This window comes from Pseudomonas sp. FG35 (assembly GCF_057809295.1).
This window is the reverse complement of sequence record NZ_JBMDJR010000009.1, coordinates 110,826-226,168: the sequence shown is the minus strand read 5'-3', so window position 1 is coordinate 226,168 and position 115,343 is coordinate 110,826. Positions and strand designations below refer to the sequence as shown.

Here is a 115,343-nt window from a genome sequence, read left to right as displayed (position 1 = left end):
TGCGCTGGCGCACCGACCGCGACGATCACGCGTCGAAGACTTTTGCCTGGGATCTGTTCGTGGTCGCCGGCAACCCGAGCGTCCACGCCGGTACGCCGAAAGGCGGTTCGTCGAATATCACGCCGCAGAACATGTTCAACAGCCCCGACGGTCTCGGCTTCGACAAGGCCGGGCGGTTGTGGATCCTCACCGACGGAGATTCGAGCAACGCCGGTGATTTTGCCGGGATGGGCAACAACCAGATGCTCTGCGCCGATCCTGCGACCGGGGAAATTCGCCGGTTCATGGTCGGGCCGATCGGGTGTGAAGTCACCGGGATCAGCTTCTCGCCGGATCAGAAAACCCTGTTCGTCGGGATTCAGCACCCGGGCGAGAACGGCGGTTCGACCTTCCCCGAGCACCTGCCGAACGGCAAGCCACGCTCATCGGTGATGGCGATTACCCGTGAAGATGGCGGGATCGTCGGCGCCTGATCGGGCGACGCTCTGATCGTTCCCGTGCGCTGCGCGGGAACGATCCCACTCAAGACCGCCCGTCTGCGCTACCATGCTGAGCCGGACGCGGCAGCCTGCTGCGCGCAGGAGTCAGCATGGCCCACCCGTTTGAAACCCTCACCCCAGACCTCGTGCTCGATGCCGTCGAAAGCATCGGTTTCCTGAGCGACGCGCGCATTCTGGCGCTCAACAGTTACGAAAACCGCGTCTATCAGGTCGGCATCGAAGACTCGGAACCGCTGATCGCCAAGTTCTATCGCCCGCAGCGCTGGACCAACGAAGCCATTCTCGAAGAACACCAGTTCACCTTCGAACTGGCCGACGTCGAGATCCCGGTGGTGGCGCCACTTATCCACAACAGCAAAACCCTGCACGAACACGCCGGATTTCGTTTCACCCTGTTTCCCCGTCGCGGTGGCCGGGCGCCGGAACCGGGCAATCTCGACCAGTTGTATCGCCTCGGCCAGTTGCTCGGGCGCATGCACGCGGTCGGCGGGACCAAACCGTTCGAGCACCGCGAAGCGCTGGCGGTGAAGAACTTCGGCCATGACTCGCTGACCACTTTGCTGGAAGGCAACTTCATACCGAAAAGCCTGCTGCCGGCCTACGAGTCCGTCGCCCGCGACCTGCTCAAACGTGTGGAAGACGTCTACGCCAATACGCCGCACCAGAACATCCGCATGCACGGCGACTGCCACCCCGGCAACATGATGTGCCGCGACGAGATGTTCCACATCGTCGACCTCGACGACTGCCGCATGGGCCCGGCGGTGCAGGACATCTGGATGATGCTCGCCGGCGACCGTCAGGATTGCCTGGGACAACTGTCGGAGTTGATGGACGGCTACAACGAATTCCATGACTTCGACCCGCGCGAACTGGCGCTGATCGAACCGCTGCGCGCCCTGCGCCTGATGCATTACAGCGCCTGGCTGGCACGACGCTGGGACGATCCGGCGTTCCCCCGCAGCTTTCCGTGGTTCGGCAGCGAGCGGTATTGGGGCGATCAGGTGCTGGCGTTGCGTGAGCAGCTGGCGGCGCTGAACGAAGAGCCGTTGAAGCTTTTCTGACACGACACGTCTATACAACTGCCCGTACAACCGCTGCTTTGTTAGCTGCCTAAGCAAGGATTCTGCATGCAAGCCGCCAACCCGCGTCGCGGGTACATTCTGGGCCTCAGCGCCTACATCATCTGGGGACTGTTCCCGCTCTACTTCAAAGCCATCGCCGAAGTGCCGGCGGTGGAAATCATCATTCATCGAGTGCTGTGGTCGGCGCTGTTCGGCGCGCTGCTGTTGATGGTGTGGAAGCATCCCGGCTGGTGGCAGGAACTGCGCGACAACCCGAAACGCCTGGCGATTCTTGCGCTCAGCGGCACCTTGATCGCGGCCAACTGGCTGACCTACGTCTGGTCGGTGAACAACGGCCGGATGCTGGAAGCGAGCCTCGGTTACTACATCAACCCGCTGGTGAACGTGCTGCTGGGCATGCTGATCCTCGGCGAACGCCTGCGGCGCATGCAGTGGCTGGCGGTCGGTCTGGCGGCTATCGGTGTGGCGCAGCAGGTGTGGCAGGTCGGCAGCCTGCCGTGGGTATCGCTAGTGCTGGCGCTGACCTTCGGTTTCTACGGGCTGATCCGCAAGCAGGCACCGGTCAAGGCGTTGCCGGGGCTGGTGGTGGAAACCTGGATGCTGGTGCCGATCGCCCTCGCGTGGCTGCTGTTCAATCCGACCGCCACCAGCGCTCAGGCCGAGTTCTGGACCACCTCCGAAGCCTGGTGGCTGGTGGCGGCCGGCCCGGTGACGCTGGTGCCGCTGGTGTGCTTCAACGCGGCCGCGCGGCATCTGCCCTACACCACCCTCGGTTTCCTGCAATACCTGGCGCCGACGTTGGTACTGCTGCAAGCCGTGCTGCTGTTCGGCGAGCACTTGTCGTCCAGCACGCTGATCGCCTTCATGTTTATCTGGGCCGGTCTGGCGGTGTACAGCGTCGATGCTTGGATGAGTCTGCGTCGGCGCAGCTGATCAAAAAACGCACAAACCTTCACAGGCCACGGTTCTCGTGGCCTGTATCGTTCCTTCCCAAGGTTATCCACAGCGTGATCCCCGCCGTTTGTGCGCAAGTCACTGAATGCTGGCGGTTTTTTGATCAATCTTCGGCAAGCCACGGCGGACGTGGCCTGGCGCTCAGTCTCTACAGGTTATCCACAGGCAGGTGCACGTTTAAACTGGATAACCCGATCCGTCTTCACAGGTCGGTGCGCAGCACCAGTTCCACCATCAAGTCATCGGCCAGGGTTTCCAGGCGCGATTGCAGCACGTCCAGCGACAAAGTCAGCGGCACCGCGAGAATCGCTTCGGCATGGAACAGCGGTTCACTGCTCATCGGTGCCGGACGTACTTCGGTCACCAGCCGTTCGAGATTCACGCCCTGCTCGCTCAGCAGCCGGGTGATGTCACGCACGATCCCCGGACGATCATTGCCCACCAGTTCCATGGCGATCGGTTTCCAGGTGCAGGCCTGTTCGATACCGCTTTCGGCCACCAGCACGCGAATCCCCTGTGCCGACAGTGCTTGTAAGGCATCGACTAATTCGTCGTAAGCCTCCGCCGGCACGCCGACCCGCAGGATCCCGGCGAACTGTCCGGCCATGCGTGACATGCGGCTTTCCAGCCAGTTGCCGCCGTGTTCGGCGATGCATTGGGCGATGCGCTCGACCTGCCCGGGCTTGTCCGGTGCGAAGACGGTGAGTACGAGGTGATCCATGGCGCAGCCCTCTTGTCATGACTTTTGTTATAGAAGAGCAAGTATAGGCAAGCGTTCGACAGACGCCTCAGACGCTCGAAATCACAAATCGTGTACAACTTTTTATATTTAGCTGGAACAATCCATTGGTTTTTTGAGAACATCCCGTTCCGCGCCGTGACCGCAATGCGTCATGGGGTCGCAGAACGACGTAATTAGTCCGATTTTCACAACCGCAACTCATCATGTAGTATGCCGCAGCGCGCACTACATAACGCTGGATCGATGTCTGCCCAAGGCACGTTCGCAACCCTGAAAGCCCCGTCAGCAAGGCCCCCAAGCCGTTGATTGGTCCCAGCCCAGCCGCCAGCGATGGCATGTACTGGTCGAGGGGTTTGTGGTTTAAATGGCCAGAGGCTTCATTGTTAAATTGAAGAGCTGAAAAGCGAAATAGCTGAGCAGAGTGAGGCAAGCAATGACTGAACACGTTCAAGTCGGTGGCCTGCAGGTCGCCAAAGTCCTGTTCGACTTCGTGAACAACGAAGCCATTCCCGGTACCGGCCTCACCGCCGACAAATTCTGGGAAGGTGCCGACAAGGTCATTCACGACCTGGCGCCGAAGAACAAAGCCCTACTCGCCAAACGCGATGACTTCCAGGCTCGTATCGATGGCTGGCACCAAAGCCGTGCCGGTCAGCCGCACGACGCCGTGGCCTATAAAGCCTTCCTGCAAGAGATCGGTTATCTGCTGCCAGAAGCGGCTGATTTCCAGGCAACGACGCAAAACGTCGATGACGAAATCGCCCGTACCGCCGGCCCGCAACTCGTGGTCCCGGTGATGAACGCCCGCTTCGCCCTCAACGCCTCGAACGCCCGCTGGGGTTCGCTGTACGACGCCCTGTATGGCACCGACGCCATCAGCGAAGCCGGCGGCGCGGAAAAAGGCAAAGGCTACAACAAGGTGCGTGGCGACAAAGTCATCGCCTTCGCCCGTGCGTTCCTCGACGAAGCCGCGCCATTGGCGACCGGCTCCCACGTCGATTCCACCGGCTACAAGATCGCTGACGGCAAACTGGTCGTCACCCTCAAGGGCGGCAGCACCAGCGGCCTGCGCAACGACGCACAGCTGATCGGCTTCCAGGGCGATGCCAATGCGCCGATTGCGATCCTGCTGAAGAACAACGGCCTGCATTTCGAAATCCAGATCGACGCCAGCACCCCGGTCGGCCAGACCGATGCCGCCGGCGTCAAAGACATCCTGATGGAAGCAGCGCTGACCACCATCATGGACTGCGAAGACTCCGTGGCGGCCGTCGATGCCGACGACAAGGTGGTGATCTACCGCAACTGGCTCGGCCTGATGAAGGGCGACCTGGCGGAATCCGTGTCCAAGGGCGGCCAGACCTTCACCCGTACCATGAACCCGGATCGCACCTACACCAAGGTCGACGGCAGCGAACTGACCCTGCACGGCCGCTCGCTGTTGTTCGTGCGTAACGTCGGTCACCTGATGACCATCGACGCGATCCTCGACAAGCACGGCAACGAAGTGCCGGAAGGCATCCTCGACGGTCTGGTGACTTGTCTCGCGGCGATGCACAACCTGAGCGGCAACACTTCGCGCAAGAACACCCGCACCGGTTCCGTGTATATCGTTAAACCGAAGATGCACGGCCCGGAAGAAGCGGCGTTCACCAACGAGCTGTTCGGTCGCATCGAAGACGTGCTGGGCCTCAAGCGCAACACCCTGAAAGTCGGGATCATGGACGAGGAACGCCGTACCACGGTCAACCTCAAGGCCTGCATCAAGGCAGCGAGCGAGCGCGTGGTGTTCATCAACACCGGCTTCCTCGACCGCACCGGCGACGAAATTCACACTTCCATGGAAGCCGGCCCGATGGTGCGCAAGGCTGACATGAAGGCCGAGAAATGGATCGGCGCCTACGAGAACTGGAACGTCGATATCGGTCTGAGCACCGGCCTGCAAGGTCGTGCGCAAATCGGTAAAGGCATGTGGGCAATGCCCGACCTGATGGCGGCGATGCTCGAACAGAAAATCGCTCACCCGCTGGCCGGCGCCAACACTGCCTGGGTTCCGTCGCCGACCGCCGCTGCGCTGCACGCGCTGCACTATCACAAGGTCGACGTGTTTGCCCGTCAGGCCGAGCTGGCCAAACGTGCCCGCGCGTCGGTCGATGACATCCTGACCATTCCGCTGGCGGTCAACCCGAACTGGACGCCGGAACAGATCAAGAACGAACTGGACAACAACGCCCAGGGCATTCTCGGTTACGTGGTGCGCTGGATCGACCAGGGCGTGGGTTGCTCGAAAGTGCCGGACATCAACGACGTCGGCCTGATGGAAGACCGTGCAACGTTGCGTATCTCCAGCCAGCACATCGCCAACTGGCTGCGTCACGGTGTCGTGACCGAAGCGCAAGTGATGGAAAGCCTCAAGCGCATGGCGCCGGTGGTAGACCGTCAGAACGCCAACGACCCGCTGTACCGTCCGCTGGCCCCGAACTTCGACAGCAACATCGCCTTCCAGGCGGCAGTCGAACTGGTGATCGAGGGCACCAAACAGCCGAACGGCTACACCGAGCCGGTCCTGCACCGTCGTCGTCGCGAGTTCAAGGCTGCCAACGGCCTTTAACCTGCGCGGATGCCGGACACGAAAAAGCCCTGATCTTTCGATCAGGGCTTTTTTTGTTTGCGCCGGATTGGCTAGGGCTCGATCCCCAACTCATGTCTGACCAGTCCAAGCAATTTGGCGGTATCGATAGGTTTGAGCAGGAAATCCACCACGCTCAAATGCATCGCCGCAATCGCATCCTTCACGTCGGCATCGCCCGAAACGATGATGATCGGCATGGCCGCCCGCACTGACTCGCGCACCTGGCGGATCAGCTCCAGGCCATCGACGTTGCCCATGCGCAGGTCGGTGATCACCAACCCGATCGAAGGTTTTTCCGCGAGCATTTTCAGCGCGGTTTCGCCGCTGGCCGCGGTCATGCAACGAATGCCATCCAGCCCGAGAATCTCCGACAACAGCTCCCGCGCATCCTTGTCGTCATCGACGATCAATACACGCTGCGGTGGCAGATCGGGTTCGAGCATTACAGCGCTGAGCGCTTCCCGCTCGGCGTCGCTCAAAATATCGTGGTCGGACATGGCGTTCTCTACGTTTTCAATTCGATCCCCTGGCACAGTGGTCAGACATCGCTGGGCAGAGCTTCAATGTGCACTTCGTCGGATTTTTTTCCAAGGGGCGAACCGAAGAATTTCCGACTGATTTTGTAGGGCATATCAGAAAACTCCCCAACGGCATGCCCAACCTAGACTTACGTCCAATGGGCACCCCGCGCGATGGGGTCGACCATGGCTGCAACGATCCGACAACAACAATTCGAAAAAGACTGCGGTAATGGTTATGAGTAAAGCGGACGCCTTCACCCAGGCAGGGAAAACCGCGGTGTTGCAGAACATTCAGGGCACTTTGCAATTCCTCCAGCGCTTCCCCCCTTTCAATCAAATGGAACACGCTCACCTGGCCTATCTGGTGGAGCAATGCCAGCTGCGCTTCTACGGTCAGGGCGAGAGCATCATCAAACCCGCTGACGGGCCGGTCGAACACTTCTACATCGTCAAGCAGGGCCGGGTGGTGGGCGAGCGTCCGCACACGGCCAAGGGCGGCACCGAAACCACCTTTGAAATCACCACCGGCGAGTGTTTTCCCCTTGCCGCGCTGCTCGGCGAACGGGCGACCCGCACCGAGCATCTGGCCGGTGAAGACACCTTCTGTCTGCAACTGAACAAACTGGCGTTCATCAAGCTGTTTGCTCTCTCCAGCACCTTCCGCGATTTCGCCTTGCGCGGGGTCAGCAGCCTGCTCGATCAGGTCAACCAGCAAGTCCAGCAAAAAGCCGTGGAAACCCTCGGCACCCAGTATTCGCTGAACACCCGTCTCGGCGAATTGGCCATGCGCCATCCGGTGACGTGCAGCCCGACCACACCGTTGCGCGAAGCGGTGAAGCTGATGCACGAACAACAAGTCGGCAGCATCGTCGCGGTGGATGAGCACAAGGCGCCACTGGGGATTTTCACTCTGCGCGACTTGCGGCATGTGGTGGCTGAAGGTGTTGACGATTTCAGCGAACCGATCGAACGTCACATGACGCCCTCGCCGTTCTATCTTTCGCCGGATCACAGCGCCTTCGACGCGGCGATAGCGATGACCGAGCGGCACATTGCCCACGTCTGTCTGGTCAAGGATCAGCGCCTGTGCGGCGTGGTCTCCGAGCGTGATCTGTTCTCGCTGCAACGGGTCGATCTGGTGCACCTGGCACGGACCATCCGCAGCGCCCAGCGGGTTGAACAACTGGTGACCCTGCGTGGCGAGATCGGCCAACTGGTCGAGCGCATGCTGGCTCACGGTGCGTCTTCGACCCAGATCACCCACATCATCACCCTGCTCAACGATCACACCGTGTGCCGGGTGATCGAGCTGACGCTCGCGGAGAAAGGCGACCCCGGTGTGCCGTTCAGTTGGCTGTGCTTCGGCAGCGAAGGCCGGCGCGAACAGACCCTGCACACCGATCAGGACAACGGCATTCTGTTCGATGCGCGGGATGCGGCCCATGCGGCGGAGATTCGCGGCAAGCTGCTGCCCATCGCCCAGCAGATCAATAACAGCCTGGCGCAATGCGGCTTCACCCTGTGCAAGGGCAACGTCATGGCCGGCAATCCGCAGCTGTGCCTGTCCCGTGCAGAATGGGCCCGGCGCTTTGCCGCGTTCATCCGCGAGGCAACGCCGGAGAACCTGCTGGGCTCAAGCATTTATTTCGACCTGCGGGTGGTCTGGGGCGATGAACAGGGTTGCGAGCAACTGCGCCGGGGGATTCTCGATCAGGTCGGCGACAATCGTTTGTTCCAGCGGATGATGGCCGAGAACGCCTTGCGCAACCGCCCGCCGGTGGGGCGTTTTCGTGAGTTCGTGCTGACCCGCAAGAACGGCGAGAAAGCCACGCTGGACCTGAAGATCCAGGGCCTGACGCCGTTTGTCGACGGTGCACGTTTGCTGGCACTGGCCAATGGCATCGACGCCAACAACACCCTCGAACGCTTCCGCCAACTGGTGGATAAAGAAGTCATCGACCGACTGGATGGCGCCGCGTACGAAGAGGCGTACCACTTCATTCAGCAGACGCGCATGCAGCAGCATCAATTGCAGACCCGGGAAAACCTGCCGTATTCGAACCGGGTCGATCCCGACAGCCTCAATCATCTGGACCGGCGCATCCTGCGTGAATCCCTGCGCCAGGCCCAGCGCCTGCAAAGCAGCCTGACCCTGCGGTATCAGCTATGAGCCTGTTCTCGTGGCTGCGTCCGGCCAGCCCCGTTGTGCCGGACGACCTGCAACAGCGCCTGACGAAACTGCCGGCCATCGGCGAACTGCGCGAGTGCAGCCTGCGCGAGCAGCGCTGGGTAGTGCTGGATCTGGAAACCACCGGGCTGAACCTGAGCAAGGATCGGGTGCTGTCGATCGGCGCGGTAGTGATCGAGGACGGTGCGATCGACTTCAGTCAGCAGTTCGAACGCACCCTGCAGTGTCACGAGTTGAAACTCGGCCCGAGCGTGTTGATTCACGGCTTGGCCCCGAGCGCGATTGCCGCCGGCAGCGAGCCCACCGAAGCTTTGGTCGAGCTGCTGGAGTTCATCGGCGACAGCCCGGTGCTGGCGTTTCACGCTTCGTTCGACCAGCACATGCTCGGCCGCGCACTGAAGGAACATCTCGGGCACAAGTTGCAGACGGTGTTTCTCGATGTGGCGCAGATCGCCCCGCTGGTTTGCCCGCAGGCACATATTCGCGAGGCGGGGCTGGACGAGTGGATCGACTGGTTCAAGCTCGAAGTGTTCGAGCGCCACCATGCGAGTGCCGATGCCCTGGCCACCGCGGAACTGGCGCTGATCCTGTTCAGTCGGGCGCGCCAGCAGCAGATCCACAGTCCGCTGAATCTGCAGCAACGCCTGAGTCAGTGGAAGCGCCGCCAGCAGACGCATTCGTTCTGAATCCGGGTTGTCGCCCGACAACCCGACCGGTGGCCAATTGCTAACCATTCCCACCTCTGCCACAATCGCGAACAATTCTCGTTAGTTAACACTTCCCAATCGGTGTCGTCGTGTCTTCAGCCCAAAGCCCTCACAGCGAGCTCGTCGGTGCGTTGTATCGCGACCACCGTGGCTGGCTGCTGGCCTGGCTGCGCCGTAACGTGGCTTGCCCGCAACGGGCCGAAGACCTGAGCCAGGACACTTTCGTCCGCCTGCTTGGCCGCGACGAACTGCTGACACCGCGCGAACCCCGGGCATTTCTGGTGGCGATCGCCAAAGGGTTGTTGTTCGACTACTTCCGCCGGGCGGCGCTGGAACAGGCGTATCTGACCGAACTGATGCTGATCCCCGAGGGCGAACAGCCCTCGGTCGAAGAACAGCAACTGATCCTCGAAGACCTCAAGGCCATCGACCGCATGCTCGGCAAGCTGTCGACCAAGGCTCGCGCCGCTTTCCTCTATAACCGCCTCGACGGCCTGACCCACGCCGAGATCGCCGACAAACTCGGCGTGTCTGTCCCCCGCGTGCGTCAGTACCTGGCCCAGGGTATTCGACAGTGCTACATCGCGCTGTACGGTGAGCCAACATGAGCCCGGCCAGTTCTAGACCGGTCCCGGCCCATGTGCTGGACGCGGCGATTGCCTGGCAATTGACCCTCGATTCCAGCACGCCGCTGGAACGCGAAGAATTCGCCAAGTGGCACGCGGCCAACGAAGAACACGCTCGCGCCTGGCGCCAGCTGGGCATGCTCGACCAGCGTTTCAGCGTGGCCAACGGCCCGGCACGCAACGCGTTGCTGCAATCGCGCGAAGGCATCCGCCGCCGGGTGCGCAAGCTGGGCAGCGGGCTGGCCAGTGTCGTGGCGGTGGTCGGGCTGGCGTTGTTTGCCAGCGAACGTTATCTGCCGCTGGATTACTGGCTCGCCGATCAACGCACCGCCACCGGCGAACAGCGCACCGTGCGCCTGGCCGACGGCACCGTACTCAACCTCAACACCCACAGCGCCGTGGATGTCCGCTTCGATGAAAAACAACGCCTGATCGTGTTGCAGGAAGGCGAAATCCTTGTCGAAACCGGTCACGGCGATGCGCGGCCGTTCATCGTCGAAACCGCCGAGGGCAGCATGCGCGCCCTCGGCACGCGGTTCCTGGTCAAACGCGAAGACGCCGGCACGCGCCTGAGCGTGTTGCAGTCGGCGGTGGCGGCGCATCCGCAATCCGATCCGCAGGAACAGATCCTGCGCGAAGGCCAGCAAGTACTGATTCGCCAAAACGGTCTGGATTCGGTGGTGGCGCTCAACCCCGGCGCCGATGCCTGGACCCGCGGCATGCTGGTAGTGGACAACGCGCGCCTGGAAGACCTGGTGCATGAACTCGGGCGCTATCGTCGCGGCCATCTGGGCATTGCGCCGGAAGTCGCCGATCTGCGCATCACCGGCAGCTTCCCGCTGCACGACACCGACAAGGCGCTGAACGCCCTGCTGCCGACCCTGCCGGTGCAGATCGAACAGCACACGCCATGGTGGGTGACCGTGGCCAAGGCGGATCCGAAGCCCTGACATTCAGCGCTGCCTGAGTCATAGCGATCGCGAGCAGGCCGCGACAGAAACACCCATCACATCCCATGAAAACGGACTTTCTGCTGACTTGCGCAGCGATGTCGTTCGTTAATCGAAATTATTTTCATCCAGCCCTATCACTTTTCGAATCTCGTCCGGCACACAGGCAATTGAGAAATATTTCCATTCAGGAGCCGCCGTATGTCCCGTTCGCTAGACACCTTGTTGCGCCCCAGTTTGCTGGCGGTCGCCATTGCCCTCTGCACCCCGCTGGCCAGCAGCCAACTGATCGCCGCTGAACAGGCGTCGAGCGTACGCGCCTACAACCTGCCGGCGGCTCCGTTGTCGACCACCCTGAACCAGATCGCCAGCCAGGGCGGCCTCACGCTGTCGCTGAACCCGTCGCTGGCGGCGGGCAAGACCTCGGCGCCGGTCAACGGCCAATATGACGCGGCCGGCGCCCTGCGCGCGGCACTGCGCGGCACCGGTCTGCAACTGGAACAGAGCGGCGCCGGCACCTACACCCTGGTCGCCGTGCCGGAAGGCGTGATGGCCCTGCCGGAAACCTCGGTGATCGGCGTGGAAAACTACGAAAGCGCCTGGGGCCCGGTCGAAGGCTACACCGCCACCCGCACCGCCGCCGGCACCAAGACCGACACTGCACTGGTCGAAGCACCGCGTTCGATTTCGGTCGCCACTCGCCAGCAAATGGAAGACCGTGGCGTGCACAGCCTCGATGACGCCGTGCGCTACATGCCGGGCATCACCGCCAGCAGCTACGGCAGCGACACTCGCGCCGACTGGCTGCGCGTGCGCGGCTTCGAACCGACCCAGTTCCTCGACGGCCTGCCCCTGCCAAAAGGCGTGTACGCCAACCCGAAACAGGAAACCTGGAACCTCGACCGCCTCGCCCTGCTGCGCGGCCCGGCCTCGTCGGTATACGGCCAGACCCCACCGGGCGGTTTGCTGGACATGGTCAGCCGTCGCCCGAGCGATGTGCAGAGCAACGAAATCCAGCTGCAATACGGCAGCGACAACCACCGCCAGATCAACTTCGCCAGCACCGGCAAGATCGATGACGCTGGCCAGTTTCTCTACGGCCTCAGCGGTGTGGTACGTGACAGCGGCACGCAGATCGACCACGTCGACAACAAGCGCTACAACATCGCGCCGAGCCTGACCTGGAACATCGACGACGACACCAGATTCACCCTGCTGACCCAGTTCACCCGCGACGATACCGGCATCACCAGCCAGTTCCTGCCGGTGCAGGGCACCAAGATCGACATGCCGTTCGGCAAGGTTTCCCATCACAAGAACCTCGGCGATCCGGACTGGGAATACTACGACCGCACCTACTACGCGTTGGGCTATGCCTTCGAACATCGCCTGAACGATGTGTGGCAGTTCAAGCAGAACCTGCGCTACACCAAGTCGGATCTGTCGTTCCAGGGCATCACCGTCGGCTCCTACCCGTTCACTCAAGTGGACAATGACGGCAACGTCGGCCGCACGACCACCATCGTCGACGAAGACATCAGCCAGTTCGCCGTGGACAACAACTTCCAGGCCGACTTCGCCACCGGCGACATCCGCCACACCCTGCTGCTGGGTCTGGATCACCAGCGCAGCAACACCAACTACACCTCGATCTTCGGCAGCGCGCCGGAGATCAACGTGAACAATCCGATCCATGGTCAGCCGATCGTGCGTCCGGCGCGCTCCACCGCGTTCTATGACTACAACCAGAAGACCTACCAGACCGGCCTCTACGTTCAGGACCAGATGGCCCTGGACCAATGGCGCCTGACCCTGGGCGGTCGTGAAGACTGGGTGCATACCAGCACGCAATTCATCAACAAGGGTGACGCCACCAACACCCAGCGTGACAAGGCGTTCAGCGGTAACGCGGCGATCAGCTATGTCTTCGACTCCGGTTTCGTGCCGTACCTGTCCTACGCCGAATCGTTCCAGCCGACCACCGGCGCCGACGCCTCGTCGACCGAATCGCTCAAACCGACCGAAGGCAAGCAGTGGGAACTGGGCATCAAGTACCAGCCACCGGGCAGCAAGACCCTGCTGACGGCGGCCGTGTATGACCTGACCCAGAAAAACGTTTCGGTCAGCTCGTTCGTCAACGGCGTATCGATCACCAGCCAGACCGGCGAAGTGAAGGTCAAAGGCCTGGAGCTGGAAGCCGTCTCCGACGTCACCGACAACCTGAAGGTCATCGCCGCGTACACCCTGGCCAAATCCGAAGTGCAGAACGGCGCCGACAAGGGCAACCGCCTGCAACTGATGCCGAACCAGCAAGCCTCGCTGTGGGCCGATTACACCTGGCACAGCGGTGTGCTCGACGGCTTCGGCATCGGCGCCGGCGCGCGCTACACCGGCAACACCTACGGCGACAAAGCCAATACCTGGCTGGGCAAGGCGGACGCGTACACCGTGTTCGACGCCGCCGTGCATTACGACCTCGGCCGTCTGGACAACAGCCTCAAAGGCGCGTCGCTGGCACTCAACGCCACCAATTTGCTGGACAAGGACTACATCTCCACTTGCGACAGCTTCTACTGCTACTACGGCGACCAGCGCAGTGTCGTCGCCAGCGCCACTTACAAGTGGTAAGCGCCTGAGCTGAACAGGCCCTGCAACCAGGCCGTCCCTCGTGGACGGCTTGGGTGTTTTTGAAGGTCATGAAATGAAAAGTAAAACAATTCGCCGCTGGTCCTTGGTCCACACCTGGACCAGCCTGATCTGCACCGTGTTTTTGCTGCTGCTGGCCCTGACCGGCCTGCCGCTGATTTTCCATCACGAGATCGACCACCTGCTGGGCGATGCGCCCGAGTTGCGGGTGATGCCGGCGGACACGCCGCATCTGAACCTGGCGCAACTGGTCGAAGCGGCGGAAAAGCATCGGCCCGGCGAGGTCGTGCAGTATTTCGGCTTCGAAGACGACGAGCCGAATGCCGTGCTGACGATCATGGCCAGGACCGCCGGCACCGAGCCCAATTCCTCGCACACCTTCATGCTCGACGCGCGTACCGGCGAAGCCCTGGAAATGCCGTCGGCCAACGGTGGGCTGATGCTGTTCATCCTGCGCCTGCACGTCGACATGTTCGCCGGGCTGCCGGGCAAGCTGCTGCTGGCTTTCATGGGTTTGCTGTTCGTGGTCGCGATCGTGTCCGGCACGGTGTTGTACCTGCCGTTCATGCGCCGCTTGAAGTTCGGCACCGTGCGCCAGGACAAGTCCACCCGCCTGCGCTGGCTCGACCTGCATAACCTGATCGGCGTGGTCACCTTGACCTGGGCGCTGGTGGTCGGCGTGACCGGGGTGATCAGCGCCTGCGCCGATCTGATCATCGCTGCATGGCGCAACGATTCGCTCAACGCCATGATCGCGCCCTACCGCGATGTCCCGCCGCTGATCCACCTCGCCCCGGCCACGCGACTGCTGGATATCGCCAACGAAGTCGCACCGGGCATGAAACCGGACTTCATCGCCTTCCCCGGCACCCGTTTCTCCAGCGAGCACCATTACTCGGTGTTCATGAAGGGCGGCACCCACCTGACCTCGCACCTGCTGACCCCGGTGCTGATCGACGCCAGCACCCTGCAAGTGACAGCGGTGGCAGAGCGACCGTGGTACATGGACGCCATGGGCATGTCGCAGCCGCTGCACTTCGGTGACTACGGCGGCATGCCGATGAAAATCCTCTGGGCCACGCTGGACGTGCTGACCATCATCGTCCTCGCCAGTGGCGTGTACCTGTGGGTGGTGCGGCGCAAGGCCGCGAAACCGGTGTTGGAAACGGCAGAGGCCGCTGCATGAAACCGCGTCAGTCGAATTTCTGGAAAGTCTTCAGCACGCCGCTGGTGATCGCGCTGCTGAGTGCGGCGGGCCTGTTCGCGGCGCTGCTGGGCGACGGGATCTGGGATGGCTTGAGCTGGATTGGTCTGGGCGTTCCGGCCGCCATTGCCCTGCGTGGATTGCTGCAACGCCGCTGAACGGCTTGAGCCTGACGGGCAACGCGCTATGCTGCCCGTCTTGCCCTTGACCGAGACCCTGCCAATGTCCGCTCCCAGCATGACCCTGTTCCACAACACCCTGTCCCCGTTCGTGCGCAAAGTCATGGTGCTGTTGCACGAGACCGGCCAGCAGGATCGCGTCGCGCTGCAGGACTGCGTGCTCAGCCCTGTCAGCCCGGACGCCGCGCTCAACGAAGACAACCCGCTGGGCAAGATCCCGGCCCTGCGCCTGGCCGACGGCAATGTCATCCATGACAGCCGGGTGATCCTTGATTATCTCGACCACCAGCACGTCGGCAACCCGCTGATCCCCCGCGACGGCTCGGCCCGCTGGCGGCGCCTGACCCTGGCCTCGATGGCCGACGGGATCATGGACGCCTCGGTCATGGTGCGTTACGAGCAAGTGCTGCGCGCCCCGGAAAAACACTGGGACGAATGGCTCGAAGCCCAGCGCGAGAAGATCCGCCGCGCCCTCGCCTTGCTGGAGCGCGACGCGATTGCCGAACTGACCTGCCACTTCGATGTCGCCGCGATCAGCGTGGCCTGTGCACTGGGTTATCTCGACCTGCGCTTCCCGGATCTGGGCTGGCGTGACGCCAATCCGCAACTGGCCAACTGGTTCTTTGAAGTGAGCCAGCGGCCGTCGATGATTGCGACCATGCCGAAGGCTTGACGCACCGGGCGGGAGGCAACGAGGCAAAGATCAGCGTCATCAACACCTCGGCCTCCCGCTGCTCCTCACGCAATCCCACAAACCGGCTCATTGCACCGCTCCGATATCGAATTCCAGCGGTTTGGCCGGTTTCTGCCCGATCCCGTACCAGTCCAGATTGCGGGTCAGCACCATGAACACACCGAGCAGACCGAACAGCAGCAGCGAACCCATCAGCAGCGCGTAATCCTCGGCGCTCAGCAGGCCGTAGAGCAAGCCATACAACGCCGCCAGCCCCGCCGAAAAACTCAAGCCATGCCGCACGCTGCGCAGCACGTGGCAGACGTAGAACCCGATCAACACCACACAACCGCTGGCCGACAACAGATACGCCAGGGCAAACCCGATGTGCTCCGACAACGACAGCAGCAACAGATAGAAGAACGCCAGCGCCACACCCACCAGCGCGTATTGCACCGGGTGCACCGCCAGGCTTTTCAGCACTTCGAACAGGAAGAAACCGGCGAACGTCAGGACGATGAACAGCAGCGCATATTTGATCGCCCGGTCACTCTTCAGGTACTGATCCACCGGATCGATGAAGCTCACGCCGAAACTGCGCCCGTTGAACGCCTCGCAATCATTGCCCGACACACAACGGCTCATCGCTTCTTGCAAATTGGTGGAGAAAAACGAGGTCTGCCAGTCAGCGGTAAAACCCTGATCGTTGATCTCGCGCCTGGCCGGCAGGAAGTTACCGATGAAGCTTGGGTGCGGCCAGTTGGCGGCGAGGTTCACGCGACTGGTCTTGCCCACCGGCAGCACCTGCAACGAGCCGGTGCCTTGCAGACGCAGGTCGAAGCCGAAGGCCAGTTCCGTGGTCTTGCTGGTGTCCAGCGCCGGCAGCGTCACTCGCACACCCTCGCCCAGCCAACCGACTTGAGTACCGGGCACGAAGTCCAGGCGTTGCGCGCCCAGCTCCAGCTTCAGGGCATTTTCGATCCCGCGAATGTCGCTGATGCCGACCGCCAGGAACGGCGCATCGAAGGTGTAATCGGCAAAATCTTCCTTGATCCCCAACTGCGCCGGCAGCGAGAAATGGCCACTGATACGGTTATCGGCATGGAACAGCCGCGCCTCGTAAATGCCCCGGGCGCGCAGTTCGGTCTGTACCTGGCCATCGAGTTCAAAACGCTCCGGCAGGAAATACAGGCGTCCGCGCTCTTCTCCGATTTCCTGATAGCGCTCGTCGCTCTTCTCTTTGGTCTTCCAGGTGCGCACCACTTTGCGATACGGCACAACCATCACCGGCCCGCTGAGTTGCTGGCTGTAGCTTGAGCTTCTGGCGATGTCTTCGAGCACACCGTCACGCAGTTGCTGGCGATCGTCGATGATGCCGTCGATCATCAACAGCGGCACCAGCAATACCAGAATCAACAGGGCAATGGCCCCGAGTTTGAATGTCAGATTTCGGTTCATCGGAACGCTCCCTTGTTGGAATGGAGCGAGTCTGCAAACGCTGTATGGATTTGTTATGGAGGTTGTGTGGGCTTTACGTGGAAATACCTGTAAAACGCTTTTCCACAAAAGCTACCACCCGCCCTTCCGGGCACCGACGGACAAGACTGGAATAAAGGACTATCGGATTGCGCAACAACTCATTTGATCTGATCAGGCACGTTGCCGCGATATTGGTACTGGTCAGCCATCACTTTGCCCTGAGCGGATTGCAGGAACCGGGCATCACTGGCTACAACTCGCTGGGTGGCATTGCGGTCATTGCCTTCTTTTCGATTTCCGGCCTGCTGATCACCCACAGCTTCCTCAACGCCAAGGGCATCACTGACTATCTGAGCAAACGTATCGCGCGGATCTTTCCGGCGCTGATCGTTTGCGCCTTCCTCATGACATTTGTGGCCGGTGCGGTGTTTGCCGACGGCTATGTGACGAGCCCCGCCGCCCTGATCGATTTCCTGCGCATCTCGCTGTTCGGCCGCGCGAACATCGAGCCCGTCACTGACGGGTTTATCTTCAGCGAGTCGTTCAACGGCAGCCTCTGGACGCTGAAAATCGAATTCGCTTTCTATCTGCTGGTGGCGGTGGTGCTGAGTCTGCACCGACGGGCGACGGCAGCGGCTGCTTTGCTTGTGTTGTTCTGTGTGGCGACCTTTGTACTGGGCAACGGCCCGGCTACCGCACTGACTCAGAAACTGGCGGTGTATGGATGTGCCGGCATCGCGTTTTTTGCCGGATCGCTGCTGGCCTTCTACAAGCCATTGCTGGGCTACAAACGCCGATTGGCAATCATGCTGGTGGTCTGTATCGGGATTGCTTCACTGGCGATCGGGACACCGATGGCCGGGGTGATCGTCACTCTGTGCGTCTGCCTGGCCACCCTGGGTGTCGGCCTGCTCTACGTCGATCGCACCATCCGCGGTCGATTCGACCTGTCCTACGGCATCTACCTGTATGCGTTTCCCGTCCAGCAGTTGGTGATCAACAAGACATCGCTGACGTTCGTACCGTCCATGATGCTGTCGGCGCTGATCGTGATCGTGCTGGCCATCGCCTCCTGGCACTGGGTCGAGCGACCGGCGCTGCAATGGGCGCATCGCCGAAACAAGGCTCGACTCAACGAGGCCGCAACGCCGTCCTGAGCGGGCGACGGTTTGCCGGGCGGGTCACGGCAGTTGCACCTGCACCTGCACGCCGCCTGCGAGGTTCTCGATGCGCAGAGAACCACCGTGCAACTTGACCACTTCCTCAACGAAATTCAGCCCAAGCCCTGTGCTTTTGCGCCCGCTGTCAGGACGCGGCAATGAGTAAAAGCGCTCGGTCAGACGCGTCAGCGCGTAATCGGGAATGGCCGCGGCCTCGTTGAACAGGCGAAACACAATCTCCTCGCCAACCCGCTCGGCATCGAATCGCAACAAGCCCTTGGGCGGCGTGAAGTCCAGCGCGTTTTCCAGCAGATTGCCCAAGGCCTGGCGCAGCAGAAACGGCTCGCCGAGCAACGCCAGATCGGCGGGGATGGCCCGTTCGATTCTCAATTGCCGCCCTGCAATCCGTGCGGTCTGTGCCTGCAAGACTTCATCGACCAGCGCCACGAGCGGCACGGCGACGCGCTCTTCAAGACCCTGACGCTGCTCCACCTGAGCCAGATCGAGCAGGCGCTCGATCAACTGCTGCATCCGAGCACTTTCACTGTCGATGTTGCCGACAAAGCGCAATCGCTGATCCGCCGACATCTCGTCCTGCAGCAACTCGGCGGCACCGCGAATGGCGGCCAGCGGGCTCTTCAATTCGTGAGTCAACGTGTGCACATAGCGCTCGACGTAGGCCTTGCCTTCGAGCTGGGTGCGCATCTGCTCGACGGCGGTCGCCAACTGCTCCAGCTCGCCGCCGCGATAGTGCGGCACCGCCACCCGACGACCCTCGCTCACGGCCTGGGCGTACACGGTCAAGCGGTGCAGCGCGCGGCTCAGCCACCACGACAGCACGGCGCCGAGCAGCAGGCCGAGGACGATCAATCCGGCGCCGTAACCGAGCAAGCGGCGCTCGGTGCGATCGACATAGGGTTGCAGTGAACTGTTGGGTTTGGCGACCGTGACCACGCCGATGATCGCGCCGTTGTCGCGGATCGGCGCGCCGACGTGCATCACTGAAGAATTCGGATCATTCGGGTCACTGCGGCTGGAGCGTGCGCCGTATTCACCGCGCAGGGTCAGGTAGACGTCGTTCCAGCGCGAGTAGTCCTGACCGACCGAAACACCGCTGGAGTCCAGCACTACGATGCCCTTGGCGTCGGTAACGTAGATCCGGTGGTTGACCTGGTTTTTTGCCAGGCCCCAGATCGTCGCCTTCGGCTGGCGTTCGCCATAGGCGCGAAGCAGCTGCGGCCAGCGATTCTGGTTGAGGGTGCCGGCCTTGAAATCGTCCCGCAAGATTTCTGCCATCAGGTTGGCGGTGTCGACCAGGGTTTCTTCGGTGGACTGGCGCACGCCCGGGCGGATTTCTTCCATCACCGTGTTGAGCACGAAATACCCGGTCAGGCCGATGAACAGCACGTACACCAGGAAAATTCGCAGCCCCAGCGTCATCAGCTATTCCCCGGACTGTAGCTGTAGCCGAGGCCGCGATGGGTCTGGATCGGCTCGGCCTCGGCGCGTACGAGACGCAATTTGGCGCGCACGCTTTTGATATGGCTGTCGATGCTGCGCTCGTATCCGGCATCCGCCGCCACGCCCAACGCATCGAGCAATTGCTCGCGGCTGAATACCCGCTCGGGTTGCTCGAGCAGGCATTGCAACAATCGGAATTCATGGCGGGTCAGGCTCAGGGGCTGGCCGCGATAGCTGATCTGCACGCGTTCGGGATCGATGCGAAACAGCGCCGAGGATGCTTCGATGACCGGGCGTGGCGCCATGCGCTTGAGAATCGCCCGGACCCGGGCCGCCACCTCTCGCGGTGAAAACGGTTTGACGACGTAATCGTCGGCTCCGATTTCCAGGCCCACCACCCGGTCGATTTCGGCATTGCGCGCGCTGAGGAACAGCACCGGTACTTCACTGAAGCGACGAAGCTGTTTACAGGTCTCGAAGCCGCTGATGTCCGGCAGGCCGATGTCGAGGATGATCAGATCGGCCGGAGTCTGACGCTGATGCTCCAGCGCCGCCGCGCCCAGGCTCAGCCAGGTCGTGGTGAAGCCCTCGCCCTGCAAGGCAAAAATCAGCGTGTCGGCAATCGCCGCTTCGTCTTCGACAATCAGGATATGAGGCATGGCGTCCGAGCCTGTGGGTTAAGTGCGCGAACGGTGCCCCAAGCCCGGCGTTACGTCAATGAGACCACTTGGTTTAGCAGTCCGGCTTGTCCGCCGTGAAGCGCCGCGCCGGGTTCACCGCCGCGCCGAACTCGCGCAGGGCCTTGGCACCGATCAGCAACGGGTAGTTGAAGTTGCTGCGGTCGGTCAGGTTGACCTCCACGGTACGCTTGACGTCGCCCAGGCACAGCTCCAGATCGACTACCGGGCGCTTGGCCACTTCGGTGCTTTCGCCCTCGTCTTCTTCATCCGAGCGACTCTTGATCTTGCTGATCCGCGCAATCTTGTGCTCGTACACCTTGTTGCTGGCGTCCTTGGTGGCCAGACGGAAACGCACCCAGTCTTCGCCGTCGCGTTTGAACGTCTCGATGTCCTTGGCCGACAGCGAGGCGGTCAGCGCACCAGTGTCCATCTTGGCCTTGAGCACTTCGCCGCCGATTTCCGGCAGTGCGATGTATTCATAGCGTCCGTAAAGGGTCGGCTCGGCTGCCAGGACCGGCAGGGCGACGAGGGAAAGCAGTGCAAGGAGGGATTTCACGTAAGGGGCTTCCTTGGGAAATGGGGGCGTCAGACGCGAGATTTTAGACCGTTGTTCGCATGAACGTTCCCGGCAGGTTATCGCGCCACAGGTGAAACATTCGTCACCGGCGGATTTGGCCTGTCGGCCGAAGCCACTTATCATGGCGCGCCCATCCGTTTTCCAAGAGTTGCTTATGCGCCGCCTGCTCACCGGCTGTTTCGTCACCCTGCTGCTGTTGTCCAACACCCTCGTGCTGTTCGGCCCGCTGATGGTGTTCGCCCTGCTCAAGCTGATCCTGCCGGGGCGCTTTCGCGACTACGCCTCGTGGGCGGTGATGTGGATCGCCGAAACCTGGGCGGAAATCGACAAGCTGATCTTCCGCCTGTGCATCCCCACGCAATGGGACATTCGCGGCGGCGAAAACCTGCGCAGCGACACTTCCTACCTGGTGATCAGCAATCATCAGTCCTGGGTCGATATCCCGGCGCTGATCCAGACCCTCAACCGGCGCACGCCGTTCTTCAAGTTCTTCCTCAAGAAAGAGCTGATCTGGGTGCCGTTCCTGGGCCTGGCCTGGTGGGCGCTGGATTACCCGTTCATGAAGCGCTACACCAAGGCGTTCCTGGCGAAGAACCCCGAGCTGGCCGGCAAGGATCTGGAAATTACCAAAGCCGCCTGCGAGCTGTTCAAGCGCCAGCCGGTGACGGTGGTGAATTATCTGGAAGGCACCCGTTACACCGCCGCCAAAAGCACTCAGCAGCAGTCTCCGTTCAGTCACCTGCTCAAGCCCAAGGCGGGCGGCGTGGCGTTCGTGCTGGCGGCGATGGGCGAACAGCTGGACGCGATTCTCGATGTGACCGTGGTTTATCCACAGCAGAAGATTCCGGGGTTCTGGGACCTGATCAGCGGCAACGTGCCGCGCGTGATCATCGACATCCAGACCCGCGAGCTGGATCCGGCCCTGTGGCAGGGTGATTACGAAAACGATCCGGTGTTTCGCGAAAAGGTCCAGAACTGGGTCAACCAGCTCTGGACCCTCAAGGATCAGCGCATCGCCGAACTCAAGGGCGAGCGCCGCTGAGTCAACCGTTGGTGCCGGTGCCCCAGATGCTGCCCAGGCTTTGCAGCAACGAACCGCCGACACCCTGCTGACCGAGGTATTGCAGGAGGATCGGGGCAAACTGGCCGACCATCCCGCTGTCCATGCCCAGCGCACCGAAGGCGTTGTTCAGGTCATTGGTGTCCTTGACGTTGCCCAGCGCATTTTCCAGCCCGGCAGACTTGCCCGACGAGCCGAGCAAACCGCTCAGCGCCGCCAGATTGCCAGCGCCGCCCGAGAGCTTGTCGATGCCCGGCACTTCCTTGGCCAGCTCGGAATAGTCCGTGTTGCTCAGCTGGTTCTTCGCCAGTCCCAACATCGCACTGGTGCCGCCGACCGCTTGCTGCGGCGTGACGTTCAGCGCGCTCAAGGCACTCAACAGACCGGCGGTTTCCGACGTCGGCGCCGCGGCGGCGGCCTTGTCCCCGCCCTGCATGCCCGATACCGCACCGGCCACGTCATTCAAACTGAAACCGGCAAACACCGGCCCTGCCGCCAGGGTCAGGAGCGATGCCAGGGCAAAACCGCGTGAAATCTTCATTCAGACATCCTCTTGTGGCGTAAAGACCGCCCGGATACAGGCGATCAAACTGCCGGTTTGACCGGGTAGGCGGCAGCATGTTCCCCCAGACAGAAGCTGTGTTTTCTTGCATCAACCACAGGAAAACATTTCGTCCTGAGTCCACTTACTTCTAAGTTCTGCAGCAACCATTACAAATAGAACTAAAAACCTGTCATTTATGACAGTTGGAAATTTGGAAGGGGAAATGGAATATATGAACTCCAATTACGTAACGGAGTACGAACAATGAAACTGAAAGTTCTCGCAGGTGCACTTGCTTGCCTGGCAATGCTGAGCACTGCTCATGCACTGGAATGCCCAAAGGTCTCGGTGACCGATTCCGGTGGCGCGGAAGATCCGGTATTTACAGCTGCACGCATTAAAAACGGAAACAAGTTCATTTGCCAAAATGATGGTAAAGGCAGTCTGGGCGTCACGACTGTTTTAGAGTCAAGCACTCCAATTACGCCTACTGGATCGGGTTGGGATAAAAACTTAGAGTGTGCAGTCACCGATGGTGATGCCAGCAAATGCTCGGTGAAATTGTAAGTTAGATGTTTAAAAAAAGAGCAACCTACGCGGTTGCTCTTTTTTATGGCTGAAACTTACGCCGCGCTGAACAACTTATGCGGATCAATCACAAACTTCTTCGGCACGCCGGCATCGAACTCGCCGTAACCTTCCGGCGCCTGATCGAGGCTGATGACTTGCACGCCCACCACTTCGGCAATGTTGATGCGGTCCCACATGATCGCCTGCATCAGCTGACGGTTGTACTTCATCACCGGAGTCTGGCCGGTGTGGAAGCTGTGGGATTTGGCCCAGCCCAGGCCGAAGCGAATGCTCAGGCTGCCCATTTTCGCGGCGGCATCGACAGCACCCGGATCTTCGGTCACGTACAGGCCCGGAATACCGATCTTGCCGGCTACGCGCACCACGCCCATCAGCGAGTTGAGCACGGTGGCCGGGGCTTCGGATTTGACGCCGTCGTGACCATGACCACGGGCTTCGAAGCCCACGCAGTCCACCGCGCAATCCACTTCAGGCTCGCCCAGCAGCGCGGCGATCTGTTCGTGCAGCGGGGTGTCTTTCGACAGGTCGACGATTTCGAAACCCTGAGCCTTGGCGTGGGCCAGGCGGATGGTGTTGACGTCGCCGACGATCACCACCGCGGCGCCGAGCAAACGGGCGGAGGCGGCAGCGGCCAGACCGACCGGGCCAGCGCCGGCAATGTAAACGGTGCTGCCCGGACCAACGCCAGCGGTAACGGCGCCGTGGTAACCGGTCGGCAGAATGTCGGAGAGGCAGGTCAGGTCACGGATTTTCTCCATGGCCTTGTCGCGGTCCGGCAGTTTCAGCAGGTTGAAGTCGGCGTACGGCACCAGCACGTATTCGGCCTGGCCGCCGGTCCAGTCGCCCATGTCGACGTAACCGTAGGCACCACCGGCACGGGCCGGGTTGACGGTCAGGCAGACGCCGGTGTGTTGCTCCTTGCAGGAACGGCAGCGCCCGCAAGCCACGTTGAACGGAACGGAGACCAGGTCGCCGATTTTCAGGCTTTCGACGTCGCTGCCCTTCTCGATCACTTCACCGGTGATCTCGTGTCCCAGCACCAGACCGACCTGAGCGGTGGTGCGGCCGCGCACCATGTGCTGGTCGGAGCCGCAAATGTTGGTTGAAACCACACGCAGGATGACACCGTGCTCGATCTTCCTGCCGCGCGGATCCTGCATTTTCGGATAGTCGATTTTCTGTACTTCGACCTTGCCAGCGCCGAGATACACCACACCACGATTGCCAGACATGCTTTCACCTCGCTGTTGTTTTTATGGAACCGCGCCGCCCAGGCAGGTAGCGCGTTAAGTGCTCGGGTTATTGCTTGTTGGTTTTGCGTTGCTTGTGACTCAAAGAACGACGGTGCGATTGGCGTTCAAAAACACCCTCCGCTCAATGTGATACCCCACGGCCCGGGCCAGGGTCAGACCTTCGATGTCGCGGCCCTTGGCAATCAGGTCTTCGGGGTAATGACTGTGATCCACCGCCTCGACGCCCTGGGCGATGATCGGCCCCTCGTCCAGGTCGTTGTTGATGTAGTGCGCGGTGGCGCCGACCAGTTTCACGCCCTTGTTGTAGGCCTGGTGATACGGCTTTGCGCCCTTGAAGCCCGGCAGCAGCGAGTGGTGAATGTTGATCGCCTTGCCATCGAGCTTGCGGCACAGCTCCGGCGACAGCACCTGCATGTAGCGGGCGAGGATCACCAGTTCAGCGCCGGCCTCTTCGATCACCTGCCACACCTGCCGCTCCTGGGCCGGTTTGTCGTTGGGGTCGAGGGGGAAATGGTAGTAGGGAATCTGGTGCCAGTCGGCCAGCGGCTTGAGGTTCGGATGGTTGGACACCACCGCCGCCACGTCCATCGACAACTGGCCGATGCGCTGGCGATAGAGCAAGTCGTTGAGGCAGTGATCGGCCTTGGACACCATGATCACCACTTTTGGCCGGTAGTTCGGCGCAGTCAGCTCGAAGATCATGCCGAACGCCTGACCGCGTTCGGCGAGGCCGGCGCGGAAGGATTGCTCGTCAAAACCGTCGGGCTGACGGAACTCCACCCGAATGAAGAACCGGCCCGAGAGCCGGTCATCGAACGAGTGATGCTCGGTCACGTAGCAACCTTGCTCGAACAGAAAACGCGTCACCGCGTCCACGGTGCCGAGAACGCTGGGGCAGTCGGCGGTCAGAATCCATGTATCCGGGGCGCGGCTCATCGTTTTCTCCTGATCAGGCCTGAACGCTAAGGCCGTATTCGGCGGACGCATCCTGCAACCACAACCACCAGTAATCCGAGAAGCTGCGGCGAATCAGCAGCTCCCAGGTGTCTTCGGCGGTGTGGCGGATCATCAACTGCGACTTGGCGAACACCGTGCCGACCGCCTTGCCGACCGGGAAGTTGTTCGGGTGCACGTCGTAGCTGGTGGATTTCATCAGCACCTGACGCACGTTCGGGCCGCTCAGTTCGAGCAACTGCTGGCCGCCGCTGACGTTGACGATTGCGATGTGCAGATCGCCCAGCGCTTCGCGCAGTTTCTGCTCGGCAGCGAACTCTTCACCGCTCGGCACGATCAGCAGCCACTCGTCCGGGCCCATCCATTGCAGGCTGGTTTCACCTTTGACGATCACGCTCAGGGCACCCGGCAATTCAATGCCCAGCGCCTTGTGCACACCGGCAGCGAACGCGGCATCGTGGCCATCACCACGGATGGTCAGATGACCGAGGAGTTTCTTCTCGCGCACGGTCACGCCGGCGTTCTTGCGGCCCTTGCCGACCAGGCTGGCGAGGTCGGCATGATGCAGCGACGACTCGGCCTTGGCCCCGGTGGTCGGGCGTTGTTGGTAAACGTTGGCTGCGGTCATAAAGCACCCTTCCTGAATTCGGTGTCGCTCCCGCGCCAGGCGCGGGAGCGATCAATTAGATGTTCTGGCGATCGCCTTTCGGATCGAAGAACACCGAAGAAACGATTTCCGCCTCGATCACGCTGCCATCCGCCAGCGGTGCGAACACCCGCTCGCCCATGCGCTTGAGACCGCCCTTCACCACGCCCATGGCAAACGAATAGCCGAGGGAGTTGTGCGCATAGCTGGAGGTCACGTGGCCGACCATGGTCATCGGGATCGACTGCTTGGTGTTGAACACCAGCTGTGCACCTTCCGGCAGCCAGACGTTCGGATCGATCGGTTTCAGGCCGACAAGCTGTTTACGCTGGTCACGCACGCAGTCTTCACGGTTCATGCCGCGCTGGCCGATCCACGAGAACGGTTTGGTGCGGCCAACGCACCAGCCCATGTTCAGGTCGTCCGGGGTCATCGAGCCGTCGGTGTCCTGGCCGACGATGATGAAGCCCTTCTCGGCCCGCAGAACGTGCATGGTTTCGGTGCCGTAAGGCGTCAGGTTGTACTGCTTGCCCGCCTCGACAATCTTCTCCAAAACACCCATCGCGTAATCGGCCTGGACGTTGACTTCGTACGACAGCTCACCGGTGAACGAGATACGGAACACCCGCGCCGGCACACCGCCGACCAAACCTTCTTTCCAGGTCATGAACGGAAACGCTTCATTGGCCAGGTCGATGTCGGTCACGGCGCTGAGCAGCTTGCGGCTGTTCGGGCCGGACAGGGTCATGGTCGCCCAGTGGTCGGTGACAGAGGTGAAGTACACCTTCAGGTCCGGCCATTCGGTCTGGTGGTACAGCTCCAGCCACTGCAGTACGCGAGCCGCACCGCCGGTGGTGGTGGTCATGACGAAATGGTTGTCGGCCAGACACGCCGTCACACCGTCGTCGAAGACCATGCCGTCTTCCTTGCACATCAGGCCGTAACGGGCCTTGCCCACGTCGAGCTTGGTCCAGGCGTTGGTGTACACGCGGTTGAGGAACTCGCGGGCGTCCGGGCCCTGGATGTCGATCTTGCCCAGGGTCGAAGCGTCCAGCAGACCGACGCTGTCGCGCACGGCCTTGCATTCGCGTTTGACGGCGGCATGCATGTCTTCGCCGTTTTTCGGGAAGTACCACGGACGCTTCCACTGACCGACGTCTTCGAACTCGGCGCCGTTTTTCAGGTGCCATTGATGCAGTGCGGTGTAACGCACCGGTTCGAAGATGTGCCCGCAGTGACGGCCGGCTACCGCGCCAAACGTCACCGGCGTGTAGTTCGGACGGAACATCGTGGTGCCCATCTGCGGGATGGTCACGTTCAGCGAACGGGCGGCAATCGCCAGACCGTTGACGTTGCCGAGCTTGCCCTGATCGGTGCCGAAGCCCAGCGCGGTGTAGCGTTTGACGTGCTCGACCGACTCGAAACCTTCGCGGGTCGCCAGTTCGATGGCGGCGGCGGTCACGTCGTTCTGCAGGTCGACGAATTGCTTCGGCGCCCGCGAAGTGCCCTTCTCGTGCGGAACCTGGAACAGCGCCAACGTCGGCTCTTCCAGACGGCTCAGGGCTTTCGGCAACACGGCTTCAACGGTCTGGAAACCGGCTTCGGACGCAGCGCGCACGCCGCCTTCAAAACCGTCGGCCAGGGAGTCGCCGAGGCCGTAGACACCATTGATGCCACCGACGCACACACGTTTCTGCGGTGCTTCGCCCGGTACGAAGCCGAGGATGTCTTCGCGCCAGATCGGCTTGCCGCCGAGGTGCGACGCCAGGTGAACCACCGGACTGTAACCGCCGGAGCTGGCGATCAGGTCGCAGTCGAGCCATTCGCCCGGGCTGGTGACCTTGTGGCCTTTGACATCGATCGCCGCCACGCGGGCAGCGGTCACGTGCTTGCTGCCACGGGCCTCGATCACGGCGCTGCCGGTGAGGATGCGAATGCCTTTGGCGCGCGCTTCTTCAACCAGTGCGCCACGCGGATTGCTGCGGGCGTCGGCGATGGCGACGACTTGCAGGCTGGCGTCGAGCCAGTCCAGCGCCACGCGGTAGGCGTGATCGTTGTTGGTCGACAGCACCAGTTTCTTGCCCGGTGCCACGCCGTAACGGCGCACGTAAGTCGACACCGCACCAGCCAGCATGTTGCCCGGCACGTCGTTGTTGCCGTAGACCAGCGGACGCTCGTGAGCACCGGTCGCCAGCACCACGCGCTTGGCGCGGACGCGGTGGATGCGCTGACGCACCTGGCCGATCGGCGCGCGGTCACCGAGGTGATCGGTGAGGCGTTCGTGAATGGTCAGGAAGTTATGGTCGTGGTAGCCGTTGACCGTGGCGCGCGGCAACAGCAGCACGTCCGGGGTGTTCTTCAGCTCAGCGATGACGCTGGCGACCCACTCCATCGCAGGCTTGCCGTCGAGGCTTTCGCGGGAATCGAGCAGGCTGCCGCCGAACTCTTCCTGCTCGTCGGCGATGATCACCCGGGCACCGCTGCGCGCAGCGGCCAGGGCAGCGGCCAGACCGGCCGGACCGGCGCCGACGATCAGCACGTCGCAGTGCTGGTTCATGTAGTCGTAAGTGTCCGGATCGACTTCGGTCGGCGAACGACCAAGACCTGCGGCCTTGCGAATGTACTTCTCGTAAGTCATCCAGAACGATTGCGGGTACATGAAGGTTTTGTAGTAGAAACCCGGCGGCATCAGCTTGCCGCCGACCTTGCCGAGAATCCCCATCATGTCGTTGTTGACGCTCGGCCAGCCGTTGGTGCTGGTGGCGACCAGGCCCTGGTACAACGCCTGTTGCGTGGCGCGCACGTTAGGAATCTGGGTGGCTTCGGTCGCGCCGATTTGCAGGACAGCGTTCGGCTCTTCGGCACCGGCGGCGAAGATGCCGCGCGGACGCGAATACTTGAAGCTGCGGCCAATGATGTCGACGCCGTTGGCCAGCAGGGCGGCGGCCAGCGAGTCGCCTTCAAACCCTTTGTAGGTCTGGCCATTGAAGGTGAAGCTCAGCACTTTGTTGCGGTCGATCCGTCCACCGTTGGACAGGCGATTGGTCTGGCTCATACCTTCTCTCCCAGCGCCGTCGTGGCTGTTTTCGCAGTGTCAGCCTTGTCGGTGAATTGCGGCTTGGTGCCGATCTTGTAGGTTTCGAGAATCTCGTAGGTCACGGTGTCGCGGGTGACGTTGAAGTACTGGCGGCAACCGGCGACGTGATCCCACAACTCGTGGTGCAGACCGCGAGGGTTGTCGCGGAAGAACATGTAGTCGCCCCACTCCTCGTCGGTGCAGCTGTTCGGATCCAGCGGACGCGGAATGTGCGCCTGACCGGATGCGTGGAATTCCTCTTCGGAGCGCAGTTCGCCGCAGTGAGGACAGAAGATATGCAACATGGGGATTTCTCCTGTTAGTGGGCGACAGCCGCAGCGCCGTGTTCGTCGATCAACGCACCGTTGTGGAAACGGTCGATGGAGAAAGGTGCGGCCAGCGGGTGCATTTCACCCTTGGCCAGGCTTGCGGCAAACACGTTGCCCGAGCCAGGTGTGGCCTTGAAGCCGCCGGTGCCCCAACCGCAGTTGAAGAACATGTTCGGTACCGGGGTTTTCGAAATGATCGGGCAGGCGTCCGGCGTGGTGTCGACGATGCCGCCCCACTGACGGTTCATGCGCACTCGCGACAGCACCGGGAACATCTCGACGATGGCCTGGATGGTGTGCTCGATCACCGGGTACGAACCGCGCTGGCCGTAGCCGTTGTAGCCGTCGATACCGGCGCCGATCACCAGGTCGCCCTTGTCGGACTGGCTGATGTAACCGTGCACGGCGTTGGACATGATCACGCTGTCGATGATCGGTTTGATCGGCTCGGACACCAGCGCTTGCAGCGGGTGGGATTCGATCGGCAGACGGAAACCGGCGAGCTTGGCCATGTGCCCGGAGTTACCGGCGGTGACCACGCCGACGCGCTTGGCGCCGATGAAGCCCTTGTTGGTTTCAACGCCGATGCACACACCGTTTTCCTTGCGGAAACCGATCACTTCGGTCTGCTGGATCAGGTCCACACCGAGGGCGTCTGCGGCACGGGCAAAGCCCCAGGCCACGGCATCGTGACGGGCCACGCCGCCGCGACGCTGAACGGTCGCGCCCATCACCGGGTAGCGGGTGTTTTTCGAGCAGTCGAGGTACGGAATTTCGTCCGCGACCTGCTTGGCGTTGAGCAGTTCGCCGTCGACGCCGTTGAGGCGGTTGGCGCTGACCCGACGCTCGGAATCACGGATGTCCTGCAGGGTGTGGCACAGGTTGTAGACGCCGCGCTGGGAGAACATCACGTTGTAGTTCAGGTCCTGCGACAGGCCTTCCCACAGTTTCATCGCGTGTTCGTACAGGTGCGCCGACTCGTCCCACAGGTAGTTGGAGCGAACGATGGTGGTGTTGCGCGCGGTGTTACCGCCGCCCAGCCAGCCCTTCTCGACCACGGCCACGTTGGTGATGCCGTGCTCTTTGGCCAGATAGTAAGCCGTCGCCAGACCGTGCCCGCCGCCGCCGACGATGACCACGTCGTAGACCTTTTTCGGGGTCGGCGTGCGCCACATGCGCTGCCAGTTTTCGTGGTGGCTGAGGGAGTGTTTGAAGAGGCCGAAGCCCGAATAGCGTTGCATAGTCATGTACTCCAGAACGCTCAGCGATAAACCGGGAAGTCAGCGCACAGGGCCGAAACCTGCTGGGCGACGTTGGCCTCGACATCGGCATCGCCGAGGTTGTCGAGGATGTCGCAGATCCAGCCGGCCAGCGTCACGCACTGGGTCACCTTGAAGCCGCGGGTGGTCACCGCCGGGGTGCCGATGCGCAGGCCGGAGGTGACGAACGGCGACTGCGGGTCGTTCGGTACGGCGTTCTTGTTGACGGTGATGTGCGCGCGACCGAGGGCGGCGTCGGCGTCCTTACCGGTAAGGCCCTGACGGATCAGGCTGACCAGGAACAGGTGGTTGTCGGTGCCGCCGGACACTACATCGTAGCCACGTTTGATAAAGACGCTCGCCATCGCCTGGGCGTTGTCGATCACTTGTTGCTGATAGGCCTTGAAGCCGGGCTCCAGCGCTTCCTTGAAGCACACGGCCTTGCCGGCGATAACGTGCATCAGCGGGCCGCCCTGGGCGCCGGGGAATACCGCGGCGTTGAGCTTCTTCTCGATTTCTTCGTTGGCCTTGGCCAGGATCAGGCCGCCACGGGGACCGCGCAGGGTCTTGTGCGTCGTGGTGGTGACCACGTCGGCGTACGGCAGCGGGTTCGGGTACAGACCGGCGGCCACCAGTCCGGCGACGTGGGCCATGTCGACGAACAGCAGCGCACCGACCTTGTCGGCAATCTGACGGAAGCGCGGGAAGTCGAGGGTTTTCGAGTAGGCCGAGAAACCGGCGACGATCATCTTCGGTTTGCACTCGACAGCCAGACGCTCGACTTCGTCGTAATCGATCAGGCCGGTTTTGGTGTCGATGCCGTACTGCACGGCGTTGTACAGCTTGCCCGAGGACGACACCTTGGCGCCGTGGGTCAGGTGACCGCCGTGGGCCAGGCTCATGCCGAGAATGGTGTCGCCCGCTTGCAGCAGGGCCAGGTACACGGCGCTGTTGGCCGAGGAACCGGAGTGCGGCTGGACGTTGGCGTAATCGGCGCCGAACAGTTGCTTGGCGCGTTCGATGGCCAGCGCTTCGACCTTGTCGACGTGCTCGCAGCCACCGTAGTAGCGCTTGCCCGGATAGCCTTCGGCGTATTTGTTGGTCAGGCCGCTGCCTTGCGCTTGCATGACGCGTTTGCTGGTGTAGTTCTCCGACGCGATCAGCTCGATGTGATCTTCCTGACGTTGCTCCTCGGCATTCATCGCCGCCAGCAGTGCATCGTCGTAACCCTGGATCTGGTCTTGCTTGCTGAACATCGCGTCTCTCCCAGCGGCATCTGTGCGCCATTCGTCTCGGTAAGGCACGGCGTTCAGCCAGTGCCCTTTGATGCGATGGTATGGCCGGCGCAGGGAGGTCAAATGCCTACGGACGCCACGCAAAGGTGCGTTTACGACATGGCGGCGGCGACAGACTCAAACAAGTAGCTGGCGCAAGGCCAGAAGAACCACGAAATGCGCGGGATAGAGCGCATACGCCCAGCGCCGCATGGGTGGCGCGTGGAGGTAAATGGCGTGTCGCAGCAGGCACATTCCGAGCAATGGCGCCATCAGGCAGGTCGCAATGCCGCCGATGGCGACCAAGTTGCCGAACTGCGCGGATTCGAAGAGCACCTGCCACTGATTCGCCGCCAGACACACCAGCCCCGGCAGCAGGCTGAAATACCAGGGTTTGCGAAACACCAGCAACATCGCCAATGGCAGCAGGACGCCGAACAGACCGAACATCAGTCGCTCCGGGAACAACGCGGCCACCAGCAACGCGCCGACAGCCAGCAATCGCGAAACCAGTGCCTGATCCTGCCAGCCCCGCGCCACCAGCAAACCCAGCGCCAGCGTGGGCATCACGTTCAAGGTGTCGGGCTCGGGAATGTACAAACGGTAGGGAATCTCGCTGAGCAGGCTGAACAGCAGCAACCAGCCCAGATAGCGCCATTCGGTCTTGCGCGTGCCGTCCCGCGCCAGATTCGCCGCCATCGCCAGGCAGAACCACGGGAACGCCAGCCGCCCCGGCACATACAGCCAATCGGCGCTGATCCCGACATATCGCAGGTGATCGAGCAGCATGCTCAGCAGCGCCAGCCACTTGAGCAGATCGAGTGCGCCGTCACGCTGGCTCAGGTGCATAATCGGCTCGCATCCTTGTAAAGTTCTCACAGCGACATCCCGTGTGCTCCCCGGATGATCTTCGGTAAAGTGCGCACCCTCATTGACCAACGGAGCGCCACAAGCGCACCGATCACGGAAGCCGGCCATGACCGACAAGAGCCAACAATTCGCCAGCGACAACTACTCCGGTATCTGCCCTGAAGCCTGGGCTGCCATGGAACAGGCCAACCACGGCCACCAGCGCGCCTATGGCGACGATGAATGGACAGCCCGCGCCTCGGATGATTTCCGCAAGCTGTTCGAGACCGACTGCGAAGTGTTCTTCGCCTTCAACGGCACCGCCGCCAACTCGCTGGCGCTGTCGTCGCTGTGCCAGAGTTACCACAGCGTGATCTGCTCGGAAACCGCCCACGTCGAAACCGACGAATGCGGCGCACCGGAATTTTTCTCCAACGGTTCGAAACTGCTGATCGCCGGCACTGAAAACGGCAAGATCACCCCGGCCTCGATCCGCGAAGTCGCCCTCAAGCGCCAGGACATCCACTACCCGAAACCGCGCGTGGTGACGCTGACCCAGGCCACCGAGGTCGGCAGTGTCTACACCCCGGAAGAAGTCCGTGCCATCAGCGACACCTGCAAGGAACTGGGCCTGAACCTGCACATGGACGGCGCGCGGTTCTCCAACGCCTGCGCCTTCCTCGGCTGCTCGCCGGCGGATCTGACCTGGAAGGCCGGCGTCGACGTGCTGTGCTTCGGCGGCACGAAAAACGGCATGGCGGTGGGTGAGGCGATCCTGTTCTTCAACCACAAACTGGCCGAAGACTTCGACTACCGCTGCAAACAGGCCGGGCAACTGGCTTCGAAGATGCGTTTCCTGTCGGCGCCGTGGGTCGGCATCCTGGAAAACGACGCCTGGCTCAAATACGCCCGCCACGCCAACCACTGCGCGCAACTGCTGGCCGAACTGGTCAGCGACATCCCGGGCGTGGAACTGATGTTCCCGGTCCAGGCCAACGGCGTGTTCCTGCAACTCTCGGAACCGGCCATCGCCGCCCTGACCGCGCGCGGCTGGCGCTTCTACACCTTCATCGGCAAGGGCGGCGCGCGCTTCATGTGCTCGTGGGACACCGAAGAGGAACGCGTACGCGAACTGGCGCGCGACATCCGCGAAGTCATGTCGGCCTGATCGCCTCCCCGTGGCGCGGGAGCCTGCTCCCACGCCACAGCTCCTCCCCCTCCTGTTTCAGCTCCATCGTCTACATTGTCTGTCGAGCCATCGCTCACATAACAATAAGCAGGAGCTTGCGCATGTCGCTAAAAGGCAAAACCTTGTTCATCACTGGCGCCAGCCGTGGCATCGGGCGCGAGATTGCGCTGCGGGCTGCACAGGACGGGGCCAATATCGTGATCGCGGCCAAGAGCGCCGAGCCGCACGCCAAGTTGCCCGGCACCATCCACAGCGTCGCCGCTGAAGTCGAAGCGGCCGGCGGCAAGGCCCTGGCGCTGCAACTGGATGTGCGGGATGAGGAGGCGGTGCGACAGGCGCTGGCCCAGGCCAATCAACATTTTGGCGGGATCGATGCGCTGGTGAACAACGCTGGGGCGATCAAGTTGACCGGTGTGCAGCACATCGAACTCAAGCGTTTCGACCTGATGCACCAGATCAACACCCGCGCGGTGTTGCTGTGCAGCCAGGCGGCCTTGCCCTACCTGAAGAAATCCTCCGGGCACATCCTTAACCTGTCACCGCCGCTGAATCTGGCCAGTAAGTGGTTCGCCCAGTACAGCCCCTACACCGTGACCAAGTACGGCATGAGCATGCTGACGGTCGGGATGAGCGAGGAGTTTGCCAACTACGGCATCAGCGTCAATTCGCTGTGGCCGCAGACCATGATTGCCACGGCGGCCATCGAGTTTCAGCTGGGCAATCGGGAGTCGTTCAAGCATGCGCGCACACCAGCGATCATGGCGGATGCGGCGCATGTGATTCTGAGCAGCAGCGGGCGGCGGATTACCGGGCGGTTGTTGATTGATGAAGAGATCTTGCGCGAAAGCGGCGTGAGCGAATTCGACCACTATCGGTTTGAGCCGAAGAGTGACGCGAAGTTGATGACGGATCTGTTTATCGACTGAGCATTTTCAGAATAAACCTACACCAGGACCTACATAAACCAAACAGGCTTCGCCATAGACTGCCTGCTCCTTTTTCGAGGAGTGCTGACTATGGCGAACCCTGCCTACATGACCATTACCGGCAAGACTCAAGGCCTTATTTCAGCCGGGTGTTCGACCCCGGAATCGGTCGGCAACAAATACCAAAAAGCCCATACCGATGAAATCATGGTGTTCGCCTTGAGCCATGAAATGCGCCGCGACAACAACCTCGGCAAAGCCGTCCACCAACCGGTCATCATCACCAAAGCGGTCGACAAATCCTCCCCCTTGCTGGCCCAGGCGCATTCGAACAGCGAAGAACTCGAATGCACGATCAGCCTTTACCGAACCTCGCCTCAAGGTCAGCAGGAGAAGTTTTATTCAATTTCCCTCGATGGGGCCGTTCTGGCTGAACTCTCGCAGGAAGTGCCCCACGTCATTCTGCAAAACGACGCTCAACCTCAAGAACAACTGGCCATTCGTTACCGCGGCATCAGTTGGGTACACCACATTGCGGGCACCACCGGCCATACCTCGTGGGGCAGCCAGGATTGAACCCTCGACCACATGATCCCTGCGGCGTTGAGGATGCCGCCGGCAATCTGCTCGGCCAGGCGCTGACCGCCAGTGCTCGCCATCTGGCGTTCGGCATCGCGCGCGTGCAGTTCAATCAACAAGTCGCATATTTCGCCAAGCACATCACCGATGAGGTTGCCGCCGGACGCCTGACTCCGGAGCAGGGAATCCTTGCGCTTGTGCAGGAACAACACAACCTGCTGAACCAGTCTCGGATCCTGCAGCAAAACAGGCACGGAGCGATCACCGGCACGGCCAAGGCACGACGCTTGTCGATGCTCCCACAGCCTGCAGCAACTCCCGATCCGGAACGTCTGCTGCGGGCCGCTCACCAGCAGAACCTGAAAGTGACACGCCCGAACTCAGCCCCGCCCTCCTCTCCGCGTCCGGTCAACGACTTGCGAATGGTTCCCCGCGAGCATTGGCCGCAGGAGCTGCCGGCGCCCGAAGAGCCAGGGTTCTACATCGTGCCCAAAAGCGTGTCCGCCGAGAAACTTCAGGCGCAGCTGTTTGCGTCGCCAAACCCGAGTGTCATCGCCAAATTCAAAAGCCTGAATCCACTGGAGGACGTGGTGAAGGCCGGATCGATGATTGTTCTGAGTGATCCAGACAATCAGCAATGCACCTATGAAGAATCACTGCTGATGGAAACCGCGCACATCGTCAGCATGGCGCTGGCGCCGTTGACGGTGGAAGAGGCGGACTTTTTTGCCCAGCACTATGAGGTCATCAGACGGACGCTTTCAGATGGGTCAAAAGTTATTGGGGTTGGTACTGCCATGGCGGCTAATCATCTGGATGGCATAAAAGCCGCTTTGAAAGAAATTGAGGCATTGCATATCAGCACTATCGAGACCAATGGCAGCCTGAACTCAAAAGCATTCAAAAAGCGGCGCGCCGAATTACTTCAACGGCTGGACGGACAGCTAACCGGATTGACGAAGAAAGTCATTGGCCTCCCTGATCACCCAAACCTCAAGATCGCTCTAGGAATCGAGCATCCGCACCTGGTGCACCGCTGGAGGAAGGCTGGCGGCATCGGCCAGCCGCCCGGGTACGCCACTCACATTCAAGGCGTGGTGAAAGCCTCGCAATACGTAAAATATGGCGGATGGATTGGTACGGCCGTGGCTGGCGGAGCCTCGGTAATGAAGGTTCAGGATGTCTGTACGAACGAGAACGCCGAGGAGTGCGAAAAGATTAAATTCACCGAAACCGGAAGTTTTCTGGGTGGAGCTGTCGGTTCTGCTGTAGGTGCAAGCACGGCCTCCACCATTTGCGTAGCACTCGGGGTATCCAGTGCAGGAATCGGTGGGGCACTGTGCGGGATCGTGGTTGCGGGAGCCGGATCCTTTACGGTCGGCTATATGGGCGAAAAAGGCGGCGAAATCGCCGGTGAATTGATTTACGAGAAAACCCGATGAGTTATGAAACTGCAAGAGATGCCTTTATCATTCTAAACATCATAAACGTCGCCGCACTCATAATAATTAACTGCATCGTTTTATATATCGCAAAAACAAAAATAGAACTAATAATGAACAGCCTTCAAAACAGTTCGATCGCCGGAGGCCTTATGATGCTATGGCATGGAGGCGTGCGGGGGCGGATCTACATGATGGGGGAAATTTTTAGCTTCCTGAAACGTCCAGAAATCTACCTTTACCAAGGGAAACTGAGCGCAAAAGATATTAAAAATTTTCCGCCAGACTTCAAACGCACGCTACTTACACTATATAAATATCAGAGAATTTCCGGCTTAACTTTTTTGCTCTTTGGACTTCTCGCCGCATTAGAAGTTATTTAAAAACAGCAACTAATTACTTCATACGATCTCCCCTACGAGAGATCGCCCCCAAGCCTGCAAACTGAATTCAATATTCGATCCGAACATCCCCCTTCGGCACACTGCAGCAAGAAAGAATGTACCCCTCCGCCTCGTCGTCCTCGGTGATCCCGCCGTTGTGATCCATCTCCACCTCGCCGCCCAGCTTGAGCACCTTGCACGTCCCGCAGATCCCCATGCCGCAGGCTTTCGGGATCATCAGGCCGACCTTGGCAGCCGCCGCATGCACGGTCTCGCCCGGCGCAACACGGATGCTCTTGTCCGAAGAGGTGAATTCCACCAGGTGCAGATCCGCCGCCGGGACTTCCGGTGCTTCCGCTGCCTGTTCGGCCTGTTCCACCGCGTCGGCACGGGCTTCCGGCGGCGTGGCGCCGAAGGATTCCTCGTGATAGCGCTTCATGTCGTAGCCGGCGTTTTCCAGCAGGCGTTTGACCGCCGTCATGTACGGCGTCGGGCCGCAGCAGAAGACTTCGCGCTCGAGGAAGTCCGGCACCATCAGTTCGAGCATCTTGTGGTTGAGGTAGCCGCGATAGCCGGCCCACGGCTCGCCCAGCCCATGCTTTTCGCAGATCAGGTGCAGGCTGAAGTTGTCGATCCGCGACGCCATGTGTTCCAGCTCGCGGTGGTAAATGATGTCTTTCGGCGAGCGGGCACTGTGGATGAACGTCATGTCGACGTTGCCGTTGGTGTCGTAGAACCAGCGCGCCATGGACATCACTGGGGTGATTCCGACGCCACCGCTCAGGTAGAGCACTTTCGGGCTCGGGAAATCGATGGCGTTGAACAGCCCGACCGGTCCGTGCACCGCCAGCTCCTGGCCTTCATGCAGGGTGTCGTGCAACCAGTTGGAGACCTTGCCCCCCGGCACGCGCTTGATGGTCACCGAAAAACTGTACGGCACCGACGGCGAGCTGGAGATGGTGTACGAACGCATGATCGGCTGGCCTTCGATCTCCAGCTCCAGGGTCACGAACTGCCCGGGCTTGAAGAAGAACAGGATCGGCTGGTCGGCCATGAAGCAGAAGGTGCGCACATCCCAGGTTTCCTGGATGACTTTGACGCAACGGACGATGTGTCGGCCATTGGCCCAGGTCTGGGTGGTGACCGGATTCAGGAAGCTGTTCGACATGCTGTTCTCCACGGCCGACTGTCGGCCTTCATGTGGCGATTCTGCGTATAGCGCGAACGCCCCGTTTACCTATCCGCGACATTGACATACTTATCGCGACCAGCCCCCAACCACCGGGGGTTGCGCGTCGGGAACAGATTGCACCATGTCGCCCATGGATAAGGTTCCGGGCAGCGGCGGCCCCACACTCGCCCCCAACACAAACAGATTCTTTACACCTTGCGCTGCAACCCTGATCAGCCACTTTCGCGGCCACGCAGATGGCCTTGAGGAATTCATCGATGGACACCGCAAAAATCAGCCTGGGCGACCCGCTGGAACCCGCACGCAAGGCCACCGCACAAATGCTCCAGGAACGCGAGCGCACCTATTCGCTGCCGCAACCGTTCTACAGTGACGAACGCCTGTTCGATATCGACATGCAGGAGATCTTCCAGAAAGAGTGGTTGATCGCCGGCATGACCTGCGAGATCCCGGCCAAGGGCAACTACATCACCCTGCAGATCGGCAAGAACCCGATCATCGTCATTCGCGGTGCCGAAGGCGTGGTGCACGCGTTCCACAACGTCTGTCGTCACCGTGGCTCACGCCTGTGCACCAGCGACAAGGGCAAGGTCGCCAAACTGGTCTGCCACTACCACCAGTGGACGTATGAGCTGGACGGTCGCCTGCTGTTCGCCGGCACCGAAATGGGCGCCGACTTCGACATGAAGCAGTACGGTCTGAAACCGGTGAACGTGAAGACCGCCGGCGGTTACATCTTCATCAGCCTGGCGGAGAACCCGCCGGCCATCGATGACTTCCTGTCGACCCTGAACCACTACATGGAACCGTACGACATGGAGAACACCAAGGTGGCGGTGCAAACCACCTTGATGGAAAAGGCCAACTGGAAACTGGTGCTGGAAAACAACCGCGAGTGCTACCACTGCAGCGGTTCTCACCCGGAACTGTTGAAAACCCTGCTGGAATGGGACGACGTCACCGACCCCCGTGCCGATCAGGCGTTCAAGGATCACGTCGCCGCCTCCGCTGCCGCGTGGGAAGCCGAAAAGATCCCTTACGCCCACGCCAGTTTCGGCCTGCGCAACCGCATCGTGCGCATGCCGCTGCTCAAGGGCACCGTGTCGATGACCATGGACGGCAAACAGGGCTGCGCCAAGCTGATGGGCCGGATCAAGAACCCGGACCTGGGCTCGATGCGCATCCTGCACCTGCCGCACTCGTGGAACCACTGCATGGGCGACCACATCATCGTGTTCACCGTGTGGCCGATCAGCGCCCAGGAAACCATGGTCACCACCAAGTGGCTGGTGCACAAGGATGCGGTCGAAGGCGTGGATTACGACGTCGAACGCATGCGCCAGGTATGGGACGCGACCAACGATCAGGACCGTCGTCTGGCCGAAGAGAACCAGCGCGGGATCAACTCCACCGCCTACCAGCCGGGCCCGTACTCCAAGACCTATGAGTTCGGCGTGGTCAACTTCGTCGATTGGTACAGCGAGCGGATGCTGAGCAACCTCGGGGCCGAGCCTGCGCCGTACCTCAAAGGCGTGCCGGTCCAAGGCTAAAAAGCATCGCTGGCAAGTTGAATCGTGACAGATCTTTCCCACGCTCTGCGTGGGAACGATCACACAATCACCGCATCATTTCGATGACCACCTCACCGATCCATCCTCCCCGATAAACTCCTCGAAAATCTCCTCCCCCACCAACCTGATCTTCGCGTACCCGTTCAACACCCGCAGCGGGTAGTCCGGATCGTTCGCATCCTTCGTCTCCGAAAACAGCACCCGCGAATGCCCGTTCAGCTCGCTGGTGGTGCCGTAGGGAATCGCTCCGTGCCCGGCACAACGCGCATGCAGTCCGCCCTGGGCCGCATAGACAATGCCGTTGTGCAAATGGCCCCAATACCAATAATCCGGCTCACGCCCCAGCGCATCGCACACCGGTTGATACAGCGCAGTCTTGTGGTGCCCGGTGATGTCGAAGCCCTGATGGTGGCTGAGCACCATGAGTTTTTTGCGCTTCGGCAGGCCCTTCATCCATTCGATCTGCGGCTTGTTCAGGGTGCCGTCCATGTACAGGTTCATGACGTCCGAGGCGTACGCCGTATCCAGCCCGACAATCAGCCAGTCGTCATTGATCAGGGCAAAGTAACTGGTGCCCTGCTGCCCCGGAAAGCGCGCCGCCAGTTCCTTGAAGTAACCGTGGGCGCCGCTGTACATCTCGTGGTTGGAATTGAGGGTGAACGAGCCGTGGGTGCCCATCGGCCAGCCGGCCATGTCGGTGTCTTCCTGGGAGTGAGTGCCGGCGTAATAGACGTCCCCCAGGTGAATGGTGAAATCGGCATTGGCCAGTTGCATCTGGTTGGCCACCGACACCGCCGGCGCATGGCTGTTGAACGGTCCGGTGCCCCAGTCGCCGGCAATCGCCAGCGTCACTTCGCGCTCCATGGTCACCAGCGCCGGATCGGTGCCGAAAGTCGCGTGATGGCGCAGGTTCTCGATCCACTTGAGCAGAGCCTCGCTCCACAGCAGATCCAGCAGTTCCCATTTGCGGCAGCCAAGCAACGTGCCGTCCTTGAGCACCTTGGTCTGCAATTGATCGGGCGATTGCGGCAACGGCGTCGCGTTGCCGATGCGCAGGATCGACAAACCGTGGGCCAACTCCCACGGCACGGCCGGCTCGTCGGTCGGCAACTCGCCGTGCTTGAGCACGTATTGCGCCTGATCGTGACCGCGTTGGAGCAACTTGATGATGGCCTCGAATTCCTTGGGTTCGAGTTCGCTGATGAGCTTCATCCAGGCCATTTCGATGCGCGTGAACAAGCCGTGCAGGCGCAGCTTGACCTTGTCGTATTCGTGTTTCAGATGACCGACCGCTGACATGGCGAAATCCTCTATCCGTAAGGGTTCACAGGGTTTTCATGAATTCGATCAGCGCACGCTTGTCGTCGTCCGACAGCGTCGTGCCGTACAGGTGACCGCTGTTGTGGTTGCCTTCCAGACGCGTGTCGTAGGTGAAATCCGCCGAGGCTTTGGCCTGGGCGCCACTCGTCACGAAGCCGACGTTGACCGGGTCGTAGACATCGGAGCCGGTGATGAACACCTGCGGACGTTTTTCCGGCGGTTGCAGCAAGTCCCACAGGGTCGGCACCGAACCGTTGTGCAGGTACGGCGCACGCAGCCAGATGCCGTCGGTGGGCGTGTTGCTGTAGCTCTGGGTCTTGCGATAGGCACCGAAATCGAACGGCGGTTTCTTGAAGGTGTGGAACGCCGCTACCAGCCCGGTGGTGAACGAGTTCAGCCGGTGCGGATCGGTGCCGAGCTGGTCGATGTTGGTAGTGACTTGCCCGGTATCGACGCGACCGAAATCGTGACAACCCGCGCAGTTAGCCTCCCACACCGGTTTGCCCTGGGCGACTTTTGCCTGATCCAGTGCCCACGGCCACGCCGGCGCCTTGTGCCCGAGCAGCCAGTTGGTCACCCGGTTGAAACTCGGCGGCAGCACCGACTCCGGCGTCGCGCCCACCGCCATCGCAGCGGCGTAGTTGCGCTCGTGGATCTTGTTGTTATTGCCGTCCCAGTGCAGGTACATCGATTCCCGGGGTTTCTGGTTCCACACTTGCGGCAGGTCGACAGTGCCGATGGTCGAGTCATCCGGGAAGCCGAACACCACCATTTTCGTCGGGTTGAAGGTGTCGGTGCGCCCCGGCCCCTGTTGCGGGCGCAGCTTCTGCCAGGCGTAGGCCTGCTTCTGTTTGAGCAGCGCGGTCTTGGCCATCGGGATGATCAGGTAGCGGTTGTAGAGCTTCTCGAAAAAGCCCAGCTGGAATTTGCTGTTGATCGCCGCCATCACCGCGTCGGTGGTGAATTTCGGATCGCTGGCGCAATCGTAGGCGAACCACTGGAAGGCCTGCAGTTGCAGGGTGTTGGCCGGCGCGCTCGGCACATTCACCGCAACGTCGCTGGCATTCGCCCGGTAGGAACCGGTGTGGCACAGCGCGCAGTTCGGCTCGACGGTCGGGTAGCCGATCTGCCGCTTGGCCATGCCGATCGGCAGGTCCTTGCCGTTCTCGAACAGGAAACCGAAGACTTCCCAGCCACCGGGTTTCGGCAGTTTTTCCGGGCACATTTGTGGCAGCACGGAGAACAGGTAATAGGGAATCCGCGCCTCGATACCCAGGCCAATCGCGGCGTACTTGTAGTGATCTTCGTCTGAGGAGTAATCCTGCTCCGGCACCACGCGCAGCATCTGATACCAGGTCTGGTAACCGATGAACGCCAGCAGCGCCACCACGATCAGGGTGCCGACTTTGAACGCGTGACTCTGCCACTGCCGCGCCCACGCCGCCCGCCATTCGCGCCAGCCGTCACACAGCAGCGCCAGGGGTCGGTTTTCAGGGGGGGTGCCGAGGTACAGCAGGATGCCGAGGATCAGGAAAAAGCTCAGGTCACCCATCAGCATCGGCACGAACACCGAACCCTGGCTGCTGGTGTTGATCAGGTAGATCCAGAACACCACCGCAATCAGCCGCGTCAGCACGCACAACCAGGAATGCACCACGTAGCGCGGCGCGTCGAAGCCCGACGGCATGTAGAACACGCTGATGCCGACCAGCAGCATTCCGGCGTTTTCCAGCCACGGGTCGGAGAGTTGCGGCGGCAGGCCGACCACCGATGTCAGCAACCCCGGCGCGAACAGCGCCGGGATCGCGAACACCATGTTCATCGCAATGCCGAGCCAGATGAAGCGTTGAAACCAGCGGATGTAGCTGTCCATATCAGTTCCCCAGATCGTTCCCCCGTCGAAGCGTCGAACCGTCCGCGGGGGAATGCATCTCGTGACGCTCCGCGTCACAAAAGCGGACGCAGAGCGTCCATGGCGGCGTTCCCACGCAGAGCGTGGGAACGATCGACACGATCGGGGGCTATCCGAGGGCCGTTTTCTCCAGGTGTTCAAGGATGATCGGATACACATCGACCACCGCGTTCTTGCCGAACATGCAATCGATGTGGCCGTAACCCGGCACCACATGCCGGCTGTAGCGTTCCGGCCCGTGCTTCTCACAAACCCGCTGATAGGTCTTGAGCGTGCTTTCCGGCAGATAACACTGGTTGTCGGCACCGCTGATAAAGCAGATCGGCATGGTCAGCCGATCAAAGTGCGGCATGTACACGTCGCGCCCTTTGAAATCCACCAGATGCCCTTTGCGCACGATCAGCGCCAGGTGCTCGAAGGTCTCGATGTTCGACTCGCCGAACAGCTCGTGCAGGTTGTCATGCAGGGTTTCATTGAGGGTGTCGTGGCGATACAGCGAGGCGTACATGAAGGTGATGCGGTGGCACACCGGGTTGGTGCAATAGCCCTGGGCTTCGATCCGCGCGTAGCCGTTGAGCGCCTTGTCGTAGAGCCGGTTGAACCAGTTCTCCTTGCTGTCGGCGTAAGCGGTCATCGATTTGATGCCGATCGCATCGAGCATCCCCGGCAGGTGCAGCCCGGCCTTCAACCCCGTTGCGGTCGCGACCACAGTGTCGGCGGCAATCTGCGAGCAGACCACCGAACGCACGCCCTGCAAACCAGCGAGCAGCGACATGAAGAACGTGGTCGCGCCGTAGCAATGCACCACGCACTGCACGTCTTTGGCTTTGGTTTCCTGCTGGATCTGTGCTATGGCGGCCTTGAAGTCGTACTGGGCGATCTGGTCGCCGTTCCATTCCTTCTTGCTTGCCGGCAGCAGGATGCTCACCCGGAAATCCAGCAGCCACACGTCGTAGTCGTGCTTGCACAGAAACTCCAGCAGGTTGGTCTGGATCGTGTCGGTCGAGAAGATATTCGAGCCCACACCCAGACCATGCACCAGCATTACCGGGCCTTTGCTGCCGGCCTGATAACGGGTCAGGCGCAACTGCACGCCATCTTCGGTGGAAAAGAAATGCACGGCCGGCGCCGGCGCATCCAGCGGCCGTTTCAGCCGTGGCGGCGCGTCGGGGTTGAAGTATTTGTCACCGGCAAACACCCCGCCATAACTCTCCCAGAGAATTCCGGCGAAGAACTTGCCGAACCGCGCCAGCCCTTCGATCCGCTCACGCTCGTTGCGCGCGTTGAGGACTTTCATGGTGGTCATCTGCTTGGCGAAGTCGGTCGGTTTGATGTGCATCACTCCGGAGCCGATCACCTCGCCGGTCTTGTCCGGCCCACGATACAGCGTGACGTAGAGGGTGCTGGTGTCGTGCCAGATATTCAGCACGCCGTTGTCTTCCGGCACGGTCTTGAAGGCGCTGAAGAAATAGTCGTTGCCGTCTTCGGCGGTCAGTTTCATGTCGTACTTCATGTGACGCGTATCGACCTGCTGCTCGAATTGCTCGAACAGGTTGAACACGCCGTTGCTGGCGGTCAGCGGTTCCGGCGACAGCGCCGGAGCGATCACCGTGCCGACGATGGTCGCGGCGTGTTCCGGCTCCTTGATCATCCGGTTGAGGTCGTTGGCGGTGATGGTCAGGGTGAAATCGATTGGCGAGTTGTCCGCCTCGCCACGTTTGGCGGCAGCTTCATAGACTTTGAGGTCGGTGCTTTGCGCGGCGGTGAAGGCGCGGGAGAAGTAGCCTTTCATGGTTTCGGTGAACTGCACGCCAAGGGTCGGCGGCGCGGTTTGTTTGCGCGGCGCCGACGGCAGCGTGTAGTCGATCGTCCAGCCACGATCGGCCGCCAGCAGGCCCATGTTGCGCTCGCTCACGGCGGAGATGGTCAGCAGCGGATTGACCGCCAGTGATGTCGGGATCACCGCGCCGTCGGTCACGTACAGGTTGGCGTAGACATCGGTGCCGCTGGCGCCGCTGAACACCTGGCCCTTGTGATTGACCACGCCTTGCGCGGCATCTTCACCCATCACACAACCACCCAGCGGATGCACCGAGACGATGCTGTGCTTGAGCAACTTGGTCCAGATCGGATTCTCGACCCAGATCCCGCCCAGGGCCTTGGTGCTCTGGTACAAGCGTTCGTTGCCGATCTTGAAGTTTTCCTGCTCGCCGACGCCCGGCCAGTCGATGCGCAGTTGATCCTTGTTGTCGAGGACCATGCGTCCCTGGCCGCTGTCGTGGCTCATGATCAGGTAGGTCTGCATGTTGTGCAGCGCGCCGTGGTACGGGCCGCGCAGGAAGCTTTCGGCTTCGCGCTCCTTGTACTTCACCTTGCCGCTGAAGCTGTCGTCGGTGGGCTTGCCGATCATCTCGGCGAACCCGGCCATCGCCGGCACCATCGGCCGGCCAAGGGCGCCGGGGATCGAGCCTTCCTCGATGACCATGCGACTGCTGCGGTCACCCTCGGTGCGCATGTCGATGATCGAGGTGATGCACGGGCCGACCGGTTGCAGTTCCTTGGCCGAATGCGCGCCGAAACCGATGCCGTTGATGGTCTGCTCGCAGTTGTGGCCGAAGCCGAGGATGTCGCCGTTGCCGCTCATGTTCTCGCCGAGCTGGCCGGACATCACCAGGCCTTTGTCCCGCGAGCGCAGCAGAATTTCAGTGGAGCCGAGGGTGCCGGCGGAGACCACGACGATGTCGGCTTTCACAAACAGCGTCGGCGCGTCGAATTTTTCGCGACCGCTGTCCAGGTACTGAAAGTGCACGATCCAGCCATTGCCGTCGCGCTCCAGATGCCGCACCTGGGCCTGACAGAAAATCTCCGCGCCGTGATTGGTGGCGTCCGGCAGGTAGTTCATCAGCGTGGTGTTCTTGGCCTTGTTGTTACAGCCCGACACGCAGTCGCCACAGTGGTTGCACGGCAGTTGCTCGACGCCGACGTGATTGAGGTTGTTGGGCAGTTTGTCGAAGGTCACGTTGATCGGCGGCTTGTAGAAATGCGCGCCTTGCTTGAGGAAGTCTGCCGATTTTTTGTTGGCATCAAGCTTCGGCAGGTTCGGCGCGGTGCTTGGGTAGGGATTGGGCTTGAGCATCTCTCGGGCTTTTTCGTAACCCGCCTTGAGTAAGCCGTCGTGATCCTCGCGCACCGCCAGTGGCCAGCGTGGATCCTTGAACACGTCGGCGGTCGGTTCCAGCGAGACGTTGGCATTGATCAGCGACGTGCCGCCGAGGCCGCAGCCGACCACCACGTTCTGCTGGGCGTTGACGTGCAGGTCGAACAACCCGGTGCGCGAGCCGATGTGGCCGTCCGGATCGTGTACCTGCAACTCCTCGGTCGCGGCGATCATGGTGTTGGGGTATTCGCCGGGCTGGATTTCCCGACCGCGTTCCAGCAGACAGACCCTTTTACCGGCCCTGGACAGGCGCGACGCGGCAATGCCGCCGCCATACCCGGAGCCGATGACGATCACGTCGTAGTGTTCCTTGATTTCGCTGATGGGCGTTGCGATCCGTGTCATGAGGGGGTTCCTCTCTCAGGCAGATGGGGCAACTCTGCGGTTGCCTGCAATCAATGGGCGAACGGGCACCTGGCCTCCGGGAAATCCCGACGGCAGTACAACGGTTTGGGCAGGAATCAGGTGCTACAGACGGGCGTGCTGATTGACGGCACGACGCAACGTACGCTTGCGCGGCGAAGGAGCCGGCAGAACGCGGAGCGTGCAGGGATTGGGGGGTAAGCGGTGTGGCTGGGTATCCATCACGCGTTCTCCCTGAACCAGATGTGGATAAGTGACAGCTGTCCTTGTGCCATTGCAGTGAAGACAGGCACCGGATCGAAGTCAAGGCGGGCTCTTAGAACTGTATGAAATCTGATCAATTGCGATTTGGACTAAGCCCGCCGGGGGTTGCAGGGTTTGGCGAACAAGTTATCCACACAGAAACCCACAGCTAATGGGGACAACTGTGGATGACCTGGAAAAATAATCGGGGTTTTGTGAAGAAAATTGGTGACTTATCCAGATGCAGGGTTTCCATTAGCGATTGATCATTTTTTGATCAATCCTCTACATGGCACGGATTACCTGGCTTGCAGAGGATGGCGAACACCTTATCCACAGAAGCGCCAACAGAGTTCGGGGGTAACTTGGCGAGTGCTGTGGAAAAGCGCTGAGGGCGTTGGTAAATCGGGGTTTGCGTGGGGATTGGCGGGTTAAAAGGTTGAATTGAGCGTTTTTTGATCAGATCCTTGTAAGCCACGGTTTATAGGGCTCTTGGCGGATAGCGAACATCTTATCCACAGAAGCGCCAACAGAGATTGGGGGCAAGTCTGGGCGTTGTTCTGGGGAAAACCTCAGAAAAAACCGCGAGTTAGGCTGGTTGTTTTTTGACCTGAGGGCTGGAGAGCTTGATTGGCGTGGGGTACAGGGAGGGGCGAACACGTTATCCACAGATCCGCCAACAGGGATTGTGGGTAAAGCGCCCTCTCCTGAAGGGAGAGGGTCAGCAAAGGTTTCAGCGGACAACACCTTCTTCGATCAGCAGTTTGAGAATGGCTTCGGCACCGGCCTGCGCCGTTACGCCTTTCAGGACTTGCCCACCACCGCCGCTAGCCTTGGCCGTCGCCGCCTTCATCCGGTCCGCCCCGCTCTTGGCCTTGATCACCTTCAACCGTTTCGGCCGGGGCTTGGCTGGTTGCAGGGTCGCAACGGCCAGCAGTTCGTCATCCACCACTTCCACGTCTTTCGCCTGAAGAACACCACGCCGCGCAGGCCCGTAAGCACTCTGCCGAGGCTTGGGCGCGGCGTTATCCACAGTCGCGAGAAACGGCAGGCGCACCTTCAGCCGGCGCCGCTGCCCACGGGGCAACGCTTGCAGCACCAGCGCCGAACCGTCGTTGATCGACTCGACCTGCGCCAGCCCCACCACCAATGGCCAGCCCAGCCCTTCGGCCAGCAGGAACGGCAGCATCCCCGAACCTTCGCCGGTTTCCGCCTGGCTGCCGGTCAACACCATCTGGGCACCGGCATCTCGCAGATACTCGGTCAACGCCGGCAACGCATCGGCGCCCGCCGGTTGTTCCAGCACATGCATCTGCGCAAGCCCCATGCCCAGATAGGCGCGCAGCGCCGGTTCCGCGATGTCACCGGCGTGCAGCACTTGCAGGTTGTCCCCCGCCAATTGCAGGCCGAGCTCCACCGCGCGGGCGTCCTGATCTGCGCGGCGAGGGCGGCCGGAGGTCGGGTGGGCGCCGATTGAAACCAGACTGATGATCTTTGTGCTCATAACCGTTCCTTAAGCCGCATCGCGCTTGGCTTCGTTGCGGTAAGCGTCTACCGCCGCGATCAAGGCCTGAAGAATTTCCGCGCTCTCGCCGATCACCGACAGGTCGGCACGTTTGATCATGTCGCAGCCCGGATCGAGGTTGATCGCCACCACCTTGTCGCAGGCACCGATGCCTTGCAGGTGCTGGATCGCCCCGGAAATCCCCACGGCCACGTAAACCCGCGCGGTGACCCAGGTGCCGGACGCGCCGACCTGACGGTCGCGGGCCATGAAGCCATCGTCCACCGCCACCCGCGAAGCGCCTTCGGTAGCGCCGAGGGCGGCGGCGGTCCTGTGGAAAAGCTCCCAGTCCTTGACCCCGTTACCACCTGAGAAGATGAACTCGGCTTCGGCCATCGGAATCGCTGCCGGATCCACCGCCACCGCACCCAGATCCTCGATCCGCGACAGGCTGCGTGCGACGGGTGTGGATAACTCCACCGGCAGCGCTTCGTGACGGGTTTCGCTGACCGGTTCCGCGCATTCGGCCGACGCCAGAATCAACCGCGCCACCGGGCGGGCCAGATCCTGCAGACCGGCACCGGCGCGGCCGATGCACTCCTGATCCTTGACCTGCCACACCCGTGTCGCCGGGCGTTCACCCAGTGCGGCAGCAAAGCGCCGACCGAGTTCGCCGCCGCCACTGCGGCTGTCCGGCAGCAGCCAGTGACGCGGGTTGAACTGGTTATCCACAGCCCGCAGGCCCTGGATCCGTTGCTCCGGTGCATAACCGCTGAATTCTTCGCCTTCCAGCACCAGCAAGCGGTCAACGCCTGCGGTGGCGAAAGCGTTTTCCTTGTGCTCACCGAACACCACGGCCAGCACCGCGCCGTCGCTGCCGGCCAGCTGATGAGCCAGACCAAGCAGGTCGCGGTCGTGGCTGCTCAAGCGGCCGCCGACCATGTCCGGCACCACGCTGATGTAGAACGCCGGCGCCGGCACCTGATGCAGCGGCAACTGCACTTCGACCGCGGCCGAGCGTTTGACCGCCCCGCCCTGCTGGGCGCCGCTGCGGTCGATACGCTTGATGCCGTTCGGCCCGATGAAGCCGATGCCGTGCAGGTTCTTGCGGATGATCCCGTTGGGGCCCATCCAGCTGTGTTGCGCCGGCTGCATGGCCGCGTGCAGCGGGTGCAGACGGTTGCGTGCGATCCATTCGGCGCGGGGATCGCGGCGGATAATGTCGCTCATCAGTGGGCCTCCGCAGGTTCACGCTTGGCCGGGGTGGCAGGCTTGTTCGGCGCGGCGTCTTCGAGCAGCGCGTCGGCCACCAGTTCGGCAATGTCCTTGATCAGCGGACGCGGTTCGACCACGCCTTCGAGCATCGCCGTGCACTGTGGACAACCCACGGCCACCAGCTCGGCGCCGGTCTCGCGGATGTCTTCCATGCGCATGTCGGGGATCCGCTGCTTGCCCGGAATGTCAGTGATCGGCGCCCCGCCACCGCCGCCGCAGCAGCGCGAACGGAAGCCGGAACGTTGCATCTCCTTGATCTCGATGCCGAGCGCACGCAGCACTTCGCGCGGTGCCTCGTACTCGCCGTTGTAGCGGCCGAGGTAGCACGGATCGTGGTAGGTCACGCTGTTGCCTTTGTGCTGACCGAGGTTCAGCGCGCCGGCCTGGATGATTTCCGCCAGGTAGGTGCTGTGGTGCTGCACGAGGTAGTTGCCGTCGAACGCGCCGTACTCGTTTTTCAGCACGTGGAAACTGTGCGGATCGCAGGTAACGATGCGGTTGAAGCTGTATTTGGCCAGGGTCTGGATATTGCGCTTGGCGAGCAGCTGGAAAGTCGCTTCGTCACCCAGACGTCGGGCCACGTCGCCGCTGTCGCGCTCTTCCAGACCCAGCACCGCGAAGTCGACCTTGGCCGCTTTCAGCACTTTGACGAACGCCCGCAGAGTGCGCTGGTTGCGCATGTCGAAAGCGCCATCGCCGACCCAGAACAGCACGTCGGTGGACTTCTTCTCGCTGAGCAGGTTGAGGTTCAGGTCCGCCGCCCAGTTCATCCGTCCGCCCGGGGCAAAACCGCCAGGGTTGTCGGTGGCGATCAGGTTTTCCAGGACTTCGGCGCCCTTGTTCGGGGTCGCGCCTTTTTCCAGGGTCAAGTGTCGGCGCATGTCGACGATGGCATCCACGTGCTCGATCATCATCGGGCATTCCTCGACGCAGGCCCGGCAGGTGGTGCACGACCACAGGGTTTCGGCATCGACCAGACCGTTGACGATCGGTTGGTGCGGATTGCCGCTGTGTTCGCCCACCGGTTTGCCCGGATACGGGCTGCCGGCGAACTGGGCATCGGTGCCGCCGGCGAGGCCGACGACCATGTCCTGAATCAGCTTTTTCGGGTTCAACGGCTGGCCGGCGGCGAACGCCGGGCACGCGGCTTCGCACTTGCCGCACTGCACGCAGGCATCGAAACCGAGCAACTGGTTCCAGGTGAAATCCTTGGGTTTCTCCACGCCCAGCGGCGCGGTCGGATCGTTCAGGTCCAGCGGTTTCAAACCGGTGGAACGACCACCACCAAAACGTTCGGCGCGACGGTGCCAGGCCAGGTGCAGGGCCCCGGCGAAGGCGTGTTTCATCGGCCCACCCCAGGTCATGCCGAAGAACAACTCGGACACGCCCCACAACACACCGATGCCGAGAATCGCTGCCAACACCCAGCCACCGAAGTTCTCCGGCAGGATTCCGGCCACCGGCAAGGTCACCAGGAAGAACGAGGCCGAGAACGCCAGCAGGCTTTTCGGCAGGCGCATCCACGGGCCTTTCGACAGCCGCGCCGGCGGGTTGAGCCGGCGCCGATAAACGAAGATCGCCCCGACGAACATCACCGCCGTCATCAGCAGCAACGCGTAGCCGAGAATGCGGTTATGCAGGCCGAAACCGTGCACCAGAATCGCCAGCACAATCGACGCCACCGCCCCGCCCGCCGTGGCGACGTGGGTGTTGGCGATGTATTTGTCCCGCGCCACCACGTGGTGCAGATCGACCATGTAACGCTTGGGCATGGCGAACAGGCCGCCGATCAGATCGACCTTCGAGGCCCGGCCCCGACGCCACATGGCCACCCGCCGCAACGCCCCCAGCACCGCAAGGGCCAGGGCTGCGAACAACAGGATTGGAAGAAGGGTGTTCAACATGGTGAAGCTCCCACCAGTACAGCCTGGAGAAACACGTTCGGCGTGTTCCTGTGGGAGCGAGCTTGCTCGCGAAAGCGCCGGGTCAGTCGATGCAGCGGTGACTGACAGCATGCATTCGCGGGCAAGCCCACTCCCACAGGGTCATGTGCAAGCCTTTAGAAGTCTTTGCACAACCGCAGGGCGTCATAGATCGCAGCGTGAGTATTACGCTGCGCCACGCAGTCACCGATGCGGAACAGCAAGTAACCGTCGCCGGTGCTGCTCAACGAAGGTTGTGGCTGGATCGCAAACAGTGCCTCGACATCGATCTGGCCCTTGTTACGCGAGCCGTCCTTGAGGGCGTAGTAGATTTCTTCGTCCGGGCGCACGCCGTTCTCGACGACCACCTGATCCACCACCCGCTCCTCTTTGGCGCCGGTGTATTCGTTCTCCAGCACGGCGACGAGTTTGTCGCCTTCGCGGTAAACCTTCTCCAGCATCATGTCGCCGGTCATGATCACTTCTTTCGGGTACATGCTGCGGTAGTAGGTCGGGAACGACGTACCACCGATGGCCACGCCCGGTTTGATGTCGTCGGTGACGATCTCGACCTGGCTGCCCTTGTCGGCAAGGAAGTCGGCCACCGACATCCCGGTGAATTCGCAGATGGTGTCGTAGACCAGCACGTTCTTGCCCGGCGCGACCTTGCCGTCGAGCACGTCCCAGCTGCTGACCACCAGCCCTTCGGCGGCGCCCCAGTGTTCGTTCTGTTCAAGGTATGGATGCCCGCCAACCGCCAGCACCACGATGTCCGGGCGCAGGTCCATGATGGTGTCGGCGTCTGCGGCAGTGCCCAGGCGCAGGTCGACTTTCAGCCGTGCCAGCTCCAGCTGGAACCAGCGGGTGATGCCGGCGATCTGGTCACGCTGCGGCGCTTTCGAGGCCGTAGTGATCTGGCCGCCGATGAATTCCTTCTTCTCGAACAGGGTCACGTCGTGGCCACGTTCGGCCGCCACGCGGGCAGCTTCCATCCCCGCCGGACCGGCACCGACGATCACCACCTTGCGTTTCGGCCCGGTGGATTTCTCGATGATGTGCGGCACGCCCATGTATTCACGGGAGGTCGCGGCGTTCTGGATGCACAGCACGTCCAGACCCTGATACTGACGGTCGATGCAGTAGTTGGCGCCGACGCACTGTTTGATCTGGTCGATCTGGCCCATCTTGATCTTGGCGATCAGGTGCGGGTCGGCGATGTGGGCGCGGGTCATGCCGACCATGTCGACGTAACCGCCCTCGAGAATCCGCGTGGCCTGGTTCGGGTCCTTGATGTTCTGCGCGTGCAGCACCGGAACCTTGACCACTTCCTTGATTCCGGCCGCCAGGTGCAGGAACGGCTCCGGCGGATAACTCATGTTCGGAATCACGTTGGCCAGGGTGTTGTGGGTGTCGCAACCCGAGCCGACGACGCCGATGAAATCGAGCATGCCGGTGTCGTCGTAATATTTGGCGATCTGCTTCATGTCTTCGTGGGACAGACCGTCCGGGTGGAACTCGTCACCGCAGATGCGCATGCCGACGCAGAAGTCGTCACCTACCTCGGCGCGTACGGCTTTCAGGACTTCCAGACCGAACTTCATGCGGCCCTCGAAAGTGCCGCCCCATTCGTCGGTCCGCTTGTTGACGCGCGGGCTCCAGAACTGGTCGATCATGTGCTGGTGCACGGCCGACAGTTCGACGCCGTCCAGGCCACCGGCCTTGGCGCGGCGCGCGGCTTGCGCGTAGTTACCGATCACCCGCCAGATTTCTTCCGGCTCGATGGTCTTGCAGGTGGCGCGGTGCACCGGTTCGCGGATACCCGACGGCGACATCAGGGTCGGCCAGTGGAAACCGTCCCAACGGGAGCGACGGCCCATGTGGGTAATCTGGATCATGATCTTGGCGCCGTGCTTGTGCATGGCGTCGGCGAGATTCTGGAAGTGCGGGATGATCCGGTCGGTGGACAGGTTCACCGAACTCCACCATTGCTGCGGGCTGTCGATCGCCACCACGGACGAACCGCCACAGATCGCCAGGCCGATGCCGCCCTTGGCTTTCTCTTCGTAATACTTGACGTACCGCTCGGTGGTCATGCCGCCGTCGGTCGCGTAGACCTCGGCGTGCGCGGTGCTGAGCACGCGGTTGCGGATGGTCAGTTTGCCAATTTGAATTGGCTGAAACATTGCTTCGAAAGCCATGGCGGGTTCCTCGACTTACAACGGCTTGACGGTGAACAGGCCGTCGTCGTGGCCTTCTTCGGAGCCACCGTAGACCTGCTCGGCCACGGTGCGGATCTTGCTGCCACGAGCGGCGAGGATCTGGTCCATCGCGCCGGCAAACCAACCGGTGAACATGTAGTCGACCTTGCGCCCGACCTTGCCGTAGACGTAGACGAACGCCGAGTGTTCGAGCTTGACGCTGGCGGTGCCTTTGTCGAGGTCGATGTCCTGGATCTTGAACAGGCCCCAGCCGCGTTGCGACAGACGCTTCATGTAGTGTTCGAACACCGCGACGCCTTCCAGGCCGTGGCACTCGGCTTCTTTTTCACACCAGTGCCAGGCGGATTTGTAGCCGGCCTTGTAGAGGATCTCGGCATAGGCGTCAGCGCCCAGTACTTCCTCGATGCCCATGTGGTTGTTGACGAAAAAATGCCGGGGCACGTACAGCATCGGCAGGGCGTCGGAGGTCCAGACACCGGTCTCGCTGTCGACTTCGATTGGCAATTGCGGGGCGATCTTGGCCATGGAAACTTAACTCCAGAAAATTTTGGTGTTGCCCCCGGCACGGACGGCCGGGGGAAAGTATTCGGGAAGCGGCGGCTTATTCGCCCCAGACGTCTTTGAGGACGCTCACCCAGTTTTCGCCCATGATCTTGCGTACCACGCGCTCGGAGTGGCCGCGCTTGAGCAGGGTCTCGGTCAAGTTCGGGAACTCGCCGACGGTGCGGATGCCCAGCGGGTTGATGATCTTGCCGAAGTTGGTCAGACGGCGGGCGTAGCCCTTGTCGTGGGTCAGGTATTCGAAGAAGTCCTGACCGTGACCCTGGGTGAAGTCGGTGCCGATGCCAATAGCGTCTTCGCCGACGATGTTCATGGTGTATTCGATGGCTTCGGCGTAGTCGTCGATGGTCGAATCGATGCCCTTGGCCAGGAACGGCGCGAACATGGTCACGCCGACGAAACCGCCGTGGTCAGCAATAAACTTAAGCTCTTCATCGGACTTGTTGCGCGGGTGCTCTTTCAGCCCCGACGGCAGGCAGTGGGAATAGCAGACCGGTTTTTTCGATTCGAGGATGACTTCCTCGGAAGTCTTGGAGCCGACGTGGGACAGGTCGCACATGACGCCGACACGGTTCATTTCGGCGACGATTTCGCGACCGAAGCCCGACAGGCCGCCGTCACGTTCGTAGCAACCGGTGCCCACCAGGTTCTGGGTGTTGTAGCACATCTGCACGATGCCGACGCCGAGCTGCTTGAACACCTCGACATAGCCGATCTGGTCTTCGAACGCGTGGGCGTTCTGGAAGCCGAAGAGGATGCCGGTCTTGCCCTGCTCCTTGGCCTTGCGGATGTCGGCGGTGGTGCGGACGGGGATCACCAGGTCGCTGTTTTCGCGAATCAGTTTCTGGCTGGCAGCGATGTTGTTGACCGTGGCCTGAAAGCCCTCCCACACCGACACGGTGCAGTTGGCCGCCGTCAGACCGCCCTTGCGCATGTCTTCGAACAGCTCGCGGTTCCATTTGGCAATGATCAGACCGTCGATAACGATGCTGTCGGCGTGTAATTCGGCTGGGCTCATCAGGCGTCCCCTTATTGGCGATTCATGCGCCGAATCGTCTGCCGGCGCTTTGGGGCCAGCATATGCCTCGGTGCGCGACCAGCCGGGTGCAAAAACGACAGGGGAATTGCCGAAAGCGTCAATCCGCGACAAAGGGTCGCCAACCGGTCCGACCGGCCACCTGTTCAAGCCCGCGAGCTTGAGCCAGAATCTGCCGCATCCCGGAAACACCACTGGATTAGAGCGGCGACATCAATGAAATCGATCTTCCTGGCCCTGGCCCTGATTGCGACCGGCGTACACGCCGCCGAAGAGTCCGACAACAACCCGTGCGACGCGGTGGAAAACGACATCCAGACCCTGGAATGTTCGGCCTACAGCCGCACCACCGCCGAGGACCTGCTCAAGGACAACTACGCCAGCCTGAACGAGCGCATGCAGACCGCCTACGGCAAGAACCCGGCACAACTGGCCGACATCACCGCCAGACTCAAGGCCGCCCAGCAACAATGGCTGAAAACCCGCGACGCCGACTGCGCCGTAGAAGCCTTCCCGGCGACGGACGGCAGCAAGGCGTTCAAGATTGCGCAGAATGACTGCGTGGCGCGGATGAGTGACGAGCGGTCGGAGTTTTTGGAGTCGATTGGTCAGGAGTGACTCTCCTCATTCCGTATATCGTTGTAAGCGGTGACTTTATTATTTCAGGAACGATTTAGCTAAAAATGGAACAGGAAGATATTCTCGAAGACGCACTCTTTCATCAATCCGGAATTAGTGAGACGGATCGAATAGATCGACTGCTGAGCCATGCAAAATCCGCAGACAGCCTTAGCTTGATCCCAGCGTCTCTAAAAACATATTCTTTCGTTTGTGTAGATAAAACGCCGATCTTGACGCTGGACGAGACGAAGACCAAAGCGTTCCTTAAGATCATCAGTTTTTTCCTGCACAAAAAATATTTAACGCTCGAAAGACTGGAAGTTGAAGGACATGAAGGCAAGAGCGTTCGCTTACCAAGCCTCCCGCTAGTCAGTCTCAAAAGAATAGCAAACTCCCCAAAAATACTGTTTATTCAAAAAGACTTCCTCCAGGCACACGCAAAAATAACTGAAATCCTCAAGAGCTACATCCAACATCTGGAAAAAATTTCGACTGATACTATTTTTATACTGGCAAAAACTACTGAAAAAGCGCTGACTACTGATGGAGTAGACTTGGAGTCCTTGACTCGAGCTGGCGGTATCGTTCATAAATACGATGCACTAAAGACGGCAAACTCAAGCACACTCTTAATCGAAGGTGTTCTAGATTCAATTATTCGGCAAAACAATATTTCACTGACGATCAGGCAGGGCTCATTCCCGTCATTTTCCAATAAAATTGATGCCCTGGATAAAGCTGGAACCTTGTCCCCAGCAACACTCGATGGTCTGAATCTTTTAAGAGCTGTCAGAAACAGCTTGGCTCATAGTTCATGGAGCAATCTCGAAAGCGCAAATAAAAACACCGAAAACCATCTGAGAAGATTTGTCGCCCACACCTACTTATGCATGCCAAAGTCAAAACGACGTGGCTTTACAAATGCATGTAAAGGAAAGTTTTCAGCGTCCATTCTATTTCTACACGAGACCCTATTAGCGGAAGGAAATCTGCCCCCTTCCGAAGGAAAGCTTGAACAAGACATTATTGGGAATTACAAAAGCCGTGCACAAACACGTTGGGATTCACTTTTCCAATGGTGATCTCACACATCCTTCATAACTGGGTTCATTTCCATAATTATCGCGGTGCCTGGCATCTTCATCTAAAGGGATTCACATGAACATTTGCGGTATCGAAATCAAAGGCAGTGAAGCGATTATCGCGGTGGCGTCCCTCGACGGTTCGGCGCTGAGCCATGTCGCGCTGAGCACCAAGAAAATCGCGCTGGACGATGACGACGAGACGGCCAACGTCAAACTATTCGCCGCGCAGGTCGCGTCGTTCGTGCGCGAGAACTCCATCGATCGCATCGCGATCAAGAAGCGCAGCAAGAAGGGCGAGTTTGCAGGTGGCCCGACCACGTTCAAGATCGAGGGTGTGTTTCAGTTGCTGGATGGTTGCGAGGTGACGCTGCTTTCGCCGCAGACGATCAACGCCGAGGCCAAGAAGCACAATTTCGAGCTGCCGGGCACGCTGAACAAATATCAGCATGAGGCGTACAAGGCAGGTTGCGCGGCATTGGCGAAAAAATTTAGGTCTTGATCGGTAAACACTAACCGGCTTGTACCCAGACCGAATCTATTTACACTCATTGTGGCTAATGCATAGCGAAACAATTACAACAAGACCAAACTTATCTCGCGCAAAAAAAATCAGCATAATCATAAACATACTAAAACATTAAAATATGACAAACAACACACTAGAAGCACTATTACAAACAAACCCTGAAGAGCGCGACTGCCAAAATTTTTTCGAGTCTAATGTTGGAGCCATCTGCGGAAGCGGGTACCTCATGGGCAACGCCGTTATCCGAAAATTCCCACTTGGCACCGACTACATAACTGACTTCTCATATGTCAACCCTCAGTCGGGACGGTGTTTTGTTTATCTGGTCGAGCTAGAAAGCCCGAGCAAATCCATTTTCACAAAAAACGATCAATTTACACAAGATTTCAATCAAGCATTGCAACAAGTCAATGACTGGTTAATCTGGTGCTCCAAAAATAGAGAATCACTAAGCCAACAATTAGAACCTTTAAGACGAAAATCCGGGGACGCAATCACAATGTATGCCCCACGAGGGATACTGATATACGGTCGAAGCGCAGAAATTAACAGCATCCAAAGACAGGATAGATGGACAGCCAAGACGGAAGAAAACCACTATATCCAAATAAGAACCTATGACGGTTGGGCAAGAGAAAAAAAAGACTTTCTCACCGGCAGCAACTTTCCCAATTATTTAGAATGTGTAGCCTATCAAAACAGGAATTATAACAAACTCCGCTAAAAGCCCTCCCAACTAAAAGGAGCAAATGTTAGCGGCAGTCTTTATTGACCTTCAACTACCAAAATCATCCAACATCTAATCTATAGGTATCGTACGCCGATCCTCCCGCGGACACCGGGCAAACTTCGCCCGGTAGCTGCGGGTGAAATACGACGGGGATTCAAATCCGCAGGCGATGCTGACTTCCAGCACGCTCATGTCGGTCTGGCGCAACAGCTGCCGGGCCTTTTCCAGTCTTAGGCGCAGATAGAAATTGCTCGGCGTGTCGTTCAGGTGCAGACGGAACAACCGCTCAAGTTGCCGCCGGGTCACCTTGATCGATTCCGCCAGTTCCAAAGTTGTCAGCGGCGGTTCGCTGTGCTGCTCCATCTCGCCGATCACATGCACCAGCTTCTTGTTGCTGATGCCGTAGCGCGTGGCGACCTCCATGCGCTGGTGGTCCTTGCGCGGACGAATCCGCCCCAATACAAACTGCTCGCTGACCTGGATCGCCAGTTGCGGGCCGTGGGCCTGGGCAATCAGGTCGAGCATCAGGTCGATGGACGCGGTGCCGCCGGCGGATGTGATGCGCCGACGGTCGATCTCGAACAGCTCCTGGGTGACGCTGAGCTGTGGATAAGATTCCTTGAAGGCGTCGATGGCCTCCCAGTGCAGGGTCAGGCGATGGCCATCGAGCAGACCGGCTTCGGCAAGGACGAAGCTGCCGGTGTCGATGGCGCCGAGGGTCACGCCTTCGTTGTCCAGCCGTCGCAGCCAATGCTCCAGCGCCGGGGTGGCGAATTTCAGCGGCTCGAAACCGGCGACCACCAGCAGTGTCGCCCCTTTCTTCAGCGGCTCCAGCGCCGCATCGGCGTTGACCGACATCCCGTTGCTCGCCAGCACCGCCCCGCCATCGGCACTCAAGACGTGCCAGCGATACAGCTCGCCGCGAAAGCGGTTGGCCACCCGCAGCGGTTCGATCGCAGAGATGAACCCGATGGCGGAAAAACCCGGCATCAACAGAAAGTAGAAATCCTGGGACATGGCGCGCACTCGGTCAGCGGGTAGCGTGCAACGTTGATACGCCAGTTGCGAGCGGCATTCAAGAGCACAGGTCGCTGCAGTGCAAGAGCTGGTCGCCGCAGTGCGCTTTCAAGGGCGTACAGCTGCGTAATTTGAGCATCACCGGCGCACAGACACCGGAACCCACAATAACGACCTGCCGAGGAACCCGACATGAAACGACTGATCAGCAGCTGTGTTCTCGCACTCAGCGGTACCGCGTTTTTAAGCGCCAGTGTCATGGCGGCCGATTCCCCATCGTGTCAGAACGTGCGCATGGGTGTGGTGAACTGGACCGACGTGATCGCCACCAGCGCCATGGCCCAGGTTCTGCTCGACGGCCTCGGCTACAGCACCAAACAGACCAGCGCCTCCCAGCAGATCGTCTTTGCCGGCATCCGCGACCAGCGTCTGGACCTGTTCCTCGGCTACTGGAACCCGCTGATGACCCAGACCATCACCCCGTTCGTCGATGCCAACCAGGTCAAAGTGCTCGAAGCACCAAGCCTCAAAGACGCCCGCGCCACCCTCGCCGTGCCGACCTATCTGGCGGACAAGGGCCTGAAAACCTTCGCCGACATCGCCAAGTTCGAGAAAGAACTGGGCGGCAAGATCTACGGCATCGAGCCTGGCTCGGGCGCCAACACCCAGATCAAGGCGATGATCGCCAAGAACCAGTTCGGCCTTGGCAAGTTCCAGCTTGTGGAATCCAGCGAGGCCGGCATGCTCGCCGCCGTTGATCGCGCCGTGCGTCGCAAGGAGGCCGTAGTGTTCTTCGGCTGGGCGCCGCACCCGATGAACGTCAACGTGCAGATGACCTATCTGACCGGCAGCGATGACGCCCTCGGCCCGAACGAAGGTATGGCCACCGTGTGGACCGTCACCGCGCCGAAATACGCCGAACAATGCCCGAACGTCAGCCGCCTGCTGAGCAACCTGACGTTCACCGCCGAAGACGAGAGCCGGATGATGCAGCCGCTGCTCGATCACAAGGACGCTTTCGAATCGGCCAAACAATGGCTCAAGGATCACCCGCAGGACAAACAGCGCTGGCTCGAAGGCGTCACCACTTTCGATGGCAAACCGGCGGCTGAAAACCTCCAGCTCACCAGCAAATAAACCGCAACGAACGAACCACTTCGCAGCCTGCCACGGGCTGCGAACAGACCCATCACGCCTGAAGGAAAACGCACCATGAATCACGACGTCATCATCACCTGCGCACTCACCGGTGCTGGCGACACGACCGCCAAAAGCCCACACGTGCCGGTCACCCCAAAACAGATCGCAGCTGCCGCAGTAGAAGCGGCCAAGGCCGGCGCCACGGTCGTGCACTGTCACGTTCGTGACCCGCAGACCGGCAAGTTCAGCCGCGACGTGGCGCTGTACCGCGAAGTCATGGAGCGTATCCGCGAAGCCGACGTCGACATCATCGTCAACCTCACCGCCGGCATGGGTGGCGACCTGGAAATCGGCCCGGGCGAGAACCCGATGGAGTTCGGCCCGAACACCGATCTGGTCGGCCCGCTGACCCGCTTGGCCCACGTCGAAGAACTGCTGCCGGAAATCTGCACCCTGGATTGCGGCACCCTGAACTTCGGTGACGGCGACACCATTTATGTCTCCACCCCGGCCCAGCTGCGCGCCGGTGCCAAGCGCATCACCGAGCTGGGCGTGAAGGCGGAGCTGGAGATTTTCGACACCGGCCACCTGTGGTTCGCCAAACAGATGATCAAGGAAGGCCTGCTCGACAATCCGCTGTTCCAGCTGTGCCTGGGCATCCCGTGGGGCGCGCCGGCCGACACCACCACCATGAAAGCCATGGTCGACAACCTGCCTGCCGACGCGGTGTGGGCCGGGTTCGGCATCGGCCGGATGCAGATGCCGATGGCCGCGCAAGCGGTACTGCTCGGCGGCAACGTGCGGGTCGGTCTGGAAGACAACCTGTGGCTGGACAAAGGCGTGCTGGCGACCAACGGCCAACTGGTCGAACGCGCCAGCGAAATCCTCAGCCGCCTCGGCGCCCGCGTGCTGACCCCGGCTGAAGGTCGCAAGAAAATGGGCCTGACCCAGCGCGGCTGAAATCACCCTTTCCCCCGGTGGGCGGGCGATTGACGCCCACCGTTTTTTTGCCTCACTCCAGGAAGTGACCATGAGCTTTATCACCGAAATCAAAACCTTCGCAGCACTCGGCAGCGGCGTCATCGGCAGCGGCTGGGTCGCCCGCGCCCTCGCCCACGGCCTCGACGTGGTGGCCTGGGACCCGGCGCCGGGCGCTGAAGCGGCGCTGCGCAAACGCGTGGCCAATGCCTGGGGCGCGCTGGAGAAAAATGGTCTGGCGCCGGGTGCGTCGCAGGATCGCCTGCGCTTTGTCGCGACCATTGAAGAGTGCGTGCGCGATGCGGACTTCATCCAGGAAAGCGCCCCGGAACGCCTCGAACTGAAACTGGACCTGCACAGCAAGATCAGCGCAGCGGCCAAGCCGAATGCGCTGATCGGTTCCAGCACTTCCGGCCTGTTGCCGAGCGAGTTCTACGAGAGCTCGACCCACCCGGAACGTTGCGTGGTCGGTCACCCGTTCAACCCGGTTTATCTGCTGCCATTGGTGGAAGTGGTCGGCGGCAAGAACACCGCGCCCGAAGCCGTGCAGGCCGCGATGAAAGTCTACGAATCCCTCGGCATGCGCCCGCTGCATGTGCGCAAGGAAGTCCCGGGCTTCATCGCCGACCGCCTGCTCGAAGCGCTGTGGCGCGAGGCGCTGCACCTGGTCAACGACGGGGTGGCGACCACCGGTGAAATCGATGATGCAATCCGCTTTGGCGCCGGGCTGCGCTGGTCGTTCATGGGCACATTCTTGACTTACACCCTGGCCGGTGGCGATGCCGGTATGCGCCACTTCATGTCGCAGTTCGGCCCGGCGTTGCAGCTGCCGTGGACATACCTGCCAGCGCCGGAACTGACCGACAAGTTGATCGACGATGTGGTGGACGGCACCAGCGATCAACTGGGCCGGCACAGTATTTCGGCGCTGGAGCGCTATCGTGATGATTGCTTGCTGGCGGTGCTTGAGGCGGTGAAGACCACCAAAGAAAAGCATGGAATGAGTTTCAGCGAGTAATCGCATATTGAGCGTCCCACGCAAAGCGTGGGAACGCTCGTGTCTGGAGATAAACATGCCCACCCTCACCACCTACCAAACCCGCATCATCCCGGACTGGGTCGACTACAACGGCCACCTGCGCGACGCCTTTTATCTGCTGATTTTCAGCTACGCCACCGACGCCCTGATGGATCGCCTCGGCATGGACAGCAACAACCGCGAAGCCAGCGGCCACTCGCTGTTCACCCTCGAACTGCACCTCAACTACCTGCACGAAGTGAAGCTCGATGCCGAGGTCGAAGTGCGCACGCAGATCATCGGCCACGACCAGAAACGCCTGCACCTCTATCACAGCCTGCACCTGGCCGGCGGTGACAAGGAGCTGGCCGGCAACGAACAGATGCTGCTGCACGTCGACCTCGCCGGGCCGCGTTCCGCACCGTTTACCCCGGACACCCTGGGCCGTCTGCAAGCCATCGTCGCCGAGCAGGCCGATCTGCCCGCTCCCGCTTACATCGGCCGGGTCATCGCCCTGCCCCCAGCCCGGTAAATCCATCCCTCACAAGGAGCCGCCATGCAAACCGCCGCTGCAGTTGCCGATTTCCGTACTTATCCGTTGATCAGCGCGCTGAACGGCGTGCAGAACCTGGCGGATCGCGTCCTGATTGAATGGGCTGACGGGCGTGTCAGCCCGTTCCACCACGTGTGGTTGCGCGACAACTGTCCGTGTCCGCAATGCGTCTACAGCGTCACCCGCGAGCAGGTGTTCGAGATCGTCGACGCGGCACAGGATCTGTCGCCCTCCGCCGTGCACATCGACACCGATGGTTGTCTGCGCATCGACTGGCAGGACGGCCACCTCAGCCGCTTCGATGCCGGCTGGTTGCGCGCCCACGCCTATGACGACGAATCCCGTGCCGAACGCCTCGCCGCCAAACCTGAACCCTTCCTGTGGCGCAGCGATTTGCAGTTGCCGGTGTTCGACTATGCAGCCCTGATGAACGACAACGCCGCACTGCTGCAATGGTTGCTGGCGGTACGCGATATCGGCCTGACCCAGGTGCGCGGCGTGCCCACCGAACCCGGCTCACTGAAGCTGATCGCCCAGCGCATTTCGTTCATCCGCGAGAGCAACTTCGGCGTGCTGTTCAACGTGCAATCCAAGGCGGACGCCGACAGCAACGCCTACACCGCTTTCAACCTGCCATTGCACACCGACCTGCCGACCCGCGAGCTGCAACCGGGGCTGCAATTTCTGCATTGTCTGGTGAACGACGCCGAGGGTGGCGAGAGCATTTTCGTCGACGGTTTTGCGATTGCCGAAACGCTGCGTCAGGAAGATCCCGCGTCGTTTCAGGCGCTGTGCGAAATCCCGGTGGAGTTTCGCAACAAGGACCGCCACAGCGACTATCGCTGCCTCGCGCCGGTCATCGCCCTGGACGCGTTGGGTCGGGTCGCAGAAATCCGCATGGCCAACTTCTTGCGCGGGGCGTTCGACACGTCCGTGGAGCAAATGCCCCTGCTGTATCGCGCTTATCGGCGCTTCATCGCCATGACCCGCGAGCCACGTTTTCGGGTCATGCAGCGGCTCAATCCGGGCGAGCTGTGGTGCTTCGACAACCGCCGCACTTTGCACGCGCGCAACGCCTTCGACCCGGCCACCGGGGCCCGACATTTTCAGGGCTGCTACATCGATCGGGATGAATTGTTGTCGCGGATTCTGGTGTTGCAGCGCTAGACCGCATCATCGTAATTCGCAGGCAAAAAAAGCCCCGATACAAGCCGTGACAGGATCGGGGCGAGGGTACTGTTGAGGAGCTGCCGTGGCGAGGGTGACCAAACCTTCGTGAAGCAAGCTGAGGCCAGTGTGCCCACTCCCCTTGACGGCAAGTTAGCCGAAAACGACCTGTTCATAGTTGTCGCGGCCACTGCGACAAATCGCCCTTGCCGTGCCTGGGCAGGCCTACCAGAATCGAGCCACGACCTCCGTTGCCGAAGAAGGATTCGCGTCATGATGTATGCCGATTTGATCGATCAGGAAGACCTGTTGGGCCAGCTCAAGTCGTTGGGATTCGAAGTACCGTCGGGCTCCACCGCCCAGCAGGCCTGCGAGTGCGCGGTGCGGGGTCTGGATGATGTGCGGGCCAACACGCTGCGCACCATGGTCAAGCAAATGTACACCAGCAGCGCGAGCATTCAGCCGACCGTGCGCGAAGCCATCGACAAGCAGTTGCTGCCGGCCCTGGCGCAGTATCAGCAAACCCGCGCCTGAAACCTGACAAAAAAAGATCGCAGCCTGCGACAGTGCCTTTCCTGAAGGCGCTGTCGCAGGCTGCGATCTTTCGTTTTAGAGGCGCACGCTGGCGAAGGTCGACTCGTTGCGTGCCTGGCTCAGCGCCGACATCGGCCCGGACAGCGGCGACATCACGATGGCCTGCGGCAGCGGCATCATCGCCACCTGCTGGGTGGTGTTGGAGCCGACGCGCTCGTCACGCGGCGGAATGCCGAAGTATTCGCGGTAGCACTTGGAGAAGTGCGGTGTCGACACGAAGCCGCAGACCGACGCCACTTCGATGATCGACATCGGCGTCTGCTTGAGCAGTTGCCGCGCACGGATCAGGCGCAGCTTGAGGTAGTAGCGCGACGGCGAGCAGTGCAGGTATTTCTGGAACAGGCGCTCGAGCTGGCGACGGGACACGGCGACGTACACCGCCAGTTCGTCGAGGTCGATCGGCTCTTCCAGGTTGGCTTCCATCAGCGCAACGATTTCCTGCAGTTTCGGCTGGTTGGTGCCGAGCATGTGCTTGAGCGGGACACGCTGGTGATCCTGCTCGTTGCGGATGCGTTCGTAGACGAACATTTCCGAGATCGCGGCGGACAGTTCACGGCCGTGATCGCGGCTGATCAGGTGCAGCATCATGTCCAGCGGCGCGGTGCCGCCGGAGCTGGTGAAACGGTTACGGTCGAGGGTAAACAGGCGGGTGCTCATCGCAACACGCGGGAAAGCTTCCTGCATCGCCGCCAGACATTCCCAGTGCACGCTGCAATCGAAGCCGTCGAGCAGGCCGGCGCAGGCCAGGGCCCAACTGCCGGTGCACACGGCACCGAGGCGGCGTGACTGACGCGCCTGGCTTTGCAGCCACGAGACGTGTTCACGGGTAACAGTGCGCTGAATGCCGATCCCGCCGCACACGATGACGGTGTCGAGGGCCGGGGCTTTGTGCATGGAGGCGTCGGGGGTGATCTGCAGACCGTCACTGGCCCAGACCTGGCCGCCATCAACGGTGAGGGTGGTCCAGCGATACAGCTCGCGACCGGACAACTGGTTGGCCATGCGCAGGGGTTCGACTGCGGAAGCCAGGGAAATCAGCGTGAAATTGTCCAGCAGCAGAAAGCCGATGGATTGAGGCGCACGGTTCTGGGGTTGAGCCCCGGAGTTGAACGACGTCATCGCGGTATCTCCTCACACAAAGCGGGTGATGGCCTCAGGCGGAGGCTCTTGTTATTGCCATCGTTCTCTTGCGTGAGACGGGCTTTGTTATGACAGAGCAATTGCCATGCCTAAAATTGAATGGCTGTTCAATAACTCCTGAAAACGACGTCGCGACGCGTCTATACAAGCGCTCCGCCGGAGGGTAATTCGAAGTGCCATCAGCGGCCGCGAAAGCCCTGCCCCGGAGCGTGTGAGCAAATCGGTAGCACTTGTGGGAACTGGCCTGTGCGCGATTGTCCTACAGTGTCACCGCAGGCACGGGTGACGGACGGTAGCGCCTGCGAATCAGGCGCTGGAGGTGGGAAAGGCTCTTATCTGATAACGACGCGCCAAAAGGTGGCGCGTTTTATTGCCCATGCTCACTTGGTGCGCAGTTTTGACTGGTCCGACGTTATCTGAGGAATCAGCATTCCACCGCGCTGACCGCCAACCCGCCCCGCGATGTCTCTTTATATTTGTCATGCATGTCGGCGCCGGTATCGCGCATGGTGCGGATCACCCGATCCAGCGAAATAAAGTGCTGACCGTCCCCGCGCAAGGCCATCTGCGCCGCGTTGATCGCCTTCACCGCCGCAATCGCATTGCGCTCGATGCACGGCACTTGCACCAGACCACCCACCGGATCGCAGGTCAGGCCGAGGTTGTGTTCCAGGCCGATTTCCGCCGCGTTGCACAATTGCTCCGGGCTTGCGCCGAGGATTTCCGCCAACCCTGCCGCCGCCATCGCACAGGCCGAACCGACCTCACCCTGACAGCCGACTTCGGCGCCGGAGATCGAAGCGTTCTTCTTGCACAGAATCCCCACCGCCGCCGCCCCGAGGAAATAGTCGACCACGTTGGCGTCAGTCACCGCCTCGCTGAATTTCATGAAGTAGTGCAGCACCGCCGGAATGATCCCCGCCGCGCCGTTGGTGGGCGCCGTGACCATGCGTCCGCCGGCGGCGTTTTCCTCGTTCACCGCGAGGGCGAACAGGTTGACCCACTCCATCGCGCTGAGGGTCGAGCCGATCACGTTGGGCTTGTTCAACTCCTGAAGGCTGCGGTGCAACTTCGCCGCGCGGCGGCGCACGTTGAGACCGCCGGGCAGGATGCCTTCGTGCTTGAGGCCCTGCTCGACGCAATCCTGCATCGCCCGCCAGAGCTTCATCAGGCCGGCGCGGATTTCCTCTTCGCTGCGCCAGACCTTTTCGTTGGCCATCATCAATTCGGCCACGCGCAGGTTGTGGGTCTTGCACAGCTCCAGCAACTCCACCGCGCTGGAAAAATCGTAAGGCAACTCGGTGCGATCCAGATCCACCACACCACTGGAAGCCTGCGCCTCGTCCACCACAAAACCGCCGCCGACCGAATAGTAGGTGTCGCGATGCAGCTCGCCGTGATCGCCTTCGGCAACCAGGGTCATGGCGTTAGGGTGAAACGGCAGGTTTTCGTCGATCAGGCGCATGTCGCGGCCCCATATAAAGGGCACCGACAAACGACCGTCGAGCAACAGCGTGTGGGTTTCGCGCAGGGCCTGGATCCGCGGGCCGATCTGCGACGGGTCGATCGCGTCCGGCCACTCGCCCATCAGGCCCATGATCACCGCGTTGTCGCTGCCGTGACCGACACCGGTGGCCGACAGCGAGCCGAACAGCTGCACCTCGATGCGACGCACCTGCTCCAGTAGATGTTTGTCGCGCAACGACTCGACGAACAGGGCGGCGGCGCGCATGGGCCCGACGGTGTGGGAACTGGACGGGCCAATGCCGATTTTGAACAGGTCGAAAACGCTGATAGCCATTGCTGCAGAGCTCCTGAGAGTGCCGGTCCGGGGCGTGAAGCGCCCGCTGGCGGAGCTGCTACGCTCAAGCTGCGATCCGCCGGAATGCCCGCATCATCGGGCTTTTCCCGGGTCGTTCGGCGTCTGACACCGACGCACTCATGCCCACCAACGCCGTGCCGGTTTCAGCCCGTGTTTTCGCCGTTTTTATGCGGTTCAGATGGCCAGACAGGGCAGAAAAAAGCTGTAAACGACGTCACTGACACTGGATGCGACCATCCCTGTACTGGATACGACGCACCCTGTAGGCGTCAGATTTTCACTGGTACATGATCGTATCGACTCGATTGCAAGGCGCTGCGGTAGAGCTGTCTCCAGAACGCCATCCAACCGCAACCCATAAGTGCGGTGGTCCAATCGGAACACTGCCAAAAAAAACACCAAGGAGTCCATTCATGAAAGGTTCCCCGTCGTTGTTGTTGGCCGCCATGCTGAGTCTGCCGTTACTGGCTCAAGCCGCAGAACCGGCGCAGTGCAGTACCGTGAACTTCTCCGATGTCGGCTGGACCGACATCACCGCAACCACCGCCACCACCAGCGTTGTGCTCAACGCCCTCGGCTACAAGACCAAGACCACCATGATTTCCGTACCCGTGACCTACAAGTCGCTGGCCGACGGCAAGAACATGGACGTGTTCCTTGGCAACTGGATGCCGACCATGGAAAACGACATCAAGGCCTACCGCGACGCCGGCACCGTGGAAACCGTGCGCACCAACCTCAAGGGCGCCAAGTACACCCTCGCCGTTCCGCAGGCCTTGTATGACAAGGGTCTGCACGACTTCGCCGACATCGCCAAATTCAAGAAAGAACTCGACGGCAAGATCTACGGGATCGAACCGGGCAACGACGGTAACCGCCTGATCCAGAGCATGATCGACAAGAACGCCTTTGGCCTGAAAGACGCCGGTTTCAAGGTCGTCGAGTCCAGCGAAGCGGGCATGCTGTCACAGGTCGACCGCGCGCAGAAACGCGACACCGCCGTGGTGTTCCTCGGCTGGGCGCCGCACCCGATGAACAAGCGCTTCAAGATTCAGTACCTGACCGGCGGCGATGACTTCTTCGGCCCGGATTTCGGCGCCGCCACCGTGGCGACCAACACCCGCAAGGGCTACGCCGAGGAATGCAGCAACGTTGGCCAGCTGCTGAAAAACCTGGAGTTCACCGTCGACATGGAAAGCGAACTGATGGGCAACATCCTGGACGACAAGATGAAGCCTGACGCGGCCGCCAAGGCCTGGCTGAAAAAGAATCCACAGGTGCTCGATACCTGGCTCGCTGGCGTGACCACCATTGACGGTAAACCTGGCCTGGAGGCCGTGAAAGCCAAGATTGCCCAGTAATCGCTTATGCCGGGCGGGCTAGTCCCGTCCGGGCTGTTTATTTCCTTGCATGCGGACGTTCACTACCATGCTGATTGATCAGAAAATCCCTTTAGGCCAGTACATCGCGGGCTTCGTTGAATGGTTGACGCAACACGGCGCCAACACCTTCGACGCAATCGCCGTGACACTGGAAACGATGATCCACGGCGTGACGTTTGCGCTGACCTGGTTCAACCCGCTGGTGCTGATCGGCCTCATCGCCCTGCTGGCCCACTTCATTCAACGCAAATGGGGCCTGACCGCGTTCGTGGTCGCTTCCTTCCTGCTGATCCTCAACCTGGGGTACTGGCAGGAAACCATGGAAACCCTCGCCCAGGTCATGTTCGCGACCCTGGTCTGCGTGGTCATCGGCGTGCCGCTGGGCATCGTCGCCGCGCACAAACCGATGTTCTACACTTTGATGAGGCCGGTACTCGATCTGATGCAGACCGTACCGACCTTCGTTTACCTCATTCCTACCCTGACCCTCTTCGGGCTGGGCGTGGTGCCGGGCCTGATCTCGACGGTGGTGTTCGCCATCGCCGCGCCGATCCGCCTGACCTACCTGGGCATCCGCGATGTCCCGCAAGAACTGATGGACGCCGGCAAGGCCTTCGGCTGCTCGCGTCGCCAACTGCTTTCACGGATCGAACTGCCTCACGCCATGCCGAGCATCGCGGCCGGCATCACCCAGTGCATCATGCTGTCGCTGTCGATGGTGGTGATCGCGGCACTGGTGGGCGCCGACGGACTCGGCAAACCGGTGGTCAACGCACTGAACACTGCTGATATCGCCCTGGGCTTCGAAGCGGGCCTGGCGATCGTACTGCTGGCGATCATGCTCGACCGTATCTGCAAACAACCCGACGCCAAAGCAGGGGGTGACGCATGAGCATAATTCGCTTCGATAACGTTGACGTGATCTTCACCAAGGATCCGCGCGAAGCACTGAAACTTCTCGATCAAGGCCTGACCCGCAGTGAAATCCTGAAAAAGACCGGGCAGATCGTCGGCGTTGAAAAGGCCAGCCTGGACATCAACAAAGGCGAGATCTGCGTGCTGATGGGCCTCTCCGGCTCCGGCAAGTCGAGCCTGCTGCGCTGCATCAACGGCCTCAACACCGTGAGCCGCGGCAAGCTGTTCGTCGAACATGAAGGCAAGCAGATCGACATCGCCTCCTGCTCCCCGGCCGAGCTGAAAATGATGCGCACCAAACGCATCGCCATGGTGTTCCAGAAGTTCGCCCTGATGCCCTGGCTGACGGTGCGCGAGAACATCAGTTTCGGTCTGGAAATGCAGGGTCGTCCGGAGAAGGAACGGCGCAAACTGGTCGATGACAAACTCGAACTGGTGGGCCTGACCCAATGGCGCAACAAGAAGCCCGACGAGCTGTCCGGCGGCATGCAGCAGCGTGTCGGCCTGGCCCGCGCGCTGGCGATGGACGCCGACATTCTGCTGATGGACGAACCGTTCTCGGCCCTCGACCCGCTGATCCGTCAGGGCCTGCAGGATGAACTGCTGGAACTGCAACGCAAGCTGAGCAAGACCATCGTGTTCGTGAGCCACGACCTCGACGAGGCGCTGAAACTCGGCAGCCGCATCGCGATCATGAAAGACGGCCGGATCATCCAGTACAGCGTGCCGGAAGAGATCGTGCTCAATCCTGCGGACGATTACGTGCGCACCTTCGTCGCCCACACCAACCCGCTGAACGTGCTGTGCGGTCGCAGCCTGATGCGCACCCTGGACAACTGCAAACGCATCAACGGTTCGGTATGTCTGGATCCGGGCGGCGATTCGTGGCTGGACCTGGCCGAAGGCAACACCATCAAGGGTGCGCGGCAGAACGGTTCGGTGCTGAACCTGCAGAACTGGGCACCGGGGCAAGCCGTGGAAGGGCTGGAGCGCAAACCGACGCTGGTGGACTCGAACATCGGCATGCGCGACGCGTTGCAGATCCGATACCAGACCGGCAACAAACTGGTGCTGCACGACAACAACCATGTGGTGGGGATTCTCGGGGACAGCGAGCTGTATCACGCGTTGCTCGGCAAGAACCTGGGGTAAAGAGAGCAGACACAAAAACGCCGCGAGAGGATCGCGGCGTTTTTGTTTTCATCATTCCCACGCATCGCGTGGGATTGATCACTTCACAACTCAGCTATAGACCCGGCCAAGGAGCTGCCGATGGCTTTCAAACTGATCGAGCACATCGCGTGTGATCTGATCCTGTGTGAAGCCCATCAGGTCGTAGTCCTGGCTGCCGTTGTGCAGGTACACCTCGGCGCGATAGAAACGCTGGCGCGCTTCATCGGACTGAACCGACTCGCTCGGGGTCGCCAGGTAGCCGTCCAGGCTCACTTCGTAGACAAAAGGGTTGCCCTCTTCCATCTCGACCCGCACGCCCATGCAGCGCTTGGATTTGCCCAGCAGCGTCTGCACTTCCAGACCCTGTGCACGCATTTGCGCAGCGGCATCTTCCAGTGCCGGGCTGACGTGTTTGTCCATGAAGCGCTGAACCACCGACTGGCTCGGTTGCAGATCCAGCTGGGTCAGGCGCTCGCTGAAACCACGACGACCGCGTTCAGCCAGTTGCGCCTGCTCCTGTTCGATCTGCATGTCCTGGCGCATCGCCTTGTGCAGGCCGAACATGAAGCACACCAGCACCACCGAGAACGGCAGACCGGCCAGCACCACCATGGTCTGCATGGCTTCGAAGTTACCGGCGAACAGCAGGCCGATGGTCACCAGAGTGATCACGACCGACCAGAAGATCCGCAGCCAGTGCGGGGCGTCTTCGTCGACGTTGCCGCCCTTGCAGGACAGGTTCGCCATCATCACCGCGCCGGAGTCGGCCGGGGTCAGGAACAGCACGAAACCAACGAAGATCGAAACACCGATCACGACTTTCGACGCCGGGTAGTGTTCCAGCAACTGATAGATCGCCATCGACGGCTGTTCCAGCGCCGTCTTGCCGAGTTCCACCGCGCCCTGGTTCATCACCAGATCCAGCGCCGAGTTACCGAAGATCGACAGCCACGCCAGGGTGAAACCCAGCGGAATCAGCAGCACGCCAGCCACCAGTTCACGCACGGTACGACCACGGGAAATCCGCGCGATGAACATGCCGACGAATGGGGCCCAAGAAATCCACCAGGCCCAGTAGAACAGCGTCCACAGGCCCAGCCAGCGGTCGGACTTCTCGCTGTCGCCTTCATAGACGTACAGGTCGAAAGTCTTCAGCACCACGCCGTTGAGGTAGTCGCCGATGTTCTGCACGAAGCCGTTGAGCAAATGCAGGGTCGGGCCGAACAGCAGGACGAAAATCAGCAGGCCGCTGAACAGGATGATGTTGAGGTTGGACAGACGACGGATACCGTTTTCCACGCCGGACACGGCAGCGATGGTCGCCACGGTGCTCATCACGATGATCACGATCAGCAGGTTGGTGTTGCTGTGTTCCATGCCGAACAGGTTTTCCAGGCCCGAGGACACTTGCAGCGAGCCGATCCCCAGGTTGGTCACCAGACCCAGCAGGGTCACGAACATGCCGAAGCCGTCCACCGCATGACCGGCAGCGCCCTTGACCCAACGCTCGCCCACCAGCGGGTACAGCGCCGAACGCAGGGCCAGCGGCTGGTTATGACGGTAAGCGAAATAGGCCACGGCCAGACCGACCAGTGCGTAGATCGCCCAGCCGTGCAGGCCCCAGTGCAGGAAAGTCAGCTGAACAGCCTGACGTGCCGCCATGTTGGTGGCCGACGCGCCTTCCGGCGGATTGAAGTAGTGATCCAGTGGCTCGGAGGCGCCAAAGTACAGCAGCGAAATACCGATACCCGACGAGAACAGCATCCCGGCCCAGGCGCCGTAGCTGAAATCCGGGGTGTCGTCCTTGCTACCCAGTTTGAGTTTGCCGTACGAGGAAAACGCCAAGCCCACCACAAACACCAGGTAAGCGGCGATCACCACCATGTAGTACCAGCCGAAGCTGCGGGACAACCAGGCCTGAGCCACTCCCAGCATTCTGCCGGCCTCTTGCGGGGCGATGATCAGAATGGCGGTCAACAACAGAATCAGCGCGGTAGAGGTGTAGAACACCCAACCGTTGACCGTCACCTTCTCGGGCGGGGTCTTTATTAGCGAGGCAGAACTCATGGCACAAATGCTCCAGGCAGTGCGAGAGAAGAACACAAGGCAACACGGAACCCGACCAATCGGTTAGTTGGCAGCCGACCGGCGGGTGATATAAAGACACCCCGAAAAAAGCCCGAACCTGCAGAGTTGGCACCGCGAATCGCCGTCGTGGCCGAGGCTTGGACGTTCATCCGAAACCTGGCCTTGAGCGTCTTGCCCATTCAACACGTCCATCGAACGTCGAACCGCGCCTTGCCCCGCGCAGGTTTCGAGCATTTTCGGATGTCGGTTTTATCGCCACTTACACGTAGGAAAAATCTGTAGGCAGCGACGATTTGTCGCAGATCTTATTCTTTGTTGATTGAACGTTCAATCAAAACAAAATAGACTGGCCCTCAATCCGATCGGCGTTTGTCGTCCGTCGGAAGGCCTAAGGAGATGTGCAAGATGCCCAAGGTCGGTATGCAACCCATCCGCCGCCAACAACTGATCGAAGCCACTTTGCAGGCGGTTGATCAGGTCGGAATGGGGGACGCCAGCATTGCGCTGATCGCCCGTTTGGCCGGTGTCTCGAATGGCATCATCAGTCACTATTTTCAGGACAAGAACGGCCTGATTGCCGCCACGATGCGGTATCTGATGAGCGTCCTCAGCGAGAACGTCACCGCGCGCCGTCAGGCGCTGGCAGACAGCAGCCCCCGGGCGCATCTGCAGGTGATCATCGAAGGCAACTTCGACGCCAGCCAGGTCAATGGCCCGGCAATGAAAACCTGGCTGGCCTTCTGGGCCACCAGCATGCACCAGCCGTCTTTGCACAGGTTGCAGCGGATCAACGATCACCGTCTGTATTCCAACCTGTGCTGCGAGTTCCGCCGTGTGTTGCCGCTCGAAGATGCGCGCACCGCCGCCCGTGGACTGGCAGCTCTGATCGACGGCTTGTGGTTACGCGGCGCGCTGTCGGGAGACGCTTTCGACACTGCGCAGGCGCAACAGATCGCTTACGAATACATGGATTTCCAATTGGCCAAGCAGGTGAGCTAGAGCACAGAAAAAACGCTCGGCCCCTGAACTGTCACCGACCAGCGATGCCACAGCTACATGGCTCACCCGGTGACCAACGCCAACCACTAATGCACTTGCGAGGACACTATGGCCCGTTTCGAACTGCAAAAACTCTACATCGATGGCGCGTACTCCGACGCCGGCAGCGATGCCACCTTCGAAGCCATCAACCCGGCTAACGGTGAAGTCCTCGCACACGTGCAACGTGCGACCAAGGAAGACGTCGAGCGTGCTGTGGTCAGCGCCGAAAAGGGCCAGAAAATCTGGGCCGCGATGACCGCCATGGAGCGTTCGCGCATCCTGCGTCGCGCCGTCGACATCCTGCGCGAGCGCAACGATGAACTGGCTGCCCTGGAAACCCTGGACACCGGTAAAGCCTTCTCCGAAACCAAGTACGTCGACATCGTCACCGGCGCCGACGTGCTGGAATACTACGCAGGCCTGGTACCCGCCATCGAAGGCGAGCAGATCCCGCTGCGTGACACTTCCTTCGTTTACACCCGTCGCGAGCCGCTGGGCGTTGTCGCTGGTATCGGCGCGTGGAACTACCCGATCCAGATCGCCCTGTGGAAATCCGCGCCAGCCCTGGCGGCCGGTAACGCGATGATCTTCAAGCCAAGCGAAGTCACCTCGCTGACCACCCTGAAACTGGCCGAGATCTACACCGAAGCCGGCGTTCCGAACGGCGTGTTCAACGTACTGACCGGCAGCGGCCGTGAAGTCGGCACCTGGCTGACCGAGCACCCGCGCATCGAGAAGATCTCTTTCACCGGCGGCACCGACACCGGCAAGAAGGTCATGGCCAGCGCTTCGGCTTCGTCGCTCAAAGACGTGACCATGGAACTGGGCGGCAAGTCCCCGCTGATCATCTGCGACGACGCCGATCTGGATCGCGCCGCCGACACCGCCATGATGGCCAACTTCTACAGCTCCGGTCAGGTCTGCACCAACGGCACTCGCGTGTTCGTGCCGAGCCACCTGAAAGCCGCTTTCGAAGCCAAGATCGTCGAGCGCGTTGCGCGCATCCGTGTTGGCAATCCGGAAGACGAGAACACCAACTTCGGCCCGCTGGTCAGCTTCCCGCACATGGAAAGCGTGCTGGGCTACATCGCCAAGGGTAAAGAAGAAGGCGCCCGCGTTCTGTGCGGTGGCGAGCGTCTGACCGACGGCGAATTCGCCAAAGGCGCGTTCGTGGCTCCAACCGTGTTCACCGACTGCACCGACGACATGACTATCGTCCGTGAAGAAATCTTCGGCCCGGTGATGGCGATCCTGAGCTACGAAACCGAAGAAGAAGTGATCCGCCGCGCCAACGACACCGACTTCGGCCTGGCCGCCGGTATCGTCACCCGCGACCTGAACCGCGCCCACCGCGTGATTCATCAACTGGAAGCCGGTATCTGCTGGATCAACGCCTGGGGCGAGTCCGACGCAAAAATGCCGGTTGGCGGTTACAAGCAGTCGGGCGTTGGCCGTGAGAACGGCATCAGCTCGCTGAACAACTTCACTCGCATCAAATCGGTACAGGTCGAGCTGGGCGATTACGTCTCGGTGTTCTAAGACCCGCCATTGTGTGCTGCCCGCGAAGCCGCCTTCGCGGGCAAGCCCGTTCCCACCAGGGAAGCGCTGGCTGTCTGACCTGACCAACTTCAAAGAGGGTGCATTCAATGTCCCAAGAATTCGATTACATCATCGTCGGTGCCGGCTCTGCCGGTAACACCCTGGCGACCCGTCTGACTGAAGACGAAGGCGTCACCGTCCTGCTGCTTGAAGCCGGCGGCCCGGACTATCGTTTCGACTTCCGTACGCAAATGCCGGCCGCTCTGGCATTCCCGCTGCAAGGTCGTCGCTACAACTGGGCGTACGAAACCGATCCGGAGCCACACATGGACGGTCGCCGGATGGAATGCGGTCGCGGCAAGGGCCTCGGCGGTTCCTCGCTGATCAACGGCATGTGCTACATCCGCGGCAACGCAATGGACTACGACGGCTGGGCCAAACTGCCAGGCCTGGAAGACTGGTCCTACCTCGACTGCCTGCCGTATTTCCGAAAAGCGGAAACCCGCGACATCGGCCCGAACGACTACCACGGTGGCGACGGCCCGGTCAGCGTGACCACGCCGAAAGCGGGCAACAACCCGCTGTTCCACGCCATGGTTGAAGCTGGCGTGCAGGCCGGTTACCCGCGCACCGAAGACTTGAACGGCTATCAGCAGGAAGGCTTTGGCCCGATGGACCGCACCGTGACGCCGAATGGCCGTCGTGCTTCCACCGCCCGTGGTTACCTGGACGTGGCCAAGAAGCGTTCGACCCTGACCATCGTTACTCACGCCCTGACCGACAAGGTTCTGTTCGAAGGCAAGCGTGCCGTTGGAGTGCGTTACCTGGTCGGCGCCGCTGAAGAGCGCGTCGAAGCCCGCGCCCGCAAAGAAGTCATCGTCTGCTCCGGCGCGATCGCTTCGCCGCAACTGCTGCAACGCTCCGGCGTCGGCCCGGCAAAACTGCTGGAAAGCCTCGACATCCCGGTCGTTCACGATCTGCCGGGCGTCGGCGAAAACCTGCAGGATCACCTTGAGCTGTACCTGCAATACGCTTGCACCCAACCGGTCTCGCTGTACCCGTCGCTGCTCTGGTACAACCAGCCAGCCATCGGTGCCGAGTGGCTGTTCAACGGCACCGGCATTGGCGCCAGCAACCAGTTCGAAGCCGGCGGTTTCATCCGTACCCGTCCGGAATTCGAGTGGCCGAACATCCAGTATCACTTCCTGCCGGTGGCGATTAACTACAACGGCAGCAACGGTGTGAAAGAGCACGGTTTCCAGGCGCACATGGGTTCCATGCGTTCGCCAAGCCGCGGTCGCGTCCAGGTCAAATCCAAGGATCCGCGCCAGCACCCGAGCATCCTGTTCAACTACATGGCCACCGAGCAGGACTGGCAGGAATTTCGCGACGGCATCCGCCTGACCCGTGAAATCATGCAACAGCCTGCACTGGACGCCTTCCGTGGCCGCGAAATCAGCCCGGGCATCGAGGTGCAAACCGATGAGCAGCTGGACAAGTTCATTCGCGAGCACGCCGAAACCGCGTTCCACCCGTCCTGCTCGTGCAAGATGGGCACCGACGACATGGCCGTAGTGGATGGCGAAGGCCGCGTGCATGGCATGCAGGGTCTGCGTGTGGTCGATGCGTCGATCATGCCGATCATCACCACCGGCAACCTGAACGCGCCGACGATCATGATGGCCGAGAAAATCGCCGACAAGATCCGTGGCCGTCAGCCGCTGCCGCGCAGCAAGGCGCCGTACTACGTCGCTGGCGATGCGCCAGTGAAAGGCAAGGCGATGCGTGATGTGAGCGCTGTTGCTCAGTAAGTTGTAATACCGGGCGGTGATCGTTCCCATGCAATGTGGGAACGATCAGCCTACTCAAAGCAGTAAATCCCCCTACACCCCCTCTTCACTTGATCCTACCCCCTCGCAGGCCTACTCTAGTCCTCGCCCAATCGTTTCACCCCCTCCCCGCCGAATTCGCTTCGCCGCTGCTCCCATGACAAGGAGGTTCCCCTGATGTTCGATTTCCACCCCCAGCTCAAGCAGCGCTTTGCTGCCTTGCGCACGGGCGCCGAGTTTTTTTCCCTGCGGTATGTACGCGAGTCCGGCCAGTACCTGTCGGTGCGCAAGAACGTCGCCGAGCCGCCGAGCCTGAGCCGCGACGAAGGCGCGATGCTCACCGTGCGCGTCAACGGCGTCGAAGCCTACGCCGCGACCAATGACCTGTCGCAACAAGGCCTGCAAGCCGCCCTCGAGCGCGCCGAACAGCAGGCCCGGCGGATCAAGCCCCACGCCCTGCTCGATCTGAGCCAGCAGCCGGTGTCCAGCGACCGCGCCGACTACTTTTCACCCAATCTCGAACAACCCTTTCCGTCCCTGAGCGAATGCTTCGAGCTGCTCGGCGCGGAATCCGCCTCGGTGCCAAAGGATGAGCGCCTGGTGAATTGGGAAGTGAGCATCGGCATCACCTACGTCGAACAGATCTACCTGAGCAGCGCCGGCGCTGAATTGCGCCAGGCCCAGCGCTTCGTCTATCCGGGCCTGGACGTCACCGCCTACGACGGCAACGACAGCCAGACCCGCAGCCTCGGCCGCGAGAACTTCGGTCAGCAGGGCGGCGCCGACGTGATCAGCCGTTGCGGCCTGATCGGTGCCGGCCCACAAGTCGCCGATCAGGCGCTGCAACTGCTGCTCGCGCCGAACACCCCGCAAGGCCCGCGCGATTTGCTGCTGATGCCCGACCAGATGATGCTGCAGATCCACGAATCCATCGGCCACCCGCTGGAACTCGACCGGATTCTCGGCGACGAGCGCAATTACGCCGGCACCAGTTTCGTCAAAGCCTCGGATTTCGGCAGCCTGCAATACGGCTCGAAACTGCTCAACGTGACGTTCGATCCGGGCATTCCCGAAGAACTGGCGAGTTACGGTCACGATGACGACGGTTCCAAGACCAGCAAGCAGTTTTTGATTCACGAAGGCCTGCTGGTCCGTCCGTTGGGCGGCGCACTGTCGCAGTTCCGCGCGGGTCTGGACGGCGTCGCCAACAGCCGCGCCTGTGGCTGGAACCGCCCACCGATCGATCGCATGGCCAACCTTAACATCGAGCCGGGCGACCAGCCGCTTGATCAGCTGATCGGCGGCATCGAAAACGGCATCCTGATGAGCACCAACCGTTCGTGGTCGATCGACGATGCGCGCAACAAATTCCAGTTCGGCTGCGAATGGGGCCAGTTGATCGAGAACGGCGAACTCAAGGGCGTGGTGAAAAACCCGAACTACCGGGGCATTTCCGCGCACTTCTGGAAGAGCCTGCGCGCCGTCGGCAACGCCGGCACCACCCAGGTGCTGGGCACGCCGAACTGCGGCAAGGGCGAACCGAACCAGGTGATCCGCGTCGGCCATGCGTCGCCGGCCTGCGTGTTCAGCAATGTTGATGTGTTTGGGGGAGACGCCTGATGAGTATTTCCAAGAACCCGTCCGAGGCGTTCAAGGTGCTGGTCAACTGGCTGCGCGATGCCGTGCGCGAGCCGGAACAGTTCACCCTGAGTTACGACGCCGAATCGTCGGCCTTCGTCCGTTTCAACCACGCCAAGGTGCGTCAGGCCGGGCAAGTTCAGCAAGCCGGTATCGGTCTGAAACTGATCGACGACGGTCGCCATGCCGACCTGCACATCACCCTGTCCGGCGAGCAGGCCACCGACCTGCAACGTCTTGCCGAAGGCTTGCAACAACTGCGCGAAACCCTGCCGCTGCTGCCGCAGGATCCGTACCTGTTGCTCAACCACAACGGCTGGCAGAGCAAGAACGTGCAGGAACATCCGCTGCCGGACACCGAGCAGGTGGTGGCGGAAATCGCTAATGCTGCCGAAGGCCTGGATCTGGTCGGCTTCTATGCCGCCGGGCCGATCAGCCGTGGTTTTGCCAGCTCTTCCGGCGCGTTCGGCTGGCATCAGGCCAACAGCTTCAACTTCGATTTCAGCCTGTTCCACGAGAACGGCGAAGCGGTGAAAGCCAGCTACGCCGGGCATGACTGGAACAGCGAAGACTTCGCCAGACGCATCCAGCAGGCCCGCGAGCAACTCGAATTTCTGGGGCGGCCGCTGCGCACCCTGCCGCCCGGCCAATACCGCGCCTACCTGGCGCCGGCAGCCCTGGAAGAAATCATGGGCATGCTGTGCTGGGGTGGTTTCTCGGCGCAGTCGATTGCCAGCAAGAGCAGCCCGTTGCAGAAGCTGTATGCCGGCGATCAGGCGTTCAGCCCGCTGGTGTCCCTCGACGAGAAAGTCAGCGAATCGCTGAGCCCGGCGTTCTCCGGCGAAGGTTACCCGCGCAGCGATCTGCGGCTGATCATCGAAGGCAAAGCAGGTGACCAGTTGGTGGGTTCGCGCAGTGCCGCCGAGTACGGTCTGACGGCCAACGGTGCCGGCGGTGGCGAATCGCCGAGCGCGCTGAACATGGGCGCAGGTGACCTACCCCAGGCCGAGATCCTCAAGCAGTTGGGCACCGGGCTGTATATCAGCAACCTGTGGTACCTGAACTTCTCCGATCAACCGGCGGCGCGCCTGACCGGGATGACCCGGTTTGCCACCTTCTGGGTCGAGAACGGCGAGATTCAGGCGCCGGTCAGCACCATGCGTTTCGACGACAGCGCCTACAGCCTGCTGGGTTCGCAGCTGGAAGCGTTGACCGCCGAGCGCGAGCTGCTGCTGTCGGCGAGCACCTATAGCCAGCGCAATACCTCGTCGGCGTTGTTGCCGGGGGCGCTGGTGAGCCGATTGACCCTGACCCTGTAAATCCCGGACCTGATCGTTCCCACGCTCTGCGTGGGAATGCATCCCGTGACGCTCCGCGTCACTTTACAGCGGACGCAGAGCGTCCATGGCGGCATTCCCACGCGGAGCGTGGGAACGATCATCCAACAACCAACAAGAGGTTCCATGCCCAACCGCCCGCCTCTCGACGCCATCACCGCCCGCTGGTTGCCATGGGTCGTCGCCATCGCTTTCTTCATGCAGTCCCTCGACGGGACCATCCTCAACACCGCCCTGCCAGCCATGGCCAGGGATCTGGCCGAAGACCCGCTGCGCATGCAGGGCGTGATCATCGCCTACATGCTCACCGTGGCCCTGCTGATTCCCGCCTCGGGCTGGATCGCCGACCGCTTCGGCACCAAGAAAATCTTCTTCGGCGCGATCCTGCTGTTCAGCCTCGGCTCGCTGCTGTGTGCCTTGTCGAGCAGCCTGAGCATGCTGATCGGCGCGCGAGTGATCCAGGGCCTCGGCGGTGCGCTGATGCTGCCGGTCGGACGCCTGGTGGTGCTGCGCGCCTACCCGCGTTCGGAACTGGTGCGGATCATGGGCTTCATCACCATTCCCGGCCTGCTCGGCCCGCTGATCGGTCCGACCATGGGCGGCTGGATGGTCGAATACCTGACGTGGCACTGGATCTTCCTGATCAACCTGCCGGTCGGCGTCATCGGCTGCTACGCGGTGTGGAAATTCATCCCCGACCTGCGCGGTACCGAGCGCACGCGTTTCGATAGCCTCGGTTTCCTGCTGTTCGGCGCGGCGATGGTGCTGATCACCATCGCCATGGAAGGCCTCGGCGAACTGCACCTGCCGCACCTGCGGGTGATGCTGTTGCTGTTCGGCGGCATGGCATGTCTGGCGGCGTACTGGCTGCGCGCCGGGCACATTGAAAACCCGCTGTTCGCGCCGTCGCTGTTCAAGACCCGCACCTTCGCGGTCGGCATCCTCGGCAACCTGTTCGCCCGACTGGGCAGCGGCGCCCTGCCGTTTCTGGTGCCGTTGCTGCTGCAAGTGGCGCTGGGTTATTCGCCGTCCCAGGCCGGGATGAGCATGCTGCCGCTGGCGGCGGCCGCGATGGTTGCCAAGTGGGGCGCGCGGCCACTGATCGAGCGCTTGGGCTATCGCATCGTGCTGACCGGCAATACCCTGCTTCTGGGAATCATGCTGGCGAGCATGGGGCTGGTCAGCGAGCAGACGCCGTACTGGCTGCTGCTGTGCCTGCTGGCGGTTCTCGGGGCGATCAACTCGCTGCAATTCACCGCGATGAACACCGTGACCCTGATCGACCTCGACGACGCCAGCGCCAGCAGCGGCAACAGCCTGCTGTCGGTGGTGGCGCAGTTGTCGCTGAGCCTCGGCGTGGCGTGCGCCGGTGCGCTGCTTGGCGGCTTTACGGCGGAAGTCGGCAACGACGGCGTTGAGACCGTGTTGGGCGCATTTCAGCTCACGTTCGTGACCGTGGGGATCATGGCGATGCTGGCGGCGACGATTTTCTCGCAGCTATCGAAAGAGGACGGACGGCGCGCCAAACGCCGGGAAGAACATATCGAGCATTGACCGGGGTCTGCGTGGCGAGGGAACCGGCCCTCGTCACAGGCTTTGCGTTCGTCCAGAACTTTCGAGGAAAGTGGCCAGAGGCTGCTACACTGCGCGACATTTTGTTTTGCAGGCCAGTCCCGTGACCACCATCGCCACCGCTTTTAATACTTTGCCGCTGTCCGCCGCCATGCTGGCTAACCTCGACTCCCTCGGTTATGCCCAGATGACGCCGATCCAGGCGCAGAGCTTGCCGGTGATCCTCAAGGGGATGGACCTGATCGCCCAGGCCAAGACCGGCAGCGGCAAGACTGCCGCGTTCGGTATCGGCCTGCTGAACCCGATCAATCCGCGCTACTTCGGTTGCCAGGCGCTGGTAATTTGCCCGACTCGCGAACTGGCTGACCAGGTCGCCAAGGAAATCCGCCGTCTGGCCCGTGCCGAAGACAACATCAAGGTCCTGACCCTGTGCGGCGGCGTGTCCTTCGGCCCGCAGATCGGCTCGCTGGAGCACGGCGCGCACATCATCGTCGGCACCCCGGGCCGCATCCAGCAGCACCTGCGCAAGGGTTCGCTGGTCCTCGACGGCCTCAACACGCTGATCCTCGACGAAGCCGACCGCATGCTCGACATGGGTTTCTACGACGCCATCGAAGACATCATCGAGCAGACCCCGGCCCGTCGTCAGACCCTGCTGTTCTCGGCCACCTACCCGGTGGGCATCAAGCAACTGGCGTCGAAGTTCATGCGCGATCCGCAAACGGTCAAGGCCGAAGCGTTCCACGACGATACCCAGATCGAGCAGCGCTTCTACGAGATTTCTCCGGAAGAGCGCATGAGTGCGGTGACCAAGGTTCTGCACCACTTCCGTCCGGCCTCCACCGTGGCGTTCTGCTTCACCAAGCAGCAAGTGCAGGAAACTGTCGATCACCTGACCTCCAAAGGCATTTCCGCCGTCGGCCTGCACGGCGATCTGGAGCAGCGTGACCGCGATCAGGTGTTGGCGATGTTCGCCAACCGCAGTACTTCGGTACTGGTTGCCACCGACGTTGCCGCCCGTGGTCTGGACATTGATGCACTGGACATGGTGATCAACGTCGAACTGGCCCGCGACTCGGAAATCCACATTCACCGTGTTGGCCGTACCGGTCGTGCCGGCGAGAAAGGCATCGCGGTCAGCCTGGTGGCGCCGTCCGAAGCGCACCGCGCGCAAGCCATCGAACAACTGCAGAAGACCCCGCTGAACTGGGATCAGGTGGACAACCTCAAGTCCCAGGGCGGTGCCCCGCTGCAACCGCCGATGAGCACGCTGTGCATCGCTGGCGGCCGGAAAGACAAGGTACGTCCGGGCGACATTCTTGGCGCACTGACCGGTGAGGCCGGCATTCCGGGCGCCCAGGTCGGCAAGATCGCGATCTTTGACTTCCAGTCCTATGTGGCCGTCGAGCGCACCGTGGTCATGCAGGCGCTGCAGCGTTTGAACAACGGCAAGATCAAGGGTCGTTCGCTGCGCGTCCGGGTTTTGTAAGCGATCTTCCATCCAAGGAAGATCCCCTGTGGGAGCGAGCCTGCTCGCGATGGCGGACTGTCAGTCAACAACTATGTTGCATGTGCCGACCTCATCGCGAGCAGGCTCGCTCCCACATTGGTTTCCGGTGAATTTGAATTTAGTGTGAGGACACTGTTTTGCGCTCTACCGAAGTCGTGATCATTGGCGCTGGCGCCGCAGGGTTGATGTGTGCACTGACCGCCGCCGGGCGCGGGCGTCAGGTGATGCTGCTCGACCACGCGAACAAGGCCGGCAAGAAAATCCTGATGTCCGGCGGTGGACGCTGCAACTTCACCAACATGTACACCGAACCGAGCAATTTCCTCTCGCAGAACGCGCACTTCTGCAAATCCGCGCTGGCCCGCTACACCCAGTGGGATTTCATCGGCATGGTCGCCAAGCATGGCGTGCCGTATCACGAGAAAAAGCTCGGTCAGCTGTTCTGCGATAACAAATCCAGCGACATCCTCGGCATGCTGCTGGACGAGTGCGATCAGGTCGGCGTCAACCTGCACCTCGACACCTCGATCCAGACCATCGAGAAAGTCGAGGGCGGTTACCTGCTCGACACCACCCTCGGCCAGATCCAGTGCCAGTCGCTGGTGATCGCCACGGGTGGCCTGTCGATCCCGACGTTGGGCGCCACCGGTTTCGGTTATCAGGTCGCCAAACAGTTCGGCCATGAACTGCTGCCGACCCGCGCCGGGCTGGTGCCGTTCACCATCACCGATCAGCTCAAGGAGTTGTGCACCGAACTGTCCGGCACCTCGGTGGATTGCCTGGTCAGCTGCAACGACCAGAGCTTTCGCGAGAACATCCTGTTCACTCACCGTGGCCTCAGCGGTCCGGCGGTTCTGCAGATTTCCTCGTTCTGGGAGCCGGGCGACACGGTGGAGATCAATCTGCTGCCCGATCACGACGCCGCAAGCTGGCTGCAACAGCAAACCGCCGAGCGCCCGAACAGCGAACTGAAAACCCTGCTCGGCGAAATCTTCACCAAGAAAATGGCCAACCTGCTGGCGGACAACTGGTTCGTCTCCAAACCGATGAAGCAGTACACCCATGCCGAACTGGCGGACATCGCCGAGAAGCTGGGCAGCTGGAAAGTCGTGCCGGCCGGCACCGAGGGCTACCGCACCGCCGAGGTAACGCTGGGTGGGGTCGACACCCGCGAAGTGTCGTCCAAGACCATGGAATCGCTGAAAAGCCCGGGCCTGTACTTCGTTGGTGAAGTGCTGGATGTCACCGGGCATTTGGGCGGATTCAACTTCCAGTGGGCGTGGGCCTCTGGCTACGCCGCCGCGCAGTACGTCTGATAAACACAAATCAAACTGTGGGCGAGACTGCTCCCACATTTGTTATCGGTGAAGCTGTAGGGAACACTTTTTGCTGTCAGATGTGATCGGCGCCATTGCGTCGGCGTCATTACTGGCTCAATTTAGCGGCATCGCCTCGGAAGGCCTTCGCACTTCATGTCCTCGACCTCGTTTCGTCAGTCTTTGCGGCGCCTGTGGGCGCTGGATAAATTCAGCTACAGCGTGCGGGTGTTCATCGCCCTGACCGGCAGCATGGCGCTGTGCTGGTATCAGGATGAGATGGGGCTGCTGATCCCGCTGTTCCTCGGGATTATCGCCAGCGCCCTGGCCGAGACCGACGACAGTTGGCAGGGCCGCCTCAACGCACTGGCGGTGACGCTGGTGTGTTTCAGTGTCGCGGCGCTGTCCGTGGAATTGCTGTTCCCCTACCCCATCGTGTTCGTCATCGCTTTGGCACTGGCCAGTTTCGGCCTGACCATGCTCGGTGCGCTCGGCGAGCGTTATGGTGCGATTGCTTCGGCGACCCTGATTCTTTCCGTCTACACCATGATCGGCGTGGATCAGCGCGGCGGCGCGGTCACGGATTTCTGGCATGAGCCTATGCTGCTGGTGGCCGGCGCCGCATGGTACGGCCTGCTGTCGGTGCTGTGGCAGGCGATGTTTTCCAATCAGCCGGTGCAGCAGAGTCTGGCGAGGCTGTTCCGCGAACTGGGCTATTACCTGAAGCTGAAATCCTCGCTGTTCGAGCCGATCCGGCAGATGGACGTCGAAGCACGGCGACTGGAGCTGGCCCAGCAAAACGGCCGGGTCGTCGCAGCCCTGAACAGCGCCAAGGAAATCATCCTGCACCGGGTCGGCAACGGTCGCCCCGGCTCGAAAGTCAGCCGTTACTTGAAGCTGTACTTCCTCGCCCAGGACATTCACGAACGCGCCAGTTCTTCGCACTACCCGTACAACGCCCTGGCCGATGCGTTCTTCCACAGCGACGTGCTGTTCCGCTGCCAGCGCCTGCTGCGCCAGCAAGGCAAGGCCTGTCGGGCGCTGGCCGAATCGATCCAGATGCGTCAGCCATTCATCTACGACGCGAGTTTCGCCGAAGCCCTGAGCGACCTGCACGCCTCCCTCGAACACCTGCGCATCCAAAGCAACCCGGCCTGGCGCGGACTGCTGCGTTCACTGCGGGCACTGGCGGCCAACCTCGGCACCCTCGACCGTTTGCTCAGCGATGCGAGCAACCCCGATGCCCTGGCCGATGCCACCGACAGCAGCCTGCTCGACCGCTCGCCGCGCAACTTCAAGGACGTGTGGATTCGCCTGCGCACCCAGCTGACGCCGACCTCGTTGCTGTTCCGCCACGCCCTGCGCTTGCCGCTGGCGTTGAGCATCGGCTACGGCATGGTGCATTTGATTCACCCGTCGCAGGGTTACTGGATCATCCTCACCACGCTGTTCGTCTGCCAGCCGAACTACGGCGCCACTCGCCGCAAACTCGGCCAGCGTATCTTCGGCACCGCCATCGGTCTGACGATTGCCTGGGCGCTGTTCGATCTGTTCCCGAATCCGCTGGTGCAGTCGTGCTTCACCATCGCCGCCGGCGTGGTGTTCTTTACCAACCGCACCACCCGCTACACTGTGGCCACCGCCGCGATCACGATCATGGTGCTGTTCTGCTTCAACCAGGTCGGTGACGGCTACGGGCTGTTTGTGCCGCGGTTGTTCGATACCTTGCTCGGCAGCCTGATCGCCGGGCTGGCGGTGTTCCTGTTCCTGCCGGACTGGCAGGGTCGGCGTCTGAATAAGGTGCTGGCCAACACCCTCACCTGCAACAGCATTTACCTGCGCCAGATCATGCAGCAATACGCCGCCGGCAAGAGCGACGACCTTGCCTATCGCCTGGCCCGGCGCAACGCACACAACGCCGACGCGGCACTGTCGACCACGCTGGCGAACATGCTGATGGAGCCGGGGCATTTCCGGAAGGAAGCCGACGTCGGTTTCCGCTTCCTGGTGCTGTCGCACACCTTGCTCAGCTATCTGTCAGGCCTCGGCGCGCACCGGGAAACCCAACTGCCGGCGGAAGTGCGCGAACATCTGATCGACGGCGCCGGGGTGAGTCTGGCGGCGAGCATCGATGAAATCGCCCAGGGTCTGGCGAGCAAACAGCCGATTGCGATTCAAAGTGATGAGGAAGAAGCGCTGGCCAATGAGCTTGAGCAGATGCCGGACGAAATCGACGAAGGCCAGCGGCTGGTGCAGACGCAACTGGCGTTGATCTGCCGCCAGCTCGGCCCGTTGCGCACGCTGGCGGCGCACCTGATCAAAGACACAGCCGAAGATTGAGCCGCCTCACATGCCGTGTTGCCTGAGCAGCTTGTCATAGCTGCCATCGGCCTTCATCGACGCAATCGCCTTGTCGAACCCGGCCACGATCTGTTCGTGCTGCGGGTTCTTCAGGCTGACCAGAATATGCAGGCTGTTCTCGCTCAGCGGCTTGGGCAGAAACTCCACCGCGTTGCGCACTTTCGGTGATTCCCGGGCCAGGTAATAGCGAGCGACGTATTCGTCTTCCAGGGTCAGCTTGACCCGGTCCGCCGCCAGCATGCGCACGGCCATGGCAAAGTTATGCACAGGGACTTTCTGCAACGCGGTGTCGGCATCGAACGGCGCCGAATAGGCGTAGCCGCGCACTACCGCAATCGGATAGGTGTGCAGTTCCTGCAGGTTGTTGTATTCGATGGGTGCGTCTTTGCGCTTGAGGAAGCGCACGCGATTGAGCAGGTACTCGGCGGAAAACTGCCCCAGCTTCGTGCGCTCGTCGTTGTACCAGGCGTTGACCAGCACGTCGTAACGTCCTTCGCCAACCCCCATCAACGCCCGCGCCCACGGCACTTGCTCGTAACCGCTGGCATAACCGGCACGGGCCAGGGCCGTGCTGACGATGTCGGTCGCCAGCCCACCGTTGACCAGCGTGTCATCGGTAAAGGGCGGCCAGACGTCGAACACCAGACGCAATTTCTCCGCTGCCGCGCTTTGACCCAGCAACAGCAATCCGATCAAAGCAAAGGCTCGATGCAATCGCGGCATGCTTGAAAATCCTTAGCGGGCGGGCCGCCCGGCGTGTTTTCAGTCAAAACCCCAAGGCCCCTTACCGGCGAATCCCAGGCCCTAACCTTAGCTCATTGAAGCCATCGCACAGCGCTTCCCAGCAGATTACACAAAGTACGGCGGGCCGCGATATTGGAATGATGGCATTTTGGCCTTTGTCACAGATTTCTCAGCCATACAGACATATTTCGACGCTGCGCTTAGTATCGGGCGACGTAGTTCAAGGAATCGGAAGATGACAATCGAGTGGGTCTGCAAACATCACAGCGATCTGGGACTGGAGCAGCTGTATGCCATTTTGAAATCGCGCTCGGAAGTGTTCGTGGTCGAACAGCGCTGCGCGTACCGGGATCCGGACGGTCAGGATCTGGACGGTGACACCTGCCATTTGATGGGCTGGGACGGTGATCAGCTGGTGGCGTACCTGCGCCTGCTGGACCCGGAATCCCAGGGTGGCGACGTGGTGATCGGCCGCGTGCTCACGGCGCCGGCCGGGCGTGGCAAAGGGTTGGGGCATGAAATGATGGAGCAGGCACTGAAACAGGCCGAGAAACGTTGGCCTGAAGTGCCGATCTATCTGTCGGCCCAGGCGCATTTGCAGGGATATTACGGGCGGTACGGGTTTGTGGTGGCGGGTGAGGAATATCTGGAGGATGACATTCCGCACATAGGAATGCGTCGGTCTTGAGATTTCCCCTTCGCGGGCTTGCCCGCGAAGGGACTGCTGAGGTCAGGGATACTCGAGAACAGCCTTGATCTGCCGCAAATTCCGCTCGATCCACCCCCGATCAATCGCCCCCCACTCGCGAATCCGATAGCGCCCCGCATGGTTGCGCGCGCCCTCTTCCTGCTCGAACTCACAGACGATATCCAGATCCGCCAGTGCCGCAATGGTGTCCTGCGCCGTGCGCCGGGGCATGCCGGTGACCTCGGTCAGCGCCGGCACACTGCTGGCCAGGCCGCTGTCGATCAGGTATGCCACGTACAAGCGCCGGTAGAAACTGCTCTTGGTCTTGCTTACTTCCATACCTGCGCTCCGTTGTTTGATGTCTTATTGCATGTCCCGCCACGTCAGGTACACCCGCAGGTCGAACTCGACCTGGTGGTAGCCCGGCATCATGTGCTCACATAATTTATAGAACGCCTTGTTGTGATCCGACTCTTTGAAGTGGGCCAGTTCGTGCACGACGATCATCTTCAGAAACTCAGGCGCGGCGTCCTTGAACAGCGAGGCGATACGAATCTCTTTCTTGGCCTTGAGCTTGCCGCCCTGCACCCGCGACACCGTGGTGTGCAGGCCGAGGGCGCGGTGGGTCAGGTCGAGGCGGTTGTCGAACAGCACCTTGTCGATGGCCGGGGCGTTGCGCAGGTATTCCTGCTTCAAGTCCAGCGCGTAGCCGTACAACGCCTTGTCGCTCTGCACATCGTGGCGACCCGGATAGCGTTGGCTCAGGTAATCACCGAGGCGGTTGTCAGCGATCAATTGGCGCACCTGATCCTGCAGATTCGCGGGATAGGCCTGGAGGTATTTCAACGCAGTCATGGGGCGGCACGGGTCATGAAAAGGCCGCCAGTGTAGCGAATTCAACCGGCCAAAGCGCTCCAGTCGAACGGCTCGGTAAAGCGTGCGGTGTCCTCGGCGACCAACGGCCGCGCCACCAGGAAGCCTTGCACGTACTCGCAACCATGGGCTTGCAGCCACTGATATTGCTCGACGGTTTCCACGCCTTCGGCAATCACCAGCAAGCCGTATTCCTTGCATAAGTCGATGACCGTGCGCACCAGCGAAGCGTCGCGGGACGAGTCCGGCAATCGGGCGATCAGGTGCCGATCGAGCTTGAGGGTGTCCAGTTCCAGATCGCGCAGATGCGCCAGCGAGCAGGCGCCGGAACCGAAATCATCCAGCGCCACCCGCACCCCGAGATTGCGCAGCAGCTTCAGCTGTTTGCGGGTCTCGTCTGGGTTGATCGTCAGCGCCTCTTCGGTCACTTCCACTTCCATCTGGTGCGGCTGCAAACCATGGCGCTCCAGCACCTGACGCAATTCGGTGACCAGATTCGGCAGGCCGAACTGGGTGTTGCTCAGGCTCACGCCGATCACCAGATCCTTGGAAAATTCGGCCTCCCACGCCTTACGCTGCCCGGCGCTGCGATGATAAATCCAGCTGCCGAGTCGGCTGATCAGCGTCGCCTCTTCCAGCAACGGCAGGAATAGCCCCGGCGGCACATCGCCGACGCTCGGGTGCTGCCAGCGCAGCAGCGCCTCGAAACCTCGAATCCGGCCGTCGCCAATCGCCACCTGCGGCTGATACACCAGATTGAAATCGCGGTTCTCGATGGCGTTGCGCACGCTCTCTTCCAGCATCAACCGCGAGCGCGCGCGGCCGTTCATTTCATGATCGTAGAAGCGATATTGCTGCCGCCCCGCGCGCTTGGCTTCGTACATGGCGATGTCCGAGGCGCGCAGCAAACCATCGAGGTTGTTGCCGCAATCCGGGTAGGTGGCGATGCCGATACTTGCACCCAGAGCGATATCGAGGCCTTCGATCTGCTGACAGATCGACACCCGCTCGATGAGTTTTTCAGCAATCTTCGCCGCTTGTTCGGGGAATTCCAGATCCAGCAGCGCGGTGAACTCATCGCCGCCCATCCGCGCCAGAATGTCGAACGGCCGCAAACACGCTTTCAATTGTTCGGAGACCCAGCGCAACACCCGGTCCCCGGCATCATGGCCGAGGGAATCGTTGACCCTTTTGAAGCCGTCGAGATCGAGGTACATCAACACCCAACTGCTGTCCGTGCGCTCGCCGCGCAGCAGCAGGTTTTCCACAGTCTGGTAGAAACCCCGGCGATTGAGCAGCCCGGTCAGCGGGTCGGTGACCGCCTGAAATTCCAGCTGCTGATGCAGATGGCGCACCACCGACATGTCCAGCACCGTCACCACCATCGCGTGCTGTTCACTCGGCAGCGGCGCGCAGGACAAAGCCACTGGCACTTGCTGGCCCGGCGCGGTACGCAGCAACGCGTCGTGTAAGCGCAACGTCTCGCCACGTTTGTAACTGGCATAAAACTCGGAATCGGCCCACAGCGGAATGTGCGGTTTCTGCAGGAAATCGAGAAACTCCTGCCCTTCCAGCTCCTTCACCGGCGCATTCAGCAGCCGGGAAATCGCCGGGTTGGCGAAGCGGATCAAGCCATCCTCGGCCAACACCAGAATGCCTTCAGCAGCGTTATCCAGCACCGAGGCATTGAAGGCCCGCGCCGATTCCAGATCCTGACTCAAACGCTGCAACGCACGGCGATTGCGCTGGTGCTCCAGCAGCGCCTGGACTTTCGGTTTGAGAATCTGCGGATCGAACGGTTTGAACAGGTAATCCACAGCACCGCTGGCGTAACCCTTTATAACGGCATCTTGGGACTGCTCGTTGGCGGTGAGAAAAATAATCGGGGTCAGGCGCGTGCGCTGACTGCCGCGCATCAGCCGCGCGACTTCGAAACCGTCCATGCCCGGCATCTGCACATCCAGCAACACCAGATCGACGTCGTGTTCGAGCAGCAGGCTGAGGGCTTCGAAACCGGACGCCGCAGTCATCACCTGCCAGTCCTGGCGCTGCAGCAACGCGCGCATGCTGATCAGATTTTCAGGGTAGTCATCAACGATCAAAAGGACTGAGCTGCCTTCACCTGGCTGGGGTTGCGCGCATTCCATGCTGCTTCTCTTGTCGGGACATCTCGTGTCGGGGCATCTCGGATCAGCGTTCCGGGCGGTTCCTCGTGAAAACCGTACAGTCACTGAGCCTTCACTCTAGTCCGGGATCTGTAAAAGCAATAGCTGTCATCCAGCCATCATTTAACCAAACCGATAGGCAGCCGACTAACGGTCACCGCTGAAGCCCCCGAAAACCGGGAAAGATGGCATTTCGACAGGATGTTGACGCCAATCATCCGCCAGACGGCCGTTAACAAAAAATCCCTCTACGCTTATAAAGGCCGCCCCCAAGAGGCGCGGGCTAGAGCTTCTGGCACGCGCGTGCAAGAGAAACAGAGTGGAAGAACCGACATGATTGATCTCGCAACCTGGAACCTCAGCGTTCCCGTTGGCAGCCCGCCCTACACCGTCGAAACCTCCAAACTGGTGAACGGCTTCAAGGATCAGTACTTCCATTCCGACACCGGCACCCTGTTCTTCTGGTCCCCGGTGACCGGTTCGAAAACCGAAAACGCCATTTATCCCCGCACCGAACTGCGTGAGACCTACAGCAACGGAACATTGCGCAACTGGTATTACCCCGACGCCGACAACCTGCTGCGCGCGACCCTCTCGGTCAACAAGGTGCCCAGCTCCGGCAAGATCGTCATCGGCCAGATCCACGCCTATGAAAGCCAGAAGCCGATGCTCAAGCTTGAATACCAATACAAAGAAAAAACCGAGACCGGCAACCTGGTGATCAAGCTGCGCACCCATCCGGATCAGGACGAAAGCCGCGTCATCACCCTCGCCACCGGGATCAAACTCAATCGCGAGTTCAACTACCTCATTCACCTGAGCCCCGGCGGCGCACTGGGCGTGAGTGCGGCCGGGTATCAGTGGGATTCGCAGATCAGCGCGACGTGGCGCAACAAGCCGCTGTATTTCAAGGCGGGCGTGTATGTGCAGGACAATACCGGGTACACCAGCGAGGGTGGGCAGGTGACGTTCAGCAAGCTGGATATTGATCACGATAAATAGCAGCCGCGCGACCGTTTAAGGCTTCTGTTTAAAGGCAGTGCGCGTAACGTCCCGAAGCCTACAACGGCTTGCGTCGCTGCCTACCGGTACGCCAGAATCCGCCGGCTTGTGCGCCTGGAGGGCCATCGGTAACTTGATTCGGGTCACTGATTCGCAGTGATCGGGTTTAGTAGCCCGGCAACTCCACCTTCGTACAAGCGTCCTTCAGTCAGGCCTGGCCTGTACCTGATGGTGGCTGTGCGCATGGCGCCTTCGGGTGCGCCGGGATTTGGTGGGGTTGCCCGGTCTACTAACTTGCGTACAGCCGCCACCCTTTCGTGTAGTAGCGGATTGGTTGTGGCCCTATAGGGAATCCACCAAATGTTCAAACCTACGCCCAATCCTCCAGGTATCGATCTGGCCTCCCCCTACGAATCCCTCGATTCCAAAAAACTCAACGAAGCCGCCGAACGCGCCCTCGACCACTACCTCTGCCCCGGCGCCCGCATCATGGCCACGGTCAACGAACCCGACCGCATGTACTTCGCCAATCCCGCCTACAACACCGAATCCCTGCTGGCCAACGCCAGCGAAACGCTCGGCTCCGCCAGCGAAATGCTCAACAACTTCGCCGCCTCCCGAACCCCCGCCGACCGCAAAACCGCGATTGGCATTGCGCAATTGGTGATGCTTGGGGAGTTGGCGGTGAATCAGGCGCTGGATCATGTTGAGCTGACGCCGTAACCGGGAACCGGCTACACAAGGAAACCGTCTCTCGGCGGTTTTCTTTCAAATCTGAAGTCACGAGCTTTTGCTGCGTTTTCTCCACTCGAAATAAAAACCTGCTTTCTAATTCTCAATAAATCATCTCACCTGTAAAAACTGACAGTTGGCAATCCGCTTTCGCCCATCCAACAATGATGGTGCACCCAAAAACTCCACAACAATAAGTTATCAAGCATTGGCCCGCTTCGATTCAAAAAAACTTCTGCATAAAACACTTGATAAACACTGGAGAAAAAATGCCAACGTTAACGAGCATCCTTCAACCAGCGGTTTCCGGCTTCAACCCCGGCTCACAACCAAAAATATACAATGCGCAACCGCCCGGCTCGTTTGCTACAGGCCCGCAAGTGATGCCAACCTTCAAATTTTCCAATAACTACTTGGTGCTTTACCACCTGCTCGACCCCGACACCCGAGTAAATGACGTAATTACCTATTACACTTATCCGATCCCTTCGGCGGGCATCCCTACCGTCACGATTTGTACCGTAACGCTAACCCTGCAATATCTGACACACTGCATTAACAACAAACGGGAACACTTTGAGTTCGAGGCACTTTATAAATTTCCGCTACTAGGGACCTACGACGTTTATTTTGAACAAGTAAATGCCAGCGGCACCTATAACGTAATTTCGCAAAACCTTCGCTTCATTGTTCAATAGAGAAAAAGACTCTCATCTAACGACGATGAAAGTGGGCCGGCTAAATCCCGACTATAAAAACCCGCCTCACGGCGTTTTTTTATGGTCGCGGTAAACGCTAAGACTTAGTTAACCTTCGCGTTCAACTCACCCTTCAGATAACGCTGATACATCGATTCCAGCGAGATCGGCTTGATCTTCGAAGCGTTGCCAGCGGTACCGAAAGCTTCGTAGCGAGCGATTCATACATCGCGCATCGCCTTGACGGTTTCGCCGAAGAATTTACGCGGGTCGAACTCGCTCGGGTTGGTGGCCATCAGGCGACGCATGGCGCGGGTGGATGCTAGGCGCAGGTCGGTGTCGATGTTGACCTTGCGCACGCCGTGCTTGATGCCTTCGACGATCCGTCTGCGGTAAGCCTACGAAACACTACCCCTACGAGAATGTTGTGTTAACGTAACATGCATATATTTATGTTCCGGTAGCAGCACATGGATTATTTTTTGTTGATCGCTCGCCTTGGCGACCAGTTGCGCGAAAAGCGTATTCGCCGAGGCCTGACCCAAGCTCAGCTTGCCGACCTCGCCGGGCTGACACGATACAAGGTCATCGCCGTAGAAAAAGGCACCCTTTCTGTTGGCATGATCGCCTATGCGCGCGTGCTCGGTGCACTGGATTGCGAACTCGCTGTCGTCCCGGCCGCCATGCCAACCCTTGAAGAGCTTGGGGATTTATTCGAATGAAGATGACCTCTCTCAAAGTCAGTACGCCAGAGGGGCATAGTGGCAGGCTTTTCAGCGATGGCGAGGACTTCACGTTCCGTTATCACGACGATGCATTGCCAGATGTGGCTATCAGCCTGTCGATGCCTGTGCGGCATGACGAGTTTCGCCGACGCGAGCTCCACCCTGTTTTTCAGATGAACCTGCCGGAAGGCTACGTGCTGGAGCAACTGCGTAATCGCCTGGCCAAGACCATGAATGTCGACCCGATGCTGTTGCTGGCGCTCTCCGGTAGCACCTCTCCCATTGGCAGGGTTCAAGTGCGCTCTGAAACGGTTGATGCCTTGCTGGAAGAACAACTATTTCCAGGAGAAAAACTTGAGGAGATTCTGACGTGGGACGGCACGGAAGATATTTTCGCCGGCCTGATGGATCGCTACATTCTGCGAGCAGGCATTTCGGGTGTTCAGCCAAAATTGCTGGTTCCGGAACAACAGGAAGCCGCGTTACCCCGCGTGACCTCGAAAACCTCAGACTTGATTATCAAAAGTGGCCGAGACGAATTTCCCGGTCTGGCAGTCAACGAATTCCTTTGTATGTCCATGGCGAAAGAAGCGGGTATTCCCGTTCCGCCGTTTTACATTTCCGATAATGCCAAGCTGTTCGTCATGCGCCGCTTTGACCGCGACGATCAGCTCAACCCGATCGGTTTTGAAGACATGGCAGTGTTGATGGGGTTGTCGGCCAGCCAGAAGTACAGCAAAAGCTATGCGGCAATTGCCAAGGCCATCCGTGTGTACTGCCCGGCCGAGCATGTACGCGCATCACTTGATCAACTTTTCGATAGCGTTGCCTTGAGCTGCATTGTCGGGAATGGCGACGCTCATTTGAAAAACTTTGGGTTGCTTTACTCCGAACCCACTCAGCGCGACGCGCGCCTGGCGCCGGCTTATGACATCGTCAACACCACGGCTTATATTCCGGAGGATGTGCTGGCTCTGGATCTGGCGGGCAACAAGTCGATGTTTGCCTCGCGACAGGGATTGCTGGAGTTTGCCCACACCTGTGAGATCGAGCAGCCGAGGGCGCGCATTCAGCGATTGCTTGCCTCGGTTGAAGCGGTACTTGCGCGCTATCCACAATATCGGGAACAAGCGCCTCATGTGGTCAGTGCCATTGAGCAAGCAGCAGCGCCGTTTACTCTGACTTTTGGATAGCCTCATGACCCGAGGATATCGTCGCTCATAAAAAACCCGCCTTACGGCGGGTTTCTTTCAACTCAGCTAAACACCCAGTCTCAATTGACCTTGGCGTTCAACTCACCCTTCAGATAACGCTGATACATGCTTTCCAGCGAGATCGGCTTGATCTTCGAAGCGTTGCCGGCGGTACCGAAAGCTTCGTAACGAGCGATACATACATCGCGCATGGCCTTCACGGTTTCGCCGAAGAATTTACGTGGGTCGAATTCGCTCGGGTTGGTGGCCATCAGGCGACGCATGGCGCCAGTGGATGCCAGACGCAGGTCGGTGTCGATGTTGACCTTGCGCACGCCGTGCTTGATGCCTTCGACGATTTCTTCAACCGGTACGCCGTAGGTTTCTTTGATGTCGCCGCCGTACTGGTTGATGATCGCCAGCCACTCTTGTGGAACCGACGAGGAACCGTGCATCACCAAGTGAGTGTTCGGGATGCGCTTGTGGATTTCCTTGATGCGGTCGATCGCCAGCACGTCACCGGTAGGTGGTTTGGTGAACTTGTAAGCGCCGTGGCTGGTGCCGATGGCGATGGCCAGGGCATCAACCTGGGTCTTCTTGACGAAGTCAGCAGCTTCTTCCGGGTCGGTCAGCATCTGGCTGTGATCCAGAACGCCTTCGGCGCCGATGCCGTCTTCTTCACCGGCCATGCCGGTTTCCAGCGAACCCAGGCAGCCCAGCTCGCCTTCAACCGAAACGCCGCAGGCGTGAGCCATGGCCACGGTTTGTTGGGTTACGCGGACGTTGTATTCGTAGTCGGTCGGGGTCTTGCCGTCTTCACCAAGGGAGCCGTCCATCATGACCGAGCTGAAGCCCAGTTGAATGGAGCGCTGGCAGACGTCAGGGCTGGTGCCGTGGTCCTGGTGCATGCACACCGGGATATGCGGGAATTCTTCGATCGCCGCCAGGATCAGGTGACGCAGGAACGGGGCGCCAGCGTATTTGCGGGCACCGGCCGAAGCCTGAACGATCACCGGGGAGTCAGTCTTGTCAGCGGCTTCCATGATGGCGCGCATCTGCTCAAGGTTGTTGACGTTGAAGGCTGGAACGCCGTAGCCGAACTCGGCTGCGTGGTCCAGCATCTGGCGCATGCTGATAAGTGCCATTGTGTGTCTCTCTCCCGGTTTGGGTCGTTAATCGTGCCAGCCTGCCGGAGCGGCGGCGGCTATTCAAGTGATTGCAGATCGGGGGTTGAGGCCCGACCTGGTGATTCGATACAGCAAATTCTGTTTTATTCGGCTTTGCAGCCTCGGCCGATCAGATCATTGGTGGCGACCCAGTAAACCAGGCCTTCCTCACCTTTGATGTGAAACGCCAGCATGTCATCGCTGTACAGCGCGCCCGAGGCGCCTGGCTCTTCTTTCAGGCGATAGACCTGATCCCCGCCGCCCAGTCGCACATCGACTTCCTTGCGGGCGGCATCGGTGAAGCGCCAAAGCACCTTGGCCTGGCTGTCGCAGGTCCAGGTGGTCCAGTTATCCACAGGGGCGGACGACTGGAACGGGTTCCACTGCGCGCAACCACCCAACAATCCCAGCGCCGCAATGGCGATCAAGCCTTTCATCCGTGTTCCTCGACCGGCAGCGCACGCCGCCGGACTTGAGTAAAGAGTCAGACCGGTCAAGGACAACCATGTTCCTTGGCCGGGGTTTGCGTCTCGTATTTGTCCAGACCGTCCGGGCCCGAGCGCTTGTTCAGCACCGGGTTGGTTTCGGCCTGCCAGTCGGCCTGGTAGCAGCCTTTCTGGGCCTCGCCGGGTGCCGGTGTCGGCTCGGCCTTCGGGTTACTCCCGCAGGCCGCCAGCGTACCGGTCAGCAACAACAGCGCTAACGACTTGACCATCTGAACACTCCTTTGCCTGGCCAATCGGGCGGCCTCAGGCCTTGGCCCGGCTTTCCAGGACTTCAACGGCCGGCAGCACCTTGCCTTCGACGAATTCGAGGAACGCGCCGCCGCCGGTGGAAATGTAGGAGATCTTTTCCGCTACGCCATATTTATCGATGGCCGCCAGGGTGTCGCCACCGCCGGCAATCGAGAACGCCGCGCTTTCTGCGATGGCTTCGGCCAGCACTTTGGTGCCGTTGCCGAACTGGTCGAATTCGAACACGCCGACCGGGCCGTTCCACAGGATGGTTTGCGACGACTTCAGCAGTTCGGCGAAGTTGGCCGCGGTTTGCGGGCCGATGTCGAGGATCATGTCGTCGGCAGCGACGTCAGCGATCAGTTTCACGGTCGCTTCGGCGCTTTCAGCGAATTCCTTGGCAACCACCACGTCGACCGGCAGCGGCACGCTGACCTTGGCGGCGATGGCGCGCGCGGTGTCCAGCAGGTCCGGCTCGTACAGCGACTTGCCGACCGGGTGACCGGCCGCCGCGAGGAAGGTGTTGGCGATGCCGCCGCCGACGATCAGTTGATCGCAGATCTGGCTCAGGCTGTTCAGTACGTCGAGCTTGGTCGAGACCTTGGAGCCGGCAACGATGGCCGCCATCGGCTTGGCCGGGGCGCCGAGGGCTTTGCCCAGTGCGTCGAGCTCAGCAGCCAGCAGCGGGCCGGCAGCGGCGACTTTGGCGAACTTGGCGACGCCGTGGGTCGAACCTTCAGCACGGTGAGCGGTGCCGAAAGCGTCCATCACGAACACGTCGCACAGGGCGGCATATTGCTGGGCCAATTCGTCGGCGTTCTTTTTCTCGCCCTTGTTGAAGCGCACGTTTTCGAACAGCACGATGTCGCCGGCCTTGACGTCAACGCCGCCCAGGTAGTCGGCCACCAGCGGCACTTCGCGGCCCAGGGCCTTGCTCAGGTAGTCGGCGACAGGCTTGAGGCTGTTCTCGGCAGAGAATTCGCCTTCGGTCGGACGACCCAGGTGCGAGCAGACCATCACGGCCGCGCCTTTTTCCAGGGCCAGCTTGATGGTCGGCAGCGAAGCCAGGATACGCGCATCGCTGGTGACAACACCGTCCTTGACTGGGACGTTGAGGTCTTCGCGGATCAATACGCGCTTACCTTGCAGATCGAGGTCGGACATCTTCAACACGGTCATGGGTCGCACTTCCTACGGTTTTTTTGAAGTCGCTGTTTGCAGATAGTGTTCTGCAACATCCAGCATTCGGTTGGCAAAACCCCATTCGTTGTCGAACCAGGCCAGGATGTTCACCAGCCGTGGGCCGGAAACGCGGGTCTGACTGGCATCGACGATGGCCGAATGTGGGTCATGGTTGAAATCACAACTGGCGTGGGGCAGCTCGGTGTAGGCCAACAGGCCTTTGAGCGGGCCGCTGGTGGCAGCGTCGCGCAGGATCCGGTTGACCTCGCCGGCGTCGGTGTCGCTCGCGGTCTGCATCGTGATGTCGAGGCAGGACACGTTGACCGTCGGCACGCGTACGGCTTTGGCCTGAATTCGCCCGGCAAGTTCCGGCAGCAGGCGCTCGATACCACGCGCCAGACCGGTGGACACCGGGATCACCGACTGGAACGCCGAGCGGGTGCGGCGCAGGTCTTCGTGGTGATAGGCGTCGATCACCGGCTGATCGTTCATCGCCGAGTGAATCGTAGTGATCGACACGTAATCCAGTCCGACCGCCTGATCCAGCAGACGCAACAGCGGCACGCCGCAGTTGGTGGTGCAGGAGGCGTTGGACACCAGCAGTTCGTCGCCGGTCAGGCAATCCTGATTGACGCCGTAGACGATGGTGGCATCGACATCCGCCTCGCTGGCCATCGGCTGCGAAAACAGCACACGCGGCGCGCCGGCGTCGAGAAAACGCTGGCCGTCTGCGCGGGTGTGCCAGGCGCCGGAGCATTCGAGCACCAGATCGACACCCAGCGACGCCCAATCGATGCCTTCGGGGGTGGCACTGCGCAGGACCTTCACGCAGTGGCCATTAATATGCAGACAATCGCCCTCGACCTTCACCTCGCCCGGGAACCGGCCGTGAGTGGAGTCGAAGCGTGTCAGGTATTCGATGCTGGCCATGTCGGCCAGATCGTTGATCGCGACAATTTCAAACCCTGCCGCCGAGCCTCGCTCGAACAACGCACGCAAGACGCAACGACCGATCCGGCCGTAGCCGTTGAGTGCAACTTTGTAGGGACGCGGTTGAGGCATGGGGTTCTCGATTACCGTGGTGTATCCGTTGATGCGATGGCGCCTGAACCATCGCTATCGCGAGCAAGCTCGCTCCCACATGAGTCATACATAACCCTGTGGGAGCGAGCTTGCTCGCGAAGGCGTCAGTTCAGGCGACACCTTTTCTGGATCAGTCTTCCAGCAGCTCTTCAGCCTGACCCAGGATGTTTTCCAGGGTGAAGCCGAACTCTTCAAACAGTGCCGAAGCCGGAGCCGATTCGCCGTAGGTGGTCATGCCGATCACGCGACCTTCCAGACCCACGTACTTGAACCAGAAGTCGGCGTGGGCCGCTTCGATCGCGATACGCGCGCCAACCTGCAACGGCAGGACCGATTGCTTGTAGCTGGCGTCCTGAGCGTCGAACGCGCTGGTGCATGGCATGGAAACCACGCGCACCTTGCGACCTTGCTCGGTGAGTTTGTCGTAGGCCTGAACCGCCAGGCCAACTTCCGAACCGGTGGCGATCAGGATCAGCTCAGGCTCGCCTGCGCAGTCCTTCAGCACGTAGCCACCACGGCTGATGTCGGCGATCTGGCCGGCATCACGGGTTTGGTGCTGCAGGTTCTGACGCGAGAAGATCAGCGCCGACGGGCCGTCCTTGCGCTCCAGAGCGTTTTTCCAGGCCACGGCCGATTCAACGGCATCGGCTGGACGCCAGGTGTCGAGGTTCGGCGTGCTGCGCAGGCTGGTCAGTTGCTCGATCGGCTGGTGCGTCGGGCCGTCTTCGCCCAGACCGATGGAGTCGTGGGTGTAGACGTGGATCACGCGCAGCTTCATCAGGGCGGACATGCGCACGGCGTTGCGGGCGTATTCCATGAACATCAGGAAGGTCGCGCCGTAAGGCACCAGACCGCCGTGCAGGGCAACGCCGTTCATGATCGCGGTCATGCCGAATTCGCGCACGCCGTAGTACATGTAGTTGCCGCTGGCGTCTTCGGCGCTGACGCCTTTGCAGCCTTTCCACAGGGTCAGGTTGGAACCGGCCAGGTCAGCCGAACCGCCCAGCACTTCCGGCAGCAGCGGGCCGAACGCGTTCAGGGCGTTCTGGCTGGCTTTACGGCTGGCGATGGTTTCGCCTTTGGCCGCGACTTCAGCGATGTAGGCATCGGCCTTCTCGGAGAAGTCGGCCGGCAGCTCGCCGCTCAGGCGACGGATCAGCTCGTTGGCTTCGGTCGGGAACGCGGCGGAGTAGGCAGCGAAACGCTGATCCCACTCGGCTTCGGCGGCGCGGCCTTTTTCCTTGGCATCCCACTCGGCATAGATGTCGGCCGGGATTTCGAACGGGCCGTGGTTCCAGTTCAGCGCCTGACGGGTCAGGGCGATTTCCGCGTCACCCAGCGGGGCGCCGTGGCAATCTTCCTTGCCTTGCTTGTTCGGCGAACCGAAACCGATGGTGGTCTTGCAGCAGATCAGGGTCGGCAGCGGGCTCTTGCGAGCGGTCTCGATGGCGGTCTTGATCTCTTCCGGGTCGTGACCGTCGACGTTGCGGATCACTTGCCAGTTGTACGATTCGAAACGCTTCGGCGTGTCGTCGGTGAACCAGCCTTCGACTTCGCCGTCGATGGAGATGCCGTTGTCATCGTAGAAGGCAATCAGCTTGCCCAGGCCCAACGTGCCGGCCAGGGAAGCGACTTCGTGGGAAATGCCTTCCATCATGCAGCCATCACCCAGGAACACGTAGGTGTGGTGGTCGACGATGTTGTGGCCAGGACGGTTGAACTGCGCGCCCAGGACTTTTTCTGCCAGGGCGAAGCCCACGGCGTTGGCCAGACCCTGACCCAGCGGGCCGGTGGTGGTTTCAACGCCCGGGGTGTAACCGAATTCCGGGTGGCCCGGGGTGCGGCTGTGCAGTTGACGGAACTGCTTCAGGTCGTCGATCGACAGGTCGTAGCCGGTCAGGTGCAGCAGCGAGTAGATCAACATCGAGCCGTGGCCGTTGGACAGCACAAAGCGGTCACGGTCGGCGAACGATGGATTGCTCGGGTTGTGCTTGAGGTAGTCGCGCCAAAGCACTTCGGCGATATCTGCCATACCCATGGGGGCACCGGGATGGCCGCTGTTGGCTTTTTGCACGGCATCCATGCTGAGGGCACGAATGGCGTTGGCACGCTCACGACGGCTAGGCATCGCTGATCTCCTGGGTGTGAATAGATTGAAACGGAAAAAAGGAGGGCATTTTCCCTCACCCGAGCGCCTCGGGGCAATGACAGATAGTCATCCGGAGGCGTTTTTCCCATGGATAACATCGGTTTCGGTTGGTGAAACCTTTCCGCTGTTCGTTTGTAGAGTTAACCGGGCAGTGAGAAGTGCAATCGAATGCGCCATCCATCGAGCAATATCAAAACTTTTTGATATAGACCTTGCGATGCCTTCCGGCCGTCACTAGACTGCCAGCCCTATGAACTTACGCGTGCCTTCCATTCGCCATGACGATTGCGACGAGCTGGCGGCCCTGTGCAAGGCCGGCGGCGATCCGCTGCGGCTGAATGTATTGCGCGCCCTGGCCAACGACTCGTTCGGCGTACTGGAACTGGCGCAGATTTTCGGTATCGGCCAGTCCGGCATGAGCCATCACCTTAAAGTGCTGGCACAGGCGGATCTGGTGGCCACTCGCCGTGAAGGCAACGCGGTGTTCTATCGCCGCGCCCTGCCCCACACCGAGTTGCTGGGTGGCAAGTTGCATGCGGCATTGTTAGAAGAAGTCGACAATCTGGCGCTGCCAGCCGACGTGGAAACCCGGATCGCACAGGTCCACGGGCAACGCGCGGCCAACAGCCAGGACTTTTTCGCCCGGATCGCGGAGAAATTCCGCGCCCAGCAGGATTTGATTGCCGGCCTGCCGCAGTACCGTGAAAGCGTGCTGGCCCTGCTCGACAAACTGAATTTCGATGGCGCAGCCACGGCCATTGAAGTCGGCCCCGGCGATGGAGCTTTCCTGCCGGAACTGGCGCGCCGCTTCGGCACCGTAACCGCACTGGACAACAGTGCAGCGATGCTCGAACTGGCCCGCCAGGTATGTGAACGTGAACAGCTGGCTAACGTCAGCCTGCAATTGGCCGATGCATTGAATGGCGTGAGCCTTCAGGCCGATTGCGTGGTGTTGAACATGGTGTTGCACCATTTCGCCGCGCCGGCCGAAGCGCTCAAGCACATGGCCAGCCTGCTGCAACCGGGCGGTAGCCTGCTCGTGACAGAGTTATGTAGCCACAACCAGAGTTGGGCCAGGGAGGCCTGCGGTGATCTGTGGTTGGGGTTTGAACAGGACGATCTGGCCCGTTGGGCCACCGCTGCGGGACTCGTTCCCGGGGAAAGCCTCTATGTAGGCTTACGTAATGGTTTCCAGATCCAGGTTCGCCATTTTCAGCGACCGGCTGGCGACACTCACCATCGGTAAATTCAGGAAAACATCGAGATGAGCGAATACTCCCTCTTCACCTCCGAGTCCGTGTCTGAAGGACATCCGGACAAAATCGCCGACCAGATTTCCGATGCAGTGCTGGACGCCATCATCGCCCAGGACAAGCACGCACGCGTTGCGGTGGAAACCCTGGTCAAGACAGGCGTGGCCATCGTTGCCGGTGAAGTGACCACCAGCGCCTGGGTTGACCTGGAGCAGATCGTTCGTGACGTGATCTGCGACATCGGCTACACCAGCTCCGACGTCGGCTTCGACGGCGCTACCTGCGGCGTGATGAACATCATCGGCAAGCAGTCCCCCGACATCAACCAGGGTGTTGACCGTGCCAAGCCTGAAGATCAGGGCGCCGGCGACCAGGGCCTGATGTTCGGCTACGCCAGCAACGAAACCGACGTGCTGATGCCGGCCCCGATCACCTTCTCGCACCAGCTGGTACAGCGTCAGGCCGAAGCCCGTAAATCGGGTCTGCTGCCTTGGCTGCGTCCGGACGCCAAGTCGCAAGTGACCTGCCGTTACGAAGGCGGCAAGGTTGTCGGTATCGACGCGGTGGTTCTGTCGACCCAGCACAACCCTGAAGTGTCGTACAACGACCTGCGCGAAGGCGTGATGGAGCTGATCGTCAAGCACGTGCTGCCTGCCGAACTGCTGAGCAAGGACACCCAGTTCCACATCAACCCGACCGGCCAGTTCATCATTGGCGGCCCGGTAGGTGACTGCGGTCTGACCGGTCGCAAGATCATCGTCGACAGCTACGGCGGCATGGCCCGTCACGGCGGCGGCGCGTTCTCCGGCAAGGATCCATCCAAGGTTGACCGTTCGGCGGCCTACGCTGGCCGTTACGTTGCCAAGAACATCGTGGCGGCCGGCCTGGCCGAGCGTTGCGAGATTCAGGTTTCCTACGCGATCGGTGTGGCCCAGCCTACCTCGATCTCGCTGAACACCTTCGGCACCGGCAAGATCAGCGATGACAAGATCATCAAACTGGTCCGCGAAGTGTTCGACCTGCGTCCATACGCGATCACCACCATGCTGGATCTGCTGCACCCGATGTACCAGGAAACCGCAGCCTACGGCCACTTCGGCCGTGCTCCGCAGACCAAGACCGTTGGCGAAGACACCTTCTCCACGTTCACCTGGGAAAAAACCGACCGCGCCGACGCTCTGCGTTCCGCTGCCGGCCTGTAATACTCCTGGCGGTACGAGAAGCCCCGCACGGTTCGCCGTGCGGGGCTTTTTCATGGTCGCGAAACAACCGGCAAAACAGCCGCCCGGCCCGCTGGAAAATCCCGGCTAGCCTTCAGGTATCTCTCTGAGCAAGGACGCTCACGATGCTTGCCACACTGCGCCTGTTTTTGTTTTTCCTGCCGGTTTTCCACCTCAACGCCTTCGCTGACGACTGCCCCGACTGGGCCGCCGCCCGGGCATCGAGCGAAGTCGCCGCCCTGCAACAACAGATCCACCGCTGGGACGACGCCTATCATCGCGAAGGTCGCTCGGTGATCGCCGATGAGCTCTACGATCAGTCCCGCTTGCGCCTGAACCAATGGCGCCGGTGCTTCAAACTTCCCTCACCGCCCGAGCCGTTGCGCACCGCATCAGGCCCGGTTGCGCACCCGGTCGCTCACACCGGTCTGGACAAGCTTCACGACGCGGCGGACATCGCCACCTGGCTGCGCGACCGCCAAAACGTATGGGTGCAACCCAAGGTCGATGGCGTGGCGGTGACCCTGATCTATCGCGACGGCCGATTGCATCAGGCGATCAGTCGCGGGGATGGTGTTCGCGGGCAGGACTGGACGGCATCTGCAAAAAAGATCGGAGCCATTCCGCAACAGCTGACGCAACCGCAGGATCTGCTGGTGCAAGGCGAACTCTACTGGCGCCTGAACGGACACATGCAGGCACGTGCCGGCAGCGCCAACGCCCGCGCCACCGTGGCCGGCCTGCTGGGACGCAAGGATCTCGGCGCGGAACACGCCGCCGGTATCGGGCTGTTTGTCTGGGACTGGCCGCACGGGCCGAGGGACTTGCCGGAGCGAATCACGGCCCTGACACAATTCGGTTTTCCTACCACGGTGCCCTACACCCAGGCCGTCGCCAGCCTGAACGACGCGCAACACTGGCGCGATCACTGGTATCACTCGCCACTGCCATTCGCCACGGACGGCGTGGTTCTGCGCCAGAGCCTGCGACCGCCCGCCGAGCGCTGGCAGGCTCGTCCGCCCTACTGGGCTGTCGCCTGGAAATACCCGTTCGCCCAGGCACTGGCCGATGTGCGCAAGGTGCACTTCAAGATCGGCCGCACCGGGCGCATTACGCCGGTGCTTGAACTGTCGCCGGTGATGCTCGATGACCGGCAGATCAAACGGGTCAGCGTCAGTTCGCTCAGGCGTTGGCAGGAGCTGGACATTCGCCCCGGCGATCAGGTCGCAATCAGCCTGGCCGGGCTGACGATTCCGCGCCTCGACAGCGTGGTACTGCGCAGTACCGAACGCGCCGATCTGAACGTTCCGCTTGCCAGCGATTTTCACGCCCTGAGCTGCTGGCAACCGACACCGGGCTGCGAGAGTCAGTTCCTCGCGCGCCTGACCTGGCTCAGCGGCAAGCAGGGACTGGCCCTGCCGCATGTCGGTCGCGGCACCTGGGAGAAACTTCTCGAAACAGGCCGCCTGAACAGCCTGCTGGATTGGTTGACCCTCGACGGGCCGGAGCTTGCTAACATTGCCGGTCTCGGCGAGCGTAGCAGTGCCCGCCTGCTGCACAGTTTTCACAGCGCCCGCCAACGGCCGTTCGCACAATGGCTCAAAGCCCTGGGGTTGCCACCGACCGGTCAGGCAACACTCGCCGATTCATGGCAGGCGCTGGCACAACGCAACACCGAACAATGGCAGGCAGAAGCCGGGATAGGCCCGGGTCGCGCGGCGCAATTGAGCGCCTTTTTTCGCGACCCGCAGGTACTGACCCTGAGTGAAACCCTGCAAGCCGCCGGCGTCGACGGCTTCTGAACACGCAATCCCCGGCCAGCCGGGAACCCAATGTCCGCCGGAGCGCTCCAACAGCGCAGTGCTTTACCGACCCGATTGCCTTTGCACATGGAGCTTTTATGAAATTTCTCGCACCGCTCGCCCTGTTGTCGTTCTGCGCAGTCCTCGCCGCCCCCGTGATGGCCGACGAAGACGCACCGGGCCTGACCGGTTGTGCTGCCAAGAAGCAGGGCATCATCAATCAGATCGAACAGGCCAAGTCCCGCGGCAACGCCGACCAGCAGGCCGGCCTCGAAACCGCCCTGCGCGAAGTCACCGAGCACTGCACCGACGCAGGCCTGAAGAAAGAGCGCGAAAACAAGGTGCTAGACGCCAAGCACGAAGTGAGCAAGCGTCAGGCCGATCTGGACAAGGCCATGAAGAAAGGCGATCCGGAGAAGATCGACAAGCGCAAGAACAAGCTCGCCGAATCGCGCAAGGAATTGCAGGACGCGCTGGACGAACTCGACAAGTAAGAAAGCCGTGATCCCTTGAACATCAGTGGTCGCGAAACTCTTTATGGCAGGCACTGCAGGCATCTTCGACTTTCTGCACGGCCGGCCCCAGGTTACTGGCCTTGTAGGGTTGAACCTTGCTGGCGATCACCAGTTCACCGGTAGCCGCTTCAAGGCTGCGGGCCATTTCCTGGAAGCGCGCCTGTTTCTGCCATACATCGTCCTTGGCGCTGGTGTGATCTTCTTCGCGCACCTGCGGGAAATGTTTCCACGGCTCACGGGACAACGCATCGAGCTTGACCGCACCTTCCGCAAATTTCGGCCCGTCGAAGGCAATGCGTCCGCGCAGCATGCCGCCCAGGTCTTCGCCGGTCTTGAGCATCTGCTTGAAGATTGCCTTGCGCTGACCCAGCGGGGAATTCGGGTCGACACCGCCACAGGCGGACAAGGTCAGACAGGCCAGCAATACAACAGAAATTCGTTTAAGAGTCATGGTGGCTTCAGGTCACGGAAATCGGCGGCCAGTATCCTCGCGTCACCGCCAAACACCAATAGCCCTATTAACAATAAGGGTTGCTTGAGCGCATGGAGCACTTCAGCAACCGGCACAGGAAATTCTCCATGAACAGCCGCTTCAAGGCCTGGCGTCATCCGCTCCTCGTCACCCTCCCGTTGCTGGCGATCCTCGCCGGATGCACCGGTGGCGACAGCGCCAAGCCGAAAACCCACGCCCTGGCCACGTATTCCAGTGCCACCTGGGAAGCACTGCCAACAGTGTCCGATAGCGATCTGGTGGCCGGTTTCGGTTCCTGGCGCAGCGCCTGCACCCGGCTCAAGGCTGACCCGGTCTGGGGCGCGACCTGTGCGGCAGCCGCCAACGTGCCGCAAAAAGCCGGCGACATCCGCGCGTTCCTCAAGCAGAACCTCGACGTCTTCGGCCTGCGCGCCGAGAACGACAACCCCAACGGTCTGATCACCGGCTATTACGAACCGGTCTATCCCGGCAGCCTGACGCAAACCGCCAGCGCCAACGTGCCGGTGTACGGCGTGCCCGAGGACATGATCATTGTCTCGCTGGACAGCATTTATCCGGAACTGAAAGGCAAGCGCCTGCGCGGCCGCCTCGAAGGTCGCGTGCTCAAGCCTTACGACGACGCGGCGACCATCGAGAGCCAGGGCGTCAAGGCGCCGGTCGTGGCGTGGCTGACCGATCCGATGAACCTGCAATTCCTGCAGATTCAGGGTTCGGGGCGGATTCAGACCGATGACGGCCGACAACTGCGCATCGCCTACGCCGACCAGAATGGTCATCCGTACCGACCGATCGGCCGTTGGCTGGTGGAACAGGGCGAGCTGAAAAAAGAAGAAGTCACCATGGGTGCGATCAGCAACTGGGCCAAGGCCAACCCTTCGCGCATTCCGGAACTGCTGGCGAGCAATCCGAGCTACGTGTTCTTCACCCGCAATCCGGACAGCAACGAAGGGCCACGCGGCTCGCTGAACGTGCCGCTGACCGCCGGTTACAGCGCGGCTGTGGACCGCAAGGTGATTCCGCTAGGCAGCCTGTTGTGGCTGTCGACCACTCGCCCGGACGGCACGCCGCTGGTACGCCCGGTGGCTGCGCAGGACACCGGCGGCGCGATTGCCGGTGAGGTTCGCGCGGATCTGTTCTGGGGCACCGGCGATGCCGCCGGGCAACTGGCTGGCGACATGAAACAGCAGGGGCAGATCTGGATGCTCTGGCCAAAAGGCGCGGCGTTGCCGCAAGTCCCGCAGGTGGCCGACAAGCCGTAAGCGCAACGCAAAAGATCGCAGGCCTCGTCAGCCTGCGATCTTTTCAGGTTCAGATCGAAACGAAGAAGAAGCTGGCAATCAGCACTATCCCGACAAACCACACCAGCGAGCGCAAAGCCGCCCAGTCCGCCAGATAGCAAATGATGTAGAGCAGGCGACTGGTGATGAACAGCACCGCCAGCACATTGACCGTCACCAGCTCTGCCGTGCCCACCAGGTGCGCGACGATCACCGCCGCCGCAAACGCCGGGGTCACTTCAAAACTGTTCAGTTGCGCCGCATGGGCACGACGCGCCACGCCATCCACGCTGTCCAGAAAGTCCCGGGGATCATGATTGTCCCGCAGTCTGAAACCACCCGAGGCCTTGGCCACGACGGTGCACAGATAGGGCAGAAAGATCGCGATCAACACACACCACAAAGCCACCGTCATAACACCGTCCTTCTTTCGAGTTTTAGAGTTGCCGGGCGCTCAGAACTTCATGACCAGCATGCCGATCAGCACCAGCCCACAGGCTAAGAGCCGCGGCCGGCCGAAAGGTTCTTTCAGGTAACGCATGCCGAACAGCACCACCAGGATCACGCTGATTTCACGCAACGCCGCCGCTTCGGCAATCGAGCCCAACTGCATCGCCCACAGCACCAGAGCGTAGCTGAACAACACGCAGAACCCGACCGCCAGCCCCAGCTTCCATTGCTCGCGCCAGAACAGCATGAACGCCGGACGCTTGGCCACCCATGCCAGCATCGGAAACGGCCAGGCACTGAACAGCGTGACCCAGACCAGGTAATCCAGCGGATGCGACCAGCGCCGCAACGCCTGGCCATCGATGTAGGTGTAGCAACCGATGCACAAGCCGATCAGCGCCACCACCGGCAGCATCGCCCACGGCAAATGTTTCCCGCCGCCGCCCTGCCAGAGCAGGCAAGCCATGCCCAGCGGGATCAGCAGGATTCCGAAGATTTGCTGGGTGGTCAGCACTTCGCCGGCGAAGATCAGGGTCAGCGCCAGTACCACCAGCGGCGACAATCCGCGCATCAACGGATAGACCAACCCCAGATCGCCGACCCGATAGGCCTGGATCAACAGGTAGCGATACAGCAGTTCGAACGCCGCCGACGCCAGAATCCACGGCCAGATTTCCGCCGGCGGCAGGCTGATGAAAGGCATCGCCAGCACCACGAACAACAGCGCCACGCTGTCCATGCAGGCCACCACCAGCAGCCGTTCGGCGCTGAACTTGATCAACGTGTTCCACGCTGCGTGCAACAGCGCCGCCACCAACACCAGAGCTGTCGCCAGCACGTGCCACTCCTTTGTTCTTGTTGTTGAACCTGAGCCAATTAGTCAGATTATTGATTCGCGATGTGTCAGCAGCTGTTTATACTGCAAGCGACCACGCCGCACTCAGTTGCGCACAGACAAATTCCAATAATTCCTGCCTGCCCCGTTCTCGCCCGAGACCGGTCGCCGGCCTGCGTATGCCTGATCAAAGCGTCAAGACTACCGACAGAGACCTTGCGCATGCCACTCGCCTTGCTTGCACTCGCTGTTGCCGCTTTCGGCATCGGCACCACTGAATTCGTCATCATGGGCCTGCTGCCCGATGTCGCTCGCGACCTCGCGGTGAGCATTCCCCATGCGGGCCTGTTGATCACCGGCTACGCCCTGGGCGTGGTGTTCGGTGCGCCGATCCTCGCGATCGGCACCGCCAACATGCCGCGCAAGGCCACGCTGCTGGGCATGACGCTGATGTTCATTCTCGGCAACGTGCTGTGCGCGTTGGCGCCTAACTACGCGACACTGATGGCGGCGCGCGTGGTCACCGCGCTGTGCCATGGGGCGTTCTTCGGCATCGGTTCGGTGGTGGCCGCAGGGCTGGTCGCACCGAACAAACGGGCGCAGGCGATTGCCATGATGTTCACCGGCCTGACCCTGGCCAACGTCCTCGGCGTACCGCTGGGCACAGCACTCGGACAGTACGCCGGCTGGCGCTCGACCTTCTGGGCGGTCTCGGTGATCGGAGTGATCGCGGCCCTCGCCCAATGGCTGTGGTTGCCGAAACACATCCCGATGGACAAGGCCAACCTCGCCAGCGAATTCAAGGTGCTGGGCAAGGTCAACGTGTTGCTGGCGCTGGGTATGAGCGTGCTCGCGTCCACCAGCCTGTTCAGTGTGTTCACCTACATCGCGCCGATTCTGCAGGACATCACCGGCGTCAGCCCTCACGGAGTGACCGTGATGCTACTGTTGTTCGGTGTCGGCCTCACCGGTGGCAGCATGCTCGGCGGACGCCTGGCCGACAGTCGTCTGTTGCCGTCGCTGGTGGGTGTCGCACTGGCGGTGGTGGTGATTCTGGCGGCGTTCAGCCAGACCAGTCGTTCGGTGGTTCCGGCGGCGATCACGCTGGTGCTGTGGGGGATTTTTGCCTTCGCCCTGTGCCCGATCCTGCAACTGCTGATCATCGATCAGGCTCACGAGGCACCGAACCTCGGTTCGACCCTGAACCAGAGCGCGTTCAACCTCGGCAATGCCGCCGGCGCCTGGATCGGCGGGCTGGTGGTGGCCAGTGGCGCGGATCTCGCGGACTTGCCCTGGACCGGCGCGCTGGTGGGCGTGCTGACCGTGCTGACGGCGCTGTTTTTCATCTACCTGCAACGTCGGGGTGTCGCTGCGGTCAATGTGTCCGGCTGATTCCCGGGGGACACCATTGTGTCCCCACCCGGCGTCAGCCCATCCAACCCTTGCGTCCATGAACGGGCGCGATGTCTTTCCACCCCCCATCCAAAGGACCCCGGATGCTTGAACTCGTCGCCGCTTTCATCTGCCTCACCACCCTCCTCACCTTTGTGAATTTCCGCTTCATCGGCCTGCCCCCGACCATCGGCGTGATGGTTACCGCGCTGATGTTTTCCCTGTTGCTGCAAGGCCTGAGCCTGCTCGGCTACCCCGGTCTCGAAGAGCGCGTACAGCAACTGATCGGCCAGATCGACTTCGGCGATCTGCTGATGAACTGGATGCTCTCGTTCCTGCTGTTCGCCGGTGCGTTGCACGTGAACCTCAACGACCTGCGCAGTTACCGCTGGCCCATCGGCCTGCTGGCGACCTTCGGCGTATTGATCGCCACCGCCGTGATCGGCAGCCTCGCCTACTACATCTTCGCCCTGTTCGGCTGGCACGTGAGCTTCCTCTATTGCCTGTTGTTCGGCGCGCTGATTTCCCCGACCGACCCGATCGCGGTACTCGGCGTGCTGCGTACGGCCAATGCCTCGAAGCCGCTGAAGACCACCATCGTCGGCGAATCGCTGTTCAACGACGGCACCGCCGTGGTGGTGTTCACCGTGTTGCTGGGCATCGCGCAACTGGGCGAAACCCCGACCGTCGGCGCCACGGCCATGCTGTTTGCCCATGAAGCCATCGGCGGCGTGCTGTTCGGCGGGCTGATCGGTTATCTGGTGTACCTGATGATCAAGAGCATCGAGCAGCACCAGATCGAAGTCATGCTGACCCTGGCGCTGGTGATCGGCGGTTCGGCGATGGCCACCGAGCTGCACGTCTCGGCGCCGATTGCGATGGTGGTTGCCGGGCTGATCATCGGTAACTTGGGTCGCAACCTGGCGATGAACGACATGACCCGCAAATACCTGGACGGTTTCTGGGAATTGCTCGACGACATGCTCAACGCCCTGCTGTTCGCGCTGATCGGGATGGAGCTGTTGCTGCTGCCGTTCAACTGGCTGCACGTGGCGGCGGCAAGCCTGCTGGCGCTGGCGATTCTGCTGTCGCGCCTGCTCACCGTGGCCCCGGCCATCGTCTTGCTGCGGCGCTGGCGCACCGTGCCGCGCGGCACTATCCGGATCCTGACCTGGGGTGGATTGCGCGGCGGTGTGTCGGTGGCACTGGCACTGGCCCTGCCGTTGGGCCCGGAGCGCGATCTGCTGCTGAGCATCACCTACATCGTGGTGCTGTCATCGATCCTGTTGCAGGGCCTGACCATCGGCAAACTGGTCAAGCACGCAACGCGCGACGAGCCGGCGAGCGCTGCCGAGCCCGCGCACCATTGATCATTTCTTGATCTGCTGCGGATCGGGCTTTTCGGCCTGATCCGCAGACTCTTTCGGCTTTCCGCTTTCACTGCGGATCTGCGCATGACTGATCAGGGCGAAGATGAAACTGCCGCCGATGATGTTCCCCGCCAGGGTCGGCCCGGCGAACACCGCCCAGAAGTCACTCCACGGCAACTCGCCGGCAAACACCAGATACGACACCTCCGCCGACCCCACCACGATGTGCGTGAAATCGCCCAGTGCCATCAGATAGGTGATGAGGATGATGATCCACATCTTCGCGCTCTCCATGGACGGAATCATCCAGACCATGGTGGCAATCATCCAGCCCGAGACGATGCCCTTGGCGAACATCTGACTCGCGTGGTTTTCCATGACCTTGCGGCCGATTTCGAGGAAGGCTACGTCAGTCTTGCTGTCGAAGATCGGCAGTTCGAGCATCACGTAGGCCACCAGAATCGTCCCGCACAGGTTGCCGAACAGCACCACCGTCCACAGCCGGATCAACCGGCCGAAATTGGCCAGGGTCGGTTTGGTCATCACCGGCAGCACAGCAGTCAGGGTGTTTTCGGTAAACAGTTGCTGGCGGGCGAGGATCACCGCGAGAAAGCCTGCGCAGTAGCCGAAACTGGCGATCACCTTGAATTCGTCGCCCTCGGGCAGACGCGAGTTGAGCAGGCCCATGCCCATCAGCGACAGGCCCATGGTCAGCCCGGCCGCGAGCGCCGACCACCACAACGCGGCGATGCTGCGCTCCAGTTCCTGGTCGCCCTGTTTGCGGATGATTTCATGCAGAACCGCCGCGCGGGGCGGCTGGTTTTTCTCGACTTCGTGCTGTTCCTTGGCCGAGAGATCGGGGGTCTTGCCGTCTGTTGGTGTGGTCATGGCGGGAAACCGGTGGCGGGGTCATAAGGCTACGACACGCGCCGCTCGGCTTCCGTTCGCCGGTGTGACGCGATTACTCGGTAACGGGCATGTCATCCTTGAACTGGTCTTTGACATACCTGATCTCGGTTCGCCCGTGCGGCGCCGGCAAGCCGTCTTCGCCGAGGTTGACGAAGACCATTTTCTCGACGGTCAGGATGCTCTTGCGGGTGATCTTGTTGCGCACTTCACAGGTCAGGGTGATCGAGGTGCGGCCGAACTCGGTGGCGGTGATGCCCAGTTCGATGATGTCGCCCTGGCGCGAGGCGCTGACGAAGTTGATTTCGGAAATGTACTTGGTCACCACGCGCTGGTTGCCCAGTTGCACGATGGCGTAGATCGCCGCTTCTTCGTCGATCCAGCGCAGCAGGCTGCCGCCGAACAGGGTGCCGTTGGGGTTGAGGTCTTCGGGTTTTACCCACTTGCGGGTGTGGAAATTCATCTTCACTCCTGAGCGTCTTGCCGAATGATGGGGCCATCTTGGCAGACTGAGCGGTCATGCTCCATGAGGCTTCTACTATGGTCGCGATTGGCGATCTTCATCTGGCCGACAGAAACCCTTTGGAAGATCAGTCTAGACGGCTATAATCGCCCCCGTTTCAAAACGGTAACCTTCACTTGGTACCGTTTTCCCGCCACCTGTCCGAGGGGCGCTGCAGCAGGTTCAACCTGTCAGGCTCGGATGGGGCGTTGACCGGCTCAGGCCGGACACTAAACGCACAACGGCGCCCATTCGCATACATTACGAATGGAGGCTCTCATGAGCGCTGTTATCACGCCTGCAGATTTTAACGATTACAAAGTTGCCGACATGTCCCTGGCTGCCTGGGGCCGTCGCGAAACCATCATCGCCGAGTCGGAAATGCCGGCCCTGATGGGTCTGCGTCGCAAGTACGCTTCCGAGCAGCCTTTGAAAGGCGCAAAAATCCT

General features: G+C 61.0%; 101 protein-coding genes, 1 pseudogene and 1 riboswitch (2 of these 103 cut by a window edge). Of the genes and pseudogenes, 57 read left to right on the top strand and 45 right to left on the bottom strand.

Features of this window, described 5'->3' with window-relative positions:
• The 3 genes from ACODTD_RS19320 to rarD all read left to right on the top strand — a co-directional run.
• Positions 1–473, top strand: the end of a protein-coding gene (locus ACODTD_RS19320; RefSeq protein WP_011336247.1) for a PhoX family protein. Its footprint begins 1,429 nt before the window's first position; only the last 473 of its 1,902 coding nucleotides appear in the window; the start codon falls outside the window, past its left edge; its stop codon occupies positions 471–473.
• Between the two features lie 116 nt (positions 474–589).
• Complete coding sequence (locus tag ACODTD_RS19315) at positions 590–1,564, top strand: serine/threonine protein kinase (protein ID WP_285354382.1); 975 nt, start codon at positions 590–592, stop codon at positions 1,562–1,564.
• 66 nt (positions 1,565–1,630) lie between these two features.
• A complete protein-coding gene (rarD, locus tag ACODTD_RS19310; protein ID WP_064380284.1) occupies positions 1,631–2,518 on the top strand; it encodes an EamA family transporter RarD in 888 nt (295 codons plus the stop codon).
• A gap of 223 nt (positions 2,519–2,741) precedes the next feature.
• Here the strand turns inward: rarD and ACODTD_RS19305 are convergent, their stop codons facing one another.
• Positions 2,742–3,260, bottom strand: coding sequence for a glycine cleavage system transcriptional repressor (locus tag ACODTD_RS19305; protein ID WP_011336250.1), 519 nt, complete (start codon positions 3,258–3,260; stop codon positions 2,742–2,744).
• A gap of 454 nt (positions 3,261–3,714) precedes the next feature.
• Between ACODTD_RS19305 and ACODTD_RS19300 the strand changes: the two genes are divergently transcribed.
• Positions 3,715–5,892, top strand: coding sequence for a malate synthase G (locus ACODTD_RS19300; RefSeq protein WP_285354381.1), 2,178 nt, complete (start codon positions 3,715–3,717; stop codon positions 5,890–5,892).
• Between the two features lie 71 nt (positions 5,893–5,963).
• Here the strand turns inward: ACODTD_RS19300 and ACODTD_RS19295 are convergent, their stop codons facing one another.
• A complete protein-coding gene (locus ACODTD_RS19295) occupies positions 5,964–6,410 on the bottom strand; it encodes a response regulator (protein WP_085654016.1) in 447 nt (148 codons plus the stop codon).
• Positions 6,411–6,663: 253 nt separating this feature from the next.
• Between ACODTD_RS19295 and ACODTD_RS19290 the strand changes: the two genes are divergently transcribed.
• From ACODTD_RS19290 to ACODTD_RS19255, 8 genes are all read left to right on the top strand, one after another.
• Complete coding sequence (locus ACODTD_RS19290; RefSeq protein WP_285354380.1) at positions 6,664–8,604, top strand: putative nucleotidyltransferase substrate binding domain-containing protein; 1,941 nt, start codon at positions 6,664–6,666, stop codon at positions 8,602–8,604.
• Positions 8,601–9,308 (top strand): 3'-5' exonuclease, encoded by a 708-nt coding sequence (locus tag ACODTD_RS19285; RefSeq protein WP_011336254.1) that lies wholly within the window; start codon positions 8,601–8,603, stop codon positions 9,306–9,308. The genes ACODTD_RS19290 and ACODTD_RS19285 overlap by 4 nt, the downstream gene beginning before the upstream one ends.
• Positions 9,309–9,418: 110 nt before the next feature.
• Positions 9,419–9,937: an RNA polymerase sigma factor gene (locus ACODTD_RS19280; RefSeq protein ID WP_039768032.1), complete on the top strand. Its 519-nt coding sequence runs from the start codon at positions 9,419–9,421 to the stop codon at positions 9,935–9,937.
• Positions 9,934–10,905 (top strand): FecR domain-containing protein, encoded by a 972-nt coding sequence (locus tag ACODTD_RS19275; RefSeq protein WP_285354379.1) that lies wholly within the window; start codon positions 9,934–9,936, stop codon positions 10,903–10,905. Before ACODTD_RS19280 ends, ACODTD_RS19275 begins: the two co-directional genes overlap by 4 nt.
• 201 nt (positions 10,906–11,106) lie before the next feature.
• On the top strand, positions 11,107–13,533 hold the full coding sequence (locus ACODTD_RS19270; protein ID WP_221616003.1) for a TonB-dependent siderophore receptor: 2,427 nt from the start codon (positions 11,107–11,109) through the stop codon (positions 13,531–13,533).
• Positions 13,534–13,606: 73 nt separating this feature from the next.
• Positions 13,607–14,737, top strand: coding sequence for a PepSY-associated TM helix domain-containing protein (locus ACODTD_RS19265; protein WP_285354377.1), 1,131 nt, complete (start codon positions 13,607–13,609; stop codon positions 14,735–14,737).
• The gene (locus tag ACODTD_RS19260) at positions 14,734–14,913 is read left to right on the top strand and encodes a hypothetical protein (RefSeq protein ID WP_085697754.1); all 180 of its coding nucleotides are present in this window, start codon (positions 14,734–14,736) and stop codon (positions 14,911–14,913) included. The genes ACODTD_RS19265 and ACODTD_RS19260 overlap by 4 nt, the downstream gene beginning before the upstream one ends.
• A 64-nt stretch (positions 14,914–14,977) precedes the next feature.
• Complete coding sequence (locus tag ACODTD_RS19255; protein WP_041475616.1) at positions 14,978–15,607, top strand: glutathione S-transferase; 630 nt, start codon at positions 14,978–14,980, stop codon at positions 15,605–15,607.
• An 87-nt stretch (positions 15,608–15,694) separates the two neighbouring features.
• On the opposite strand, the gene creD is transcribed toward ACODTD_RS19255, so the two are convergent.
• On the bottom strand, positions 15,695–17,065 hold the full coding sequence (creD, locus tag ACODTD_RS19250; protein WP_285354376.1) for a cell envelope integrity protein CreD: 1,371 nt from the start codon (positions 17,063–17,065) through the stop codon (positions 15,695–15,697).
• 167 nt (positions 17,066–17,232) lie between these two features.
• Between creD and ACODTD_RS19245 the strand changes: the two genes are divergently transcribed.
• On the top strand, positions 17,233–18,243 hold the full coding sequence (locus ACODTD_RS19245) for an acyltransferase family protein (protein ID WP_285354375.1): 1,011 nt from the start codon (positions 17,233–17,235) through the stop codon (positions 18,241–18,243).
• A gap of 24 nt (positions 18,244–18,267) precedes the next feature.
• Here ACODTD_RS19245 and creC read toward each other — a convergent pair whose 3' ends face one another.
• The 3 genes from creC to rloA2 form a co-directional block, all read right to left on the bottom strand.
• A complete protein-coding gene (creC, locus tag ACODTD_RS19240) occupies positions 18,268–19,686 on the bottom strand; it encodes a two-component system sensor histidine kinase CreC (RefSeq protein WP_285354374.1) in 1,419 nt (472 codons plus the stop codon).
• Positions 19,686–20,366, bottom strand: coding sequence for a two-component system response regulator CreB (gene creB / locus ACODTD_RS19235; RefSeq protein WP_011336264.1), 681 nt, complete (start codon positions 20,364–20,366; stop codon positions 19,686–19,688). The genes creC and creB overlap by 1 nt, the downstream gene beginning before the upstream one ends.
• A 73-nt stretch (positions 20,367–20,439) precedes the next feature.
• A complete protein-coding gene (gene rloA2, locus ACODTD_RS19230; protein ID WP_011336265.1) occupies positions 20,440–20,943 on the bottom strand; it encodes a retropepsin-like aspartic peptidase RloA2 in 504 nt (167 codons plus the stop codon).
• 175 nt (positions 20,944–21,118) lie between these two features.
• On the opposite strand from rloA2, the gene yihG reads away from it, so the two are divergent.
• On the top strand, positions 21,119–22,006 hold the full coding sequence (yihG, locus tag ACODTD_RS19225) for a 1-acylglycerol-3-phosphate O-acyltransferase, YihG family (protein ID WP_041475446.1): 888 nt from the start codon (positions 21,119–21,121) through the stop codon (positions 22,004–22,006).
• Position 22,007: 1 nt separating this feature from the next.
• Here the strand turns inward: yihG and ACODTD_RS19220 are convergent, their stop codons facing one another.
• Entirely contained in the window at positions 22,008–22,565 is a 558-nt protein-coding gene (locus ACODTD_RS19220) for a DUF2780 domain-containing protein (protein WP_011336267.1), read from the bottom strand.
• A 267-nt stretch (positions 22,566–22,832) separates the two neighbouring features.
• Between ACODTD_RS19220 and ACODTD_RS19215 the strand changes: the two genes are divergently transcribed.
• Positions 22,833–23,135, top strand: coding sequence for a hypothetical protein (locus tag ACODTD_RS19215; RefSeq protein ID WP_285354373.1), 303 nt, complete (start codon positions 22,833–22,835; stop codon positions 23,133–23,135).
• Positions 23,136–23,191: 56 nt separating this feature from the next.
• Here ACODTD_RS19215 and fdhA read toward each other — a convergent pair whose 3' ends face one another.
• The 8 genes from fdhA to ACODTD_RS19175 form a co-directional block, all read right to left on the bottom strand.
• A complete protein-coding gene (gene fdhA / locus ACODTD_RS19210; RefSeq protein WP_011336270.1) occupies positions 23,192–24,391 on the bottom strand; it encodes a formaldehyde dehydrogenase, glutathione-independent in 1,200 nt (399 codons plus the stop codon).
• Positions 24,392–24,490: 99 nt separating this feature from the next.
• Positions 24,491–25,348 carry a formyltetrahydrofolate deformylase gene (purU, locus tag ACODTD_RS19205; RefSeq protein ID WP_285354372.1) on the bottom strand — a complete coding sequence of 286 codons (858 nt, stop codon included), beginning with the start codon at positions 25,346–25,348 and terminating at the stop codon, positions 24,491–24,493.
• A gap of 13 nt (positions 25,349–25,361) precedes the next feature.
• Positions 25,362–25,994 (bottom strand): sarcosine oxidase subunit gamma, encoded by a 633-nt coding sequence (locus ACODTD_RS19200; protein ID WP_064380256.1) that lies wholly within the window; start codon positions 25,992–25,994, stop codon positions 25,362–25,364.
• Positions 25,995–26,049: 55 nt separating this feature from the next.
• On the bottom strand, positions 26,050–29,067 hold the full coding sequence (locus tag ACODTD_RS19195; protein ID WP_085654007.1) for a sarcosine oxidase subunit alpha: 3,018 nt from the start codon (positions 29,065–29,067) through the stop codon (positions 26,050–26,052).
• Positions 29,064–29,393: a sarcosine oxidase subunit delta gene (locus ACODTD_RS19190; protein ID WP_011336273.1), complete on the bottom strand. Its 330-nt coding sequence runs from the start codon at positions 29,391–29,393 to the stop codon at positions 29,064–29,066. Before ACODTD_RS19190 ends, ACODTD_RS19195 begins: the two co-directional genes overlap by 4 nt.
• Before the next feature lie 14 nt (positions 29,394–29,407).
• A complete protein-coding gene (locus ACODTD_RS19185) occupies positions 29,408–30,658 on the bottom strand; it encodes a sarcosine oxidase subunit beta (RefSeq protein ID WP_003206307.1) in 1,251 nt (416 codons plus the stop codon).
• Between the two features lie 20 nt (positions 30,659–30,678).
• Complete coding sequence (glyA, locus tag ACODTD_RS19180; protein ID WP_011336274.1) at positions 30,679–31,932, bottom strand: serine hydroxymethyltransferase; 1,254 nt, start codon at positions 31,930–31,932, stop codon at positions 30,679–30,681.
• 156 nt (positions 31,933–32,088) lie between these two features.
• Positions 32,089–32,799 (bottom strand): TraX family protein, encoded by a 711-nt coding sequence (locus ACODTD_RS19175; protein ID WP_489105097.1) that lies wholly within the window; start codon positions 32,797–32,799, stop codon positions 32,089–32,091.
• A 127-nt stretch (positions 32,800–32,926) separates the two neighbouring features.
• Between ACODTD_RS19175 and ACODTD_RS19170 the strand changes: the two genes are divergently transcribed.
• The 5 genes from ACODTD_RS19170 (at position 32,927) to ACODTD_RS19150 (ending at position 37,318) form a co-directional block, all read left to right on the top strand.
• Positions 32,927–33,967: a threonine aldolase family protein gene (locus ACODTD_RS19170; protein ID WP_011336276.1), complete on the top strand. Its 1,041-nt coding sequence runs from the start codon at positions 32,927–32,929 to the stop codon at positions 33,965–33,967.
• Between the two features lie 122 nt (positions 33,968–34,089).
• Positions 34,090–34,914, top strand: coding sequence for an SDR family oxidoreductase (locus ACODTD_RS19165; protein WP_129972201.1), 825 nt, complete (start codon positions 34,090–34,092; stop codon positions 34,912–34,914).
• Positions 34,915–35,004: 90 nt separating this feature from the next.
• Positions 35,005–35,490: an Hcp family type VI secretion system effector gene (locus ACODTD_RS19160; RefSeq protein ID WP_011336278.1), complete on the top strand. Its 486-nt coding sequence runs from the start codon at positions 35,005–35,007 to the stop codon at positions 35,488–35,490.
• A complete protein-coding gene (locus ACODTD_RS19155; protein ID WP_011336279.1) occupies positions 35,487–36,935 on the top strand; it encodes a hypothetical protein in 1,449 nt (482 codons plus the stop codon). Before ACODTD_RS19160 ends, ACODTD_RS19155 begins: the two co-directional genes overlap by 4 nt.
• Positions 36,932–37,318, top strand: a complete 387-nt coding sequence (locus ACODTD_RS19150; protein ID WP_011336280.1) for a hypothetical protein — start codon at positions 36,932–36,934, stop codon at positions 37,316–37,318. The genes ACODTD_RS19155 and ACODTD_RS19150 overlap by 4 nt, the downstream gene beginning before the upstream one ends.
• Positions 37,319–37,385: 67 nt before the next feature.
• Here ACODTD_RS19150 and gbcB read toward each other — a convergent pair whose 3' ends face one another.
• Positions 37,386–38,486, bottom strand: a complete 1,101-nt coding sequence (gbcB, locus tag ACODTD_RS19145; RefSeq protein ID WP_011336281.1) for a glycine-betaine demethylase subunit GbcB — start codon at positions 38,484–38,486, stop codon at positions 37,386–37,388.
• Positions 38,487–38,767: 281 nt separating this feature from the next.
• Here gbcB and gbcA point away from each other — a divergent pair, with 281 nt between their 5' ends.
• Positions 38,768–40,060, top strand: coding sequence for a glycine-betaine demethylase subunit GbcA (gbcA, locus tag ACODTD_RS19140; protein ID WP_011336282.1), 1,293 nt, complete (start codon positions 38,768–38,770; stop codon positions 40,058–40,060).
• Between the two features lie 75 nt (positions 40,061–40,135).
• Here gbcA and ACODTD_RS19135 read toward each other — a convergent pair whose 3' ends face one another.
• From ACODTD_RS19135 to ACODTD_RS19095, 9 genes are all read right to left on the bottom strand, one after another.
• Positions 40,136–41,380: a metallophosphoesterase family protein gene (locus ACODTD_RS19135; RefSeq protein WP_221615996.1), complete on the bottom strand. Its 1,245-nt coding sequence runs from the start codon at positions 41,378–41,380 to the stop codon at positions 40,136–40,138.
• Positions 41,381–41,405: 25 nt separating this feature from the next.
• Positions 41,406–43,274 (bottom strand): c-type cytochrome, encoded by a 1,869-nt coding sequence (locus tag ACODTD_RS19130; RefSeq protein WP_011336284.1) that lies wholly within the window; start codon positions 43,272–43,274, stop codon positions 41,406–41,408.
• A 148-nt stretch (positions 43,275–43,422) separates the two neighbouring features.
• Positions 43,423–46,875, bottom strand: a complete 3,453-nt coding sequence (locus ACODTD_RS19125) for a GMC family oxidoreductase N-terminal domain-containing protein (protein ID WP_489105096.1) — start codon at positions 46,873–46,875, stop codon at positions 43,423–43,425.
• A 994-nt stretch (positions 46,876–47,869) separates the two neighbouring features.
• Positions 47,870–48,640: an electron transfer flavoprotein subunit beta gene (gene etfB / locus ACODTD_RS19120; protein ID WP_169432226.1), complete on the bottom strand. Its 771-nt coding sequence runs from the start codon at positions 48,638–48,640 to the stop codon at positions 47,870–47,872.
• A gap of 9 nt (positions 48,641–48,649) precedes the next feature.
• Complete coding sequence (gene etfA / locus ACODTD_RS19115) at positions 48,650–49,870, bottom strand: electron transfer flavoprotein subunit alpha (RefSeq protein WP_489105095.1); 1,221 nt, start codon at positions 49,868–49,870, stop codon at positions 48,650–48,652.
• On the bottom strand, positions 49,870–51,819 hold the full coding sequence (dgcB, locus tag ACODTD_RS19110; protein ID WP_011336288.1) for a dimethylglycine demethylation protein DgcB: 1,950 nt from the start codon (positions 51,817–51,819) through the stop codon (positions 49,870–49,872). The genes etfA and dgcB overlap by 1 nt, the downstream gene beginning before the upstream one ends.
• Before the next feature lie 155 nt (positions 51,820–51,974).
• Positions 51,975–54,035, bottom strand: a complete 2,061-nt coding sequence (gene dgcA, locus ACODTD_RS19105; RefSeq protein ID WP_011336289.1) for a dimethylglycine demethylation protein DgcA — start codon at positions 54,033–54,035, stop codon at positions 51,975–51,977.
• Positions 54,036–54,050: 15 nt separating this feature from the next.
• On the bottom strand, positions 54,051–54,581 hold the full coding sequence (locus ACODTD_RS19100; protein WP_007926354.1) for a DUF5943 domain-containing protein: 531 nt from the start codon (positions 54,579–54,581) through the stop codon (positions 54,051–54,053).
• 76 nt (positions 54,582–54,657) lie between these two features.
• Complete coding sequence (locus ACODTD_RS19095; protein ID WP_221615995.1) at positions 54,658–55,635, bottom strand: dipeptidase; 978 nt, start codon at positions 55,633–55,635, stop codon at positions 54,658–54,660.
• Positions 55,636–55,869: 234 nt separating this feature from the next.
• Between ACODTD_RS19095 and ACODTD_RS19090 the strand changes: the two genes are divergently transcribed.
• From ACODTD_RS19090 to ACODTD_RS19075, 4 genes are all read left to right on the top strand, one after another.
• Positions 55,870–56,271, top strand: a complete 402-nt coding sequence (locus ACODTD_RS19090) for a lysozyme inhibitor LprI family protein (protein ID WP_221615994.1) — start codon at positions 55,870–55,872, stop codon at positions 56,269–56,271.
• Between the two features lie 65 nt (positions 56,272–56,336).
• On the top strand, positions 56,337–57,356 hold the full coding sequence (locus ACODTD_RS19085) for a hypothetical protein (RefSeq protein ID WP_285354368.1): 1,020 nt from the start codon (positions 56,337–56,339) through the stop codon (positions 57,354–57,356).
• Positions 57,357–57,432: 76 nt separating this feature from the next.
• Positions 57,433–57,858 (top strand): DUF3010 family protein, encoded by a 426-nt coding sequence (locus ACODTD_RS19080; protein WP_221615992.1) that lies wholly within the window; start codon positions 57,433–57,435, stop codon positions 57,856–57,858.
• A gap of 145 nt (positions 57,859–58,003) precedes the next feature.
• Positions 58,004–58,609 carry a Shedu immune nuclease family protein gene (locus ACODTD_RS19075; protein WP_285354367.1) on the top strand — a complete coding sequence of 202 codons (606 nt, stop codon included), beginning with the start codon at positions 58,004–58,006 and terminating at the stop codon, positions 58,607–58,609.
• Positions 58,610–58,684: 75 nt separating this feature from the next.
• Here the strand turns inward: ACODTD_RS19075 and ACODTD_RS19070 are convergent, their stop codons facing one another.
• Positions 58,685–59,632, bottom strand: coding sequence for a GlxA family transcriptional regulator (locus tag ACODTD_RS19070; protein ID WP_221615990.1), 948 nt, complete (start codon positions 59,630–59,632; stop codon positions 58,685–58,687).
• A gap of 192 nt (positions 59,633–59,824) precedes the next feature.
• On the opposite strand from ACODTD_RS19070, the gene choX reads away from it, so the two are divergent.
• From choX to ACODTD_RS19040, 6 genes are all read left to right on the top strand, one after another.
• The gene (choX, locus tag ACODTD_RS19065) at positions 59,825–60,769 is read left to right on the top strand and encodes a choline ABC transporter substrate-binding protein (protein WP_011336295.1); all 945 of its coding nucleotides are present in this window, start codon (positions 59,825–59,827) and stop codon (positions 60,767–60,769) included.
• Between the two features lie 75 nt (positions 60,770–60,844).
• A complete protein-coding gene (gene cdhC / locus ACODTD_RS19060) occupies positions 60,845–61,732 on the top strand; it encodes a 3-dehydrocarnitine:acetyl-CoA trimethylamine transferase CdhC (protein ID WP_011336296.1) in 888 nt (295 codons plus the stop codon).
• Between the two features lie 70 nt (positions 61,733–61,802).
• On the top strand, positions 61,803–62,768 hold the full coding sequence (locus ACODTD_RS19055) for an L-carnitine dehydrogenase (protein ID WP_011336297.1): 966 nt from the start codon (positions 61,803–61,805) through the stop codon (positions 62,766–62,768).
• Between the two features lie 55 nt (positions 62,769–62,823).
• Positions 62,824–63,300, top strand: a complete 477-nt coding sequence (locus ACODTD_RS19050) for a thioesterase family protein (RefSeq protein ID WP_064380221.1) — start codon at positions 62,824–62,826, stop codon at positions 63,298–63,300.
• A gap of 24 nt (positions 63,301–63,324) precedes the next feature.
• On the top strand, positions 63,325–64,488 hold the full coding sequence (locus ACODTD_RS19045) for a gamma-butyrobetaine dioxygenase (protein ID WP_201817872.1): 1,164 nt from the start codon (positions 63,325–63,327) through the stop codon (positions 64,486–64,488).
• Between the two features lie 273 nt (positions 64,489–64,761).
• Positions 64,762–65,022, top strand: coding sequence for a hypothetical protein (locus ACODTD_RS19040; protein WP_007959758.1), 261 nt, complete (start codon positions 64,762–64,764; stop codon positions 65,020–65,022).
• A gap of 75 nt (positions 65,023–65,097) precedes the next feature.
• On the opposite strand, the gene gbdR is transcribed toward ACODTD_RS19040, so the two are convergent.
• Both gbdR and ACODTD_RS19030 read right to left on the bottom strand, forming a co-directional pair.
• Positions 65,098–66,201, bottom strand: a complete 1,104-nt coding sequence (gene gbdR / locus ACODTD_RS19035) for a choline metabolism transcriptional regulator GbdR (RefSeq protein WP_011336300.1) — start codon at positions 66,199–66,201, stop codon at positions 65,098–65,100.
• A 445-nt stretch (positions 66,202–66,646) separates the two neighbouring features.
• Positions 66,647–68,023 (bottom strand): L-serine ammonia-lyase, encoded by a 1,377-nt coding sequence (locus ACODTD_RS19030; RefSeq protein ID WP_007959754.1) that lies wholly within the window; start codon positions 68,021–68,023, stop codon positions 66,647–66,649.
• Positions 68,024–68,457: 434 nt separating this feature from the next.
• Here ACODTD_RS19030 and ACODTD_RS19025 point away from each other — a divergent pair, with 434 nt between their 5' ends.
• The 3 genes from ACODTD_RS19025 (at position 68,458) to choV (ending at position 71,493) form a co-directional block, all read left to right on the top strand.
• Complete coding sequence (locus ACODTD_RS19025) at positions 68,458–69,405, top strand: choline ABC transporter substrate-binding protein (RefSeq protein ID WP_011336302.1); 948 nt, start codon at positions 68,458–68,460, stop codon at positions 69,403–69,405.
• A gap of 67 nt (positions 69,406–69,472) precedes the next feature.
• Positions 69,473–70,318 (top strand): choline ABC transporter permease subunit, encoded by an 846-nt coding sequence (gene choW / locus ACODTD_RS19020; RefSeq protein ID WP_039767993.1) that lies wholly within the window; start codon positions 69,473–69,475, stop codon positions 70,316–70,318.
• Positions 70,315–71,493, top strand: a complete 1,179-nt coding sequence (gene choV / locus ACODTD_RS19015) for a choline ABC transporter ATP-binding protein (RefSeq protein WP_011336304.1) — start codon at positions 70,315–70,317, stop codon at positions 71,491–71,493. Before choW ends, choV begins: the two co-directional genes overlap by 4 nt.
• Before the next feature lie 90 nt (positions 71,494–71,583).
• Here the strand turns inward: choV and ACODTD_RS19010 are convergent, their stop codons facing one another.
• Positions 71,584–73,524 (bottom strand): BCCT family transporter, encoded by a 1,941-nt coding sequence (locus ACODTD_RS19010; RefSeq protein ID WP_223290698.1) that lies wholly within the window; start codon positions 73,522–73,524, stop codon positions 71,584–71,586.
• Between the two features lie 483 nt (positions 73,525–74,007).
• On the opposite strand from ACODTD_RS19010, the gene betI reads away from it, so the two are divergent.
• The 9 genes from betI to yccS all read left to right on the top strand — a co-directional run bounded on the left by betI (position 74,008) and on the right by yccS (position 87,724).
• Positions 74,008–74,601 (top strand): transcriptional regulator BetI, encoded by a 594-nt coding sequence (betI, locus tag ACODTD_RS19005; RefSeq protein ID WP_011336305.1) that lies wholly within the window; start codon positions 74,008–74,010, stop codon positions 74,599–74,601.
• Positions 74,602–74,709: 108 nt separating this feature from the next.
• Positions 74,710–76,182, top strand: a complete 1,473-nt coding sequence (gene betB / locus ACODTD_RS19000; protein ID WP_011336306.1) for a betaine-aldehyde dehydrogenase — start codon at positions 74,710–74,712, stop codon at positions 76,180–76,182.
• 107 nt (positions 76,183–76,289) lie between these two features.
• The gene (betA, locus tag ACODTD_RS18995) at positions 76,290–77,993 is read left to right on the top strand and encodes a choline dehydrogenase (RefSeq protein ID WP_011336307.1); all 1,704 of its coding nucleotides are present in this window, start codon (positions 76,290–76,292) and stop codon (positions 77,991–77,993) included.
• Positions 77,994–78,188: 195 nt separating this feature from the next.
• Entirely contained in the window at positions 78,189–79,631 is a 1,443-nt protein-coding gene (locus ACODTD_RS18990) for a TldD/PmbA family protein (protein ID WP_285354364.1), read from the top strand.
• The gene (locus tag ACODTD_RS18985) at positions 79,631–80,968 is read left to right on the top strand and encodes a TldD/PmbA family protein (RefSeq protein WP_489105094.1); all 1,338 of its coding nucleotides are present in this window, start codon (positions 79,631–79,633) and stop codon (positions 80,966–80,968) included. The genes ACODTD_RS18990 and ACODTD_RS18985 overlap by 1 nt, the downstream gene beginning before the upstream one ends.
• Before the next feature lie 144 nt (positions 80,969–81,112).
• Positions 81,113–82,540 (top strand): multidrug transporter subunit MdtD, encoded by a 1,428-nt coding sequence (gene mdtD, locus ACODTD_RS18980; protein ID WP_011336310.1) that lies wholly within the window; start codon positions 81,113–81,115, stop codon positions 82,538–82,540.
• A gap of 121 nt (positions 82,541–82,661) precedes the next feature.
• Positions 82,662–84,047 (top strand): ATP-dependent RNA helicase DbpA, encoded by a 1,386-nt coding sequence (gene dbpA, locus ACODTD_RS18975; RefSeq protein ID WP_007959732.1) that lies wholly within the window; start codon positions 82,662–82,664, stop codon positions 84,045–84,047.
• Positions 84,048–84,205: 158 nt separating this feature from the next.
• Positions 84,206–85,384 carry a BaiN/RdsA family NAD(P)/FAD-dependent oxidoreductase gene (locus tag ACODTD_RS18970; RefSeq protein ID WP_011336312.1) on the top strand — a complete coding sequence of 393 codons (1,179 nt, stop codon included), beginning with the start codon at positions 84,206–84,208 and terminating at the stop codon, positions 85,382–85,384.
• A gap of 156 nt (positions 85,385–85,540) precedes the next feature.
• Positions 85,541–87,724, top strand: a complete 2,184-nt coding sequence (gene yccS, locus ACODTD_RS18965) for a YccS family putative transporter (protein ID WP_201816560.1) — start codon at positions 85,541–85,543, stop codon at positions 87,722–87,724.
• A gap of 6 nt (positions 87,725–87,730) precedes the next feature.
• On the opposite strand, the gene ACODTD_RS18960 is transcribed toward yccS, so the two are convergent.
• The gene (locus tag ACODTD_RS18960) at positions 87,731–88,468 is read right to left on the bottom strand and encodes a substrate-binding periplasmic protein (protein WP_064380188.1); all 738 of its coding nucleotides are present in this window, start codon (positions 88,466–88,468) and stop codon (positions 87,731–87,733) included.
• 256 nt (positions 88,469–88,724) lie between these two features.
• On the opposite strand from ACODTD_RS18960, the gene ACODTD_RS18955 reads away from it, so the two are divergent.
• Positions 88,725–89,177: a GNAT family N-acetyltransferase gene (locus ACODTD_RS18955; RefSeq protein WP_489105093.1), complete on the top strand. Its 453-nt coding sequence runs from the start codon at positions 88,725–88,727 to the stop codon at positions 89,175–89,177.
• Between the two features lie 42 nt (positions 89,178–89,219).
• Here the strand turns inward: ACODTD_RS18955 and ACODTD_RS18950 are convergent, their stop codons facing one another.
• Genes ACODTD_RS18950 through ACODTD_RS18940 form a run of 3 tightly spaced genes read right to left on the bottom strand, consistent with a single transcriptional unit; the run spans position 89,220 to position 92,197 of the window.
• On the bottom strand, positions 89,220–89,516 hold the full coding sequence (locus ACODTD_RS18950; RefSeq protein ID WP_011336315.1) for a winged helix-turn-helix domain-containing protein: 297 nt from the start codon (positions 89,514–89,516) through the stop codon (positions 89,220–89,222).
• A 24-nt stretch (positions 89,517–89,540) separates the two neighbouring features.
• On the bottom strand, positions 89,541–90,032 hold the full coding sequence (locus tag ACODTD_RS18945) for a M48 metallopeptidase family protein (protein WP_285354362.1): 492 nt from the start codon (positions 90,030–90,032) through the stop codon (positions 89,541–89,543).
• Between the two features lie 41 nt (positions 90,033–90,073).
• Positions 90,074–92,197 (bottom strand): putative bifunctional diguanylate cyclase/phosphodiesterase, encoded by a 2,124-nt coding sequence (locus tag ACODTD_RS18940; RefSeq protein ID WP_285354361.1) that lies wholly within the window; start codon positions 92,195–92,197, stop codon positions 90,074–90,076.
• 351 nt (positions 92,198–92,548) lie between these two features.
• Between ACODTD_RS18940 and ACODTD_RS18935 the strand changes: the two genes are divergently transcribed.
• The 3 genes from ACODTD_RS18935 to ACODTD_RS18925 all read left to right on the top strand — a co-directional run bounded on the left by ACODTD_RS18935 (position 92,549) and on the right by ACODTD_RS18925 (position 94,647).
• Positions 92,549–93,217: a polysaccharide lyase family 7 protein gene (locus ACODTD_RS18935; protein WP_011336318.1), complete on the top strand. Its 669-nt coding sequence runs from the start codon at positions 92,549–92,551 to the stop codon at positions 93,215–93,217.
• Positions 93,218–93,577: 360 nt separating this feature from the next.
• On the top strand, positions 93,578–93,940 hold the full coding sequence (locus tag ACODTD_RS18930) for a DUF6124 family protein (protein ID WP_285354360.1): 363 nt from the start codon (positions 93,578–93,580) through the stop codon (positions 93,938–93,940).
• Between the two features lie 278 nt (positions 93,941–94,218).
• Complete coding sequence (locus ACODTD_RS18925) at positions 94,219–94,647, top strand: hypothetical protein (protein ID WP_221615981.1); 429 nt, start codon at positions 94,219–94,221, stop codon at positions 94,645–94,647.
• A gap of 104 nt (positions 94,648–94,751) precedes the next feature.
• Here ACODTD_RS18925 and ACODTD_RS18920 read toward each other — a convergent pair.
• Positions 94,752–95,030: pseudogene (locus tag ACODTD_RS18920) on the bottom strand (class II fructose-bisphosphate aldolase); the annotation flags it as partial.
• 87 nt (positions 95,031–95,117) lie between these two features.
• On the opposite strand from ACODTD_RS18920, the gene ACODTD_RS18915 reads away from it, so the two are divergent.
• Both ACODTD_RS18915 and ACODTD_RS18910 read left to right on the top strand, forming a co-directional pair.
• Positions 95,118–95,369: a helix-turn-helix domain-containing protein gene (locus ACODTD_RS18915; protein WP_039767977.1), complete on the top strand. Its 252-nt coding sequence runs from the start codon at positions 95,118–95,120 to the stop codon at positions 95,367–95,369.
• On the top strand, positions 95,366–96,565 hold the full coding sequence (locus tag ACODTD_RS18910; protein ID WP_221615980.1) for a type II toxin-antitoxin system HipA family toxin: 1,200 nt from the start codon (positions 95,366–95,368) through the stop codon (positions 96,563–96,565). Before ACODTD_RS18915 ends, ACODTD_RS18910 begins: the two co-directional genes overlap by 4 nt.
• Before the next feature lie 80 nt (positions 96,566–96,645).
• Here the strand turns inward: ACODTD_RS18910 and fba are convergent, their stop codons facing one another.
• From fba to tkt, 6 genes are all read right to left on the bottom strand, one after another.
• Positions 96,646–97,710 carry a class II fructose-bisphosphate aldolase gene (gene fba / locus ACODTD_RS18905; protein WP_007959708.1) on the bottom strand — a complete coding sequence of 355 codons (1,065 nt, stop codon included), beginning with the start codon at positions 97,708–97,710 and terminating at the stop codon, positions 96,646–96,648.
• Between the two features lie 125 nt (positions 97,711–97,835).
• Complete coding sequence (locus tag ACODTD_RS18900; RefSeq protein ID WP_489105092.1) at positions 97,836–98,168, bottom strand: MliC family protein; 333 nt, start codon at positions 98,166–98,168, stop codon at positions 97,836–97,838.
• A 56-nt stretch (positions 98,169–98,224) separates the two neighbouring features.
• Entirely contained in the window at positions 98,225–98,446 is a 222-nt protein-coding gene (locus ACODTD_RS18895; RefSeq protein ID WP_007959706.1) for a hypothetical protein, read from the bottom strand.
• A 34-nt stretch (positions 98,447–98,480) separates the two neighbouring features.
• Positions 98,481–99,644: a phosphoglycerate kinase gene (locus ACODTD_RS18890; protein ID WP_201816567.1), complete on the bottom strand. Its 1,164-nt coding sequence runs from the start codon at positions 99,642–99,644 to the stop codon at positions 98,481–98,483.
• Positions 99,645–99,656: 12 nt separating this feature from the next.
• Positions 99,657–100,709 (bottom strand): erythrose-4-phosphate dehydrogenase, encoded by a 1,053-nt coding sequence (gene epd, locus ACODTD_RS18885; protein WP_011336327.1) that lies wholly within the window; start codon positions 100,707–100,709, stop codon positions 99,657–99,659.
• Positions 100,710–100,860: 151 nt separating this feature from the next.
• Complete coding sequence (tkt, locus tag ACODTD_RS18880; RefSeq protein ID WP_201816570.1) at positions 100,861–102,858, bottom strand: transketolase; 1,998 nt, start codon at positions 102,856–102,858, stop codon at positions 100,861–100,863.
• A 271-nt stretch (positions 102,859–103,129) separates the two neighbouring features.
• Between tkt and ACODTD_RS18875 the strand changes: the two genes are divergently transcribed.
• From ACODTD_RS18875 to ACODTD_RS18860, 4 genes are all read left to right on the top strand, one after another.
• Positions 103,130–104,125 carry an ArsR/SmtB family transcription factor gene (locus tag ACODTD_RS18875; protein WP_108563449.1) on the top strand — a complete coding sequence of 332 codons (996 nt, stop codon included), beginning with the start codon at positions 103,130–103,132 and terminating at the stop codon, positions 104,123–104,125.
• Positions 104,126–104,143: 18 nt separating this feature from the next.
• Positions 104,144–105,334: a methionine adenosyltransferase gene (gene metK, locus ACODTD_RS18870; RefSeq protein WP_011336330.1), complete on the top strand. Its 1,191-nt coding sequence runs from the start codon at positions 104,144–104,146 to the stop codon at positions 105,332–105,334.
• Positions 105,335–105,477: 143 nt separating this feature from the next.
• A complete protein-coding gene (gene ligB / locus ACODTD_RS18865; RefSeq protein WP_221615978.1) occupies positions 105,478–107,154 on the top strand; it encodes an NAD-dependent DNA ligase LigB in 1,677 nt (558 codons plus the stop codon).
• Between the two features lie 98 nt (positions 107,155–107,252).
• Entirely contained in the window at positions 107,253–107,648 is a 396-nt protein-coding gene (locus ACODTD_RS18860; RefSeq protein WP_007959697.1) for a DUF1090 domain-containing protein, read from the top strand.
• A gap of 22 nt (positions 107,649–107,670) precedes the next feature.
• On the opposite strand, the gene ACODTD_RS18855 is transcribed toward ACODTD_RS18860, so the two are convergent.
• On the bottom strand, positions 107,671–108,120 hold the full coding sequence (locus ACODTD_RS18855) for a c-type cytochrome (RefSeq protein WP_221615977.1): 450 nt from the start codon (positions 108,118–108,120) through the stop codon (positions 107,671–107,673).
• 128 nt (positions 108,121–108,248) lie between these two features.
• On the opposite strand from ACODTD_RS18855, the gene mltA reads away from it, so the two are divergent.
• Complete coding sequence (mltA, locus tag ACODTD_RS18850; protein ID WP_041475449.1) at positions 108,249–109,421, top strand: murein transglycosylase A; 1,173 nt, start codon at positions 108,249–108,251, stop codon at positions 109,419–109,421.
• A 49-nt stretch (positions 109,422–109,470) separates the two neighbouring features.
• On the opposite strand, the gene ACODTD_RS18845 is transcribed toward mltA, so the two are convergent.
• The gene (locus tag ACODTD_RS18845; protein WP_011336334.1) at positions 109,471–109,854 is read right to left on the bottom strand and encodes an MAPEG family protein; all 384 of its coding nucleotides are present in this window, start codon (positions 109,852–109,854) and stop codon (positions 109,471–109,473) included.
• 39 nt (positions 109,855–109,893) lie between these two features.
• Entirely contained in the window at positions 109,894–110,727 is an 834-nt protein-coding gene (locus tag ACODTD_RS18840; RefSeq protein WP_221615976.1) for an EamA family transporter, read from the bottom strand.
• A 219-nt stretch (positions 110,728–110,946) separates the two neighbouring features.
• Here ACODTD_RS18840 and ACODTD_RS18835 point away from each other — a divergent pair, with 219 nt between their 5' ends.
• A complete protein-coding gene (locus ACODTD_RS18835; RefSeq protein ID WP_007959692.1) occupies positions 110,947–112,116 on the top strand; it encodes an MFS transporter in 1,170 nt (389 codons plus the stop codon).
• A 104-nt stretch (positions 112,117–112,220) separates the two neighbouring features.
• Positions 112,221–113,486, top strand: coding sequence for a cation:proton antiporter (locus ACODTD_RS18830; protein ID WP_011336336.1), 1,266 nt, complete (start codon positions 112,221–112,223; stop codon positions 113,484–113,486).
• Here the strand turns inward: ACODTD_RS18830 and ACODTD_RS18825 are convergent, their stop codons facing one another.
• Complete coding sequence (locus tag ACODTD_RS18825; RefSeq protein ID WP_011336337.1) at positions 113,487–114,374, bottom strand: formate/nitrite transporter family protein; 888 nt, start codon at positions 114,372–114,374, stop codon at positions 113,487–113,489. It lies immediately after the preceding gene.
• Between the two features lie 73 nt (positions 114,375–114,447).
• Complete coding sequence (locus tag ACODTD_RS18820) at positions 114,448–114,855, bottom strand: acyl-CoA thioesterase (protein ID WP_221615975.1); 408 nt, start codon at positions 114,853–114,855, stop codon at positions 114,448–114,450.
• 197 nt (positions 114,856–115,052) lie between these two features.
• A riboswitch (S-adenosyl-L-homocysteine riboswitch) is annotated at positions 115,053–115,151 on the top strand.
• A 22-nt stretch (positions 115,152–115,173) separates the two neighbouring features.
• Between ACODTD_RS18820 and ahcY the strand changes: the two genes are divergently transcribed.
• On the top strand, positions 115,174–115,343 hold the 5' end (the start) of the coding sequence (gene ahcY, locus ACODTD_RS18815; protein WP_039767963.1) for an adenosylhomocysteinase. The gene runs 1,240 nt beyond the window's last position; only the first 170 of its 1,410 coding nucleotides appear in the window; it begins with the start codon at positions 115,174–115,176; the stop codon falls past the right edge of the window.

Coding starts and splice junctions, on each gene's coding strand:
- ACODTD_RS18820 (WP_221615975.1), bottom strand. CDS start 114,855: ATGAATTTCCACACCCGCAAGTGGGTAAAACCCGAAGACCTCAACCCC.
- ACODTD_RS18960 (WP_064380188.1), bottom strand. CDS start 88,468: ATGCCGCGATTGCATCGAGCCTTTGCTTTGATCGGATTGCTGTTGCTG.
- rarD (WP_064380284.1), top strand. CDS start 1,631: ATGCAAGCCGCCAACCCGCGTCGCGGGTACATTCTGGGCCTCAGCGCC.
- ACODTD_RS19055 (WP_011336297.1), top strand. CDS start 61,803: ATGAGCTTTATCACCGAAATCAAAACCTTCGCAGCACTCGGCAGCGGC.
- ACODTD_RS19165 (WP_129972201.1), top strand. CDS start 34,090: ATGTCGCTAAAAGGCAAAACCTTGTTCATCACTGGCGCCAGCCGTGGC.
- ACODTD_RS18860 (WP_007959697.1), top strand. CDS start 107,253: ATGAAATTTCTCGCACCGCTCGCCCTGTTGTCGTTCTGCGCAGTCCTC.
- betI (WP_011336305.1), top strand. CDS start 74,008: ATGCCCAAGGTCGGTATGCAACCCATCCGCCGCCAACAACTGATCGAA.
- ACODTD_RS19025 (WP_011336302.1), top strand. CDS start 68,458: ATGAAAGGTTCCCCGTCGTTGTTGTTGGCCGCCATGCTGAGTCTGCCG.
- yihG (WP_041475446.1), top strand. CDS start 21,119: ATGCGCCGCCTGCTCACCGGCTGTTTCGTCACCCTGCTGCTGTTGTCC.
- tkt (WP_201816570.1), bottom strand. CDS start 102,858: ATGCCTAGCCGTCGTGAGCGTGCCAACGCCATTCGTGCCCTCAGCATG.
- ACODTD_RS19265 (WP_285354377.1), top strand. CDS start 13,607: ATGAAAAGTAAAACAATTCGCCGCTGGTCCTTGGTCCACACCTGGACC.
- gbcB (WP_011336281.1), bottom strand. CDS start 38,486: ATGTCGAACAGCTTCCTGAATCCGGTCACCACCCAGACCTGGGCCAAT.
- ACODTD_RS18900 (WP_489105092.1), bottom strand. CDS start 98,168: ATGAAAGGCTTGATCGCCATTGCGGCGCTGGGATTGTTGGGTGGTTGC.
- betA (WP_011336307.1), top strand. CDS start 76,290: ATGTCCCAAGAATTCGATTACATCATCGTCGGTGCCGGCTCTGCCGGT.
- ACODTD_RS18990 (WP_285354364.1), top strand. CDS start 78,189: ATGTTCGATTTCCACCCCCAGCTCAAGCAGCGCTTTGCTGCCTTGCGC.
- dgcA (WP_011336289.1), bottom strand. CDS start 54,035: ATGGCTTTCGAAGCAATGTTTCAGCCAATTCAAATTGGCAAACTGACC.
- ACODTD_RS18830 (WP_011336336.1), top strand. CDS start 112,221: ATGCTTGAACTCGTCGCCGCTTTCATCTGCCTCACCACCCTCCTCACC.
- ACODTD_RS18875 (WP_108563449.1), top strand. CDS start 103,130: ATGAACTTACGCGTGCCTTCCATTCGCCATGACGATTGCGACGAGCTG.
- ACODTD_RS18945 (WP_285354362.1), bottom strand. CDS start 90,032: ATGACTGCGTTGAAATACCTCCAGGCCTATCCCGCGAATCTGCAGGAT.
- betB (WP_011336306.1), top strand. CDS start 74,710: ATGGCCCGTTTCGAACTGCAAAAACTCTACATCGATGGCGCGTACTCC.
- ACODTD_RS19050 (WP_064380221.1), top strand. CDS start 62,824: ATGCCCACCCTCACCACCTACCAAACCCGCATCATCCCGGACTGGGTC.
- etfA (WP_489105095.1), bottom strand. CDS start 49,870: ATGAGCGACATTATCCGCCGCGATCCCCGCGCCGAATGGATCGCACGC.
- ACODTD_RS18890 (WP_201816567.1), bottom strand. CDS start 99,644: ATGACCGTGTTGAAGATGTCCGACCTCGATCTGCAAGGTAAGCGCGTA.
- mltA (WP_041475449.1), top strand. CDS start 108,249: ATGAACAGCCGCTTCAAGGCCTGGCGTCATCCGCTCCTCGTCACCCTC.
- choW (WP_039767993.1), top strand. CDS start 69,473: ATGCTGATTGATCAGAAAATCCCTTTAGGCCAGTACATCGCGGGCTTC.
- etfB (WP_169432226.1), bottom strand. CDS start 48,640: ATGAGCACAAAGATCATCAGTCTGGTTTCAATCGGCGCCCACCCGACC.
- ACODTD_RS19080 (WP_221615992.1), top strand. CDS start 57,433: ATGAACATTTGCGGTATCGAAATCAAAGGCAGTGAAGCGATTATCGCG.
- ACODTD_RS19270 (WP_221616003.1), top strand. CDS start 11,107: ATGTCCCGTTCGCTAGACACCTTGTTGCGCCCCAGTTTGCTGGCGGTC.
- ACODTD_RS19075 (WP_285354367.1), top strand. CDS start 58,004: ATGACAAACAACACACTAGAAGCACTATTACAAACAAACCCTGAAGAG.
- ACODTD_RS18825 (WP_011336337.1), bottom strand. CDS start 114,374: ATGACCACACCAACAGACGGCAAGACCCCCGATCTCTCGGCCAAGGAA.
- creB (WP_011336264.1), bottom strand. CDS start 20,366: ATGCCTCATATCCTGATTGTCGAAGACGAAGCGGCGATTGCCGACACG.
- ACODTD_RS19220 (WP_011336267.1), bottom strand. CDS start 22,565: ATGAAGATTTCACGCGGTTTTGCCCTGGCATCGCTCCTGACCCTGGCG.
- ACODTD_RS19085 (WP_285354368.1), top strand. CDS start 56,337: ATGGAACAGGAAGATATTCTCGAAGACGCACTCTTTCATCAATCCGGA.
- ACODTD_RS19295 (WP_085654016.1), bottom strand. CDS start 6,410: ATGTCCGACCACGATATTTTGAGCGACGCCGAGCGGGAAGCGCTCAGC.
- ACODTD_RS19175 (WP_489105097.1), bottom strand. CDS start 32,799: ATGCACCTGAGCCAGCGTGACGGCGCACTCGATCTGCTCAAGTGGCTG.
- ACODTD_RS18855 (WP_221615977.1), bottom strand. CDS start 108,120: ATGACTCTTAAACGAATTTCTGTTGTATTGCTGGCCTGTCTGACCTTG.
- ACODTD_RS19135 (WP_221615996.1), bottom strand. CDS start 41,380: ATGTCAGCGGTCGGTCATCTGAAACACGAATACGACAAGGTCAAGCTG.
- ACODTD_RS18910 (WP_221615980.1), top strand. CDS start 95,366: ATGAAGATGACCTCTCTCAAAGTCAGTACGCCAGAGGGGCATAGTGGC.
- yccS (WP_201816560.1), top strand. CDS start 85,541: ATGTCCTCGACCTCGTTTCGTCAGTCTTTGCGGCGCCTGTGGGCGCTG.
- ACODTD_RS19130 (WP_011336284.1), bottom strand. CDS start 43,274: ATGGACAGCTACATCCGCTGGTTTCAACGCTTCATCTGGCTCGGCATT.
- purU (WP_285354372.1), bottom strand. CDS start 25,348: ATGAGCCGCGCCCCGGATACATGGATTCTGACCGCCGACTGCCCCAGC.
- ACODTD_RS19030 (WP_007959754.1), bottom strand. CDS start 68,023: ATGGCTATCAGCGTTTTCGACCTGTTCAAAATCGGCATTGGCCCGTCC.
- ACODTD_RS18955 (WP_489105093.1), top strand. CDS start 88,725: ATGACAATCGAGTGGGTCTGCAAACATCACAGCGATCTGGGACTGGAG.
- ACODTD_RS19040 (WP_007959758.1), top strand. CDS start 64,762: ATGATGTATGCCGATTTGATCGATCAGGAAGACCTGTTGGGCCAGCTC.
- ACODTD_RS18835 (WP_007959692.1), top strand. CDS start 110,947: ATGCCACTCGCCTTGCTTGCACTCGCTGTTGCCGCTTTCGGCATCGGC.
- fdhA (WP_011336270.1), bottom strand. CDS start 24,391: ATGTCTGGCAATCGTGGTGTGGTGTATCTCGGCGCTGGCAAGGTCGAA.
- gbcA (WP_011336282.1), top strand. CDS start 38,768: ATGGACACCGCAAAAATCAGCCTGGGCGACCCGCTGGAACCCGCACGC.
- ACODTD_RS18935 (WP_011336318.1), top strand. CDS start 92,549: ATGATTGATCTCGCAACCTGGAACCTCAGCGTTCCCGTTGGCAGCCCG.
- fba (WP_007959708.1), bottom strand. CDS start 97,710: ATGGCACTTATCAGCATGCGCCAGATGCTGGACCACGCAGCCGAGTTC.
- ACODTD_RS19125 (WP_489105096.1), bottom strand. CDS start 46,875: ATGACACGGATCGCAACGCCCATCAGCGAAATCAAGGAACACTACGAC.
- ACODTD_RS19290 (WP_285354380.1), top strand. CDS start 6,664: ATGGTTATGAGTAAAGCGGACGCCTTCACCCAGGCAGGGAAAACCGCG.
- ACODTD_RS18925 (WP_221615981.1), top strand. CDS start 94,219: ATGCCAACGTTAACGAGCATCCTTCAACCAGCGGTTTCCGGCTTCAAC.
- ACODTD_RS19300 (WP_285354381.1), top strand. CDS start 3,715: ATGACTGAACACGTTCAAGTCGGTGGCCTGCAGGTCGCCAAAGTCCTG.
- ACODTD_RS18930 (WP_285354360.1), top strand. CDS start 93,578: ATGTTCAAACCTACGCCCAATCCTCCAGGTATCGATCTGGCCTCCCCC.
- creD (WP_285354376.1), bottom strand. CDS start 17,065: ATGAACCGAAATCTGACATTCAAACTCGGGGCCATTGCCCTGTTGATT.
- ACODTD_RS18985 (WP_489105094.1), top strand. CDS start 79,631: ATGAGTATTTCCAAGAACCCGTCCGAGGCGTTCAAGGTGCTGGTCAAC.
- ACODTD_RS19100 (WP_007926354.1), bottom strand. CDS start 54,581: ATGGCCAAGATCGCCCCGCAATTGCCAATCGAAGTCGACAGCGAGACC.
- ACODTD_RS19045 (WP_201817872.1), top strand. CDS start 63,325: ATGCAAACCGCCGCTGCAGTTGCCGATTTCCGTACTTATCCGTTGATC.
- ACODTD_RS19255 (WP_041475616.1), top strand. CDS start 14,978: ATGTCCGCTCCCAGCATGACCCTGTTCCACAACACCCTGTCCCCGTTC.
- ACODTD_RS19090 (WP_221615994.1), top strand. CDS start 55,870: ATGAAATCGATCTTCCTGGCCCTGGCCCTGATTGCGACCGGCGTACAC.
- ACODTD_RS19215 (WP_285354373.1), top strand. CDS start 22,833: ATGAAACTGAAAGTTCTCGCAGGTGCACTTGCTTGCCTGGCAATGCTG.
- ACODTD_RS19160 (WP_011336278.1), top strand. CDS start 35,005: ATGGCGAACCCTGCCTACATGACCATTACCGGCAAGACTCAAGGCCTT.
- ACODTD_RS19070 (WP_221615990.1), bottom strand. CDS start 59,632: ATGTCCCAGGATTTCTACTTTCTGTTGATGCCGGGTTTTTCCGCCATC.
- creC (WP_285354374.1), bottom strand. CDS start 19,686: ATGACGCTGGGGCTGCGAATTTTCCTGGTGTACGTGCTGTTCATCGGC.
- ligB (WP_221615978.1), top strand. CDS start 105,478: ATGCTTGCCACACTGCGCCTGTTTTTGTTTTTCCTGCCGGTTTTCCAC.
- ACODTD_RS19190 (WP_011336273.1), bottom strand. CDS start 29,393: ATGTTGCATATCTTCTGTCCTCACTGCGGCGAACTGCGCTCCGAAGAG.
- ACODTD_RS18940 (WP_285354361.1), bottom strand. CDS start 92,197: ATGGAATGCGCGCAACCCCAGCCAGGTGAAGGCAGCTCAGTCCTTTTG.
- epd (WP_011336327.1), bottom strand. CDS start 100,709: ATGCCTCAACCGCGTCCCTACAAAGTTGCACTCAACGGCTACGGCCGG.
- ACODTD_RS18895 (WP_007959706.1), bottom strand. CDS start 98,446: ATGGTCAAGTCGTTAGCGCTGTTGTTGCTGACCGGTACGCTGGCGGCC.
- dgcB (WP_011336288.1), bottom strand. CDS start 51,819: ATGTTGAACACCCTTCTTCCAATCCTGTTGTTCGCAGCCCTGGCCCTT.
- glyA (WP_011336274.1), bottom strand. CDS start 31,932: ATGTTCAGCAAGCAAGACCAGATCCAGGGTTACGACGATGCACTGCTG.
- ACODTD_RS19185 (WP_003206307.1), bottom strand. CDS start 30,658: ATGCAACGCTATTCGGGCTTCGGCCTCTTCAAACACTCCCTCAGCCAC.
- metK (WP_011336330.1), top strand. CDS start 104,144: ATGAGCGAATACTCCCTCTTCACCTCCGAGTCCGTGTCTGAAGGACAT.
- cdhC (WP_011336296.1), top strand. CDS start 60,845: ATGAATCACGACGTCATCATCACCTGCGCACTCACCGGTGCTGGCGAC.
- mdtD (WP_011336310.1), top strand. CDS start 81,113: ATGCCCAACCGCCCGCCTCTCGACGCCATCACCGCCCGCTGGTTGCCA.
- ACODTD_RS19150 (WP_011336280.1), top strand. CDS start 36,932: ATGAGTTATGAAACTGCAAGAGATGCCTTTATCATTCTAAACATCATA.
- ACODTD_RS19260 (WP_085697754.1), top strand. CDS start 14,734: ATGAAACCGCGTCAGTCGAATTTCTGGAAAGTCTTCAGCACGCCGCTG.
- ACODTD_RS19195 (WP_085654007.1), bottom strand. CDS start 29,067: ATGAGCCAGACCAATCGCCTGTCCAACGGTGGACGGATCGACCGCAAC.
- ACODTD_RS19200 (WP_064380256.1), bottom strand. CDS start 25,994: ATGACCGCAGCCAACGTTTACCAACAACGCCCGACCACCGGGGCCAAG.
- ACODTD_RS19315 (WP_285354382.1), top strand. CDS start 590: ATGGCCCACCCGTTTGAAACCCTCACCCCAGACCTCGTGCTCGATGCC.
- ACODTD_RS19095 (WP_221615995.1), bottom strand. CDS start 55,635: ATGAGCCCAGCCGAATTACACGCCGACAGCATCGTTATCGACGGTCTG.
- ACODTD_RS19285 (WP_011336254.1), top strand. CDS start 8,601: ATGAGCCTGTTCTCGTGGCTGCGTCCGGCCAGCCCCGTTGTGCCGGAC.
- ACODTD_RS18845 (WP_011336334.1), bottom strand. CDS start 109,854: ATGACGGTGGCTTTGTGGTGTGTGTTGATCGCGATCTTTCTGCCCTAT.
- ACODTD_RS18915 (WP_039767977.1), top strand. CDS start 95,118: ATGGATTATTTTTTGTTGATCGCTCGCCTTGGCGACCAGTTGCGCGAA.
- ACODTD_RS18950 (WP_011336315.1), bottom strand. CDS start 89,516: ATGGAAGTAAGCAAGACCAAGAGCAGTTTCTACCGGCGCTTGTACGTG.
- choV (WP_011336304.1), top strand. CDS start 70,315: ATGAGCATAATTCGCTTCGATAACGTTGACGTGATCTTCACCAAGGAT.
- choX (WP_011336295.1), top strand. CDS start 59,825: ATGAAACGACTGATCAGCAGCTGTGTTCTCGCACTCAGCGGTACCGCG.
- ACODTD_RS19275 (WP_285354379.1), top strand. CDS start 9,934: ATGAGCCCGGCCAGTTCTAGACCGGTCCCGGCCCATGTGCTGGACGCG.
- gbdR (WP_011336300.1), bottom strand. CDS start 66,201: ATGACGTCGTTCAACTCCGGGGCTCAACCCCAGAACCGTGCGCCTCAA.
- ACODTD_RS19305 (WP_011336250.1), bottom strand. CDS start 3,260: ATGGATCACCTCGTACTCACCGTCTTCGCACCGGACAAGCCCGGGCAG.
- ACODTD_RS19170 (WP_011336276.1), top strand. CDS start 32,927: ATGACCGACAAGAGCCAACAATTCGCCAGCGACAACTACTCCGGTATC.